Annotated in this window: 111 protein-coding genes, 2 tRNA genes and 2 pseudogenes; 74 read left to right on the forward strand and 41 right to left on the reverse strand. The window is 34.7% G+C overall.

What is annotated here, in order from left to right:
• Window positions 1-97: 97 nt before the first annotated feature.
• The 3 genes from BMX53_RS08140 to BMX53_RS08150 all read right to left on the reverse strand — a co-directional run bounded on the left by BMX53_RS08140 (window position 98) and on the right by BMX53_RS08150 (window position 1714).
• Window positions 98-178 (reverse strand) — tRNA-Tyr (locus BMX53_RS08140).
• 150 nt (window positions 179-328) lie between these two features.
• The gene (gene kdsA / locus BMX53_RS08145; protein WP_074745618.1) at window positions 329-1147 is read right to left on the reverse strand and encodes a 3-deoxy-8-phosphooctulonate synthase; all 819 of its coding nucleotides are present in this window, start codon (window positions 1145-1147) and stop codon (window positions 329-331) included.
• 18 nt (window positions 1148-1165) lie between these two features.
• Entirely contained in the window at window positions 1166-1714 is a 549-nt protein-coding gene (locus BMX53_RS08150; protein WP_074745620.1) for a DUF4199 domain-containing protein, read from the reverse strand.
• A 171-nt stretch (window positions 1715-1885) separates the two neighbouring features.
• On the opposite strand from BMX53_RS08150, the gene BMX53_RS08155 reads away from it, so the two are divergent.
• From BMX53_RS08155 to BMX53_RS08165, 3 genes are read left to right on the forward strand one after another with little or no spacing between them, the layout of a single operon-like run.
• Window positions 1886-2377, forward strand: a complete 492-nt coding sequence (locus BMX53_RS08155) for a SixA phosphatase family protein (RefSeq protein ID WP_038986585.1) — start codon at window positions 1886-1888, stop codon at window positions 2375-2377.
• Entirely contained in the window at window positions 2374-4482 is a 2109-nt protein-coding gene (gene ppk1 / locus BMX53_RS08160) for a polyphosphate kinase 1 (RefSeq protein WP_038986584.1), read from the forward strand. The genes BMX53_RS08155 and ppk1 overlap by 4 nt, the downstream gene beginning before the upstream one ends.
• Before the next feature lie 14 nt (window positions 4483-4496).
• Complete coding sequence (locus BMX53_RS08165; protein ID WP_074745622.1) at window positions 4497-5414, forward strand: Ppx/GppA phosphatase family protein; 918 nt, start codon at window positions 4497-4499, stop codon at window positions 5412-5414.
• Here the strand turns inward: BMX53_RS08165 and BMX53_RS08170 are convergent.
• From BMX53_RS08170 to BMX53_RS08180, 3 genes are all read right to left on the reverse strand, one after another.
• A complete protein-coding gene (locus BMX53_RS08170) occupies window positions 5411-6169 on the reverse strand; it encodes a TIGR02757 family protein (protein WP_063176396.1) in 759 nt (252 codons plus the stop codon). The genes BMX53_RS08165 and BMX53_RS08170 overlap by 4 nt on opposite strands.
• A gap of 101 nt (window positions 6170-6270) precedes the next feature.
• Window positions 6271-6552, reverse strand: a complete 282-nt coding sequence (locus tag BMX53_RS19245) for a GDCCVxC domain-containing (seleno)protein (RefSeq protein WP_434059796.1) — start codon at window positions 6550-6552, stop codon at window positions 6271-6273.
• Window positions 6494-7195, reverse strand: a complete 702-nt coding sequence (locus BMX53_RS08180) for an ABC transporter ATP-binding protein (RefSeq protein ID WP_074745626.1) — start codon at window positions 7193-7195, stop codon at window positions 6494-6496. The genes BMX53_RS19245 and BMX53_RS08180 overlap by 59 nt, the downstream gene beginning before the upstream one ends.
• 162 nt (window positions 7196-7357) lie before the next feature.
• On the opposite strand from BMX53_RS08180, the gene msrA reads away from it, so the two are divergent.
• The 3 genes from msrA (at window position 7358) to BMX53_RS08195 (ending at window position 8723) form a co-directional block, all read left to right on the forward strand.
• Window positions 7358-7903, forward strand: coding sequence for a peptide-methionine (S)-S-oxide reductase MsrA (gene msrA, locus BMX53_RS08185; protein WP_074745628.1), 546 nt, complete (start codon window positions 7358-7360; stop codon window positions 7901-7903).
• 6 nt (window positions 7904-7909) lie between these two features.
• On the forward strand, window positions 7910-8188 hold the full coding sequence (locus BMX53_RS08190) for a hypothetical protein (RefSeq protein WP_074745630.1): 279 nt from the start codon (window positions 7910-7912) through the stop codon (window positions 8186-8188).
• A gap of 109 nt (window positions 8189-8297) precedes the next feature.
• The gene (locus BMX53_RS08195; protein WP_038986578.1) at window positions 8298-8723 is read left to right on the forward strand and encodes a hypothetical protein; all 426 of its coding nucleotides are present in this window, start codon (window positions 8298-8300) and stop codon (window positions 8721-8723) included.
• A 37-nt stretch (window positions 8724-8760) separates the two neighbouring features.
• Here BMX53_RS08195 and BMX53_RS08200 read toward each other — a convergent pair whose 3' ends face one another.
• From BMX53_RS08200 to BMX53_RS08210, 3 genes are all read right to left on the reverse strand, one after another.
• Window positions 8761-9285, reverse strand: a complete 525-nt coding sequence (locus BMX53_RS08200; RefSeq protein ID WP_038986577.1) for a DMP19 family protein — start codon at window positions 9283-9285, stop codon at window positions 8761-8763.
• Window positions 9286-9352: 67 nt separating this feature from the next.
• Complete coding sequence (locus BMX53_RS08205; RefSeq protein ID WP_038986576.1) at window positions 9353-10417, reverse strand: nucleoid-associated protein; 1065 nt, start codon at window positions 10415-10417, stop codon at window positions 9353-9355.
• A gap of 69 nt (window positions 10418-10486) precedes the next feature.
• The gene (locus tag BMX53_RS08210) at window positions 10487-11035 is read right to left on the reverse strand and encodes an IS1096 element passenger TnpR family protein (RefSeq protein WP_038986575.1); all 549 of its coding nucleotides are present in this window, start codon (window positions 11033-11035) and stop codon (window positions 10487-10489) included.
• Window positions 11036-11411: 376 nt separating this feature from the next.
• Here BMX53_RS08210 and BMX53_RS08215 point away from each other — a divergent pair, with 376 nt between their 5' ends.
• The 6 genes from BMX53_RS08215 to BMX53_RS08240 all read left to right on the forward strand — a co-directional run bounded on the left by BMX53_RS08215 (window position 11412) and on the right by BMX53_RS08240 (window position 17860).
• Complete coding sequence (locus BMX53_RS08215; protein WP_074745632.1) at window positions 11412-12764, forward strand: 2TM domain-containing protein; 1353 nt, start codon at window positions 11412-11414, stop codon at window positions 12762-12764.
• A 6-nt stretch (window positions 12765-12770) separates the two neighbouring features.
• Entirely contained in the window at window positions 12771-13124 is a 354-nt protein-coding gene (locus BMX53_RS08220) for a hypothetical protein (RefSeq protein WP_074745634.1), read from the forward strand.
• Complete coding sequence (locus BMX53_RS08225) at window positions 13124-13885, forward strand: LytR/AlgR family response regulator transcription factor (RefSeq protein ID WP_074745636.1); 762 nt, start codon at window positions 13124-13126, stop codon at window positions 13883-13885. Before BMX53_RS08220 ends, BMX53_RS08225 begins: the two co-directional genes overlap by 1 nt.
• 113 nt (window positions 13886-13998) lie before the next feature.
• On the forward strand, window positions 13999-15147 hold the full coding sequence (locus BMX53_RS08230; RefSeq protein WP_074745638.1) for a TlpA family protein disulfide reductase: 1149 nt from the start codon (window positions 13999-14001) through the stop codon (window positions 15145-15147).
• Between the two features lie 242 nt (window positions 15148-15389).
• Entirely contained in the window at window positions 15390-16523 is a 1134-nt protein-coding gene (locus tag BMX53_RS08235) for a TlpA family protein disulfide reductase (RefSeq protein ID WP_074745640.1), read from the forward strand.
• 167 nt (window positions 16524-16690) lie between these two features.
• Window positions 16691-17860 (forward strand): TlpA disulfide reductase family protein, encoded by a 1170-nt coding sequence (locus tag BMX53_RS08240; RefSeq protein WP_074745642.1) that lies wholly within the window; start codon window positions 16691-16693, stop codon window positions 17858-17860.
• A gap of 229 nt (window positions 17861-18089) precedes the next feature.
• Here BMX53_RS08240 and BMX53_RS08245 read toward each other — a convergent pair whose 3' ends face one another.
• Together BMX53_RS08245 and uvrA (BMX53_RS08250) are read right to left on the reverse strand one after the other, a co-directional pair.
• Complete coding sequence (locus tag BMX53_RS08245) at window positions 18090-18812, reverse strand: LOG family protein (RefSeq protein ID WP_038986568.1); 723 nt, start codon at window positions 18810-18812, stop codon at window positions 18090-18092.
• Between the two features lie 4 nt (window positions 18813-18816).
• Window positions 18817-21651: an excinuclease ABC subunit UvrA gene (gene uvrA / locus BMX53_RS08250; protein WP_074745644.1), complete on the reverse strand. Its 2835-nt coding sequence runs from the start codon at window positions 21649-21651 to the stop codon at window positions 18817-18819.
• Window positions 21652-21935: 284 nt separating this feature from the next.
• On the opposite strand from uvrA (BMX53_RS08250), the gene BMX53_RS08255 reads away from it, so the two are divergent.
• The 3 genes from BMX53_RS08255 (at window position 21936) to BMX53_RS08265 (ending at window position 24720) form a co-directional block, all read left to right on the forward strand.
• Entirely contained in the window at window positions 21936-22376 is a 441-nt protein-coding gene (locus tag BMX53_RS08255; RefSeq protein WP_074745646.1) for a nucleoside deaminase, read from the forward strand.
• A 207-nt stretch (window positions 22377-22583) separates the two neighbouring features.
• Window positions 22584-23552 carry a quinone oxidoreductase family protein gene (locus BMX53_RS08260; protein WP_074745648.1) on the forward strand — a complete coding sequence of 323 codons (969 nt, stop codon included), beginning with the start codon at window positions 22584-22586 and terminating at the stop codon, window positions 23550-23552.
• Between the two features lie 310 nt (window positions 23553-23862).
• On the forward strand, window positions 23863-24720 hold the full coding sequence (locus BMX53_RS08265) for an energy transducer TonB (protein ID WP_074745650.1): 858 nt from the start codon (window positions 23863-23865) through the stop codon (window positions 24718-24720).
• A 247-nt stretch (window positions 24721-24967) separates the two neighbouring features.
• On the opposite strand, the gene BMX53_RS08270 is transcribed toward BMX53_RS08265, so the two are convergent.
• From BMX53_RS08270 to BMX53_RS08300, 7 genes are read right to left on the reverse strand one after another with little or no spacing between them, the layout of a single operon-like run.
• Window positions 24968-25411 (reverse strand): FixH family protein, encoded by a 444-nt coding sequence (locus BMX53_RS08270; RefSeq protein ID WP_074745652.1) that lies wholly within the window; start codon window positions 25409-25411, stop codon window positions 24968-24970.
• Complete coding sequence (ccoG, locus tag BMX53_RS08275) at window positions 25411-26829, reverse strand: cytochrome c oxidase accessory protein CcoG (RefSeq protein ID WP_074745654.1); 1419 nt, start codon at window positions 26827-26829, stop codon at window positions 25411-25413. The genes BMX53_RS08270 and ccoG overlap by 1 nt, the downstream gene beginning before the upstream one ends.
• A gap of 18 nt (window positions 26830-26847) precedes the next feature.
• Window positions 26848-27708 carry a cbb3-type cytochrome c oxidase N-terminal domain-containing protein gene (locus BMX53_RS08280; protein WP_074745656.1) on the reverse strand — a complete coding sequence of 287 codons (861 nt, stop codon included), beginning with the start codon at window positions 27706-27708 and terminating at the stop codon, window positions 26848-26850.
• Window positions 27709-27710: 2 nt separating this feature from the next.
• Entirely contained in the window at window positions 27711-27893 is a 183-nt protein-coding gene (locus BMX53_RS08285) for a cytochrome C oxidase subunit IV (RefSeq protein WP_074745658.1), read from the reverse strand.
• Window positions 27894-27909: 16 nt separating this feature from the next.
• Window positions 27910-30102, reverse strand: coding sequence for a cytochrome-c oxidase, cbb3-type subunit I (ccoN, locus tag BMX53_RS08290; protein ID WP_074745660.1), 2193 nt, complete (start codon window positions 30100-30102; stop codon window positions 27910-27912).
• Window positions 30099-30257, reverse strand: a complete 159-nt coding sequence (ccoS, locus tag BMX53_RS08295) for a cbb3-type cytochrome oxidase assembly protein CcoS (protein WP_074745662.1) — start codon at window positions 30255-30257, stop codon at window positions 30099-30101. The genes ccoN and ccoS overlap by 4 nt, the downstream gene beginning before the upstream one ends.
• Before the next feature lie 7 nt (window positions 30258-30264).
• Window positions 30265-32640: a heavy metal translocating P-type ATPase gene (locus tag BMX53_RS08300; protein WP_074745664.1), complete on the reverse strand. Its 2376-nt coding sequence runs from the start codon at window positions 32638-32640 to the stop codon at window positions 30265-30267.
• A 214-nt stretch (window positions 32641-32854) separates the two neighbouring features.
• On the opposite strand from BMX53_RS08300, the gene BMX53_RS08305 reads away from it, so the two are divergent.
• Window positions 32855-33733: an AraC family transcriptional regulator gene (locus tag BMX53_RS08305; RefSeq protein ID WP_074745666.1), complete on the forward strand. Its 879-nt coding sequence runs from the start codon at window positions 32855-32857 to the stop codon at window positions 33731-33733.
• 172 nt (window positions 33734-33905) lie between these two features.
• On the opposite strand, the gene BMX53_RS08310 is transcribed toward BMX53_RS08305, so the two are convergent.
• The 3 genes from BMX53_RS08310 to BMX53_RS08325 form a co-directional block, all read right to left on the reverse strand.
• Entirely contained in the window at window positions 33906-35300 is a 1395-nt protein-coding gene (locus BMX53_RS08310) for a type III PLP-dependent enzyme domain-containing protein (RefSeq protein WP_074745668.1), read from the reverse strand.
• Between the two features lie 10 nt (window positions 35301-35310).
• A complete protein-coding gene (locus tag BMX53_RS08315) occupies window positions 35311-36237 on the reverse strand; it encodes a ChuX/HutX family heme-like substrate-binding protein (protein ID WP_074745670.1) in 927 nt (308 codons plus the stop codon).
• Between the two features lie 550 nt (window positions 36238-36787).
• Window positions 36788-37327, reverse strand: coding sequence for a hypothetical protein (locus BMX53_RS08325; protein ID WP_074745674.1), 540 nt, complete (start codon window positions 37325-37327; stop codon window positions 36788-36790).
• A 113-nt stretch (window positions 37328-37440) separates the two neighbouring features.
• Here BMX53_RS08325 and BMX53_RS08330 point away from each other — a divergent pair, with 113 nt between their 5' ends.
• Window positions 37441-38505 (forward strand): ankyrin repeat domain-containing protein, encoded by a 1065-nt coding sequence (locus BMX53_RS08330; RefSeq protein ID WP_074745676.1) that lies wholly within the window; start codon window positions 37441-37443, stop codon window positions 38503-38505.
• Between the two features lie 44 nt (window positions 38506-38549).
• Here BMX53_RS08330 and BMX53_RS08335 read toward each other — a convergent pair whose 3' ends face one another.
• Window positions 38550-38903: a hypothetical protein gene (locus BMX53_RS08335; protein WP_074745678.1), complete on the reverse strand. Its 354-nt coding sequence runs from the start codon at window positions 38901-38903 to the stop codon at window positions 38550-38552.
• 257 nt (window positions 38904-39160) lie between these two features.
• Between BMX53_RS08335 and BMX53_RS08340 the strand changes: the two genes are divergently transcribed.
• Both BMX53_RS08340 and BMX53_RS08345 read left to right on the forward strand, forming a co-directional pair.
• Window positions 39161-40498 carry an NCS2 family permease gene (locus BMX53_RS08340; RefSeq protein ID WP_038986556.1) on the forward strand — a complete coding sequence of 446 codons (1338 nt, stop codon included), beginning with the start codon at window positions 39161-39163 and terminating at the stop codon, window positions 40496-40498.
• Window positions 40499-40933: 435 nt separating this feature from the next.
• The gene (locus tag BMX53_RS08345) at window positions 40934-41887 is read left to right on the forward strand and encodes a ketopantoate reductase family protein (RefSeq protein WP_074745680.1); all 954 of its coding nucleotides are present in this window, start codon (window positions 40934-40936) and stop codon (window positions 41885-41887) included.
• 206 nt (window positions 41888-42093) lie between these two features.
• On the opposite strand, the gene BMX53_RS08350 is transcribed toward BMX53_RS08345, so the two are convergent.
• Together BMX53_RS08350 and BMX53_RS08355 are read right to left on the reverse strand one after the other, a co-directional pair.
• A complete protein-coding gene (locus tag BMX53_RS08350; RefSeq protein WP_074745682.1) occupies window positions 42094-43590 on the reverse strand; it encodes an amino acid permease in 1497 nt (498 codons plus the stop codon).
• Between the two features lie 195 nt (window positions 43591-43785).
• Window positions 43786-44355, reverse strand: coding sequence for a Crp/Fnr family transcriptional regulator (locus BMX53_RS08355; protein WP_074745684.1), 570 nt, complete (start codon window positions 44353-44355; stop codon window positions 43786-43788).
• Window positions 44356-44742: 387 nt separating this feature from the next.
• Here BMX53_RS08355 and BMX53_RS08360 point away from each other — a divergent pair, with 387 nt between their 5' ends.
• The 6 genes from BMX53_RS08360 (at window position 44743) to acs (ending at window position 53503) form a co-directional block, all read left to right on the forward strand.
• On the forward strand, window positions 44743-46356 hold the full coding sequence (locus tag BMX53_RS08360; protein ID WP_038986551.1) for a CTP synthase: 1614 nt from the start codon (window positions 44743-44745) through the stop codon (window positions 46354-46356).
• Window positions 46357-46417: 61 nt separating this feature from the next.
• Window positions 46418-48325: a membrane protein insertase YidC gene (yidC, locus tag BMX53_RS08365; RefSeq protein WP_074745686.1), complete on the forward strand. Its 1908-nt coding sequence runs from the start codon at window positions 46418-46420 to the stop codon at window positions 48323-48325.
• Between the two features lie 47 nt (window positions 48326-48372).
• Window positions 48373-49182, forward strand: a complete 810-nt coding sequence (gene proC, locus BMX53_RS08370) for a pyrroline-5-carboxylate reductase (protein ID WP_063175986.1) — start codon at window positions 48373-48375, stop codon at window positions 49180-49182.
• Window positions 49183-49291: 109 nt separating this feature from the next.
• On the forward strand, window positions 49292-50503 hold the full coding sequence (mnmA, locus tag BMX53_RS08375) for a tRNA 2-thiouridine(34) synthase MnmA (protein ID WP_074745688.1): 1212 nt from the start codon (window positions 49292-49294) through the stop codon (window positions 50501-50503).
• A gap of 15 nt (window positions 50504-50518) precedes the next feature.
• Entirely contained in the window at window positions 50519-51460 is a 942-nt protein-coding gene (locus BMX53_RS08380; RefSeq protein ID WP_074745690.1) for an NAD(P)H-dependent flavin oxidoreductase, read from the forward strand.
• Between the two features lie 135 nt (window positions 51461-51595).
• Window positions 51596-53503 carry an acetate--CoA ligase gene (gene acs / locus BMX53_RS08385; protein WP_074745692.1) on the forward strand — a complete coding sequence of 636 codons (1908 nt, stop codon included), beginning with the start codon at window positions 51596-51598 and terminating at the stop codon, window positions 53501-53503.
• A gap of 96 nt (window positions 53504-53599) precedes the next feature.
• Here the strand turns inward: acs and BMX53_RS08390 are convergent, their stop codons facing one another.
• Together BMX53_RS08390 and hemN are read right to left on the reverse strand one after the other, a co-directional pair.
• Window positions 53600-53797 (reverse strand): hypothetical protein, encoded by a 198-nt coding sequence (locus tag BMX53_RS08390; protein ID WP_038986545.1) that lies wholly within the window; start codon window positions 53795-53797, stop codon window positions 53600-53602.
• Window positions 53798-53808: 11 nt separating this feature from the next.
• Window positions 53809-55170: an oxygen-independent coproporphyrinogen III oxidase gene (hemN, locus tag BMX53_RS08395; protein ID WP_074745695.1), complete on the reverse strand. Its 1362-nt coding sequence runs from the start codon at window positions 55168-55170 to the stop codon at window positions 53809-53811.
• A gap of 91 nt (window positions 55171-55261) precedes the next feature.
• On the opposite strand from hemN, the gene BMX53_RS08400 reads away from it, so the two are divergent.
• From BMX53_RS08400 to BMX53_RS08415, 4 genes are all read left to right on the forward strand, one after another.
• The gene (locus BMX53_RS08400; protein ID WP_074745697.1) at window positions 55262-55645 is read left to right on the forward strand and encodes a rhodanese-like domain-containing protein; all 384 of its coding nucleotides are present in this window, start codon (window positions 55262-55264) and stop codon (window positions 55643-55645) included.
• A gap of 161 nt (window positions 55646-55806) precedes the next feature.
• On the forward strand, window positions 55807-56085 hold the full coding sequence (locus tag BMX53_RS08405) for a DUF4834 family protein (RefSeq protein ID WP_074745699.1): 279 nt from the start codon (window positions 55807-55809) through the stop codon (window positions 56083-56085).
• 135 nt (window positions 56086-56220) lie between these two features.
• Window positions 56221-58665, forward strand: coding sequence for a YfhO family protein (locus BMX53_RS08410; RefSeq protein ID WP_074745701.1), 2445 nt, complete (start codon window positions 56221-56223; stop codon window positions 58663-58665).
• 260 nt (window positions 58666-58925) lie between these two features.
• Complete coding sequence (locus BMX53_RS08415) at window positions 58926-60221, forward strand: glycosyltransferase family 4 protein (protein ID WP_074745703.1); 1296 nt, start codon at window positions 58926-58928, stop codon at window positions 60219-60221.
• Window positions 60222-60345: 124 nt separating this feature from the next.
• On the opposite strand, the gene uvrA (BMX53_RS08420) is transcribed toward BMX53_RS08415, so the two are convergent.
• On the reverse strand, window positions 60346-63162 hold the full coding sequence (gene uvrA / locus BMX53_RS08420) for an excinuclease ABC subunit UvrA (RefSeq protein WP_074745705.1): 2817 nt from the start codon (window positions 63160-63162) through the stop codon (window positions 60346-60348).
• A 527-nt stretch (window positions 63163-63689) separates the two neighbouring features.
• Here uvrA (BMX53_RS08420) and BMX53_RS08425 point away from each other — a divergent pair.
• A complete protein-coding gene (locus BMX53_RS08425; protein WP_038986538.1) occupies window positions 63690-64277 on the forward strand; it encodes an RNA polymerase sigma factor in 588 nt (195 codons plus the stop codon).
• Between the two features lie 836 nt (window positions 64278-65113).
• Here the strand turns inward: BMX53_RS08425 and BMX53_RS08430 are convergent.
• Complete coding sequence (locus BMX53_RS08430; RefSeq protein WP_074745707.1) at window positions 65114-65776, reverse strand: endonuclease III domain-containing protein; 663 nt, start codon at window positions 65774-65776, stop codon at window positions 65114-65116.
• Window positions 65777-65999: 223 nt separating this feature from the next.
• Here BMX53_RS08430 and BMX53_RS08435 point away from each other — a divergent pair, with 223 nt between their 5' ends.
• Window positions 66000-67400, forward strand: a complete 1401-nt coding sequence (locus BMX53_RS08435) for a serine hydrolase domain-containing protein (protein ID WP_074745709.1) — start codon at window positions 66000-66002, stop codon at window positions 67398-67400.
• A gap of 190 nt (window positions 67401-67590) precedes the next feature.
• Window positions 67591-67675: transfer RNA gene (locus BMX53_RS08440), tRNA-Ser, on the forward strand.
• 114 nt (window positions 67676-67789) lie between these two features.
• Here BMX53_RS08440 and BMX53_RS08445 read toward each other — a convergent pair.
• The 3 genes from BMX53_RS08445 to BMX53_RS19390 all read right to left on the reverse strand — a co-directional run bounded on the left by BMX53_RS08445 (window position 67790) and on the right by BMX53_RS19390 (window position 69368).
• Window positions 67790-68761, reverse strand: a complete 972-nt coding sequence (locus tag BMX53_RS08445) for an ISAon1 family transposase (protein ID WP_074745711.1) — start codon at window positions 68759-68761, stop codon at window positions 67790-67792.
• Between the two features lies 1 nt (window position 68762).
• A complete protein-coding gene (locus tag BMX53_RS08450) occupies window positions 68763-69116 on the reverse strand; it encodes an ISAon1 family transposase N-terminal region protein (protein WP_074745713.1) in 354 nt (117 codons plus the stop codon).
• A gap of 126 nt (window positions 69117-69242) precedes the next feature.
• Entirely contained in the window at window positions 69243-69368 is a 126-nt protein-coding gene (locus BMX53_RS19390; RefSeq protein WP_394333463.1) for a hypothetical protein, read from the reverse strand.
• 148 nt (window positions 69369-69516) lie between these two features.
• Here BMX53_RS19390 and BMX53_RS08460 point away from each other — a divergent pair, with 148 nt between their 5' ends.
• From BMX53_RS08460 to BMX53_RS08515, 11 genes and pseudogenes are all read left to right on the forward strand, one after another.
• The gene (locus BMX53_RS08460) at window positions 69517-70071 is read left to right on the forward strand and encodes a hypothetical protein (protein ID WP_074745716.1); all 555 of its coding nucleotides are present in this window, start codon (window positions 69517-69519) and stop codon (window positions 70069-70071) included.
• Between the two features lie 133 nt (window positions 70072-70204).
• Window positions 70205-70636 (forward strand): hypothetical protein, encoded by a 432-nt coding sequence (locus BMX53_RS08465; protein ID WP_074745718.1) that lies wholly within the window; start codon window positions 70205-70207, stop codon window positions 70634-70636.
• A gap of 277 nt (window positions 70637-70913) precedes the next feature.
• Complete coding sequence (locus BMX53_RS08470) at window positions 70914-71420, forward strand: hypothetical protein (RefSeq protein WP_074745721.1); 507 nt, start codon at window positions 70914-70916, stop codon at window positions 71418-71420.
• 442 nt (window positions 71421-71862) lie between these two features.
• A complete protein-coding gene (locus BMX53_RS08475) occupies window positions 71863-72702 on the forward strand; it encodes a class I SAM-dependent methyltransferase (RefSeq protein WP_074745837.1) in 840 nt (279 codons plus the stop codon).
• A complete protein-coding gene (locus BMX53_RS08480; protein WP_074745723.1) occupies window positions 72692-72907 on the forward strand; it encodes a hypothetical protein in 216 nt (71 codons plus the stop codon). Before BMX53_RS08475 ends, BMX53_RS08480 begins: the two co-directional genes overlap by 11 nt.
• A gap of 287 nt (window positions 72908-73194) precedes the next feature.
• Window positions 73195-73683, forward strand: a complete 489-nt coding sequence (locus BMX53_RS08485; protein WP_074745725.1) for a hypothetical protein — start codon at window positions 73195-73197, stop codon at window positions 73681-73683.
• Window positions 73684-73702: 19 nt separating this feature from the next.
• Window positions 73703-74101: a GNAT family N-acetyltransferase gene (locus tag BMX53_RS08490; protein WP_083394398.1), complete on the forward strand. Its 399-nt coding sequence runs from the start codon at window positions 73703-73705 to the stop codon at window positions 74099-74101.
• Window positions 74102-74497: 396 nt separating this feature from the next.
• Window positions 74498-74926 carry a GNAT family N-acetyltransferase gene (locus BMX53_RS08495; RefSeq protein WP_074745729.1) on the forward strand — a complete coding sequence of 143 codons (429 nt, stop codon included), beginning with the start codon at window positions 74498-74500 and terminating at the stop codon, window positions 74924-74926.
• Window positions 74927-75611: 685 nt separating this feature from the next.
• Window positions 75612-76493: a helix-turn-helix domain-containing protein gene (locus BMX53_RS08505; RefSeq protein WP_074745732.1), complete on the forward strand. Its 882-nt coding sequence runs from the start codon at window positions 75612-75614 to the stop codon at window positions 76491-76493.
• A 78-nt stretch (window positions 76494-76571) separates the two neighbouring features.
• Window positions 76572-77790: pseudogene (locus BMX53_RS08510) on the forward strand (TCR/Tet family MFS transporter).
• Window positions 77791-78051: 261 nt separating this feature from the next.
• The gene (locus tag BMX53_RS08515) at window positions 78052-78438 is read left to right on the forward strand and encodes a hypothetical protein (protein WP_074745734.1); all 387 of its coding nucleotides are present in this window, start codon (window positions 78052-78054) and stop codon (window positions 78436-78438) included.
• 245 nt (window positions 78439-78683) lie between these two features.
• Here the strand turns inward: BMX53_RS08515 and BMX53_RS08520 are convergent, their stop codons facing one another.
• Both BMX53_RS08520 and BMX53_RS08525 read right to left on the reverse strand, forming a co-directional pair.
• Window positions 78684-79769: an alpha/beta hydrolase gene (locus tag BMX53_RS08520; RefSeq protein ID WP_074745736.1), complete on the reverse strand. Its 1086-nt coding sequence runs from the start codon at window positions 79767-79769 to the stop codon at window positions 78684-78686.
• Window positions 79770-80106: 337 nt separating this feature from the next.
• The gene (locus BMX53_RS08525; RefSeq protein ID WP_074745738.1) at window positions 80107-81123 is read right to left on the reverse strand and encodes a PTS sugar transporter subunit IIC; all 1017 of its coding nucleotides are present in this window, start codon (window positions 81121-81123) and stop codon (window positions 80107-80109) included.
• A gap of 201 nt (window positions 81124-81324) precedes the next feature.
• Here BMX53_RS08525 and BMX53_RS08530 point away from each other — a divergent pair, with 201 nt between their 5' ends.
• The 30 genes and pseudogenes from BMX53_RS08530 (at window position 81325) to BMX53_RS08675 (ending at window position 104376) form a co-directional block, all read left to right on the forward strand.
• Window positions 81325-82077, forward strand: a complete 753-nt coding sequence (locus BMX53_RS08530; RefSeq protein ID WP_074745740.1) for an SIMPL domain-containing protein — start codon at window positions 81325-81327, stop codon at window positions 82075-82077.
• 61 nt (window positions 82078-82138) lie between these two features.
• On the forward strand, window positions 82139-82624 hold the full coding sequence (locus BMX53_RS08535; RefSeq protein WP_074745744.1) for a hypothetical protein: 486 nt from the start codon (window positions 82139-82141) through the stop codon (window positions 82622-82624).
• Window positions 82625-82669: 45 nt separating this feature from the next.
• A complete protein-coding gene (locus tag BMX53_RS08540) occupies window positions 82670-83230 on the forward strand; it encodes a DUF2004 domain-containing protein (protein WP_074745748.1) in 561 nt (186 codons plus the stop codon).
• 45 nt (window positions 83231-83275) lie between these two features.
• Window positions 83276-83662 (forward strand): SMI1/KNR4 family protein, encoded by a 387-nt coding sequence (locus tag BMX53_RS19425; protein ID WP_394333464.1) that lies wholly within the window; start codon window positions 83276-83278, stop codon window positions 83660-83662.
• A 381-nt stretch (window positions 83663-84043) separates the two neighbouring features.
• Window positions 84044-85294: a site-specific integrase gene (locus BMX53_RS08550; protein ID WP_074745752.1), complete on the forward strand. Its 1251-nt coding sequence runs from the start codon at window positions 84044-84046 to the stop codon at window positions 85292-85294.
• Window positions 85295-85943: 649 nt separating this feature from the next.
• Entirely contained in the window at window positions 85944-86321 is a 378-nt protein-coding gene (locus tag BMX53_RS08555; protein ID WP_002978328.1) for a single-stranded DNA-binding protein, read from the forward strand.
• Between the two features lie 44 nt (window positions 86322-86365).
• Window positions 86366-87439: a DUF932 domain-containing protein gene (locus BMX53_RS08560; protein WP_074745755.1), complete on the forward strand. Its 1074-nt coding sequence runs from the start codon at window positions 86366-86368 to the stop codon at window positions 87437-87439.
• A 53-nt stretch (window positions 87440-87492) separates the two neighbouring features.
• A complete protein-coding gene (locus BMX53_RS19090) occupies window positions 87493-87663 on the forward strand; it encodes a hypothetical protein (protein ID WP_167357242.1) in 171 nt (56 codons plus the stop codon).
• Between the two features lie 344 nt (window positions 87664-88007).
• Complete coding sequence (locus BMX53_RS08570; protein ID WP_244154485.1) at window positions 88008-88232, forward strand: hypothetical protein; 225 nt, start codon at window positions 88008-88010, stop codon at window positions 88230-88232.
• Between the two features lie 229 nt (window positions 88233-88461).
• Window positions 88462-89073, forward strand: coding sequence for a PRTRC system protein E (locus BMX53_RS08580; RefSeq protein ID WP_073062932.1), 612 nt, complete (start codon window positions 88462-88464; stop codon window positions 89071-89073).
• A gap of 18 nt (window positions 89074-89091) precedes the next feature.
• Window positions 89092-89310 carry a PRTRC system protein C gene (locus tag BMX53_RS08585; RefSeq protein ID WP_073062935.1) on the forward strand — a complete coding sequence of 73 codons (219 nt, stop codon included), beginning with the start codon at window positions 89092-89094 and terminating at the stop codon, window positions 89308-89310.
• Between the two features lie 18 nt (window positions 89311-89328).
• Window positions 89329-90495 (forward strand): hypothetical protein, encoded by a 1167-nt coding sequence (locus BMX53_RS08590; protein ID WP_074745759.1) that lies wholly within the window; start codon window positions 89329-89331, stop codon window positions 90493-90495.
• Complete coding sequence (locus tag BMX53_RS08595; protein ID WP_074745761.1) at window positions 90492-91205, forward strand: PRTRC system protein B; 714 nt, start codon at window positions 90492-90494, stop codon at window positions 91203-91205. The genes BMX53_RS08590 and BMX53_RS08595 overlap by 4 nt, the downstream gene beginning before the upstream one ends.
• Window positions 91202-91528 (forward strand): annotated as a pseudogene (locus BMX53_RS08600) (PRTRC system ThiF family protein); the annotation flags it as partial. The gene BMX53_RS08595 and the pseudogene BMX53_RS08600, both read left to right, overlap by 4 nt.
• Window positions 91529-91740: 212 nt before the next feature.
• Entirely contained in the window at window positions 91741-92718 is a 978-nt protein-coding gene (gene istA / locus BMX53_RS19185) for an IS21 family transposase (protein WP_208597252.1), read from the forward strand.
• 15 nt (window positions 92719-92733) lie between these two features.
• The gene (locus tag BMX53_RS19190) at window positions 92734-93264 is read left to right on the forward strand and encodes a Mu transposase domain-containing protein (protein ID WP_208597253.1); all 531 of its coding nucleotides are present in this window, start codon (window positions 92734-92736) and stop codon (window positions 93262-93264) included.
• A 23-nt stretch (window positions 93265-93287) separates the two neighbouring features.
• Entirely contained in the window at window positions 93288-94034 is a 747-nt protein-coding gene (istB, locus tag BMX53_RS08610; RefSeq protein WP_074745763.1) for an IS21-like element helper ATPase IstB, read from the forward strand.
• Between the two features lie 99 nt (window positions 94035-94133).
• A complete protein-coding gene (locus tag BMX53_RS08615) occupies window positions 94134-94541 on the forward strand; it encodes a toprim domain-containing protein (RefSeq protein ID WP_074745764.1) in 408 nt (135 codons plus the stop codon).
• Window positions 94538-95176, forward strand: coding sequence for a hypothetical protein (locus BMX53_RS08620; protein WP_074745766.1), 639 nt, complete (start codon window positions 94538-94540; stop codon window positions 95174-95176). The genes BMX53_RS08615 and BMX53_RS08620 overlap by 4 nt, the downstream gene beginning before the upstream one ends.
• A gap of 429 nt (window positions 95177-95605) precedes the next feature.
• The gene (locus tag BMX53_RS08625; RefSeq protein WP_074745768.1) at window positions 95606-96010 is read left to right on the forward strand and encodes a DoxX family protein; all 405 of its coding nucleotides are present in this window, start codon (window positions 95606-95608) and stop codon (window positions 96008-96010) included.
• Window positions 96003-96581, forward strand: a complete 579-nt coding sequence (locus tag BMX53_RS08630) for a TetR/AcrR family transcriptional regulator (protein ID WP_074745839.1) — start codon at window positions 96003-96005, stop codon at window positions 96579-96581. Before BMX53_RS08625 ends, BMX53_RS08630 begins: the two co-directional genes overlap by 8 nt.
• A gap of 73 nt (window positions 96582-96654) precedes the next feature.
• Window positions 96655-97071 carry an organic hydroperoxide resistance protein gene (locus BMX53_RS08635; RefSeq protein WP_074745841.1) on the forward strand — a complete coding sequence of 139 codons (417 nt, stop codon included), beginning with the start codon at window positions 96655-96657 and terminating at the stop codon, window positions 97069-97071.
• Window positions 97072-97082: 11 nt separating this feature from the next.
• On the forward strand, window positions 97083-98078 hold the full coding sequence (locus tag BMX53_RS08640) for an NADP-dependent oxidoreductase (RefSeq protein WP_074745770.1): 996 nt from the start codon (window positions 97083-97085) through the stop codon (window positions 98076-98078).
• A gap of 26 nt (window positions 98079-98104) precedes the next feature.
• Entirely contained in the window at window positions 98105-99238 is a 1134-nt protein-coding gene (locus BMX53_RS08645; protein WP_074745772.1) for an NADH-dependent flavin oxidoreductase, read from the forward strand.
• 27 nt (window positions 99239-99265) lie between these two features.
• Complete coding sequence (locus BMX53_RS08650; protein ID WP_074745774.1) at window positions 99266-100426, forward strand: iron-containing alcohol dehydrogenase; 1161 nt, start codon at window positions 99266-99268, stop codon at window positions 100424-100426.
• 18 nt (window positions 100427-100444) lie between these two features.
• On the forward strand, window positions 100445-101428 hold the full coding sequence (locus BMX53_RS08655; protein ID WP_074745776.1) for an aldo/keto reductase: 984 nt from the start codon (window positions 100445-100447) through the stop codon (window positions 101426-101428).
• A gap of 24 nt (window positions 101429-101452) precedes the next feature.
• Window positions 101453-102139: a type 1 glutamine amidotransferase domain-containing protein gene (locus BMX53_RS08660; protein WP_074745777.1), complete on the forward strand. Its 687-nt coding sequence runs from the start codon at window positions 101453-101455 to the stop codon at window positions 102137-102139.
• Between the two features lie 118 nt (window positions 102140-102257).
• On the forward strand, window positions 102258-102545 hold the full coding sequence (locus tag BMX53_RS08665; protein ID WP_074745779.1) for a putative quinol monooxygenase: 288 nt from the start codon (window positions 102258-102260) through the stop codon (window positions 102543-102545).
• A gap of 276 nt (window positions 102546-102821) precedes the next feature.
• A complete protein-coding gene (locus tag BMX53_RS08670) occupies window positions 102822-103241 on the forward strand; it encodes a DMT family transporter (protein ID WP_262492907.1) in 420 nt (139 codons plus the stop codon).
• Window positions 103242-103542: 301 nt separating this feature from the next.
• Window positions 103543-104376 carry an alpha/beta hydrolase gene (locus tag BMX53_RS08675; protein WP_074745783.1) on the forward strand — a complete coding sequence of 278 codons (834 nt, stop codon included), beginning with the start codon at window positions 103543-103545 and terminating at the stop codon, window positions 104374-104376.
• 308 nt (window positions 104377-104684) lie between these two features.
• Here the strand turns inward: BMX53_RS08675 and BMX53_RS08680 are convergent, their stop codons facing one another.
• The gene (locus tag BMX53_RS08680) at window positions 104685-105824 is read right to left on the reverse strand and encodes a catalase family protein (RefSeq protein ID WP_074745785.1); all 1140 of its coding nucleotides are present in this window, start codon (window positions 105822-105824) and stop codon (window positions 104685-104687) included.
• Between the two features lie 10 nt (window positions 105825-105834).
• A complete protein-coding gene (locus tag BMX53_RS08685) occupies window positions 105835-106806 on the reverse strand; it encodes a Dyp-type peroxidase (RefSeq protein ID WP_244154486.1) in 972 nt (323 codons plus the stop codon).
• Window positions 106807-106819: 13 nt separating this feature from the next.
• Here BMX53_RS08685 and BMX53_RS08690 point away from each other — a divergent pair, with 13 nt between their 5' ends.
• Window positions 106820-108799: a multicopper oxidase family protein gene (locus BMX53_RS08690; RefSeq protein WP_244154487.1), complete on the forward strand. Its 1980-nt coding sequence runs from the start codon at window positions 106820-106822 to the stop codon at window positions 108797-108799.
• A gap of 44 nt (window positions 108800-108843) precedes the next feature.
• Here the strand turns inward: BMX53_RS08690 and BMX53_RS08695 are convergent, their stop codons facing one another.
• The 6 genes from BMX53_RS08695 to BMX53_RS08720 all read right to left on the reverse strand — a co-directional run bounded on the left by BMX53_RS08695 (window position 108844) and on the right by BMX53_RS08720 (window position 115151).
• A complete protein-coding gene (locus BMX53_RS08695) occupies window positions 108844-109722 on the reverse strand; it encodes an ORF6N domain-containing protein (RefSeq protein ID WP_026706432.1) in 879 nt (292 codons plus the stop codon).
• Window positions 109722-111806, reverse strand: a complete 2085-nt coding sequence (locus BMX53_RS08700) for a type IA DNA topoisomerase (protein WP_074745789.1) — start codon at window positions 111804-111806, stop codon at window positions 109722-109724. Before BMX53_RS08700 ends, BMX53_RS08695 begins: the two co-directional genes overlap by 1 nt.
• Window positions 111807-111812: 6 nt before the next feature.
• Window positions 111813-113276 carry a DUF3945 domain-containing protein gene (locus BMX53_RS08705; protein ID WP_074745791.1) on the reverse strand — a complete coding sequence of 488 codons (1464 nt, stop codon included), beginning with the start codon at window positions 113274-113276 and terminating at the stop codon, window positions 111813-111815.
• 108 nt (window positions 113277-113384) lie between these two features.
• Window positions 113385-113675 (reverse strand): helix-turn-helix domain-containing protein, encoded by a 291-nt coding sequence (locus tag BMX53_RS08710; protein ID WP_074745793.1) that lies wholly within the window; start codon window positions 113673-113675, stop codon window positions 113385-113387.
• A gap of 26 nt (window positions 113676-113701) precedes the next feature.
• Entirely contained in the window at window positions 113702-114055 is a 354-nt protein-coding gene (locus BMX53_RS08715; RefSeq protein ID WP_019977044.1) for a helix-turn-helix domain-containing protein, read from the reverse strand.
• A 250-nt stretch (window positions 114056-114305) separates the two neighbouring features.
• The gene (locus BMX53_RS08720) at window positions 114306-115151 is read right to left on the reverse strand and encodes an RteC domain-containing protein (RefSeq protein WP_019977045.1); all 846 of its coding nucleotides are present in this window, start codon (window positions 115149-115151) and stop codon (window positions 114306-114308) included.
• Window positions 115152-115343: the final 192 nt, after the last annotated feature.

Genomic DNA, 115343 nt, shown 5'->3' on the forward strand with positions numbered 1-115343 from the left:
CAACGGATTTACAGTCCGTCCTCGTTGGCCGCTTGAGTATCTCCCCTCCTAAAAGGTTTGTTAGACTATATTTTTATACAATAGATAAGACTTTTAGTGGGGAGAGCAGGATTCGAACCTGCGAAGGTTTCACAACGGATTTACAGTCCGTCCTCGTTGGCCGCTTGAGTATCTCCCCTAAGCTTTTGCTTATCTTGTTTGTTTAGAACGGTGCAAATATAGGGCTGTTTTCTTAATCTGCAAGACTTGCAAGGCTTTTTTTTCTACTTTTTTTTCTCGAAATTATCTAACTGATTGGTTCTAAAAAAAGTAGTGTTAAAAATATTTTTTAAAATTTATTGATTGTTTGTCTGATGTCAACCAATTTTGTCATTAAATCTTCAAAGTAATCTAAGTGCAACATATTCGCTCCATCACTTTTTGCATTTGCTGGGTCAAAGTGTGTTTCTAAGAATAGTCCGTCCACACCAACAGCAATACCAGCTTTAGCAATAGTTCCAATCAAATCAGGACGACCACCAGTTACTCCAGATGTTTGGTTTGGTTGTTGTAAAGAGTGTGTAATATCTAATACAGTAGTTGCATATTGTTGCATAGTAGGAATTCCTCTATAATCTACGATCATATCTTGGTATCCGAACATTGTTCCTCTATCTGTAACCATTACACTTTCATTATTACAATCTAAAACTTTCTGTACAGCATGTTTCATACTCTCAGGGCTCATAAATTGTCCTTTTTTAAGGTTTACTACCTTACCTGTATTAGCAGCAGCTACTACTAGATCTGTTTGTCTTACTAAGAAAGCAGGGATTTGTAGGATGTCTACATACTCAGCAGCCATAGCAGCATCAGAGTTCTCGTGGATATCTGTTACAGTAGGTACACCAAACTCTTTTCCTACTTTTTGTAAGATTTTAAGAGCTTTCTCATCTCCAATACCTGTGAAGCTATCGATACGAGAACGATTCGCTTTCTTAAACGATCCTTTAAATACATAAGGGATTTTTAGCTTATCAGTTACTTTTACGATATGCTCTGCAATACGCATTGCCATCTCTTCACCTTCTATAGCACATGGACCAGCTAATAAAAAGAAGTTATCAGCATCCACGTTTTTGATTAATGGTATATTATTTAGATTCATAAATTTTATTATTTGTTGTTATTTTTTACGTTTGTTGTTCTTGTTTTGCTTTCCTTTAGAGGTAGTATCTACTACAGGTACAGCCATATTTTTAGTCTGTATAAAGTACGAAATAATAGCGACAATTACAACACCAAAAGAAAGGTTGTTAGTGATACCATTTCTTAAAAATATGTCGAATGTAGCATAGTTTTGAGCGTCTTCTAAAGACATCTTAGTTTGTGTGGCCATTGCTTCCTGTAAAATATCCATAAAGTTAGGCGTTACTTGGTTGAAAGTAATGTATTGAATAAGAGGGAAGAAGAAGGTAATCATAATACAGATGATAAGACCTGATAAGAAGGCACGTTGCCAAGAAATTACTCCATTGTAGAATTCTTTTTTCTTTTGTCTAATTCCAAGCCAATAGAATACTACTAATCCAAGATTAAACAGTAGTTGAAGACCTACTTCGTATCTGATCTTTTCCAGCTCGTGAAAGCCTAGAGATTTAACGATAAACATCCATACCAAAGCAGCTAATGTAGCAAGAGAAGCCCATTTAAATTCAATAGAGAAATTACGCATTATTCTGTTTTAAAATTAATAGTTCAAAAGTAAAGTTTTTATTTTATAGCTTAAAATATATTTTATCTTGATAATTTTTATTAGATTTAAAGATGTTTATGTAATTCTTGGCAAGGAATATGATGCATATATTATAATAACACAATAAACCAACCATTAAATAAAACTATTATGAAAAAATTAATCCTTATTAGGCACGCAAAATCATGTTGGAATGCTATTACCGATGATTTGTCTCGCCCATTGTCAAAGAGGGGAGTAAGTGATGCGCATTTGGTATCTCATGAATTAATGGGGCATTTACCTTCAAAGGTTATTGTATGGACAAGTCCTGCCAAGAGGGCAAAAGAGACAGCGGTTATTTTTTGTCAGAATCTTGAAATAAATGTAGATTGTATCATTCAGAATGACGAGATCTACACTTTTGTACGTTCAGAATTGACTAAAGCAATAAAAAGCTGTAAAAATGAGCATGATACCCTAATTCTTTTTGGTCATAATGATGCAATAACAAAATTTGTTAATAAATTTGGTAGCGAAACCTATGAGAAAGTTCCTACATCAGGGGTTGTAGTGATAAACTTCGACACAGATGATTGGGGAGCTATAGAACAAGGGGTTACCGAATTAACTATATTTCCAAGAGATTTAAAACAAAAATGAATACAGCCAATACAACTAAATATAAATATATAGACCGTGAGAAGAGCTGGTTATCTTTTAACGAACGTGTACTTCAAGAGGCAGGGGATGAAACCGTTCCTTTACTAGAGCGTTTAAGGTTTATTGGGATTTTCTCAAATAACTTAGACGAATTCTTTAGAGTGCGTTATGCGACTATTCGTAGAATGACTTTAACAGGAGAGAGTAATAGACGCTTAGGTAGTGGAGTAATCGTAAAAGATTTATTAGCACAGATTACAACAAGAGTAATTCAGCTTCAGAAAGAAAGTGTGCGTATCTTACACGAAGTAGAACGCAAACTAGAAGATGAAGGAATCTTTATGGTTACTGAAAAAGAGATTAACGATAAACAGAAAGCTTTCGTAAAGGATTTCTTTTTACATCAAGTGTCTCCGGATTTAGTGACGATTATTCTTAGTGATCTAGCTGAGTTTCCTTTATTAAGGGATACACATGGTTATTTAGTTGTAAAATTGAAAGTAGATGAAGTATTAGCAGAGAGACATCACACTAATAAACAAAAACGAGATAATACGGCTATTCGTTACGCAATTATAGAAATACCTAATATCATTAATCGATTTGTAGAGATACCTTCAGATAATGATAAGAAGTATATTATGATGCTAGATGATATCATTCGTTTTAACTTGGATTCTATATTTAGTATTTTTGATTTTAAAGCAGAGTCTGCCTTTATGATTAAAGTAACTAGGGATGCTGAACTAGATTTTGATACAGACTTACACAAGTCTTTTGTAGAAAAAATATCTAGTGGGGTACGCGATAGAAAACAAGGGGCTATAGTTCGATTTGTATATGATCAGGAGATGGATGATGAAATGCTTGATTTCTTACTAGAGAATGTTGAAATTGAGTTAAATGATAGTATTATTCCTGCAGGTAGATATCACAATAGACGTGATTATATGGGATTTCCTACCACGGGTAGAATTGATCTTACTTATCCAAAACAGGTACCTGTATCTGTAAAAGGATTGAATCTAGAAGATAGTATTATCCAACAGATTCAGAAAAGAGATTATATGATTTATACACCGTATCAGTCATACTCTTATTTAGTGAAATTCTTAAGAGAAGCAGCTCTAGACCCTCAAGTTTTATCTATTAAGATTACTCTATATCGTTTAGCTAAGAATTCACAGATTATTAGTTCGCTGATAAACGCAGTTAAAAATGGTAAAAAAGTAGTTGCACAAGTTGAGTTACAAGCTCGTTTTGATGAGGCTAGTAATATTTACTATTCTGAATTAATGCAAGCAGAGGGAGTGCAGCTAATTTTTGGAGTTAAAGGACTTAAAGTACACAGTAAGATATGTGTGGTAGAGCGATTAGAGAATAAGAAAGTAAAAAGATATGGATTTGTCTCTACAGGAAACTTTAATGAGAGTACAGCTAAGATTTACACAGACGTAACAGTATTTACTAGTCATAACTCATTAATGAAAGATGTGTCTAAAGTATTTGAGTTTTTACAGGTGAATTATAGAGTGCATAAATATAAGCATCTGTTAGTATCTCCTCATTATACACGTAAAGGCTTTGTCAAATTAATAGATAGGGAAATTAAGAACGCTCAAAATGGACTGCCAGCATCTATCCGCTTAAAAATGAATAGTCTATCTGATCTGAAGATGATTGATAAACTTTATGAGGCTAGTAATGCAGGGGTAAAGATACAATTGATAATTAGAGGTATTTGTTCATTAGTTACAGGAGTACCTGGTATGAGTGAGAATATTGAGGCAATTAGTATTGTAGACAGATTCTTAGAACACTCTAGAATCTATATTTTTGAGAATGCTGGTAAACCAGAAGTGTTTATTTCATCAGCAGATTTTATGACTCGAAATCTAGATGAAAGGGTAGAGGTTACGTGTCCTATTTATGATGAAATTGTTAAACAAGAATTGATTGATACTTTTGAAATTGGCTGGAAAGGCAATTATAAGACTAGGTATCAAACAGCTGATTTGTCTAATGCTTATCGCGGGTTTACAAAGGATAATATGTTCCACTCGCAACAAGAAATGTATAAGTATTTTCAAAACAAATTAAAGTAAGGGAAGGATAATATATGCTAAATATAAAGAAATACGCTGCTATAGATATAGGATCTAATGCTATGAGATTATTGATTATGAATATAATCGAAGAGGAGGGAAAAGAGACTATTTTTAGCAAGAGTTCATTAATACGCGTACCTATTCGTTTAGGACAAGATGTGTTTACTACAGGTGCTGTTTCTTCGGAGGCGGAGAACCGTATGGTGGATGCAATGAAGGCTTTCTTCTTATTGATGAAAGTTAATAAAGTAGATCGCTTTATGGCGTGTGCTACTAGCGCTATGCGCGAGGCTACTAACGCTAAATCTATAGTGGATAGGGTCTATAACGAATCAGGTATTAAGATAAGTATCATAGATGGAAAGAAAGAAGCTATGATTATTGCTTCTTCTGATTTAAAACATTTTATTAATAGTAGTAATAGTATTTTATACATTGACGTAGGTGGTGGAAGTACTGAGTTTACTCTGTTTGACCAAGGAAAACAACTTAATTCTAAGTCTTTTAAAAATGGAACTGTGCGCCTGCTAAATAATATGGTAGAACCACAGGTATGGAAAGATATTGAGCAGTGGATTAAAGAGGAGACCAAAGAATTAAAAGACCTTATCGTAATCGGTAGTGGTGGGAATATCAATAAGATATTTAAACTCTCTGGAAAAGCTCAAGATAAACCTCTTTCTTATTTCTATCTGCATAAACAGTTGTTAGTATTGAGTAAGATGTCTTACGACGAGCGTATTTCTGTATTAGGGCTTAATCCAGACCGTGCTGACGTTATTATACCTGCTATAAACATTTATAATAACGCCATGAAGTGGAGTGGAGCGAAATACATCTATGTCCCAAAAATTGGGGTATCGGATGGTATCGTAAAAGCACTTTACTACAATAAAGTTAAGCTTGATTATCAAACTATAGCTTATTAAAATTTCTCAATAGCACCTAGTCCAAATAACGCAAAGTCATATTTGACTGGGTCTATAGGATCAAAACCACGCAAAGCCACATCTAGTTCAGCTAGTGCCTTTGCGTCGTTTTGTTTACGCTTAAGAATGCCTAACTTTCTAGCCATATTACCAGAGTGTACGTCTAAAGGACATGATAAATCAGCAGTACTGATCGTATTCCATATTCCTAAATCTACTCCAGTATTATCATTTCTAACCATCCAGCGTAGGTACATGTTTATTCTTTTTGCCGCAGAACCTTTTACAGGATCAGAGATATGTTTTTCTGAACGAGTTGGGTGTTCTATTTCAAAGAATAATTTTTTGAAGTTAGAAATCCTTTCTTGCATAGGTAAAGAAGTATTGGCAAAGACATTCTCTAAACCTTTGTGATTGGTATAGATATGCTTTAGTCCTTTGATAAAAGTTGCAAAGTCAACACCATTAAAAGTTCTGTGTACAAAGGAATCTAAGTTCTCTAGATGGTCTTCATGATGCTCCATAACAAAATCATAAGGAGAATTACCCATTAACTCCATCATGCGGTGAGCGTTTTTGATAATCATCTTTCTATTTCCCCATGCAATTGTCGCGCTAAGAAAACCTGCTATTTCTATGTCTTCTTTTTGTGTATATAAATGTGGAATTTGTATTGGATCGTCTTGTATGAAAGAGGTGTTATTGTATAAAAGAACTTTTTCGTCTAAAAAATCTTTAAGTTCAGCTTTAGTCATTGTGTTATTATTTACCCCTTAAGTATTCAATAAGTTTACTGTCTTATACAAATAGCCCAAGGGAGTTTTAGATTATGGAATAGTACACTGTTTAGGTATTACTAAGAACAACAATTTTTGTTTAATTGAATAGGAGGACATTTAATGTCTCCATAACTACAGAATACACAACAGTCACCTTCTATAGGGGTTAGTACAGCCTTGCAATTTCTACATTCATAGAAGAATTGACATGAATCAGTAGGCATTACTTCTGTTTTAGAAAAAGTACATTTAGGACAAGTAATCGTTGAACTGCTAATAAGTGCCATAGTGTTCCAAGTATTAGATAGAAGGTTCTTCAGAATTGGTATTATCTTGTTGTTTCTGTTTGATTTGTCCATCAACCATAATCAGTTTTCTATCAGCCATATTTGCTAACTCTTCATTATGGGTAACGATAACAAAAGTTTGTCCTAACTCGTCTCTTAGTTTAAAGAAAAGCTTGTGTAGATTTTCTGCAGAATGCGTGTCTAAATTCCCTGATGGTTCATCAGCAAATATTACTTGTGGTTTATTGATTAAAGCTCTAGCTACGGCTACGCGTTGTTGTTCTCCACCTGATAATTCAGAAGGGAAGTGTTTAATACGATGTGATAGGCCTAGGTATTCTAATAAACGAATAGCTTCTTTCTCTGTCTCTTGCTTATCCTTATTAGCAATAAATGCAGGGATACATACATTCTCTAATGCAGTAAACTCAGGAAGTAGTTGGTGAAATTGGAAGATAAACCCTAGATTGAGGTTTCTAAATTTAGAGATTTCTTTATCTTTTAGGCTAAGTATATCTTGTCCATTGATAGCTAATGTTGTATTTGTTTCTTCTGAAGGCTTGTCAAGCGTACCTAGTATCTGAAGTAAAGTTGTTTTACCAGCTCCTGAAGCACCTACAATAGATACGATTTCTCCTTTTTTAATATGTAGATCTACTCCTTTTAAAACTTCTAGTTTATCGTAGAATTTATGAATATTAGTTGCTCTAATCATTTGCTTAGTTTTAGAAATACAAAGTAAAGCTTTTTACTTATTCTAAAAACCTAAAATAGATTAAAAGAGAAGTAATACATGTTTTAAAATAATGAAGTATATTTATAGGGCTGATTAAGTTAGGTGTAATGAGCAAATAACAAATAAAATATTAGGCAAATAATGGAAAATAAAAAGTTAGATACAGCAATTTTTGGAGCAGGATGTTTTTGGTGTGTAGAAGCAATGTTTAGCAGTTTAAAAGGGGTGGTAGAGGTGTTACCTGGTTATACTGGGGGAACAAAAGAGAATCCTACGTATGAAGAAGTATGTACTGGGCAAACAGGCCATGCAGAGGTTATAAAGGTTACTTATAATCCATCTGAGGTGAATTATAATGAATTATTAGAAGTATTCTTTACGAGTCATAACCCTACAACACTAAATAGACAAGGCGAAGATGTAGGGACACAATACAGAAGTGAGATCTTTTATACGAATGAGGCTCAAAAAGCATTGGCAAAAGAGTATATGGATATCTTGACAAGTGAGAAAGTTTTTAATGACCCTATTGTTACTCAGCTTTCAGAAGCTACCAAATTTTACGTAGCAGAGGATTATCACCAAAATTATTTTGAAAAAAGTGGTGATAAAAACCCTTATTGTCAGATGGTAGTAAAACCAAAACTAGAGAAGTTTAGAGCTAAGTATAGCAGCAGACTAAAATAAGAAAGTATGATCACTAGTAATAAAATAAAACAAAGACAACTATTCATTGGTATAGTAATGGATATTATAGGCTGTATAACCTACGCTATTCCTGGTCTAGGTGAGTTCGCTGATATTATCTGGGCTCCTATATCTGCCTATATTCTATTAAAGATGTATCCAGGGCAAGTAGGTAGGGTAGCTGCAACAGTTAATTTTATAGAAGAACTATCTCCTGGTTTTGATTTTATTCCTACTTATACCATTACTTGGTGTTATACATATTTAGGTAAAAAAAGAGATTGATTATTTGTTGTGTAAGAATTTGTAAAAATCATAAATATTTATTAAATTTATAGTAAATAAAAAGGTTAGGAGAGTTCTATAATTTAACAATTAATTAAAAGTATTTCTTATGAAAAAGATTTTTACATTCTTATTCGCAGCGCTAGTATTTGTGTCTTGTAATAACACAAAAAAGAGTACCGTACTTGGAGATGAAAAAGCAGGAAAGGATATCATTGGCTGGTATTACTACAACGTAATGCAAGATAGCTATGATTCAATACCTAAATTGATGAACGAAGATTTTTATAATGATCAGCAACAAGCTGAATTTATAAAAACATTGAAAGAAAGAGATTCTGCTTATGGAAATATTACAAGTTTTGTACTTGATAAATGGGAGATGACAGACAGAGATAAAAAAGCAAAAACTAAGGATTTCTATTTTGAATACAAAGTGAAATATGAAAATGAACCAGCAGAAGTAGTAGAGAAAATTTACCTTGCTAAAAAAGGAAACGATCTTAAGATTTCTAAATTTGAGTTCAGTAAATAATAAAATTAAAAAGCTCCTGAGTAATCAGGAGCTTTTTTTATGCGATGAATTCTGTTATTATGCTTTGCATCTCTTCTAAGCTAACAACATTTAGATCAGGATGAGATTTAAGCCATTCAGAGTTAAGTACTCTAAGATCTTCTGTAATCTCTTTAAAAGAGTTGTCTTCTAATAAAGATATTGTCTGTTTCTCTTTCCCAAAATCTGATTCGAAGAATTTCTTTAATTTAATATTACTAAAAGCTTTAACTCGTCTTATTTGCTTTTCGAAATATTCTAAGTGTTCTTTTGCTTGCATAGCAGTAAGACCAGAGTGTATGATGTCAATTAGGTCTAAGTCCCACTTGCTCTTCCATATAAAAGCGGGTAGTCCTTCAGACTCTACAGTATTTAGGTAATAGTCTACACAGTAGCTAGCGAAAGCATCAGGGTGTAGCTCGTCGTCTCCAACTTCTGAGTTGCGCAAGTAATTCACAACAGAAATATTCGAATTAAGAATGTCTTGAGCAGAACCTTCATTAAATGTGGTTTCTGATATAAGGATATAGTTAAACTCTCTCATTATAGTATGTATTAAGTATAAAAAAAGCGACTCCTTTATAAGGGAATCGCTAAAGTGTATCTTTTAATTAAGATTTTTGTTCTTTGTTGAAGTAAACAAGGTAGTAATACATTTGCTTTTCTTCATCCCATCCTTTTTCTACAAATTTATCAGCACTCTCAGGATTGATAAAGTCAAGTTTAATTTGAATGTTAGTATCTAAGTTGATTACATTCTTAAGTTTCTTTCTAGCATCAGTTACTGCGTTATTTGCAATAGGGAATGATGTAGTGTCTTCGATACTGTATTTCTCTCCTTTATCTACTTTATAGTTTTTAAACTCAGCAGCTAAATCAGGGTTATCGATTACTTCGTTTAAGAAGTTTGTTTCTTCAAACTCGTCATTTTTAGCGAAGTAGTTTACAGAACGGTTCATAAACATAACCTCTTCTTTTTTATCTTCAGCAGGAAGTACTACTTCTTTAGCGAAATCTTGACAGAATTTAAGGTATTTCTTAGTCATGAATGCTTCGTCTTGGAAAACATCTACATTTAAGAAATGCTCTAACCAGTAACGTGCATCATATTTGTTACTATCAACTGTTAAGATTTTGTATCCTTCTTCTTTTTTATAATTAAAGATGATACATCCTTTGTCAAGTTTGTTTAAGTTGATTCCTTGTAAAAGAAGCATCTCTAAGTTAGCGTCTTTCTCTTGTAATTGTAAGAAATCAGTTTTGATCTCACTTTTAAAGATACCAATTGCGTCAACAACATTATTATCAATAGATAAGTTAGTTAAGTAAGTAACGTAAACTTCTCCATTTTTAATGTGAGGGTGATTTGATTGTTCAAAAAGGTGACGAGTGATTTTTTGAGAGATAGCCTGTACATTATCTGCAGAAGGAGCGTTAAATAGCTCATTAGCATAATTATACATTTCATTGAACTCTAAATCAACATCGTGAGCGAATTGATAGAAGTTTTCTTCTTTCTCACGGAAAGGTTTGAAGAAATACTCTTTTAATAAAGGAGCTATTTCATCATTTAAGTTATAAGGTTCTTCAGATAAGAAGATTGCTTCATTTCTGCTTTTATTCCCAACTCTATGAATAGATAGAGTTTCAATGTGCGTATTAAATAAGTTAATCATAGTGCCAATAATGAGTTAAGTAGTATAAACTACTTATTATAAATTAAAAAATGAAATTGTAAAATAGATCTAGTTCCAGTTATCTTCATAACCAAAGTCTTCAAAGCTTTCTCCATCATCAAACATATCGAAGTCTTCGTCGTCAAAATCATCGTCAAACTCTCCAAATATATCTTCATTAGATACAGGATCTGCTGTAAATGATTTGCCAGGCATACCATCAGGTAAGATACCGTGTGAGAAAAGTAGTTCTGGATAAGCTGCACCTGGTTCTTCTTCTTCGATAGCACCAAGTTCTACGAAGAAAGTCCACATATTTAAGAAGTCATATACATATATGATTTTAGTGTTTTCTTCATCTAAGATGGAACTCAGAGTAGTAGAGCTCATTGTTTTGTGTTCACCAGGATTATCTCCCATGTCAAACAATGAAATTTCTTCTTCTAGTTGAGTCCATTGGTCATCACACGCATAAAATGATGCTGCTTCCATACCGTCAAAACCAAAAGCATTAACAATAGCATTGTGTAAATCTTCTAATGAGTCATCTTCTAAAATAGCAATGTCTCTGAATATATCTTCCTCAGTATCAAGGATTACTCTGAACTTATAAACCATAATGTATTTGTGGATTAGAAACGCAAATTTAAACTTATTATTCATTATTGAGGAATAAAACCCAGTCTTTTTACCTAGATTTTAACTAAGCTTGTACAGAGAGTTGAGAGCCAGTTTTTTACTGTTTAGATAAACTTTTTACAATTCATCCTATAAACTCAACAATTCGGTAACCTTCTTTTTTGTAACTCTAGTTTCTGTCACATCTTTGCTACAACAAAAAACACAAGAACTATGAAAACGATAATAACCTTTGTACTATTTGTGATAACATTCATCTTGTCTATATTTGGAATAAAAAAAGGAGAAAGTTCACATAGTATTTTTCAAGAAAAGCATCAATTTATTATAGTACAAACTAACATAGCATTGAACAATGAGACAAAGAAATAACACCGTAAAAATAATAGGAGTGCTTTTAATAACATTCTTTATGTTTAAGAAAGTACTTAGATTATATTATTTGGATATCTATTTATTCATCCTCTATTTTACGCTATTTGCAGCTATGTTATTTGGAGTGAACTATTATTTAAAGAAAACCTATTTTGCGAGATTAAATGTTTACTTAAGAGAGAATGATAGAAATATTGGTTGGGCAACAGCTATAGCTACAGGTCTTAACTTTATAGTAATTCTGTGTTTAGCAATCATTTTAAAGATGGTCAATACTCTTTTTATTGAAGATGATACTATTAATAATGTATTTCTAGATGGAGCCTTTAGAGCAGTATTAAACTTTACTACATTCTATTCAATCTTATTAGCTATATACTTTCATATTACTTTTTCGTCTTTAGTAAAGGATCAGCAGTTAGAGGAACAAAAAGTAATAACAGGTAATGTATCTGCTCAGTTTGAGAGTTTAAAAAATCAATTAGATCCACACTTTTTATTCAATAGTCTAAATGTACTTGGGGCCTTAATAGAGGAGGATCAGGATAAAGCTGTTGAGTTTAATAATTCATTATCTAAGACTTATCGTTATATTTTAGATCAGAAAAATAAGGAGTTAGTACCACTTGAAGAAGAATTAGCTTTTGCAAAGACTTATATTGAGCTATTGCAAATGAGATTTGAAGATAGTCTTGTCTTTGAGTTACCTAATGAAATTAAACAAGAAGGGGCCAAAGTAGTACCTCTATCTTTACAACTGCTTTTAGAAAACGTAATTAAACACAATAAAGCGTCCTCACAAAAGCCAATACATATACTTATATCTGAGAGCCCAGATGGGTATCTAGTAATACAGAATACACTTAGTAAGAAACAGACTTTAGATAATAGAAAAGGAATTGGATTAGAGAATATTGCTAGTCGATATGCTTTATTAACTTCTAAACCTGTTTCTATAGAAGAAACACAAGACACATTTACAGTAAAAATACCAATACTAACCAAAATTATAGAACATATGAGAATTATAGATGTACCAGAGAATGAACAAGAAATCTTAGTAGAGGCTAAGAAGAATGTAGAAAAGTTTAAAAGATTTTATGCTCACTTGACTTCGTATATTATGGTAAATAGCTTTCTAATTGTTATTAATATGATTACGAACTCAACATTTCCATGGGCGTTAATACCACTATTTGCTTGGGGGATTGGTCTTGCAGCAGATGCAATGAAAACATATAATTATAATCTGTTCTTAGGAAAAGACTGGGAAGACAAAAAGATTAGAGAATATATGGATAAGCACAAAGGAGATGGACAAAAGTGGAATTAGTATATTATGGAAGAGAGAAGAATATTACCACAAGCATTTAGGTCATATAGATCTATGATTCGGTCAAAAAACATATATAATACATGGTTGTTCATTAAGTTGTTTATATTAGTTTGCCTAGTAGGTACAGTTATAGTAGAGCGTTATTATGATATACCAGGAGTAGTAGTCAGTGGAGACCGCAAAGCACTTATATTGATATATTCAGGTTTAGGATTACTTATATTAAGTGCTATTATTCGACTTGTAATAGTTAATTGCGAAAAAATACCTGGACTATCTAATATTCATGAACGAATGGAACAAAGAGAGTTTAGGAGATTAAAAACAACGTATCAGTATCAATTAAGAGTTAAGTAATGATCAACATAGTAATTATTGAAGATGAAAAGCCTGCTGCTCGTTCACTTGAGAGAAAGTTAGATAAATTAGGTTATTGTTCTATGATAAACCTCTCGAGTGTAGAAGAGGCAGTGGAGTGGTTTGGCTTAAATGATGAGCCAGACCTCATCTTTTTAGATATACAGCTCTCAGATGGGCTTTCGTTTGAAATATTCGAACAAGTAAAGGTTAATAGTTCTATTATATTTACTACAGCTTACGACGAGTACGCTTTAAGAGCCTTTAAGCTTAATAGTATAGACTATCTACTAAAGCCAATACAAGAAGATGAGTTGAAGAATGCAGTAGAGAAGTTTCAAAATAATCGAAGTGCTATATTTGGGTTTAATCAGCAGTTTGACCTCTTTAAACAGTTTATGGCTAATACAAATACTGTGGAATATAAAGAGCGTTTTGCAGTTAAAGTTGGAGCGCAGATAAAGATTATTCTTCGAACTGAAATTGTGTGTTTCTATAGTGAGAATAAAGCTACCTATATACAGACTACAGAAGGTAGAAGCTATATTGTTGATTATACCTTAGAGGAATTGGAGAAAATGGTTGATCCTGTTGATTTCTTCAGAGTTAATCGAAAGTTTATTGTCTCTATTAAAGCTATTAAGGATATTTATACATACTCTAATTCTAGGCTTAAACTCAATTTGATTAATCTAGAATCAGAAGATTTAATCGTTAGTCGAGAGAAGGTAAACGAGTTTAAGAAGTGGATAGAAAAGTAATTTCTGCTAAAGTCTAATTATGTTTAGAATCAAATAAAACTTATTCAATTCAAATGATGTTTATTGTAAACCTAAAATATTGAGTAATTTTAGTTCAATTAATAAAATAAAGTATGAAAAAATTAGGGGTTTTAATGATGATGATTTTAACAATAGTATCTTGTCAAAAGAAGGGAACTATTGAGATTACAACAGAGTTTGTGCCAGATAATTCTAAAGTTGATATTTATGTTAGAGAACTAGGAAATACTGAACCTGCTGTTATTGCTACTGGTCTTCTTGTAGATGGAAAGGTAGTGGTGGATAATCCGTTCACAGAAGGAGAATGGGCGTATGCCTCTATTCCAACAGAAAACGGAAATTCTTTTGTTCTTTTTGTAGGAGAACCAGGTAATATCACTTTGCATTTGACTAATAGTAATATTCAAAAAACTGTAGTAGGAGGAACTCTTACTAATGAAATAGTACAACGCTTTATGAATGAAAGCCAAGTGATATCGGAGAAGATACGCAAGTTCCTAGATGATAATAGCCAAAAAATGCAGACATTATCTCAAGATGGCGAGAATTCTACTGAATTAAATGCACTAATGAATGAGTATAAACAAATAGAAGGACAGTATGTTACTTTAATTCAGAAATATGCTCAAGAGAATAAGACTAATGTTTTTGGACTGATTATGTTTGTTGAATTAATGAACACTCAGGAGAAAAGCATGGAGGAATATAAAGCCGACTTTGATAGTTACCCTGAAGAGTTAAAGAATTCTAAGTTTGGTAAGAGAGTTGCTGAACGCATTAAGGAACTTATGGAAGTAAGTGATATAAAAGAATTGAATGTAGGTGACGTATTACCTGAGTTTAAAGCTTCTACTCCTGATGGGAAAGAAGTAACCCTTACTTCATTCTTACAAGGTAAAAAGTTAGTATTAGTAGATGTGTGGGCATCTTGGTGTGGACCATGTCGTCAGGAGAATCCTAATGTGGTTAAAGCCTATGAGATGTTTAAGGATAAGGGATTTGAGGTTATTGGTTATTCTTTAGATAAAGACGAGGCAGCTTGGAAAAAAGCAATTAGTGATGATAAGTTAATGTGGACTCAAGTGACTAACCTTAAGTTCTGGAATGATTCTATTGTAAAAGATTATGGAATTAAAGGTATTCCAGCTAATTACCTAGTAACTCCTAGTGGTCTTATTATTGCAAAAGATCTTAGAGGAGAGGAGTTAGTCAAAAAAATAGAAGAGATATTACAGAAATAATATATTCTTATTTTAAAGAATACAATGAAAGCTATTATAACATCAGTTGTAATAGCTTTTTGCTTTAGTATAGTTTGTGTTATGGAAATAATAGGGTGTAGTTGTACAAAATTATTCAATACTAATACACAATAATACAAATGTGGTTGTGTTGTTGTTAATTCTTTAATAATGTGTGAGTAGTATTGCTTGTTTTGGCTGAAATATTACTTAATTTAGTCTGAGAATTTAAATGTGTTTACATGAAGAAGTTAAGTGTTTTGCTTTTCGGAGCATTGGTATTTATATCTTGTCAAGATAAAAATGTGATAGAGGTTACAACAAAGAATGTTCCTGATAATACTACAGTAGAAGTTGTTATCAAGGAAATAGGTAATGACCTACCTATGACTATGGTAACAGGAGTAGTTGTTAATGGTAAAGTAAGTTTGGAAAATCCGTTTTTAGAACTCGACGAGGGGTATTTAAGTATAAAAGAAGAAGGCCAAACTGAACAAGCAGTTTTCTTTTTGGGAGAACCAGGTAAAATAACAATAGAATATGATCAACATCATCCAGATAAACCAATTATAGGGGGAACTCAAAATAATATTGATTACCAGAAATTCTTAGATAAGATTAATCCATACATACAGAAAGAAAACGAATTCTTAAATTCTAATAGTGCTACTTTAATCAGTGCATCAGCTGATGTTGATCTAGATAAAAGAGAAAAAATACAAAAGCAATTTGATGATTTGACTCAGGCTTCTAATAAGATAATTACTGAATTTGAACAACAAAACAATAGAACTGCTTTAGGTTTATTAATGATGTATCAGAATTTAAGTTCTAAGACTAAACAGCTTTCAGATCTAAAAGAAGACTTTGATAAATATCCTGCGGAATTAAAGAAAACTAAATTAGGGAAGAAAGTTCAGCATTTAGTAAATGGAACCAATGGAGATTTGGCAGTAGGAGGTAAGTTACCCGATTTTAAAGGTAAAACTCCAGAAGGGAATCAGCAAACTCTACATACTTTCTTAGAAGGGAAGAAAGTTGTACTAGTTGATATCTGGGCATCATGGTGTGGACCTTGTCGTGTTGAGAATCCTAACTTAGTAAAAGCATATCAAACTTATCATGAGCAAGGATTTGATATTATAGGTTATTCTTTAGATAAGGAAGAGGCAGCGTGGAAAAAAGCAATTGAAGTTGATAAGCTAACCTGGACACAAGTATCTAACTTAATGTATTGGGACGATCCTATTGTTCCTATTTATGGTATTCAAGGTATCCCAGCTAGTTATTTAGTTGATGCAAATGGTACTATCCTAGCTATGAACTTAAAAGGAAATGAACTAAGTAAGAAGATTGAGGAGATATTAAATAAATAAGTGTTTGGTTTAATTTTATGACTGTTAGTGAGTTGTTTTGGTAGAAAGAAGACTTTTATGTAATATCAAATAACTAAAAAGTTAATGATTTTAAAAAGTATCTGTTATAATTGAAACTAATCTAAAAATATGTCTATTTTTAACGAATTAAAATAAAAACTATTTAGATGAAAAAATTAGGTGTTTTTCTGATCGCTGCACTTGTATTTGTATCGTGCCAGAAAAAGAATGTTATTGAAGTAACAGCAAAAAATTTCCCTGATAATACAGAGGTTGAAATATTATCTGTAGAGGTAGGTAAAGATATGCCTACAACAGTAGCAAAAGGAGCTATCGTTGGAGGAAAACTATCTCTAGAGCATACATTTACAGAGTTAGATGAGGCTTTTTTAAGTATTAAAGGAAATGATTCAGAAGATTTTAGTGCATTTTTCTTAGCAGAACCAGGTACTATTACTATTAGTATTGATAAAGAAACTCCAGACAAACCTGTAGTAGGAGGAACGGAAAACAATATTAAGCTTCAGAAATTCCAAGATGAAATGAACCCTTTTGCAGAAAAACTAATGAATTTTTCTAATGAAAAAGGAATGCAGATGATGATGTTAGCTCAAACAGGACAAACAGAATCAGAAGAGTTTAAAAAGTTAGAATCTGAATATCAAGAATTATTAGTTGCTCCTAAAGGTATTTTAGAGAAATATGCTAAAGAAAATGAAGGTAATGCTTTCGGATTATTCTTATTAAAACAAATGATTCCTTCTGGAGAGAAAGCTCCTGCAGATTATAAAGCTGATTTTGATAAGTACTCTAAAGAACTTAAAGATTCTAAAATAGGTAAGAAAATTGCTGAATACTTAAATGTATTAACAGGAGAGGACTCTCATGATCATGCAGAAACAAAAGGACTATCAGTAGGAGATAAGTTACCTGAGTTTAAAGCTTCTACTCCTGATGGGAAAGAAGTGACTCTTACTTCATTTTTACAAGGTAAAAAGTTAGTTTTAGTTGATGTATGGGCATCTTGGTGTGGACCATGTCGTCAAGAAAATCCTAATGTAGTAAAAGCTTACAATGCTTTTAATGCTAAAGGATTTGATATCATCGGATACTCTATTGATAAAGATGAGGCTGCTTGGAAGAAAGCTATTGAGATGGACAAGTTAACTTGGACTCAAGTATCTAACCTTAAGTTCTGGGAAGATCCTATCATTCCTGCTTATGGTATTGAAGGTATTCCTGCTAACTACTTAGTAGATGCTACAGGTACTATTATTGACATGAACTTAAGAGGTGAAGACTTAAGCAAAAAAATAGAAGAAGTATTAGCAAAGTAATTTGACTAAAACTTAAATCAACAAAGAAGCCGTTATGATTATATCATAACGGCTTCTTTGTTGATACCTTAAGGTTATATAGGACTATAGGCGAACGATAATGTGAAATGAGCTATGCAGTAAGCTACTTTGTAGTTCGACTCTTAAATAAGGGAAAGATAAAGAATAGAGGTATAAAAAAAGACCGCTATATAATAGCAGTCTTCTCTATCTGTATCTAAAACACTTTTTAGAAATTTGGTCTTAAGTTGTATTTTTTGTAGAATGCATCAATTACTTCTACTACTTCATCAGCTGAATCTACAATCTTAATTAAGTTCATATCCTCAGGAGATATATTGTGGTATTTATCTAGTAAGATAGTTTTAACCCACTCGATTAATCCTCCCCAGAACTCTGTACCTACTAATACGATAGGGAACTTAGCAATTTTCTTTGTTTGGATAAGAGTAATAGCTTCAAATAGTTCATCAAGTGTACCAAAACCTCCAGGCATTACTACGAATCCTTGAGAGTATTTTACAAACATTACTTTACGTACAAAGAAATAATCAAATTGTAAGTTCTTATCGTGGTCGATATATGGGTTAAAGTGTTGCTCGAATGGTAACTCAATATTTAAACCTACAGAAACTCCTTTTCCTAAATGAGCTCCTTTGTTACCAGCTTCCATGATACCAGGACCACCACCAGTAATAATACCGTAACCTGCCTGACTTACTTTAAAAGCAATCTCTTCTGCTAGTTTATAATAAGGATCATCTGTTTTAGTTCTAGCAGAACCGAAGATAGATACACATGGCCCAATACGACCGATTTTCTCATATCCATTCACGAATTCTGACATGATTTTAAAGATTCCCCATGAATCATTTGTCTTTATCTCGTTCCAAGATCTTTGTTTGAATTTGTCTTGGATTTTTGCTTCTTCACTTTCAAATGCGTCTTTCATAATCTTAATTTTTTAACTCCTCTTTTAAAAAGTGAGCTGTATAGCTCTTATTATTCTTACATATTTCTTCAGGTGTACCAGTAGCAACTATTTGTCCACCTTGACTACCACCTTCATATCCTACATCTATGATATAGTCTGCTGTTTTGATAACATCTAGATTGTGTTCGATAATTAGTATTGTATTTCCTTTCTCTACTAACTTATTAATTACCTCCATTAACACACGTATATCTTCAAAGTGTAGACCTGTTGTTGGTTCGTCTAATATATAAAACGTATTACCAGTATCTTTCTTAGATAATTCACTAGCTAATTTAATTCGCTGTGCTTCTCCACCAGATAGAGTAGTACTTTGTTGGCCTAACGTAATATATCCTAAACCAACTTCATTTATAGTTTTCAATTTACGATATATTTTTGGAATATTCTCAAAAAACTCCACACCTTCTGCTACAGTCATATCTAAGATATCAGAAATAGACTTTCCTTTATACCTAATCTCAAGAGTCTCACGGTTAAAGCGTTTTCCTTGACATGTTTCACATTCTACATATACATCAGGTAAGAACCCCATTTCTATGGTACGAACCCCAGAACCTTCACAAGTATCACAGCGTCCTCCTTTGACATTAAAGCTAAAACGTCCAGGTTTGTACCCGCGTATGGCAGCTTCAGGAACTTGTGCAAACAAGTTTCTAATATCAGAGAATACATCTGTATAAGTAGCCGGATTAGAACGTGGTGTACGTCCAATAGGACTTTGATCAATAGCGATAACTTTATCTATATGTTCTAGACCAGTAATCTTCTTATAGGGTTGTGGTTTTGCCACAGCATTAAAGAAGTGCGTATTTAGAATAGGGTAGAGTGTACCATTAATCAAAGTTGATTTACCAGAACCAGAAACTCCTGTTACACAAGTAAGGGTACCTAGAGGTACTTCTATACTTACATTTTTAAGATTGTTACCAGTAGCTCCTTCTAGTTTTAAGGTTTTTCCATTTCCTTTTCTACGTTTTTTAGGAATAGCTATTTTAAGCTTCCCGTTTAGGTAATTAGCAGTTAGAGTATCCTCTTTTAATAATTGAGCAGGAGTACCTTCACTGATAATCTTACCTCCGTTTTTACCCGCTCTAGGACCTATATCTATGACATAATCGGCACGCTCTATCATATCCTTGTCGTGTTCTACCACTAAGACAGAGTTACCGATATCTCTAAGCGATTCTAGTGATTTGATTAATCGTTCATTATCACGTTGATGTAATCCAATACTAGGTTCGTCTAAGATGTATAAAACCCCTACTAGTTGAGAACCTATCTGAGTAGCTAGACGTATACGTTGAGCCTCTCCACCAGATAATGTGCGCGAGCTTCTATTTAAAGATAAATAAGTCAACCCTACATCTTGCAGAAAAGACAAACGAGTTGTAATCTCTTTTAAGACTTCAGCACCTATGGTTACTTGTTTCTCAGATAACTGATAAGGAACTTTTTTAAACCAATCAATAAGTGTTTCTACATCCATTTGGATTAACTCACCGATGTTTTTATCTCCTATTTTAAAGTATAAAGCTTCTTTCTTAAGACGAGTACCATTACATTCAGGGCAATCAATCTCGTCCATAAATTCCTTAGCCCATCTTTTGATAGTTGCACTTTCGCTTTCTTCAAATTGGTTTTTGATGAAGTTAATGATTCCCTCGAAGTCTATCTTGTAATTCTTTGTAATACCAGCTACTTTAGATACCACAGAGAAACTCTCTTGACCACCATTCAGGATAATATCCATTGCTTCTGCTGGGATTTTATCAATAGGATCATTTAAAGAGAACTTATACTTCTCAGCAATAATCTCTAGTTGTTTGAACATCCAAGACTTTTTCTCTGTACCTAATGGTATTAATCCACCTGCTTTAATAGAAATAGCAGGATCTGGAATGATTTTAAGGTGGTTAATCTCATTGATTATACCTAATCCATTACAGCATGGACAAGCTCCTTTAGGAGAGTTAAACGAGAAGTTATTTGGCTCTGGTTTCGAATAAGAGATACCTGTAGTCGGACACATTAAGTGACGACTAAAGAAACGAGCTACTTCACCTTCGTGTTCTAACACCATGATAATATCATCACCATAGTGCATAGCTACTTTAATACTTTCAGTCAGACGTTGTTTAGTCTGTTCAGTATCATCTATAGCGATACGATCTATAACCGTTTCTATATCGTGAGTTTTATATCTATCCACACGCATACCCGAAGTGATATCTAGTATCTCTCCATCTACGCGTACTTTTAGAAAACCTTGTTTAGCGATTTGTTCAAAAAGTTCTCTGTAATGCCCTTTTCTTGCTCGTACCACAGGCGCTAGTATATTAATACGCTTTCCTTGGTACTCACTGATGATAAGGTCTAAGATCTGCTCATCAGAGTAGCTTACCATCTTTTCACCAGTATTATAACTATATGCTTCACCTGCTCTAGCGAATAGTAAACGCATAAAGTCATATATTTCGGTAATCGTTCCTACAGTCGAACGAGGGCTTTTATTGGTTGTCTTCTGCTCAATAGCAATTACAGGGGATAAACCATCTATTTTATCAACATCAGGTCTTTCTAGTCCTCCTAAGAATTGTCTAGCATAAGCAGAGAAAGTTTCTATATATCGGCGTTGGCCTTCTGCATAGATAGTATCAAAAGCAAGAGAGGATTTTCCCGATCCAGAAAGACCAGTGATAACCACAAGTTTTTCACGAGGAATAGAGACATCTATATTCTTTAGATTATGTACTCTAGCTCCTAATACTTCTATTGTTTCTTCTATTTTAGACATATTTTTTAGCAAAGAAACAAATATACGACTTTATCTAACTAATGCGAAGTGCAACAGTGAATCTGCTACGTAGTTTAGCAATATTTTAGTTTTTTTGAATGGTCTTTTGTTGTTTCTGATTTCTATTTTTTCGCTTTGAAATTACCTTCTAAACAAAAAACACAAAAAAACAGAATAACAAAAACACAAAATAATACTGTCTTTCTAAGACAAGGATATGTCTTAGAAAGATAATTATAGTTGTGGAGTATCACTTTATCTTTAACCAAAATAAAAAGAGAATAATGAAAGATCATCAATTTTATATTAGGCAGTGTATCAATCTTGGTAAAGAAGCAAAAAGTAATGGAGAAAGTCCAGTAGGGGCCATATTAGTAAAAGACGGAGAGATTATGGCTTATGCTCTTGAAGCAGGTAAGGCAAAAAAAGATATTACCTGTCATGCAGAAGTCGAGGTAATTAGAAACTTAAGAGAGAAATTAGATATAGTAGATATGAGTGGATATACTATGTATACCACGCATGAGCCCTGTATACTATGTTCATATGCAATAAGACATCATAGGATAAGTAGTGTTGTTTGGAGTATTTCTACAGGAGAGATTGGGGGTGCTAGCTCTGAATACCCTATTTTAGAGGCAAATAATATTGCTATTTGGGGAAAAGCGCCTGAATTAGTAAAGGGTATTCTTGAAAAGGAATGTAAGGAAGAGTTGTCTAAGTAGTTATTTGAATTAACTGTAGATCTCAGAATAGTTATTTGGCTTATTGCCTTTTTAAACGGAATTTGTCTATTACAGTTAAATTACCTTTTAAACAAAAACATAAAAACGCAACCCACAAAACAGCAGAATAACAAAACAACAGAATAACAAAATGACAAAAACACAAATAAAATAACTACTTTTAGAGCTAAATTATAACACACAACAATGAAAGCAGCTATATTGTATAAATCGGGAAGCACACCCAAATGCGGAGATATAGACTTAAAATTAAATATAGAACAAGGAGGTAAACTTATCAATGTGAAAGCCTCTGCTGTTAAGAATCTTGATAAATCTAGAGTAAGTGGTAAACACTATGCTAGTTATAAAGAGTTCCCCACAGTAGTAGGTACAGATGGAGTAGGAGAGTTAGAAGATGGAACGAGAGTTTATGGATTTGGACTTACAGGAATGTTAGCTGAACAAGCACTTATAGGCGATAATTATACTCCTATACCACACTCTTTAGACAATGTAACAGCTGCAGCCTTACCTAATGCTGTGCTAGGTTCTGCAATGCCTTTGCTAATTAGAGCAAAATTAGTAGCTGGTCAAACTGTACTTTTTAATGGAGCAACAGGAGTTACTGGTCAGGTAGCTGTACAAATCGCTAAACACTACGGTGCTAAGAATATCATCGTAACAGGAAGAAATGAACGCTTATTAGAAGAACTAAAATCTTATGGAGCTACGCATATTATCAATTTAAAGGATACAGATGAGAATATTAAAACTCAAATAAACAGTATTCATCAACAAACACCCATTGATATTGTAATTGATTACTTATGGGGCAAGCCTATTTCACTTATCATTGAAACCTTGAAAGGAGATTCTATGACTTATGTTTCTCATACTACTAAGATTGTAACAGCAGGTGATATGGCAGGTAAAGAGATTTCGTTACCTTCAGCTATACTTAGAAGCTCAGCGATAGAGATATTAGGATCTGGATTTGGAAGTCTTTCACCTGAGGAGCTTATTGTTTTTAATAAGGTTATTTTACCTGAGATGTTCTTATTGGCCTCTAATAATAAATTGCATATTGAGACTGAGTCATATCCGATAGAGGATATTGAAGAGGTGTGGAATAAACAACTTCCTTCAGGAACAAGATTGGTGATAACGATATAAGTTATACTAGTTATATAAACTTAGGGCATTTTACTTATTTTAAGTAAAATGCCCTTTTTTGTCCACATTTTTCAGTAGTATAAAAGGGATAGAGATAACCTTTTAGAATGAATATGTTAATTTATTTAAGAAGTATTTTTTGATGGAATAATAAAAACGTATTGTTTTCGTTTATAATTTATATATTTGTAATAGAACATATATTAATATTAACTATTTAATACAGTATGAAAAGAGCTGTAGATTGATTTAGCTTGTTGGTAGACGGAGTCCAACAGCCAATTGTTTAACATTTTAAAACGAAATAATTATGGCAAAGAACGATTTGTTTAGAAAAGATTGGTTGGATATTGTTTTTGAGAATCGCAATAAAGCCTATGGAGCATATAAGTTGCGTAAAAACAGTTCGTATACCACTATTATGTCTTTAGTGGCTGGAATATTTTTATTCAGTGCAGTGTTTGTTATTCCATCTGTGGTTTCTAATTTATTTGCAAGTGAAGAAACAGCTATGGTAGATGTAGTATATGATGTTCCTATTACACCTAAAGATCTAGATGACGAGCTTTTTATTCCTAAAGAGGAACCAGAAGTAGAACTTCCAGAGGAAAAAGTAGAGACAGTATTAAGTAGGGTTAAAGAAGTAAAGTATACTGAGTTTGAAGTTACTCATGCTAGTAATAATACAGAACAACCCGCTAGTGTAGATGATTTTATCGAGGCTAATCCTGGAGCTAATAATGTAGAAGCAAATGAGGATGGTGTTATCGCTATTAATGAGGATAGAACTGATAATCCAGCTGAAGTGGTAAAACTAGATGAGACTAGAGAAGGTGTAAAAAAAGAAGAAGATAATAAAGTTTATTTAGGAGTGTCTTATAAAGCAGAACCTTATGAGACAATGACTAAGTTTAGTTCTAACTTCGTTTCTAAGTTTAGAACTCCAGATATTGAGGCAGGAACCAAAGAAATAAAAGTGATTATGTCTTTTATTGTGGAGAAAGATGGTAGGTTAACTGATATCAAAGTATTAAGAGACCCAGGTTATGGAGCAGGACAAGAAGCTATTCGCGTACTAAAAACAATGCCGAAATGGAAACCAGCTTTAAATAATGATAAAGCAGTGCGCTCTCAGTTCACATTACCTATCACTATTAGAATTCAATAGAATTGTTTTAAATTTTTTTTATATTGAAGCAGCGTCTCTTAGGGGACGCTGTTTTTTTGTGCATATAGTTGATTCAATACTTATATGTTCTAAGTATGTGCCATACTAACTTATAGACAACAAAAAAAGGTTGACCATTAGGGTCAACCTTCAATCTATAAACTTGTCGTAGTTTTATTGAGGGAGCAACAAAAACTAAGATACTATCTAACAAGGACACGATAGTTGATAGCATTGGAAATCAAGTTTATATGTTTATTTTAAACTGTTGTACCTTTTTACCTTCCAGAGTATCCCAACTGATGTGTATATTCCATCTTCCAAGAGCAAGTTCTTTTAATGGAATCTCTATAGATTTTTGATCTGGAGAGAAACTTATCTGGTGATCTTTTGTTTTATCATTTGGACGATAAAAAGAAATCATACCAGAATTATTAATAGGATTGGTTACGTGGTTTAGGTTTATTATTAACTGATCAGGTGTTATATCTATAGATACCGTATTTAAATCTGTATTAGCAGCATAATTTAGTTGTTTATTAAACTTTAGTTCACTTTCATAATAGTTTTCTAATACAAGTTCATGGTCATAAGTTTTATCAGTCTGTATCTTGTACACAAAGTATAGAATAAAAGCCATAAAGCCCCCTATTACTACAATAAAATAGGTTATATAATTGAATTTAATCATTAGAATAGTTTTTTAGGTCCTAAGAAATTAGTCTTAGTCGTTTCTATTAATTCTCCATCTTGATAAATACCAATCTTTAGACTTGTATTCTCTTGCTGAATATCTTTTGTAGCTATCTCTATAAAAAGTGTTCCTTCTATTAATTCTCCTTTAGGTACTATTAAATTAGGTTTCCCTACTACGTGTAGGTTAGCATCTATGTCTATCACTTTAATGGTTAGATTAGTTATATCCTCATTCTTTTTGTTTAAGATTTTAAACGTATATACATTTTTTAGACCATTCTCAGTATGCTCAAAGAGCTGACCAGGTAGGCGTACGATATTCGTCTGTATTTCTGTTCTAAGAAATAAGATACCTGTTAGAATTCCTATAAGTATAAATAGTACTGCTGAGTAAGCCTTTAGTCTAGTAGTAAACTCAAAGCGTTTCTTTTGTACTATTTCTTCTTCAGAAGTATAGCGGATAAGCCCTGTAGGCATACCTACATTAGCCATCATCGTGTTACAGATATCAATACATGCAGTACACCCCACACACTCTAATTGAGTACCATTTCTGATATCTATTCCAGTAGGACAGACTTGTACACACTGTTCACAGTCGATACAATCTCCTTTGCCTGATTCAGAGCGATTCTCTTTCTTGTTAAACTTAGCTCTTCCATTTTCCTTCTCTCCGCGCTTGTAATCATAAGCGACAATAATTGATTTATTATCTAGAAGAACTCCTTGTAAACGTCCATAAGGACAAGCTATAATACATACTTGTTCTCTAAACCAAGCAAAGATGAAATAGAACACAGCTGTGAATATAAGCAATGCGATTAATGTTGAACTATGTTTAGTCGGGCCTTCAGTGATGTACTTAATTAAGGTGTCACTACTGATAAGGTAAGCTAAAAAGATGTTAGCAATAATGAATGAAATTAGAGCGAACACAGCCCACTTAAGCCCCTTTTTTCTTATTTTTTCACTATTCCAAGGTTGTTTGTCTAAGCGAATTTGTGCTCCTCTATCTCCTTCTATCCAAAATTCTATTTGACGGAATACCATTTCTAAGAAGATAGTCTGTGGACATATCCATCCACAGAATATTCTTCCAAAGGCTACCGTAAATAAGGCCACAAAGACAATTCCTACAATCATACACAAGACAAATATATAGAAGTCCTGTGGCCAAAAAGGTTGACCGAAAATAGAAAACCGCCTATCAAGTACATTAAACAAAAGGAATTGGTTTCCATTTACTTTAATAAAAGGAGCTATAAACAAAAAAGTAAGTAGAGCATAAGCTACAAGTTTTCTGTATTTCATGAATTTACCACTAACTTTTTTAGGGTAAATCCATTTGCGTTTTCCTTGTTCATCAATAGTATTAATACTATCTCTGAAGTTTTCTTGATCTGGCGTTTTCATTTTCGTAGTTTATTCTAATTATTGTTGTTCTGTTTCTTGCCAAAGATCGCCTTCAGCAGCCTTTGCCTCAGCAGGAGTAGAGCCGTGTAGACTCATAACATAACTGGCAACAGCTTGAATCTCAAAAGAAGTTAGTGTTCCTTTCCAGGCAACCATTCCTTTTCCAGGACGACCTCCCTCTGTAATGGTGTTGAATATGTTTTTCATACCTCCTCCTAATATCCAATTATCATCTGTAAGGTTTGGTCCAATACCACCACCTCCATCAGCTCTGTGGCAAGCTGCACAGTTAGTTGTAAAGATTTCTTTTCCTTCGCTTAAAGTTTTTTCATCGGATTGGAATACTGCAGATTCGGCATCGATTAGATCTGCGTTATTCTTTTTGTATTCTTCAATATGTAATGCTGCTATTTGGTTCTCTTTGTCAAGTTCGTCAAGTTGAGTGTAATCATTAAATACCTGGAATCTTACCATATATCCTACAGCAAAGAAGATACAGATGTAGAATAACCATACCCACCATGGAGGTAAAGCATTGTCTAATTCTTTAATACCATCATAATCGTGATCTAACATTAATTGATCTTCTGCCTCTATAGGTTTAGATTTAGTTAATGTTTGTAAGAGTGATTTTAGCGTTATCGGAGTATTGTCAAAATGTCCTTCAGGAGATAGACTCTTTAATAATTTAATTGCTTTCCATACTGTTTCTATCGCTATTAAAACAACAAGTAGTACAATTAAGAATAAAGCATATAAGAGATTCTCTTGAAAAGCAAAAGATTTGTCCTTTGTGTCTATAAAGCTTTCCATAATATATACTACAGCAGAGAATGCGATAGTAATACGTATGTAAGCTGATATTGATAAATTATTCATAGTTATAATCGGTTATCTTCTTCTTTAAAGGGAAGTTCACTAAGTTTAGTAATATCTTTTTTAGAATAGGTAAATACCCAAACTAGTAGTAAGACAAAAAAGAGAAAGAAAATTCCAAAGGATATTAAGGGAAAGATAGCAATGCCGTCTATCGTAGTTAAGTTTTCTTTTATGAATTTTAGCATGATAATACAGTCTTTCTTATTGTTGTTTTACTTCTTTTGATACAATCTTGATATCAGTACCTAATCGCTGCATATAAGCAATTAAAGCAGTAATTTCACGCTCGTGCATTGGAACGAATTGTACTCCTTGCTCTTGAGCTTGTTTTTTGCTTGCCTTATATGCCTTGACAAAGTCTGGGTCTGAATGAAGATTCTGCTCTACTTGTTTAGCTTGAGCTTTTAAACTTTCTAAGGCAGTTGCTATTTCTTGTTCAGAGTATGGTACTCCGAGTTGTACTAAAGCCTTCATCTTATCTTGTAAGTCCCCAGTGTTCATAGCTTTATTATCAAACAGCCATGGGTAAGCAGGCATAATCGATCCAGGCGATGTACTTCTTGGATTATAGAAGTGATTAAAATGCCAGTTATCGGAGTATTTGCCCCCTACACGAATAAGGTCAGGACCTGTACGTTTAGATCCCCATAAGAATGGATGATCATATACATATTCTCCAGATTTAGAGAACTCCCCATAGCGTTCTACTTCAGATCTAAATGGACGTACCATCTGGGAGTGACAGTTAACGCATCCTTCTCTGATATATAAGTCTCTACCTTCTAGTTCAAGAGGTGTATAGGGCTTTACAGTCGTGATAGTTGGTACATTAGATTTAACTACTAGAGTAGGTACTATCTGAACTATTCCCCCTATAGAAATAGCTACTGTAGATAAAATAGTTAGTTGTATAGGTTTACGTTCTATCCATGAATGCCATTTCTCTCCGATGATTCTATTTTTACTGATGCGAACTAGTGCTGGTGCTTCAGCCATATCGTCTTTAATAGTATTTCCTTTGCGTATAGTCTGTATTAAGTTATAAATACAGATGATAGTTCCCAGTAAGTATAATGTTCCACCTATAGCACGCATAGCATACATAGGCATGATTTGAGTTACTGTTTCTAAAAAGTTACCATACATTAATGTTCCGTCTGGTTTAAACTCTTTCCACATACTTGCTTGTAAGAAACCGGCTACATACATAGGAACAGTATATAGTATAATACCTAATGTAGCTACCCAAAAGTGCATATTCGCTAAAGAGATTGAGTATAGATTAGTTCGCGTTAACTTAGGAACTAACCAATAGAACATACCGAAAATGATAAAACCATTCCACGCTAATCCTCCAACGTGTACGTGTGCTACTATCCAATCCGTATAGTGTGCGATAGCATTTACGTTTTTAAGTGATAACATTGGCCCTTCGAAGGTAACCATTGCATATCCCGTTAGGGCTACAACAAAGAATTTTAAGACAGGATCTACTCTTACCTTATCCCATACACCTCTTAGTGTAAGTAATCCATTAATCATACCTCCCCATGATGGAGCTAATAACATCACAGAAAATGCAGTACCTAAGTTCTGTGCCCATTCAGGTAGTGATGTATATAATAGGTGGTGAGGACCAGCCCAGATATAAATAAAGATCAGTGACCAGAAGTGAATAATAGATAATCGGTATGAATAGACAGGTCTATTAGCGGCCTTAGGTACATAGTAATACATAAGCCCCAAAATAGGAGTGGTTAAGAAAAAAGCTACTGCATTATGCCCATACCACCATTGTACTAATGCATCTTGTACTCCAGCATATACAGAGTAACTTTTAAAGAAAGTAACTGGTATAGATAAGTTATTAAAGATATGTAGTACAGCGATAGTCACAAAGGTAGCGATGTAAAACCAGATTGCTACATATAGGTGACGCTCACGTCTTTTGATCATAGTCATGGTCATATTAATACCAAAGACTACCCATATTATAGCCATTAGTACATCTAGAGGCCATTCATATTCAGCATATTCTTTAGTAGAAGTATATCCCATAGGTAGGGTATATACAGACCATAGTATTAAGGCTTGCCATCCCCAGAAGTTAATCTTGCTTAATAGGTCACTATACATCCGAGCTTTTAGAAGTCGCTGTAATGAATAGTAAACACCAGCAAATACACCATTACCTACAAAGGCAAAGATCATTGTGTTGGTATGTAGTGGTCTTAGCCTTCCGAAACTCAGCCAAGCTATTCCATCTGTTAAAGTTGGGAATAAATAAAGTGATGCCAATAATAAGCCGACACACATTCCTACTATTCCCCAGAAGAGTGTGGCGTAAATAAAGTTTCTAACGACCTTGTTGTCGTAGTAAAACTGTTCTTTCATTTTGTCTTGTTTTTTATAGTTACGTCTTGTAGAATTCTCATCGCTGGTGTTTGCATATCGCTAAACTGTCCACTTTTGCATGCCCTTATAAAAATTAGTAGGAAGGTTATCGCTACTATTATACTGAGTGGAATCAGAAGGAAAAGGATACTCATAGTTTTATTAATTATTTATCGGAATTAGTACTTTATTCTGGAGTTTACTAGTTTTTATTTTGGTGAATACTAGTACACTAATAGAGCTTATAGGCATTAGAATAGCAGAAAAAAGAGGAGTGATTAACCCCATTACAGCTAATGAAATACCTATGGTGTTATAAGTAAGAGATATAGCCCATGCTTGTTTCACTATTTTTACACAGCCTTTACTAAAGTTGATATAGAGGGGCAAATGCTTTAACTTGTTAGCCAATAGGATTACATCACATGCCGGAGAGAAGTTATTAGTGTCTTCTGTCACAGATATTCCTACATGACTTTGTTTTAAAGCTCCTGCATCATTTAATCCATCACCTAACATTACTACTTTGTTTCCCTCTCGTTGTATCTGTTGTATGTAGCTCAGTTTTCCTGTAGGTGACTGATTAAAGTGTAGTTCTGCTGGCCCTTTTAGATAAAGCTCTAATTCTTGCTTTTGCCCTGTATTATCTCCTGAGAGTATATGTAGGTTAAATTTGTTTTTTAAGTTTTGAAACATGGTATCTATTCCTATTCTAAAGTTGGTATAGAATACATATTTGCCATAGTACTCTTGATCAATAGAAATATGAGTTTGCGTCTGTTCTGTTTCTGGTTGACCTAAAAAAGAAGCAGAACCTATCTTATAAACATGCTTATCTATTACGGCTATTATTCCTTGTCCAGTAACTTCTTTAAAATTTTGTACTTGTTTTTTAGATTCTAAAGTGTTGTTGTTTTGAACTATTATTTTGCTTAGAGGATGATTGGAACTCCTTAGTATAGTTGTCAGTTGTTCTAATTCACTACTAGAGAACTCTTTTCCATGATAACTCACTTGTGTTTTGTCGTTAGAAGTAAGAGTACCTGTCTTGTCAAATACTAAAGTATCTACCTGACTAATTTGTTCTATCACATTAGGATTAGCTAGATAGAACTGATAGTTACTTAAGATACGAGTTCCAAAACCATAGGTAAAAGGAATGGAAAGAGCTAAGGCACATGGGCAGGCTATAACTAAGATAGAGGTCAGTACATGAAAAGCCTTAGTAGAATCTCTAACCATCCAAAATACAAATGCAAACAACGCAATGAATAGTACGGAAGTAGTAAAATACTTCGCTAATACTTTACTTTTATCACTTAATAAGTTTTCTTTTTCTATAGAGGTATTATTCCATAATTGGGTTAAATAACTCTGGTTAACGCTACTAATTAGGGTGATGCTTATATTAGCCCCAATTAGTTTGGCTCCTGCGAGTACTTTCTCATTTTCATTTATTAATACAGGTAATGATTCTCCAGTGATAAAACTGTAGTCCACATATATAGAACCATGACGAGCTATCGCATCAGCTGGAATAATCTCATTATTTCTAATCAATAGGTTATCACCAGGAACCAGTTCTGCAAGAGCAGTATTGATATATTGATTATCCACTATCTTAGTGACAGATATAGGGAAGTAATCTTTATAATCTCTGTCATATTGAAGATTAGTATATACTTTGCTTTGTGCGTATTTACCAATCAGTAGAAAGAAAATAAGCCCACATACACTATCAAAATAGCCAGAACCTAATCCAAACAACACATCAAAAGAACTCCTTAGATAAATGACAGAGATCCCTAATGAGATAGGAACATCCATATTAATAGACCTCTGTGCTAGGGCAGATAAAGCACTTTTAAAGTAACCTTGTGCCGCTCCTATAATAGCTACAGTAGTCAATAGCATATTCAGTATTCTAAATAAGTTTTTGTTCTGTTGTAACCACAATTCTCCAGTATCAAAATATTCTGGTAGAGATAACATCATCACATTGCCAAAACAGAACCCTGCAATACCTAAACGAGTAATTAAGGGTTTTAGAGGATCTTTTGTTTGCTGTTTAGGTTGATAGGTAGTATCTACTAAATATCCTAGCTCTCCTAATAGAGTGATTAGACTATGTATTTTGTAATCTGTATCTAAAACTACTTCTAAAGTTTTGTTTTTAATATTAACAAGGCTATTGATTATACCTGCATTTATCAGATGCAGTCTTTCTAATAAGTATAGATCGCCTTGATCATCTAAATTTTTTATCAGTACTATTAAAGAGTAATCTGTATTAGTCTGAGTAATAATTAGATTCTCAAATAAACTATTCGCTAAGATCTGTTGGTTAGTTTCAGACAACTTAGGTTTGTTCTTATTAGTCTTACCGATGCTATAGTATTCTAGTAAGTTGACTCTTTTGATATTGGTATAAGCTAAACTACAAGGAACACCACAGAATGGAGATGAGTCTTGTTGCTCTAAAACGCCTTGACAATGCTGACAAAGTGTATTGTTTTTTTGCTCTGTAATTGTACTCATAGTTTACTGCTTTATTTGAATACAAATGTCCCTAAAATAGCTTAAATGAAAAGATATACTTACTCGCTATAAAAGGTATATTAGGGACATTGTTTGTTTTAAATGCCTTATTTTTGTTAATATAAATGTAAAATAAGGTTCATTTGTCTTTTTGCTACATATCTTTGAGAAATAGGATGTAATGTCTTTTTAATACCATTTAAGGGTCTTTTTTATGAGTGAGATAAAAGTATTAGAGATTAAGCAGTTTAAAGAGGAATCTATCAATCCAATGTTTTACGTAAATGAGTTTCGCACTCATTTTAGTACCAGTAAATTACATATTGATATACCGCATAAACACAATTTTTATGTAACAGTTCTATTCACAGAGGGAAGTGGAGTACATGAGATAGATTTTTTAACCTATGAGGTTAGACCAGGTGCTTTGTTTTTCTTATCGCCAGGACAGACACATAGTTGGAAATTATCTGATGATATTAATGGGTATATCATCTTCCACACTAAAGAATTTTTTGATATACATCTGATTAATAATTTGCTAAAGGGCTTTAACTTTTTTAATGTGCTTAATCAGTCTTGTGTGTTTTATTGTGATGAGTCTTTACAGGCTAAATGGTCTAATCTATGTGATCAACTAATAGAAGAACACCACAATAGAGAGTTTATGCGAAATGAGTATCTATTGTCATTAACTACTATGTTTTATATACAAGTGCATAGAGAAATGATAAAGAGAAATCAAGCAGGTAATCAAGGAACTATTAAGTATAATGTTCACTATCAAAAGTTTGAAGAGTTGGTTGAAGAATATTATATGAAGGAGAAATCACCATTATATTATGCAGATAAACTTAATATTACGCCTAAACATCTAAATAGAATCGTTAGAACAATGGTTAATAAGTCAACAGGAGAGATTATTACAGATCGTGTTATCCTTGAAGCAAAGAGGATGTTTATGTATTCTAAGCAAAGCTTTAGTGAAATCGCTTATGTATTAGGTTATGAAGATTATTCATATTTTTTGAAAGTGTTTAAAAGTAAAGAGAATACAACTCCAACCGATTTTATGAAGCGTTATGGATTATAATAGAGTATAAATTAGCCAAGATTACACCTTATTCAATGTATAAATGAAGTAGCATAGGTGGTAAGCTATGCTGTGAATGAACTATGGTAATAAAAAATGTAATAGCAATGAACGAATAGAGTGTATCTATGGCTAATTTGATGGTTAGAGATTGTATCCTCTTATATGGTATTTAGTACCCTAATAGGTCTAAAGCTTCTTTGTAATTTTGCTCTTGACTAAATACAGATGTTTGTATGTGATTATTCTCATCTTCTTTAATCAAGATATGTTTTACACGAGGTATCAGGCAATGTTGTATTCCTCCATAGCCTCCTAAGGTTTCCTGATATGCTCCTGTGTGAAAGAATCCTATGTACAAAGGATTTTGCTCAGAATACTTAGGTAAGTATATAGCGTTTTGTTCTTGTTTAGCATTGTAAAAATCGTCACTATCACAGGTAAGTCCACCAAGCTGTACCTTTTCGTAATTCTTATTCCATCTATTAATAGCTAATAAGATAAACTTCTTATTTATCGCCCACGAATCTGGTAGGGAAGTAATAAATGAAGAGTTAATCATATTCCAGTTTTCCCTGTCATTTTGCTTTTTCTGACTTAGTATCTTATAGATAATACCTGAGCTTTCACCTACAGTGTATGAACCAAACTCAGTATAAATATTAGGTACAGCTACATCTGATTCTTCACATAGCAATTTGATTTGGTGAAGAATTTCATAAATCATATACTCGTAATCAAAGTCAAAGTCTAATGAATTCTGTATAGGCATCCCACCTCCGATATTTAGGCTATCTAGGGTAGGGCATACTTTTTTGACTTCTACATATACTTTAATACACTTTAGTAACTCATTCCAATAATAAGCTCTGTCTCGTATTCCGGAACCAATAAAGAAGTGTAACATTTTAAGCGTAATTCTATCTTGCCGGGCTAAGTGCTTTTTGTAGAACGTTGGTATATCTTTATACCCTATACCTAACCTTGAAGTATAGAATTTAAACTTAGGCTCTTCTTCTGTAGCGATGCGTATTCCGATAGAGAAATCTTTATCTATAGCTGATTGTAACAAGGCTAATTCATCCATATTGTCCAAAACAGGTAAGGTATTAGAATGCCCTGAATTGATCAAAGATGCAATACTCTGTATATAATCTTTCGGTTTATAACCATTACATAGAACTAATGTATCTGAAGTAACCTTACCTTTTTGGATAAGATTCTTGACTATATCGATATCAAATGAGGATGAGGTTTCTATATTGACCTTATTCTTTAATACCTCGTCTAGGATATAACTAAAATGCGAGCTTTTAGTACAATAACAAAACTGATATGTTCCCTTATAGTCTAATAAATCAATAGCTTTAGTAAATAGGTCTTTCACTTTATTGATGTTTTGCGATATCTTAGGAAGATATGTAAACTTAAGGGGGGTACCATAAGTTTGGGCCAGTTCTAATAAATCAACCTTGTGAAATAATAAGGTGTTTTTATCAGTTAGTTCAAACCCTGCTTGTGGAAACTCGTAGTTTTGTTCAATGTGATTTTTGTAAGAATAATTCATCTAAAAAAGCTTATATAGAGTTTAAAATATCAGACCAAATCTTTAACTCTAGTGTATCGCGTTTGCGTTCTCCAAAGAATTGAGTAATAATATCTCCATTGTCATTAAATACTTCAATAGCAGATACAATACCGTCTGTTGTTGGTTTTCTAACGATGTATATATGCTTTATCTGCGCTCTAATCAGAGCTAAGTTAAAGACTGAATCAGAAAGCTGAATCGTATAATCAGTTGTTGCTAATTCTCCTATAACATTGGTGTATATCTGTATAGCACCCTTGTTACCAACAAAACTCATTAAAGGTATCTGTTCTTGCTTTACTTTTTCTAAAGTAGAGATAAGATTATCTATCGTTATTTCTTTTACATACTCAGTCGCACCAAGTCTTAATGCTTGTAAACGTGTTACTTTGTGTTTTCTTAGCATGGTGAAGAAGTCATGTGTGTCTTTTAATGCTTGCCAATCTTTGTGAAAAGAGATTAGGTCTATCTCGACATCTTCAATTTCTTCTATACTAGGATAAGGGTCAAGAGTGATTATAGACTGATCTACTACCTTGTATTTATCTATCAGAAGTAGTGCTAATTCAGTTTGTTTATCTATTAAGATAGTATGAACTTGATTGCCTTGTTTGTCAAAAAAGTAAAGAGTAATATTCTTTTTAATTTGAATCAAACCATATTTCCAATGGTTTAAAAATAATCGCATATCAATGATGTCATTTAAGGCTTGACCTATTCCATGTTCGAATATTTCAACATTACTATAGTGCCCTTTAGTTAAGTGATATGCTCCATTGTTATAAGTTATAGCAGTTACTTGCTCTAATTGTTTTAACTCTTGAAGAATAGCTTCCCATTTATTGTCTAAGAAATATATATCAGTATCATTAACTAACTCTGTTAAAGTTAGATTATTTAATATCATTGTTTGCATAGCCTAAGTAATTATAGGTGCAAATGTCAGCTTATTCAGAGGGCTTGTAGTCTAACTATTTACGGAATAAAATGTATAATAGGGACATGATGCTTATTTCATTTACTTTACATCATCTATCACTATTAGAATTCAATAGAATTGTTTTAAATTTTTTTTATATTGAAGCAGCGTCTCTTAGGGGACGCTGTTTTTTTTGTGTAGTTACTAATGTGTATTATTTAAGTTGTTGTAAATTAGATGAGTATTTATGATAATTAGTATATATGTTATTTTATCTAATTTTTATTATTGTGATTGTTCTTATTGCTAGAAATAAGAAGTGGAGTACAAGTACTAAGTTACTTGTTGCCTTGTTGTTTTTGGTATTATGTGTTATACTCTTTATGATTGGACTGATCTATGGGTTTGATAGGGGAAGGAATCTAAAAGATCCTCCTTTAGAAGAGATTTATATGGATAAAGAGTGAAACTTATTAATTTGGGTTTAACTTATTAGAACCAATGATTCAACAATATCAAGTCTGTGAAAAAGGATATAATAACTTTTTTAATCTTTAAACTTAAGTGTTTTAAAGCTATCCAATAATTTTAGTCTATCTTCAGAAGTCAGTGTGCTACTATACATTGAGAATCTATTAAGAGAATCTATTTCTTTAAAGTAAATACTCGTTACTCCATTATATTTATTATGAGGAACTATAATCTTAGCTAATCGATTGTCTATAGTATCATAGTAATAAAAATGTTCTATATCAATAGAATTACTTAAGTCTGATAGAGAAGTAAGCAATAATGTAGGTAGAAATGGTTCATGTATTTTAGCTTTTTGGTTGATGTTATCAATTAAAATATATTCACTAAAACTATTAGAATACCAACCAAAGTCAGAAAATATAGAATCTTGCTTATCTGTGATAATTACATCCACGCTAGAATCTATTCCTTGTATCTTTCCTAGTTTCCAATTAGAAGGAACTGTTATGCTGTAAGTATTTGTTTCTAATATGTGTTTAGATTGTGTGTCTGTACAAGATATTCCTGTGCTTATTAAAATGGTTAAGCAAAGTAGTTTTACAGTATTTGTCATTGCTGATATTTTGTATTTGTGTATTTAAAAGTAATAAATATTATTAGTAATATGAATTATGTTGCATTATTCTTTGTATATTCGATATTGAAAAAGAAATATTAAAGTGGCAAATGGCAAAGAAAAAGAAAACACTTCCTAAAGACTTTCAAGAGCTAATAGATAAGAATGATATAAAAGTTCTAAAGAAAGTATTTGATACTTGTGAAATAGAGGCTAGAGGAGGCTATGGTAAAACTACAGCTCTTAGTTTTTATAATGTAAATGACGACTTCGCTCGTTGGTTGGTAGAGAGTGGAGCTGATATTGATGCTGTAGACTCTTATAAACGGACAGCCTTACATGAACACGCCTCTAGACGTAAGGGAAAAATAGCTGTTTTTTTAGAACTTGGTGCTAATATACATGCAGTAGATACTTATGGTAGTACAGCGTTGCATTTTGCGGCAGGACATGGATTTAATGAGGATGCTACTAAGAGATTGTTAGAGGCGGGAGCTAATGTAAATACTTTAGATTCATATAAACAGACACCTTTAAAAAGTGCATTAAGAAGAGCAAGTAATATTGATTTGCCTGCTTTAGTTTCCATAGTTAAAATTCTTCTGCCAAAGGCGAAAGAGATTACTTTAAGTATGAAAGACGATGTAACTCGTATCGGTGAACGTTTTGAATTTCATAGAGAAGATTTTGCTAAAGATTATATAGAAGAATGTAGTGCAGCATTAGATGAGTTGTATACCCTTTTTGAAGTAACGCCAGTTAAGAGAAGAATAATGCATGATGGAGTATCTACTATAGTAGTTAATTCAGGCTCTTGGGAACAACAGTATGAGGAGTTATGGGACTTTTTGGTTCCATCAAAAGGATGTGCTAAAACAACACAAGGAGAGATAATACGTATAGCAGGTAAGGTTCGTGATGAGATTTATAGAAATGGAGGTGGTAATTGGGACGCTCATTTTAAGAAAATGCTAGATGTTTATGTAGCGTATCTTTCTCTTGGTAATACCTTGTCTAAAAAAGAAATGGAAGATGTTGCTTTAATAGTTAAGGATATTAGAAAGACTGGTGATGGAGAGACAAGAGAATTAAACTATCTATGTGAAGTAGCTAATAAATGGGTGCTTAAAAATTTAGAACCAATACCTTTAGGAGAGGTAAAATATAAGAGGTAAACAAAAAAAAGAGAACATTGGTTCTCTTTTTTTGTTATTAGCAGTTAAGCTTTCTTAGCGTCTTTATGATCTTTGTGTTCTCCTTTGTGTTCTCCTTTGTGTTGATGGTCTTTACCTTTGTGATCTTTGCCATGTTTGTGGTCTTTACTGTCATGACAAGCTTTCCCACTAGTACGGTCTTGATCATTGTGTTTGTGATTCTTGTCTGTGCAATTCTGATGGTTCATCGTGCAGTCTTGATTATTGTGTTTATGCCCTCTGTGTTTATGATTTTTTGTTTGATCACAATGTTCTGTTTGCGTTGTAGTTTGTGCATCTACTTTTTGCTTAGAATTTTGAGCAGCAATGCTAAAATTAACTACTAGAGTTAGGATAATAGCTGAAATAATTTTTTCCATTTTATGTAGATTTAATGTGATAATCAAATTGATATAATTCCTTCTGTTGTTTTGTAGTGTAAAGTTACTAACCGCTATTTTTAATATGTTATACAACTTGGACAGTTTGTTGTGTTTTAATTTTTAATTGATTGATATTTAGTTGATTTTGATATATTTAGAATGTTTTATATTTGAGAAAAGGAGTGTGGCTTTTATAGTTTATTATTGATTAAATCTTCTTATTTTTGCGTGCTTTAAAGCAACAACACAACACAATGAAGAATTTTCTAGAGCGCTACTTTCAACTAAGTAGCAATGGTACTACTATTAAGCGTGAGTTTATAGCAGGTATCATTACGTTTCTTACCATGTCATATATCTTGGTAGTAAATCCTAATATTCTAGCAGATGCAGGGATGGATAGAGAAGCGTTATTTACTACGACTGCCTTGGCTACTATCGTGGCTACTTTACTAATGGGTTTTTATGCTAAACTTCCTATTGCACAAGCACCAGGTATGGGGCTAAATAGTTTCTTTGCATATTCAGTTGTATTGACTATGGGATATACTTGGCAGTTTGCTTTAACTGCTGTTTTTATAGAGGGAATTATCTTCTTACTATTGACTTTCTTTAATGTGAGAGAGCTTATAGTACGCAGTATTCCAAAAGTGCTAAAAGAGGCTATACCAGCAGGTATCGGACTATTCATTACCCTTATCGGATTAAAGAGTGCAGGGGTAGTAGTGTCTGATCCTAATACATTAGTAAGACTTGGAGACTTTAGTCAGCATACTGTGTGGATGACTTTTATGGGATTAATTGTTACAGGAGTATTATTAATGCGCAATGTAAATGGAGCTATCTTATTTGGTATATTAAGTGCTACTATATTTGGATTGATCTTAGGAGATGTAGCTTTACCAACGAGTATTGTTGCTTTACCACCTTCTATCGAACCTATCTTTGGAGAGGCTATTAAACCAATGTTTACAGCAGAAGGGTGGAACCAAATTATGTCTATCGATATGGTGGTTGTGGTATTTACATTTTTATTTGTAAACTTGTTTGATACAGTAGGAACACTAATTGGAGTTATCTCTAAAACTAACCTTGCAGATAAGAACGGTAACTTCCCACAGATGAAAAAAGCATTGTTTACTGATGCGATGGGAACTACAGTAGGATCTATCCTAGGTACGAGTTCAGTTACATCTTATGTAGAGAGTGCATCAGGAGTTGCTTCTGGTGGGCGTACAGGATTAACTGCTGTGAGTGTCGCTGTTATGTTTGCTTTAGCTTTGTTCTTAGGACCGATATTTTTGATTATTCCTGCTGCTGCGACAGCACCAGCCTTAATCATCGTAGGGTTATTTATGATATCTTCTGTGACTAGAATTAACTTTGATAAGTTATCAGATGGATTACCAGCTTTCTTGACTATCGTGTTTATGCCTTTTACCTATAGTATTGCAGAAGGTATTGTATTTGGTATGTTAAGTTATACGATCCTAAAATTAGGAGCTAAAGAACACAAAGATATTACACCTACAGTTTATGTATTATCTATCTTATTCTTATTAAAAATAGTACTAGATGTAGTGACAAAATAGACTACAGTATATATAAAGTTATAGTGAAGCCATTGCCTTTAAGGTAATGGCTTTTTTTGTAACTATTGTGAAGAACACAAAAGGGATGCAGAATATGTTTCATTGGAGAATAGGACAAGTATAAAAGAACGATTGGTCGACAAAAGGCCTCTTTACTCAACCAAATACGGGTTATTGTCGTTGAATTGTCCACCAATCTAGTATGAGCGCTCTATTTACGGGCTATTAGAAGGAGTGTGTAATTACACTATTTTCTAGTTTGTTTTTTAATTTTTTGCAGTACAATTTAATAGTTTTAATAGGCTGAAAAACAAGAAAATGAAATGTTGTTTTTTATAGATTATTTTGTGGATTGTTTTGAATACAAGAAAAAACAAAAGTACAGAACCACAAAAATTCCATACATTGGTACAACAGAATTAAAACCAAAGAACAATGCAAAATAAAAAGAGAATAACAATAGTAGGACTTGGTGGTGTGGGAGGTTTTTATGGAGGACTATTGGCTAATAAATATCAAGATAGTAAAGAGGTAGAAGTATGTTTTGTAGCTAGAGGGAAACACCTTGAGGCAATTAAGCAAAGTGGGTTAAAAGTGTTATCAAAAGATCACGAAGTGGTAGGGCGTCCAGCAATAGCTGCTTCTGAGTGGAAAGATATACAAAATTCAGACTATATCATTCTAGCAACTAAAGGATATGATTTATCACAGACAATAGAAGATATGAAAGCTGTCGTTACAGAAAAGACAGTGATTATCCCTTTATTAAATGGAGTGGAGGCTTATGAGCAGTTAAGAGATGCCTTTGGTGTATCTCGTGTATGGCAAGGATGTACCTATATGGTATCTCGTTTAAAAGAAGCAGGAGTAATCGATAATCCTAGTGGTAGACAGCGTATCTTGTTTGGATTAGACGGAGAAGTAACTCCTGAGATGAAAGATTTTGAGGCTATTTTAAAAGAAGCAGGTGTGCATGCTGAGGCTACTAATCAGATTTCTAAAGAAGTATGGGAGAAGTATATCTTAGTATCTTCATCAGCGATGGCTACTGCTTATTTTGACTCTTCTTTTGGAGGAGTTATGGAACACCACCCAGAGGAAATGAAACAACTTATTACAGAAGCGTCTTCTATTGGAAAGAAAAAAGGTGTTGCTTTATCAGAAGATGTTGTAGAGGTGATTATGGAGCGTCTTAAAGCTATTCCTTATGAGTCAACTACTTCTATGCACAGTGATTTTAAAGCATTGAAAGAGCACAATGAACTAGGTATTATGGGAGGATACATGGTAAAACAAGGTATTGTATTAGGAGTAGAAACTCCTATGTATAAAAAGATGTGTACTTATCTAGTGGCTCATTCTGGGGACAAGTATGTAGGGATTAATTAGGAATAAGGAATGAGGAATGTTTGCCTTCGGCATAATATACACTCTATACGTCAATGTAAAGGAGGATAAGGAAACAAGGTGTATATAAGTCACGGATTACAAATCTGTGATAACAGTCAATGGTCTACCACAAAAAAATAAAAAACAAAATCACAAAAGACATAAAAAAAGCGTGAAGTGCTGGACTGACACTTCACGCTTTTTTATTATCTATTTAAATCAATCTCTTTAAGAGGGATACGTTTAGTTTTAAACTTAAACTTATGGTATAGGTAAAAGGCTAAGAAGAATGGTATTCCCATATAGGTAATAAGTATTCCTCGCCAGTCAAATACGCCTTCCATAACTAGTTTAGAGTCTTGACCTATAATTACTAATATACATAAGAATAAAGCGAATAGAGGTCCAAAAGGGAACCATTTAGCTTTATATATAAGATTGTCTAAGCTCTTGTTTTGAGCGTGGAATGCTCTTCTAAATCTGTAGTGGCTTATAGCAATACCTAACCAAGCTATAAACCCAGTAAGACCAGATGCTGCTAGAATAAAGTCCACTGCATTAGGATGTGTAGACTGTACTGCGAAGATTAATAGTACTACAAGACCTGTAGCTACTAGTGCTATCATCGGAACTCCTTGTTTGTTTGTTGTTCCAAAGGATTTATGTGCCATTCCGTCTTTTCCCATGGCATATAACATACGTGTAGAAGCGTATAATCCAGAGTTACCTGCCGATAAGATAGAAGTAAGGATTACAGCGTTCATTACTGCTGCTGCGAAGGCTAAGTGTGCTTTTTCGAATACTAGGGTAAAAGGTGATTTAGCTACCTCTGAGATATCTGCTCCTAATAAAGATGGACTTGTATAAGGAATAATCAGTCCGATAACGAATATCGCTAAGATATAGAATACTAAGATTCTCCAGAATACTTGTTTGATAGCTTTAGGGATATTCTTTTCAGGATTCTCTGATTCTCCTGCTGTAATACCGATTAATTCAGTTCCTTGGAAGGAGAACCCTGCAATTAAGAATACTCCTAGTACACTTAAGAACTTACCTGAGAATCCGCCTCCTAAGATAGGAGCATCTCCTAATGTAAAGTTTTTAAAACCGATATATTCTCCTCCTAATATACCGAAGATAGTTAGTAGTCCTATACCTAAGAAAAGTACTACAGTAACTACTTTTATAATGGCAAACCAGTATTCTGATTCTCCATAAGCTTTTACAGATAGTGTGTTTAAACCAAATATAACAAGAAAGAATAATAGACTCCATCCCCAGGTAGGTAAGAAACCAAGAGGTTCCCAATAAGAGATAACTACTGCAGCTATAGATACATCGACAGCAACTGTTATCACCCAGTTAAACCAATAGTTCCAACCAAGAGCAAAACCTAACGATGGATCAACAAATCGAGCAGCATATGTACTAAAAGAGCCTGATACAGGTAGGTAAGTAGCCATCTCTCCAAGAGAGGTCATAAGGAAGTAAACCATTAGCCCTATCATGGCATAAGCTAATAAAGCACCACCAGGTCCTGCCTGATGTATAGCTTCTCCACTAGCCATAAATAAACCTGTTCCAATACATCCTCCAATTGCAATCATAGAAAGGTGTCTAGCCTTTAATCCACGTACTACTTCTGAGTTTTTATTTTGATTTTCCATTGTTATTATTTGTTGCAAAAGTATAAAACACATTAGGTAAATTCTAAAGAAATCGCCTATTAATTTGAATTAAAGATAACAAAATAACCGAAATATTGTGTCTTGGGTATTATTTTAAGCTAAATAAAATGTAATAATCAGAATATAATTTTGTCAAAACTTGGATGAGCAAATATTATTCTACGAAAAACGGATTGCTTCGAATATTATTAGATTGGTAAAAAAGTGCTATTTTTTGAGGAATTCACTGCGAATTCTGCTCAAACTTACTTGAGTTACTCCTAAAAATGAAGCAATATACTTCAGAGGGACTCTATTTAAAAGGTAAGCATCGCGTTCTAAAAGGTCTAAATACCTCTCTTTGGCAGATTTGATTTGTCTTAATATAGAACGTTCTTCTGTTTTAAGTAACTCTATTTCTGCAAACTTTCTTCCCCAATTAGCAATTTCTATATCTGTTGAGTATAACTGTTCTAACTGACTTATTTTAGTATAGTAGAAAGTACTGTCCTCTATTAGATCGATTGTTTCGTAACTAGGTCTGTTTAAGATATAGTTGTACATCGATAGGGCAGGATCACCATCTTTGCCAAACCAAAAGGTAAGCTCTCTGTCTTCTTGTAAAGCATAAGCTCTTACTAAACCACTTTTAATGAAGTAGAAGTAATTCTCGTGCTTCTCATATTCAGATAGAATATAATTCTTAGAGAAAGAGATTTCAGTAAAGACAGCAGTTAGTTTATCTTTAGCGGGTTTAGAAAGGGGATATATGCTATCAATGATCTGTTCTATATTCATGTAGATGGTTTTTAAGTTAGATTAGTTCATATTGTTTTTTACAACTAATGTGCCTTTTTGTATAAGTGAAGATGTTAAACTTCTTATAATACAATTATGCTATCTCTGAAGTTGTATTGATTTGACAAAATAACTAATTCTATTAAACACTTGTTTGGATTAGGCTTATAATACTTTAGTTTACAAAAGTATATACTAATGAGGTAATATGCTTGTTTTTTTTATAAGGGATTAAAAATTATAGAGAATTAGTAAGATATAAGGCCTTTATAACCTATAAGTTAGTTTTAGTTGTTTTTTTAGGTAATCTAAAATTAGAAGAATAGCTTGGAAAGTTGTATTTTTGCCAAGTTTTATTGTTAACAACACAGCTAATACACACACTAAATGAAACAAACTAAGTATATTTTCGTTACAGGAGGGGTTACATCTTCTTTAGGAAAAGGAATCATAGCAGCCTCATTGGCTAAGCTATTACAAGCACGTGGATACTCAGCGACTATCCAAAAATTTGATCCATATATCAATGTGGACCCAGGGACACTTAACCCTTATGAGCACGGAGAATGTTTCGTGACAGATGATGGTGCTGAGACAGATCTAGACTTAGGGCACTATGAGAGATTCTTAAACGTACCTACTTCTCAAGCGAATAATGTTACTACAGGACGCGTATATCTTTCAGTTATTGAGAAAGAGAGAAGAGGAGAGTTTTTAGGAAAAACAGTACAAGTAGTACCTCATATCACGAATGAGATTAAAGAGCGTATGCAGCTTTTAGGTAAATCAGGTGATTATGATATCGTGATTACAGAAATCGGTGGAACAGTAGGGGATATAGAATCTCTTCCTTATATCGAGTCAGTACGTCAGTTATTATGGGAGTTAGGAGATAACAACGCTATCGTTGTACACTTAACTTTAGTACCTTATTTAGCAGCAGCAGGAGAGCTTAAAACTAAGCCAACTCAACACTCTGTAAAAACGTTAATGGAAAGCGGTATTAAAGCTGATATCCTAGTATGTCGTACAGAGCACAATTTAAGTACAGAGATTCGTCAGAAATTAGCACAGTTCTGTAACGTAAAACCAGAAGCAGTTATTCAGTCTATCGATGCTGATACTATCTATGATGTACCTAACTTAATGTTAGCTGAAGGATTAGATAAAGTAGCACTTAAGAAATTAGACTTACCAGAGAAAACATCTCCAGATTTAGTAAAATGGAATGAATTCATTCACAAGCTTAAAAACCCATTACACGTAGTTAATGTTGGTTTAGTAGGTAAGTATGTAGAATTACAAGATTCTTATAAGTCTATCTTAGAAGCTTTAGTTCACGGTGGTGCTGAGAATCAAATCAAAGTAAATATCGTATCTATTCAATCAGATAATATTACAGCTGCGAATGTAGCAGAGAAATTAAAGAACTTAGATGCTGTTTTAGTAGCACCTGGTTTTGGATCTCGTGGAATAGAAGGAAAAATAGAAACAGTAAAATACGTAAGAGAGAACAAGATTCCTTTCTTAGGTATCTGTTTAGGTATGCAGATGGCAGTTATCGAATACGCAAGAAACGTATTGGGATATGCTAGTGCTAATACTACAGAGGTGAACGAGAGTACTCAATATCCAGTAATTACTTTTATGGAAGACCAAAAGAATATTACAGATAAAGGAGGTACAATGCGTCTTGGAGGATGGGATTGTAAATTAAAAGAAGGTTCTAAAGCTTTTGAAATTTACGGAGAAAGTCTTATCAATGAGCGTCACCGTCATAGATATGAATTTAATAATCAATATTTAGAAGATTTTGAAAAAGCTGGTTTAATAGCTTCTGGATGGAATCCTGATACAGGTTTAGTAGAAGTGGTAGAGTTAGATACTCATCCTTTCTTCGTAGCAGTACAGTTCCACCCTGAATATAAAAGTACTGTGGCAAAACCACACCCACTTTTTGTAAGTCTTGTTAAGGCAGCAATTGATAATAGAACGAAGTAGTTCTTAGTGTAATTAACGAAAGTTGTTACAACCAAAAATTTGATAAACTACAAATTAAGTAATGGAAGGAAAAAAATTAGATCGTAACAGTATTGTCGGCTTTGTTATTATAGCCGGATTGCTAATTTGGATGATGTTGAATAATATCAACAAAGAAAAAGAATCAATCTCTAAAGATAAAGAGGTAGCTAAAACAGAAGAGGTTAAGAAAGTAGAAGCAGAGAAGATAGAACAAGCTATCACTAGTCATGTTGCTACTGACTCAACTCAGAATGTTGCTTTACAGGCTGCTTTAGGACCATTCGCTTACAGTGCAACTTTGCCATCTGCTAAGGGAGGACAAACTGAGCTTAAGAGTGAACTTCTTACTTTAGTTGTTGAAAACAAAGGAGGTAGTTTATCAAATGTTATTGTAAATAACAATGCTCGTTTTACTAAGGACTCTAAGCAATTAGTGGAGCTTATTAAAGATAATAACTCTGACTTTAACTTAGAGTTATATACTAAAGACAATAAAAAATTCAACACAAGAGATTTATACTTCGAACCAGAATTAACTAAAGAAGGGGAGAACCAAGTATTATCTATGCGTTTAAAAATATCAGCTAATGAGTTTTTAGAGTATAGATATGTGTTGAAACCAAATGACTATATGTTAGACTTCTCTATCCGTACACAAGGATTGAGTAAAGTGGTTAATGCTGCTGAGACTCCTGCTTTAAATTGGGATCTTAAAACATATAGCAACGAGAAGAGTATTACTTACGAAAATCAATACACTCGTGTTTATTACGAACAAGAAGACGGTAAAGATAAAAGTTTAAGCAATACTAGTAAAGACGATAATACTGAGGCTAAAGATGTAAATTATGTAGCGTTTAAACAACACTTCTTTACATCAATCTTAATCTCTGACAAAGAGTTTAAAACTGCTAACTTAAAATCTGCTAACCTAGTGCAAAACGAGGCAGTAGATACAGTGTTTACAAAGCAGTTTAATGCTAAGATGGCTTTAGCATATACAGGTGGTGAGCTGAACTATGATATGAAGATGTTCTTCGGACCAGCTGATTATAAGTTATTAAAATCTTACGATAAAGGATTAGATAAAATCGTTCCTTTAGGATGGGGAATCTTTGGATGGTTAAACCGTTTCTTATTTATCCCTGTATTTGGAGTATTAAGTTCTTTCTTACCTTACGGTATTGCTATTATAGCATTAACAATATTAGTGAGATTATTAATCTCTCCATTGACTTATAAATCATATTTATCTCAAGCTAAGATGAAAGCTATTCGTCCAGAAGTGAATGAGATTAATGAGAAATATAAGAATGATGCAATGAAGAAACAACAAGAGACTATGGCTCTGTATTCTAAAGCAGGAGTTAACCCAATGGCGGGTTGTATCCCAGCATTACTACAGATTCCTATTTTCTACTCGTTGTTCCAGTTCTTCCCATCAGCATTTGATTTAAGACAGAAATCATTCTTATGGGCAGATGACTTATCATCATATGACCAAGTATTAAAATTACCTTTCAAAATCCCATTCTATGGTGATCACGTGAGTTTATTCCCAATATTGGCTTCTATTGCTATCTTTGTTTATATGAAGATGACCACAGGAGATCAACAAATGGCAGCTCCAGCTCAAGAAGGTATGCCTGATATGAGTAAGATCATGAAAGTGATGATTTATATCTCTCCATTGATGATGTTATTCTTCTTTAATAACTATGCATCAGGATTGAGTTTATACTATTTCGTGTCTAACTCTATTACAATTGGTATTATGTATGTAATCAAAAACCACATTGTAAAAGAAGACAAGATTAAAGCTATCATTGAGGACAATAAAACGAAAGATCGTCCAAAAGGAAGATTCCAACGTAAAATGCAAGAAATGATGCAACAAGCTCAAGAGCAACAAAGATTGCAAGAAGAAAACAAGAAGAAAAATAAATAATTCTTTATATTTAACACCTCTGATCTAATTCAGAGGTGTTTTTTTTTATGAGAATCGCAATTGTAGGAATGGGAAACATGGGCAGTACTTTTGCCAATGGATTTATAAACTCAAGGTTTATTAACCCGACAGATGTATTGATTTATACGCGTTCACAGAGTGCATCGGAGGATAGCCGAAATGTACACAAGCTATCTTATCGCTATAAGTTAGATAGTGATATTAAGACCTGTGATATTGTAATCGTAGCTGTAAAACCCCAGGACTTTACTACACTTGTTAGCGATTTAAGACAGTATGTTCATCAAGAGCAGATCGTAGTTTCTGTGATGGCTGGTATTTCTATAGATAGATTAAAGCAGGATTTAGGTGTAGATAAGATTGTGCGTTCTATGCCAAACTTGCCAACGCAAATCGGAAGAGGAATGACTGTATTTACTGCATCTGAAGAATTAGATAGAAAAGAACTGTTTATTATTCAAAACTTAATCAATACCACAGGTAAGTCTGTGTATGTGTCTGAAGAGAATAAGATAGATGCAGCTACGGCTGTGTCAGGTAGTGGACCTGCTTATGTGTTTTACTTTATGGAGGCTATGATTAAGGCTGCTATCTCTTATGGCTTTGAGCCTTCTCAGGCAGAGTTATTAGTTAAGCAGACTATCTCTGGAGCGCTTGGATTATATGAAGCTAATTCGCTATCAACACAGGATTGGATAGCTAAGGTATCTTCTAAAGGAGGAACGACAGAACAGGCTATAAAATATTTTAACGAGCAGGATGTGATGCAGAAATTAATAGAAGGAGTTAATAAGGCTAAAGCACAATCTGAATTCTTAGGAAAACAAATAAAATAGCATCTTTATAGATTTTGTCTATGGACAAATCATAATTAAAAGATAAGATAAATTCAAAAACTTTTTGTATTGCGGCATTTCTCGTAAATTTGCCGCAATATTTTTTATTATGAAGAAAAGAGTAGTAGTAGGTCTTTCTGGAGGTGTAGACTCAAGTGTCGCAGCTTATTTACTGAAAGAACAAGGGTATGAGGTTATTGGGCTCTTCATGAAAAACTGGCACGATGATTCTGTGACAATTTCTAATGAATGTCCATGGCTAGAAGATAGCAACGATGCATTAATGGTAGCTGAGAAGCTTGGGATTCCATTCCAAACAGTTGACCTAAGTGAACAATATAAAGAGAAGATTGTAGATTATATGTTTAAGGAGTATGAGAATGGTCGTACCCCTAATCCAGACGTATTGTGTAATCGCGAGATTAAGTTTGATGTATTTATGAAAATAGCATTGAGCTTAGGTGCGGATTATGTAGCTACAGGTCACTATTGTCGCAAAGATGAGGAAGTAATCACAAAAGAAGATGGTACACAAGAAACAGTTTATAAACTGTTGGCTGGTGTAGATCCTAATAAGGATCAGTCTTACTTCTTATGTCAGTTATCTCAAGAGCAATTGGCTAAAGCGTTATTTCCGGTAGGAGAATTGCTTAAACCAGAGGTGCGTGAGATCGCAGCAAAGATGAACTTAATCACAGCAGATAAGAAAGATTCACAAGGGTTATGCTTTATAGGTAAAGTAAGACTACCTGAATTCTTACAACAACAGTTGCAAAGAAAAGATGGTCTTATTTATGAAGTGCCTAAGAATTCTCCAATCTATGTTAAGTCAGAAGAAACTCCTTCAGATTTAGAGGAAGCTTTACACAGTGAGGCTAAATCTATCGTGTACACACCTGAGATGGGTAAAAAAGTAGGAGAGCACTTCGGAGCTCACTTCTTTACTATCGGTCAACGAAAAGGGTTAAATGTAGGAGGTACTGCAGAACCATTATTTATCATTGGTACTGATGTAAAAGAAAATATCATTTACACAGGACAAGGAAGCGATCATCCAGGGCTATTTCACAAGGCTTTATTTGTGAAAGAATCAGAAATTCATTGGATTCGTGAAGACTTGGCATTGCAAGAAGGCGAAACAATGTCTATATTAGCACGTATAAGATATCGCCAACCGTTGCAAAAAGCAACTTTACACAAGATGAAGGATGGGATGTATGTGCGTTTTGACGAACCACAATCAGCTATCACAGAAGGACAATTTGTATCTTGGCATATCGAAGACGAACTAATTGGTTCGGGTGTTATTTCGAAACTATAAAACAACCAAAATACAATGAAAAATAAGTTAGTAGATCTTTTTAATATCCAGTATCCTATTGTACAGGGAGGAATGATATGGAATAGTGGTTATAAGTTAGCTAGTGCTGTAAGTAATGCAGGTGGACTAGGGCTTATAGGTGCGGGTTCTATGTATCCTGAAGTATTAAGAGAACACATTCAGAAGTGTAAGAAAGCAACTGATAAACCATTTGGAGTTAATGTTCCTATGTTATATCCTAATATTGAGGAGATAATGAACATTATCGTTGAAGAAGGGGTGAAGATTGTTTTTACTTCTGCAGGTAATCCTAAGACTTGGACTCCTTTCTTAAAAGAGCACGGAATAACTGTAGTGCATGTGGTAAGCTCATCTAAGTTTGCCTTAAAAGCACAAGAGGCTGGAGTGGACGCTGTTGTAGCTGAAGGTTTTGAAGCAGGAGGACACAATGGACGAGAAGAGACTACTACACTTACATTAATCCCGATAGTTCGCGAGAAGATAAGTATTCCATTAATTGCAGCAGGAGGTATTGCTACAGGGCGAGGTATGCTTGCCGCTATGGTGCTTGGTGCTGATGGAGTACAGATGGGAACGCGATTTATCGCTTCTGAGGAAAGTTCTGCACACGATAACTTTAAAAACTTATTGTTAGATGTACAAGAAGGAGATACAACGCTTACTTTAAAAGAGCTAGCTCCTGTACGTTTGATTAAGAATGATTTTTATAGCGGTCTTCAAGATCTTTATGCAAAGAATCCTTCAGTAGATGAATTGAAAGAGTACTTAGGTAGAGGTCGTGCTAAGAAAGGAATGTTTGAAGGAGATTTAGTAGAAGGAGAACTAGAAGTAGGTCAGATATCAGGATTAATTCACAAAATAGAACCAGTGGCAGATATTGTAAAGAATATCATTACTGAGTTTGAAAACGCAAAGAAAGAAACAGCTCATTTTTAATGAAGTTTTGAATAAATAGAAGTCATACAGTGTTTTTATATATTAAAAATATTGTATGACTTTTTGCTATTTATTACTAAAATCATATATTTAAGAGCTAAAAAAAATATTACATAAAAAAATCACAACTGTAGCATGAGTTATTATAAAATAGAAAATCTAGAACAATATTTTAAACACTATAAAAAATCTGTTAGAGAGCCTCGTAAATTCTGGAGCAAGATAGCTGAAGAAAACTTTGTCTGGTATCAAGTGTGGGATAAGGTATTTGAGTTTGACATGGAAGAATCAAAATTCCAATGGTTTGTCAATGGTAAGCTAAATATCGTGAAGAACTGTATCGATCGCCACTTGGCAAAAAGAGGTGAGAAGGCAGCGATTATATTTGAACCAAATAATCCAGAAGAACAATCAGAGACTATTACATATAATGACTTATACAATAGAGTGTGTAAGATGGCTAATGTTCTTAAAGAACAAGGAGTGAAAAAAGGGGATAGAGTATGTATCTATTTACCTATGATTCCTGAATTAGTCGTATCTATGTTAGCATGTGCTAGAATAGGAGCAATACACAGTGTTATCTTTGCTGGATTCTCTTCTTCTGCAGTATCTAAACGTATTAATGATGCTGAGTGTAAATTCGTTATTACATCAGACGGAAGTTATAGAGGAAGTAAGACTATTCCTTTAAAACCAATTATAGATGAGGCATTAGAGTCTTGTCCTGGTGTAGAGAAAGTACTTTTAGTAAAGAGAACAGGAAGCGATATCGCTTTTAAAGAGGGTAGAGATATTTGGTTAGCGCCTTTATTAGAAGAAGCGTCTAATAATCACGTAGCACAAGTAATGGATGCAGAGGATCCTTTATTTATTTTATATACTTCTGGATCTACAGGTTCGCCAAAAGGAATGGTGCATACTACTGCTGGATACATGGTACAGACAGCATATTCATTTAAGAATATCTTTGACTATAAAGAAGAAGATATATTCTGGTGTACTGCAGATTGTGGATGGATTACAGGACATTCATATATTGTATATGGTCCACTATTAAACGGAGCTACTACTGTAATGTTTGAAGGAGTTCCTTCTTACCCAACACCTAGTAGATTCTGGGATATTATCGATAAATATAAAGTAACACAGTTCTATACAGCACCTACAGCTATTCGTTCATTAATGACTGAAGATTATAGTTATGTGAATTCACATGATTTATCTAGTCTTAGAGTAATTGGTTCTGTAGGAGAGCCTATTAATGAGGAAGCTTGGCACTGGTATAATGACCACGTTGGGAAGAAGAGATGCCCTATTGTGGATACATGGTGGCAAACAGAAACAGGAAGTATCTTAGTTTCTCCACTTCCATTTATTACTCCAACTAAACCTACTTATGCTACGTTGCCATTACCAGGAATACAAGCTGTATTAATGGATGAGAAACGCAATGAGATAGAAGATAATCAAGTGGATGGATCACTTTGTATTAAGTTCCCTTGGCCTTCTATGGCACGTACTATCTGGGGAGATCACGAGAGATATAAAGAAACGTACTTCAGTAAATTCCCTGGGAAATACTTTACAGGAGATGGAGCATTAAGAGATGAAGTAGGTTACTACAGAATCACAGGACGTGCTGATGATGTTGTTATAGTGTCTGGTCATAACTTGGGTACTGCACCTATTGAGGATGCTATTAATGAGCACCCAGCTGTGGCAGAAAGTGCTGTGGTAGGATATAAACACGATATCAAAGGAAATGCACTTTACGGATTTATCACTCTTAAAATGGAAGGAGAATACCGTGATAGAGAGAACTTGAAGAAAGAGATTAACAATCAAATAGCTAGTCATATCGGACCTATTGCTAAACTAGATAAAATACAGTTTGTAGATAGTTTACCGAAGACTCGTTCAGGTAAGATTATGAGAAGAATATTGCGTTCTATCTCTAATGGAGAGACTAAAGAGTTTGGAGATGTTTCAACTCTTATCAACCCAGAGGTAATTGAAGCAATTATTGAAAACAAAATATAAGACAAATAAAAAGTCCTTAATTGTGAGATTAAGGACTTTTTTTATACTATCGTCTACTTGAGAGTAAACAATAAACAAATGACAATTCGTAAGTAATTATAGACCTTCTTTATCCTGCAGTCTGGCAGCTTTCTTAAGAGAATACACTAGGTATACAATAAATACTAAGAATCCGATATATGACATCCAATTGTGTTGTATTGACCACAAGTGTTCCATGTCTAAATTATAAATTCCTGATACCAATGCTAGTAACACGATAAAGGTTACTACTTTCTCTACGTTTTTATTCATTATACTTTTTATTAGATAGTCATCGAGAACAATTGTCTCTGAGGTTTGTTTTTCTGTAGTCTCAAATCTAGAGCCATACATACATTTCTAACAAACGCACGACCTTTTTTAGTTATCTTAATTTTATAGTCTTTGATCTGAATTAGCTCATCTGTTTCTAATTCTTTTAATTCTTCAAGAACAGGGTTGAAGTCAATCTTGTTTAAATCATCTTCTAGGTCTGTTTCTAAAGAACACATTAAATTTAAGATATGTTTTCTAATAATCAAATCTTCTTCATTCAAAATATGTCCTTTGACAACAGGGATAATACCTTGCTCTAGAAGATTATAATAAGTTTCAATGTCTTTTTCGTTTTGAGCAAAAGCATACCAACTATCACTGATAGAAGAAACGCCTAAGCCAATCATTACTTGTGTTTTAGAAGAAGTATATCCCATAAAGTTTCTATGGATATGTCCTGTATTCATTGCTCTGTAAAGAGAATCGCTCTTTAAAGAGAAGTGGTCCATACCAATCTCGATATACTCGTTCTTAAGAAGTAATTCTTTTCCTTTCTCATATAACTGACGTTTCACATCATCTTTAGGCACGTCTTCGTCATTAAATCCACGTTGACCATTACCTTTGATCCAAGGCACGTGTGCATAGCTATAAAAAGCTAGACGGTCAGGTGATAGTGATTTAGTCTTTTCGATAGTATCTATAACATGTTCTAACTTTTGAAAAGGCAGACCGTAGATAATATCATGTGAGATGGAAGTATACCCAAGCTCTTTAGCCCATAGAGTAACTTTAGCCACATTGTGGAAACTTTGTTCTCTGTGAATAGCTTTTTGAACTTCAGGGTTATAATCTTGTACACCGAAGCTTACTCTTCTAAACCCTAAGTTATAAAGTGTAGATAGATGTTCTTTGGTTGTATTATTAGGGTGACCTTCAAAGCTAAACTCATATTCATCAGCAATGACAGATTTAGCTTTAAGCCCTTCGATAAGTTTTGTTAAATGAGCAGGAGAGAAGAAAGTGGGAGTACCACCACCTAAGTGAATTTCTTTGATCACTGGCTTTTCTTCAAATAGGGCACAGTATAGGTCCCATTCCTTAAGTAGAGCATCTATATAAGGACTCTCTACTTCGTGTCTTTTAGTTATCCTCTTATGACAACCACAAAAAGTACACAGGCTCTCGCAAAACGGCAGGTGGATGTAGATACTAATACCTTCTTTTTGATTAGATTCAATGAATGATCTCTTTAGAGAGTCAATCCACTTATCTCTAGAAAAAGAAGTATCCTCCCAGTAAGGAACTGTGGGATAACTTGTGTATCTTGGGCCTGGTACATTATACTTTTGTATAAGAGAAAACGACATAATTGTTCTATATTTGATAACAAATATATAGTGCCAGAAATTCGCATACTATGATATTTGTCATTTTTGTTAAACTATTAAAAATACTTATATGAAAAATCTTAACGTTTTAACTTTAGTACTTATTGCATTGCTAACTTTCTCTTTCACAGCATATAGTCAAGAGAAGGCTGCTCATTTACTGAATAATACATCATTTCAAAAAGAAATTGAAAAAACTGAAGTTCAGCTTGTTGATGTTAGAACGCCTAAAGAATATGCAGAGGGAACGATAGAGTACGCTAAGAATATAGACTTCTTAAACGAGAACTTTTTAGAGCAAACTAAGACTTTGTCAAAAGATAAACCAGTCTATATTTTCTGTAAATCTGGAAAGAGAAGTGAGAAAGCTAGAAATACTTTATTAGAGAATGGATTTAAACAGGTTTATGAGTTAGATGGTGGATATACTAAATGGGTAGAGGTTAAGAAGTAGAGATGTTCTATAACTAAATGGCTTAGTGGATGTTTTATCTGCATAATGAAAATAAATCAAGTAAGTAAAGAAGATCTTATTATTAGATTTATCAATAATTTAAGATTTATGTTTGCCAAATAGTGTTTATTATTTCTATTTTTGGTAAAAAGAAGGAAATTATGGGATTTATTAAAACACTTATTATTATTGTTCTGATATATTATGCATTCAAGATTGCAATGCGTTATCTGTTTCCAGTATTAATTATGAAAGCTGCGAAAAAGGCAGAACAGAATTTTCAACAGAGAGCTCAACAACAGTATAATCAATATAACGGAAACCAGGACAATAACCAGTCTCAGACTTATGCAGACACAAGTACTTCAAGTAATAAAGTACCTAGATCTACAAAAGTCGTAGGTGAGTATGTTGACTTTGAAGAAATCGACACAAAATAATATTAAAGAATAACATCAAGCCCTCAGGAGCAACTGCTCTTGAGGGCTTTTTTTTAGTTGTAATAAAACTATTTAGGCTTCTCTTTAAAGCCTACCGAAAATTACTTATTTTAGCATACTTAAATAGTAGTATAAATGTCATCAGAAACAACGAATACGTTTAAAAAGATTTACCCACATTTATTAGTGGTTTTAGGTTTTATAATAGTTGCTCTATTATATTTTTCGCCAGTATTGTCTAACAAGGTGATTTACCAATCCGATATTGTGCAATATACTGGAATGGCGAAAGAACAAATAGACTTTAGAGCAAAGACAGGTGATGAACCTTATTGGACTAACAGCGCTTTTGGAGGGATGCCTACCTATCAGTTAGGAGCTAAGTATCCTCACAACTATGTGAAAGCATTAGATAGTGCTATCCGTTTCTTACCTAGACCAGCTGATTACTTATTCGTTTACTTCGTAGGATTCTATATATTATTAGCTTCTTTAGGAATGAAACCGTTGAGATCATTCATTGGAGCATTAGCTTTTGGATTCTCTACCTATTTGATCATTATCTTAGGAGTAGGACATAATGCTAAAGCACATGCTATCGCTTATATGCCAATGGTATTAGCAGGTGTATTATTAGTATTTAGAAAGCATTATATCAAAGGAGGATTGCTTACTTTATTTGCAGCAGCATTAGAAATTAATGCTAACCACTTCCAAATGACGTATTATTTACTTCTACTATTAATTATCGTAGGAGTATACTATATGGCTGTTTATATCAAACAGAAAGACTTTAAGGCTATAGGAACTTCTGTCGCAGTACTTTTAGGCGCTGCAGTATTAAGTATAGGTGCTAATGCAACTAACCTAATGGCTACTTCAGAATACACTAAATTCAGTACTAGAAGTAATAGTGAACTTACTTACCAACCTGATGGTTCTGCTAAAGTATCATCTAATGCGATGAGTTATGACTATATTACAGAGTATAGCTACGGAATCTTTGAGAGTTTAAATCTTATTTCTCCACGTCTAACAGGAGGAGCTAATACAGAAAAACTAGGAGCTGATTCAGAAGTATATAAGTTCTTTAAAACAGTAGGAGCTGATGATAGACAGGCTACAGAAATGGTAGCTAATACTCCAACTTATTGGGGAGATCAACCTATTGTGGCTGCACCTGCTTATATCGGTGCTGTAGTATTTTTCTTATTTGTATTAGGAATATTTGCAGAGAAGAGAAGTATAAAGTATCTATTTATTGCAGGAGCATTATTCTCTTTAATGCTTTCTTGGGGTAAGAACTTTCCAGTATTGACAGACTTCTTTATTAATTATATCCCAATGTATAATAAGTTCAGAGCAGTATCATCTATTCAAGTAATCCTTGAGTTATGTATGCCTGCTTTAGCGATTATGGGACTATATGCTTATAGCAAATTAGAAAAAGAAGAACAATTAGCTAGCTTGAAGAAAACGGGTATTGTCGCTGGATCTATAATAGTATTGTTATTCTTAGTAAAAGGAACTTTAAGCTTTACAGGTTTACACGATGATTACTATAGAAGTTCTTATGGAGATCTAGGACCAGGTTTTATCCGTGCTTTAATAGAAGATAGAAAGTCTATTTATACAGCTGATTTAATCAGAAGTTTTGTATTAATGGCAGCTTCTGCAGCTGTGTTATTCTTCTGTACAAAAGGAAAAATTAAGACTCAAATAGCAGTAGCTATTATAGGTGTATTAATGGTAGGAGATTTAGTTTTAGTAGATAGAAACTATGTGAATGATTCTAATTTTGTATTAGCTTCTCAAATGAATAAACCGTTCCAAGAAACACCAGCTGATAAAATGATTCTTAATGATACAGAGCATTTTAGAGTGTATGAGTTAAATGGAGGGTTTAATAGTGCAAGAGCATCATTTTTCCACAATTCACTAGGAGGATACCATGCTGCTAAGCCTCGTAGAATGCAAGAATTAGCGGATTACCAACTAGGTCAAAACTCTAATATGGAAATACTAAATATGCTTAACGTAAAGTATATTATCCAGAAAGATGAAGAAGGACGTGATATTCCATTAGTAAATGACAATGTAAACGGAAATGCTTGGTTTGTATCAACTGTACAGAAAGTACAAGATGCAGATGGAGAAATGAAAGCATTGACAGGATTAAAAACTAAGAAACAAGCAGTATTTAATACTACGATGTTTAAAGATATAGCAGTGAAAGATTCTTATGCAGTAGATTCACTAGCGACTATTGAGCTAAAAAGTTATGCACCTAATAAGATCGTTTACGAATCTAACAACAGCGCAGATGGATTAGCAGTATTCTCTGAAGTATACTATCCACATGGATGGACAGCTAAAGTGGATAATGTAGAAGTACCTATCTTCTCAGTGGATTATGTATTAAGAGCTGTTGAACTTCCAAAAGGAAAACACACAGTAGAGTTCACATTTGAACCTGAGGTGATTTCTAAAGGAAGTATGATTGCATTGATCTCTAGTATTATCATTATATTGATTACAGCAGCGGGAGTTTATCTTTCTGTGAAGAAGAGGGAGGAGTAATAGTTAACAGGGAATTGGGAACAGAATTTGCCTTCGGCATGATAAACACACAGTACGTCAATGTAGAGACGCAATACTTTGCGTCTACCACAAAGGAAGGAAGAATAATGGTTTACGGTTCACAGTTTTTGCCTTCGGCATCTGTAGGGGTGAATTGAAATTCGCCTACGCAAAAGAAACACAATATAGATTGTAGGGGCGTAATACTTTACGCCCATCACAAAAACAGAGAATAACAACATAAAAAAGCTTAATGCAGAATGAGTATGTCTAAGAAAAAAGTTTTAATCATCAGTTACTATTGGCCACCAGCAGGAGGACCAGGAGTACAACGTTGGCTAAAGTTCGTGAAATACTTGCCAAGTTTTGATATAGAACCCATTGTTTATATACCAGAGAATCCTACTTATCCATTGGTAGATGCTACTAATACAGAGGAAGTAGACCCTAGTATAACTATATTAAAGCAACCTATTAATGAGCCATATAGCAAGGCGAAGTTAGTCAGTGGTAAGAATACAGATACCTTAAGTGCAGGGATTATTCCAGCTAAGAAGAAACAGACCTTTATAGAGAAGATGTTGCTTTGGGTAAGAGGGAATTTCTTTATTCCAGATGCACGAGTGAGTTGGGTAAAACCTTCAGTAGAATACTTAACGGAGTATTTAAAGCGAAATAAGGATGTAGAAACCATTATTACGACTGGACCTCCACATAGTATGCATTTGATAGGAATGGAGCTTAAAAAGCAGTTAAACATCCAATGGATAGCTGATTTTAGGGATCCGTGGACAACAATAGGGTATCACAAAGAATTAAAGCTAAACGAATCTAGTGCTGCAAAGCATTTAGAGTTAGAGAAAGAGGTTTTAAACCAAGCTGACCAGATTATTGTAACGAGTAAGACGACTAAACAGGAGTTTCAAGAAAAGACTTCTAAGCCAATTACTGTGATTACGAATGGGTATGATATCACTAATTTGGGTAAAGTGCCTTTAGATGAGAAGTTTACTCTAGCCCATATAGGTTCGTTCTTATCAGAACGCAATCCTCGTATCTTGTGGAAAGCGATAGCTGAATTGAGAAAGGAGAACAAGGCTTTTAAAGAAGCTTTTCAGCTCAAATTGGTAGGGAAGGTGAGTAGTGAGGTATTAGATACAATCAAGGAGTTTAAACTTGAGGATTGTGTTGTTAATCACGGTTATGTAGATAATGTAGAAGCTCTTAGGCAGATGCGCGCTTCGCAGGTATTGTTGCTTATAGAGATTGATTCAGATGACACGAGAGCGATTATACCAGGCAAACTGTTTGAATATATGGCTTCTGAACGTCCTATCTTAGGAATAGGACCTGAAGACTCAGACTTCTTTGATATCGTTAGAGAGACCAATACTGGAAAGTTAGTCTTGTATAGTGAGAAAGATAAACTGATGGATATCTTATTAGAATACTTCGAGTTATATCAACAAGGTCAACTAAAAGTGCATGCTATGGGACTTCAATACTTTAGTCGCAAACGCTTGACAGAGAAGTTAGCGAAGGTGATTTCTAATTAAGAATGAACAATGAGGAATGTGTACTAGATATTCTTCTTTCTGTCCTATCTAATGAAAAACAAAATTACAATAAAAATAAAGGGCTGTATCATCATTTGATACAGCCCTTTTTATATTAACTATACTATTTCTTTAGTTTCTCTTTTAAGTAATGACCTGTCAAGGAAGCCTTGTTTTTAGTAACTTCTTCAGGAGTACCGAAGGCTACTAATTGTCCTCCATTCTCACCACCTTCAGGACCTATGTCTATGATGTAATCTGCACATTTGATCAAGTCTAAGTTGTGCTCAATAACGATGATAGAGTGTCCTTTCTCAATTAAAGCTTCAAATGATTTAAGTAGTTTCTGGATGTCATGGAAGTGTAGCCCAGTAGTCGGTTCATCGAATACAAATAACACTTTATCTCTAGTAGTACCAGCTAGTAGGAATGATGCAAGTTTGATACGTTGTGCTTCTCCACCTGATAGCGTAGAAGAAGACTGACCTAACTGTACATAACCTAAACCAACATCGTGTAGAGGTTGTAACTTCTGAGCAATCTTTGTCTGTTTATGTGTGTCAAAGAAAGTTAACGCATCGTCTATCGTCATTGTCAGTAAGTCGTCTATATTCTTACCTTCAAAGTTTACTTCTAGTATTTCCTTTTTAAATCGCTTACCATGACAAGTCTCACATTCTAAGTGAACGTCAGCCATAAACTGCATCTCTACAGTTACTGTACCTTCTCCTTTACACGTCTCACATCTACCGCCATCCACGTTAAATGAGAAGTGTTTAGGTTGATATCCTCTTAGTTTTGATAATTGTTGTTTAGAGTATAAATCTCTAATGTCGTCATAAGCCTTGATATAAGTCACAGGGTTAGAACGAGAGCTTCTCCCGATAGGGTTTTGATCTACATATTCTACTGATTTTATACCTCCAAATTCTCCTTTCATTTCAGTGAACTGCCCAGGTTTATCACTTAACCCAGTTAATTTCTTTTGAAGAGCAGGGAATAATATTTTCTTCACTAACGTACTCTTACCACTACCAGAAACCCCAGTAATAACAGTCAAGCAATCTAGTGGAAACGTAACGTCTATGTTCTTAAGGTTGTTTTCTCTAGCTCCAATTATCTCAATGAAATGTTTAAATGATCTTCTCGATTTAGGAACAGCTATTTCTAATGCTCCACTAAGGTATTTACCTGTTAGAGAATCTGATTTTAGGATAGCGTCATAGTCTCCTTGAGCTACTAATTCACCTCCATAGCTACCTGCCTCAGGACCGATATCTATAATCTGATCAGCAGACTTCATAATATCCTCATCGTGTTCTACTACGATAACTGTATTACCTAATTGTTTTAGGTTGTTTAATACATCGATAAGCTTTTCTGTATCTTTTGGGTGAAGACCAATACTTGGTTCGTCTAAGATATACATAGATCCTACTAAGCTACTTCCTAATGAAGTTGCCAAGTTAATACGTTGAGACTCTCCTCCAGATAAAGTAGCAGAGTTTCTATTTAGAGTTAGGTAGTCAAGACCTACATTACTTAAGAAACCAAGTCTATTGTTGATTTCGATTAATAGACGTTGAGCTACTTTCGATTCGTATTCATTTAATACTAACTCTTTAAAGAAAGTGATTAAATGTTTGATAGGAAGGTCTACTAGTTCACTTACAGTTCTACCGCCTATTTTTACATAGCTAGCTTCTTTTCTAAGTCTTTTTCCTTTACAAGTAGGGCATTTCGTTTTACCTCTATAACGAGATAAAAGAACACGGTTTTGTATTTTATAGTTTTTCTCCTCTAATTCTTTAAAGAAGTCATTTAATCCAGTGAAAGACGCATTTCCGTCCCATACTAATGCTTTTTGTTCGTCTGTTAGCTCGAAGTAAGGCTTATGGATAGGGAAGTCAAATTTGTAAGCATTGTTTACAAGTTGATCTCTATACCATCCCATCGATTCTCCTCTCCATGGAAATACAGCGTTTTCGTATATAGAAAGTCCTGTATTAGGAATAACTAACTCTTCATCAATACCAATAATATTACCGTATCCATCACATGAAGGACAAGCACCATAAGGATTGTTAAAGCTGAATAAGTGTACGTTTGGTTCTAAGAAAGTCTCACCATCTAGAGCGAAGTTGTTACTAAACTCTTTGCGTTTTTTGTCTTTTAAGTCTTCTATATAACAGTAGCCTTTTCCTTCAAAGAAGGCAGTCTCAACTGAGTCTCCTAAGCGGTTATAGAAATCTTCGTCTTCACTTACTACGATACGATCAACTACTAAGTATACATTAGCAGCATCTACTTGATTTACTGTATCCTCACTGTTATCACTAATGTATTGATCTAAACGAAGTGTTTCTCCATTGACCAACACCCTAGCATATCCTTGTTGTAATAAGATGTTTAAGTACTCATAAAGCTCTCTATCTTCACCTAAGTCAATAGGAGAAAGAAGTAATAGCTTTGCGCCAATAGGAAGACTCTTAATGTAGTCTAATACATCAGTTACAGTGTCTTTCTTTACTTCTTCACCAGAGATAGGAGAGATAGTCTTTCCGATACGAGCATATAATAGTTTGATATAATCATATATCTCAGTAGAAGTACCGACAGTAGAACGCGCATTACTAGTGTTTACTTTTTGTTCAATAGCAATAGCAGGAGCAATTCCCTTGATATATTCTACTTTAGGTTTATTGATACGACCTAAGAATTGTCGAGCATAAGAAGATAAACTCTCTACATATCGTCTCTGTCCTTCTGCGTATAAAGTATCAAAAGCTAAGCTGGACTTACCAGAACCTGATAAACCTGTTATAACCACAAGATTATTACGTGGTATAACTACATCTATATCTTTAAGATTGTGCAGTTGTGCACCTTTGATTATTATATTCTTTTTTGGGTCTATATTGGATAAATCTCTTTTTTTCATAAAGCCTATAAAGGTTGAACACACAAAGATAAGGCTTTCTTTAGATTCTCTAAAGTTGATTAACTCATAATATTGACTAAAACATCATTATGCTATAATATTTAGCATTGGTGTTTATTAAAACTTTAGGACTATCATCAAATCTAGTATACTATACTTCTTGGGGAACAAGAAAAGCTAATTATAACAAGTGTTTGCTTAGTATAGAGGGATGATAGGTGTATTTATAGAAAGAAGTAGGGAAGTAGGAAAAGTAATTTTATTGTGTTTTTCACAGTTAGTTATTCTATATATTGTGATTAATTCATTAGGATAAAATTAAGACTTGTGATTTTTGTTATAAATCGTATAATCAACCTTAAATGTTATATATTGACAAAGTAACCTCTTTAAAAAACTTTTATTTTTTATTTATTTTAACAAATATAATTTTATATATTTGTCTCGTTAAACTATAAAAAATCAAAGCCTATAATACAAAATTACTTTATAAAAATCTATTTACAGTTTTAAAAAAGAAATTTGGTATGGTATATTTAAATATGCCTGATGCTACTCTTGTTAATTATTATATTGCAGGAGGAGAAGAGGCGCTTGAGGTTTTGATCAAAAGACATCAGTCTAAGATTTATGGTTTTATCTTTTCTAAAGTTTCAGATGCTGAACTAGCAAATGATATATTCCAAGACACATTTATTAAAGTAATTAATACCCTTAAATCGGGAAGATATAACGAAGAAGGTAAGTTCTTACCTTGGGTGATTCGCATTGCACATAACTTGGTAATGGATCACTACAGAAAAGAAAAAAGAGTTCAGTTTCAGTATGATTCTGACGAATTGCCTATTTTTTCATTCATTAAGGATGATTCGAATACAATAGAAGGAGATCTTATACAAGGGCAAATTGAGGCAGACTTACATTTGCTATTAAAAGAATTACCTGAAGATCAGAGACAAGTAATCACGATGCGTATGTATCAGGATTTGAGTTTCAAGGAGATAGCAGAACAAACTGATGTTAGTATCAATACTGCACTTGGTAGAATGCGTTATGCGTTACTTAATTTAAGAAAATTAATTGACGAAAAAAATATTATTTTGACAGAGATATAATATTTACTCTTTTGTGTCGTTATTATTGTAACAAATAGCAAAACGCCACATATGAAGAAAAATTACTTAACAAAACAGCCAAGTTTTACTTTACCTAAAGAAGAAACCATTAAATTCCTATTGAGCTATTCAAAAGGGTTAAGCTTAGTTGGGCTTAACGGCTTAATAAATAATCTATCGCTTTACTCGAAAGAGAACTAAGAAGAGAGGCTTATGCCTCTCTTTTTTAATTTTCAATGAACAATGAGGAATTCCTGCGGCACTATATTGTGTCTTATATGTCAATGTAGAGACGCAATAGGCCATCATTCATAATATCCACTGGATATTCTTCTTACTGCCTCGTTTACCATAAATATTAATGCATTCTTTTTAGCATCATAGATATTGATTGTGTTATTATGTCGTATGGATATATACTATATAGATTTTATTAATCATCAAATCCTTTAATCTTAATTCAGACAAATATACGGAGAGTAATCACTCTGACATAGGAAGGGTCACACACGAAGCTCTATACAGTGATTTCTTCACAATAACGAGTATAACTCTTCCCATTAATAAACATCACAGAATATTTGAATCTTTAAATCTGTGGTTGTTTATTTTTGTTAAAATCTGATTGTGTTTTTTGAGAAAGTTTAGAAATAAACTTTTGTAATAGGTAGAAAGTACCACTTTTGAATAGTGTAAGAATAAATTGGGGGAGTGAGTTGATTAAGAGTGAATTACAATTAAAATGTACGTAAAATAATTAAGTATTCAGAAATGAGATAGAAGAAGTTTAAAAACTGATTCTAGAAAATATAATAAAGCAAAAAGGCTTGAAGAGATTACTTCAAGCCTTTCTTTTTATAGTATTCGTTGATAACGGTTTTTCTACCGATAACACTAGTGATAATATCTACTTCTAGATTCCATCCACGAGCAGGAGAGTACTGTCTACCGTACCATACTAGCTGAAGGTGAAGTAAATTCCATTTGTCTTCAGGGAATAATCGTTTTGCATCCCTTTCTGTTTGTTCTACACTCTTGCCGTTAGAGAAGTTCCAGCGATACATCAATCTATGGATATGTGTATCTACAGGAAAGGCTGGTACTCCGAATGCTTGAGACATTACCACACTAGCAGTCTTATGACCTACAGCAGGTAATTCTTCTAATGCCGCCATATCTTGAGGTACTTCACCATTATGCTTATCTATTAAGATTTGAGACAGCCCATAGATACCTTTAGACTTCATAGGAGATAAACCACATGGTCTGATAATGTCCTGGATTTCCTCAACTGATAATTTGACCATATCATAAGGATTATCAGCTTTAGCAAATAGTAGAGGAGTGATTTTGTTCACTCGTTCATCCGTACATTGTGCTGATAATAATACAGCTATCAGTAAGGTATAAGGGTCTTTATGATCTAAAGGAATAGGCACTTCAGGATATAAAGCATCTAGAGTTTCCATTGCAAATTTTACCTTTTCGCTCTTCGTCATTGTATATCATTTTTATAAAAGCGAATATAGCCAAAAAAAGTTGTTGGCATTCTGTATTGCGATAGAGAATCTTGATATAGGTATAACGGTTTGAATGCAATAATCTTGAGTGTGTAAAAGGTGTGAAAAATAGAGTGAAAGTGTTATTTTTCTTTTAATCTTGTTAAAGAGTGGTTATAATCGAAGAAATACTAATATATTTATCCTTGTAAAACAATTTAAAATGAAGAGATTAAGTATTTCCATAGTGGCGTTTTTATTGATGACTATTGGTTCTTTTGCACAAGAGAAGGAGTATAAGCCTCTGATCGATGTGTTCGTAAAAGATTATAATACTAATGATTACGATGATATCTATAAACATTTTTCTCCTTCTTTAAAAGAGGAGTTGCCTAGTGCTAAGGCAAAATCATTCTTTGTGGAGATGAAAGAGAAACTGGGGAATATTAAGAGTATGGAGTTTTATGGATTAGATGATAACCGTTTAGCGCTATTTAAGACTGAGTTTGAAAATAATGAAGTAGCCTTACTTAATTTGGCTATGAATGATACAGGAGAGGTGATTGGTTTTAGAATCTTGGATATGCCTACTCCTAAGGATGACTCATTTAAAAAAATGAGTATTGAGGAGATTATAGTGACTGAGACTCTTAATCTACCTGAAAAAGGTCAATATGCTATCGCATTAATCGACAATGATAAAGTAACTTATCACGGATTTAAAAATAACGGTAAAGATGTTAGGGTAGAAGACAATGCTGATAAGCAGTTTTCTGTGGCTAATTTAATGACTGTATTTACCTCTACTGTATTAGCACAGGCAGCGACTGATAAGAAGATAGAAATGACCTCTAATGTGAATAAATATTACGACTTTAATTTTAATAAGAACTTAAAGTTGCCTTTTATCGCATTGGCAAATCACTCTTCGTTTGTACCTATGTTACCAGAAACATCATCTAAGTCAACTATGTCAGAAGATGATTTCTTAACTAAGTTTACTTCTACTCAGCTAGAGGAGTACCTAGCAAATGATTTGACTATAGATAGTGCAAATTCAGAGAGAAGACAGAGTTTTTCGTTCTTAGGGTACGCTATTTTAGGAAACACTTTAAGTAAAGTATATAACACACCTTTTGATAAATTAATACAGGAGAATGTGTTTAATAAGTATAAAATGACTAACTCTTCTGTGTCTATTCCTAAGAAGAAAAAGAATATGGTAAAGGGAATTAGTTTAAACCACAAGGATGTTTATCCTATTCAAGTAGGAGCTTTATTACCATCGAGTGGAGGAATATCTACGGCAGAGGATATGGCAAAGTTCATACAGGCTGAATTTAATGAAAAGGATGCGGTGTTACAGTTAACTCAAAAACCTACACTGATCGTTTCTCCTAACTACTGGGTGAGCTTAGGATGGAAGATAGGCTATCCTTTTGAATCAGGAGAGCCTCTGTACTTTACTAGAGGTATTGATTCAGGATATTCTAATTATGTAGCATTTAATCCAGTTGCAAAAAAAGGTATCGTGATTCTATCAAATAGCTCTTCTGAGGCGGCTTTAAACGCTCTAGATGCATTGAGTTATAAATTAGTAGTCAAAGTATTTGAAGATAAATAATAAAAGCTCCTAGATGGGAGCTTTTATGTTTTTAAGGGTATTGTGTTGATTAATAATAGAGTAGTGGAGAAGAAGGTACATCCATAGATTTAGTAGGACAAAAAAGTTTGATTATTTTCACTCTAAAGTTTGGAGATATGAATATTTGTGCTACATTTGCACTCGCAATACGGAAGTAAAGCAGACCACTGGAGAAATGGCAGAGTGGTCGATTGCGGCAGTCTTGAAAACTGTTGACTGTAACAGGTCCGGGGGTTCGAATCCCTCTTTCTCCGCGAAATTATAAGAAGCTACCAATTAGGTAGCTTTTTTTGTATATATAAGTTATTGTTATTCAGTACTCTATATCTAAAGTAGAGTATTTTAGGATCAGGTTCAAAAGTTGGGGACTACGCAAAAAGTTTAGTTAATCTGAACAGAAAAAAGGACTTATCTCTTACACCTCTATACATCATTCTAAAGTACTTAATTTTAGCATTAAAGGACTCCGCAGAGGCATTGGTACTTCTGTCATTGAAGTAGTTTAATATATCTGCATAATGTAACATAAATGTTTTAGTTACCGTATTAAATTGTTTAATGTTCGTATTTTCTACTTGATTGAACCAATAGGCAAGTTTGGTCATAGCGACTTCCTTTGGAATAAGTTGATTGTATATTGCTCTTAACTTGTTTGTTAAGCCATATGCTTGTTCAATTTCGGGATATAATTCAAATAATAGTTTAGCTCTATCTTGTTGGTCTATTGTCCAGTTATTAGGGCTTTTATATAGTAAATGTCTAGATCGAGCTAATAATTGTTTTTTTGTATCTCCATTGGATAAGGTATCAGGAGTATAGGTTTCATTTGTACCCTTAGCCTGGATAATAGCATTATTTTCATTATCCATTTCAATCCAACGATGTTTAATTCTAATATTCTGAAGTGCTTCGCTAGCAAGTTTTTGCACGTGGAAACGATCGATAACTTGTATAGCGTTCGTGAAGCATTTTTTTGCTATCTGTTTCATAGAACCAGCCATATCAAGGGTTATTTCTTTTACTTTTTTTCTAAGGGATTGGGGGATTTTTAATAGATGTTCTACAACTGTTTCAGATTTTGTTCCTTTTACAACAGCAACAATGGTGTTTTTCTTGCCTTTTCCAGCTTTAGAGGTAATGATGGTATATAATTCTCCTTTAGACAAACAGACTTCGTCTATGGATAGTTTTTCTTTAATATTCTGTGGGTATAATAACCAATCTTTGGCGTGCTCTCGTTGATTCCAAGTCTTAAACTCGCTGGTTTTATTTTTGTATTGACGTTGGAATTTCTTCCCGTCAACTCCAAATAATTCACCTATAGCTTTACAACTAAGTATTTTAGTATCGGCTAATTTTTTTTAAGAACTCCGAAAACTCTTTAGTCATTCGGGTTCCTTCAGCAATCACATTCCAATCTCTAGCGATTATTTCTCCTGTTTGTTTATCTGTCCAGCGACGACGTTGAACATGCAGTTTTACTGATTTCCCACGTAATGGAAAATCTTCGATGGTAGTCATAGGATAAAATCCTTTGGAAACTAATTGTGTATCTGGAAGTTGATGACCATAATCGTTTTTTTCTTCGAAGTAAATATCTAAACGACTATTTAATTCTTCAACTTTTGTAATATTGAAATGCTCTACCAAGTACTCAGGTAGGATTAGTTTTAGTATTTCTTTGCTATCCATCATGGTGCAAATATATTATTTTACAACTTCCTCCCCAACTTTTGCGCTTGACCCGTTCTACTCTCAGAACAACGTTTGAACATAAAAAGGGATCAGTGACCAAAGTTGGGGACTAGAAAAAAAGTTTAGTTAATCTAAAAAGAAAAACTTCTTATCTATAACCCCTCTATACATCATCATACGGAAGTATTTAATTTTTGAATTAAACGATTCAACAGAAGTATTCGTACTTCTATTATTAAAGTAATTAATGATTTCGTTATAGTGTACGTTAAAAGAAGAAGGGGGAGGAAGCTACACAAATTGGTGTAAAAGTAACAGGGAAAACAGTAGAAGTGTTACTGTAATTAGTTTAGGCAGGGGGTGTGGATGAAATAAAAAAACAAACAAAAGCTAATAAATAATGAAACAAGAATTAAATAAAGAATTTTATAAAACGATTGGATTTGCAGTGTCTATATTTGTATTGACATTTTTCTTTCTTAAAGAATATGTTTTCCAATCTTCTTCAATTTTAGGAAGTCTTTTTTCTAGTATTATAGGTGTACTTTTAACTTTTGGTCTAACATGGTTCTTAAAAAATAGAAGCCTCTTTCAAAAGATAATTGTTCTTCTGATTTATGTTATTTTTATTGCGGTTTTTACTTACTCAAAAAAAAACAATTCAATAACGGATGCTCCTGTTAGTAAAACAAATATAAATTCTGTCTGTGGTAACTGGATTGTAAAGGAAAATGATTTAATTCTTAAATTGGATATTAATAGTGAGGAAATGAGGATGAACTTTTATCCAAATAATAAGCAATTGGTTTTTGAGTATGAAATAAAAGGTCAAGTAATTGATTTTTTTAATGATGAGGATGTGTCTAACTTTCAGTGGGAAATTTTAAAGCTGACAAATGATTCATTAGTTGTACTTGAAAAAAAACAGATTTTAAAATTTAAAAAGGAAAAATAAGGGTAAATTAGAATCAATCCTAAAAGTTGTGTTTAAGCATAAAGTTTAGCTAATCTTTATAGGGAAAAATCAATGTTGTACGTCACTTTATCGAACAAACCCGTAAACAAACAAATACTATACTACAAACTCTATGTTGACAAAAGAAGAATTGCAAAAAATCATTGATCAATTTGATGAAGAAGAACTGAAAAAACTGGCGATTTTCGGAATTTATCAATATGGTGGTGGCTCAGATGAAAGTTTTGTTAGGGCGAACAAAGAAGGTCTTGAATTATTTGCACTTCAACTTTTAAAATCAGCAAAAGATACTGAAGCTATACTTTTAGATGAAGAGAAAAGTATTATTACATTTAACTATGATGAAGATTGGGTTGATGAAAATAGTGACACATTTGTTCAGTATGTAGAACCAATTGTAGACAAACAACAGTTGAAGTCTATGAGTGAGTACAAATCAACATTTGCAGACAAGTTAATTCCTTACGGTTGTGGACTTGTGTTAATCATTTTAGTGCTCAGTGTTGTTGTAGGATTTGTAACAATTTTAGATTGGTTATTCTGACAAACTTAAATTATGTAATACAAATTATTAATTGCGTTTAGTTTTTTGTTGGCGAAGAAATGCGAACGCACAACATCAGTAACTGTTATACAACGTCTTTTTTGAGGTAAAAGCTAAGAGATATGATTTCGTTTTTATTTCGATAGACTCAATAACTGATTTAATATGAGTTTTCCTTTTTGATGTTAACTTGCAATAGCAACTAACTAGGTATCTTGTTTACAAAAAAATAATTATTTTAGCTTATCGATTTTAGTTTCAATTTTAGAACAAACTTATGTTATTAAAGGAAAAAGCTGAGTATATAATCAAATGGGTAATAATTTTTATTGTATCTGGTTCAATGATAGTCTACGGAATTGCAAAACCGATTCAATTTACGGACTTTACAAATTCATCTAGTTTAACTGTTTCAGAGGGACATAAAGTTATGTGGACTTTTTACTCATATTCTTTGACCTATCCGATAATAATTGGAGTTTTTGAGATATTGGGAGGCATATCAATATTATTCGATAAAAGTCGTGTTTTCGGTTGCATATTATTGACAATAATACTTTCAAATATAATTATCCAAGACTTAGTCTATGAAATTTCAGCAGTAAAGTCTGCTATATTTTATCAAATTTTAGTATTAATTCTTTTTTTATTTGAGAAAGAAAAATTAAAAAGAATTTTTTCGTCGCTATTTAGCTCTACAAAACACTCAAGGAATATATTACTATTAATTTTTGCTTTAGTTATAGCTCTTTTTATAAAGTATTTAGAAACGAAAATAAGATAAAACTGTAGTTAACTCCCAAAACGTTCAATTCCTAGATTCTTAAAAAGGAATTATATTTATATGTAATGGGGTATTATTTTTCAATTCGATTTATGTCCTTAGAAAAAGAGTTATCTTTAATTTAGAGAGTAGTTTATTGATACTAAACTCAAAAGGATGAAACTTTGCACAATTTTAAAAGGTATAATTTGGGAAAATTAATTAAGATTTTCTATTTTTGTAATCTGTTATACTATATCTAACATATTATCTGCGTCTTAACCCCAAAAAGACGAACTCGAAGAAGAGTAATTAATGCATGAAATTGTTTAATTTCAATGCACAGATAATTGTATCCATTTATTTTATTAAATCATAAACGAACAATTGATTATCAAATCGATTGGCTTGTCATTTTGCAATGTATTCAACATTTAAAAATGATGATAATACAAGGACTCTAATGAATAGTAAACAGTTAATAAGTAGAGATATAGAAATATTCTACGATAAAGCATCTGAAGAAACTCGACTTGATAAAGGAATGGGCGTATTTGAATTTGAAAGAATCAAATCACTTATAGAAAAATACATCTTTACTTCATCTTTAACAATAATTGATGTTGGCGGCGGTACGGGAAAGTATTCGGAATGGTTGGCAAAGAAAGGACATAAAGTTCATTTGGTAGAGCCTGTTTCGAAACATATAAAAATAGCCGAAAACAGAGCCAATAAATTAAAAAACAAATTTTCTGTACACATGGGGGAATCTCGAAAGTTGGAGTTCCCAAATAATTATGCAGATCTTATCATACTTCACGGTCCTCTTTATCATCTTCAAGAGAAAGAAGACAGATATTCAGCTATTTGTGAAGCTAAACGGGTTTTGAAGAATAACGGAATTATATTAGGTTTTGCCATTAATTATACCGCATCAACTTTGGTAGGCCTCTTAAATGGTTTAATTCATAAAAAATCATTTTTTGAAATGTGTAAAGAAGAACTAATAACAGGTAAACATAGTCCACCCAATGATTTTCCTTGGCTTTTAGCTGAGGCATATTATCATAAACCCGAACAGTTTAAGGATGAATTTATAAATCAAGGGTTAACTTATCTAAACACTTATGCGGTTGAGGGTATTGCATGGTTGGACAAAGATTTTTTTGCCAATATGCTGGACAGTAAAAAACAAAAAATATTAATAGAGCTTATCCAAATTACTGAAAATGATAGCTATCTTCTGCCGTTTAGTCCGCATATGATGATAGCTGTACAAAAAAGATACAATTATGAAAAATAAAGAGAAATATTACAGAGCTCTAATAGAAAATAACGGTCAACTAAATGAAATTGATCTTGGAACAAGTGTAGGTCTTAGCGAAGAGGAAACGACCATAATAATTTCACAGCTTCTATCCGAATATAAAATTGAAAATATAGATAATAGAGTTTGTAAGTACAGTCCTATGAAAAGAGTGAAAAAAAAAACAATAGTAAGTAGGTAGGAAGGATCTTATCAAAAAGATGGATGAGTAAGACGAAAATTAATAAACAGGGGGCTGTAAAGCCCCCTGTTCTTATATCAATATAATAATAACTTGTCTTTATAAAATGAATTACTAGTCTAAATTTAACCTGCAATTAGTAACTAAGTTAGTATAGTAAATACACTATTAAAAAGGGATTATACTTAAAAGCTATGAGATATTGTTTTTCTTTGTTTACCTATTTATAATAAGATAGTATCTTACTTTATAAAAACTAATTATATTAGTATCAAATTAAACGAAAGATGAATTATAATTGGGACAATATTAATTGGATTTTTAAACCTGATGGTTCATTAAGGGATATTTATATTCAGGAAACATCGTTGACTGATTGGGAAAAAGTAATAGATATATTGAACTCTGAATATAATGTAAGTTATTTCTCTGAAAATAAAATTAATAAAAAGGAAGTATTTGAATATTTACAAGACGAAACTGGAGAAATAGAATGTAAAGCTGTTTCAATAAACATTAATAATGTATATATAAACTGTCACTTTTTTTCAATTGAGCAAATTGAGTTTGACATTGATCCAAGAGAAGTAAATTCTGTATTAGAAGTTGATACTATTTTGTCATTTATGACAACATTAAGTTCAAAGTTGAAAAAGGAAATAATTTTGACAGAAGAAAGTGACGAAAACTTTCCACTTATTAAAATCAATGTAGACGAGAAGATTTTTACAATAGTAACAGAAAAAGAAGCTAACGATTATTATTCTGAAATGTAATCTCAAATTTTAAAAAGTAATGAATCACAACATCATTTATACAGTTAATACTTCTTTGGACATAAATGCTTTAAATAGGTTTATGGAGAAAGTATGGAAAGACCATATTTGGGTAGATTATAATCAGGTATTATCTAGAAGCCTAAGCTATGTTACTGCGCATTGTGGTAATGAGATCATAGGTTTTATTAATATAGCATGGGACGGAAATAAACATGCTTTTCTTCTCGATACCTCTGTACACCCAAATTTTCGTAATAGTGGTATTGGCAAAGAATTGGTGATTAAAGCTATATCTGAGTGTAAAGCTAATTCTATTGAATGGATTCATGTAGATTACGAAGAAAAATATGAAAAATTCTATAGACAATGCGGTTTTGTACAAAGGACTTCAGCTTCGTTATTGCATTTAGTATGATGGTTGTGAATAATTAGATATAACAGAAAAAAGGTAGAATTACTCTGGAGGGTATTCTACCTTTTTTTGTTTAAATGGATGATAATATCTTTGATAAGCAATGTAATATAATGTTGCTATTCTTAATGTTAATTACTCCTTTAAAAGATCTTTAATCTGTAGATTTTCAAAAGAGCTTTTTACTTTGTCAATTAAAACATAAACACCCAATTTTACACCCAAAAAAGTAGAGATAGTTTTTTTTTATGGAGTTTATTTAGGTACATTAGCTCAAGATTTTACGAAATTACATAGTGTTTTGCTTCGTAAAAAAAACAATGTTGTAGGCAATTTCGAGAGAATAACAACTCGACTAATGATACAGATTGTTTAAAGAATTTTTTGAAAAAATAAGTAATGGATATTGAGTTAACCTGTACCCCAAAAAAAGAAGACTTAAAAGCTATTAGTGAGGGGATTAAAAGCTATAATCAAAATTATCTTCAAGATAATGTAGTATTTGAAAATGATTTAAGATTTGCAGTTTTTGCAAAAGATGAAAAAGGAAAAGTTATAGGAGGTATCAGAGCTTGTGCCTTTTGGAATTACTGTATCATTGAACTCCTATGGCTTTCTGAAAAAACTCGAGGATTAGGAATCGGTGGAAAGCTAATGAAAGCCGCTGAAGAATTCGCTTTAGATAAGGGATTTAGTTATATGAGAACCGAAACATTAAGCTTTCAAGCTCGCCCATTTTATGAAAAACTTGGATACAAAGTTTATGGTGAATTGTCTGATTATCCAAAAGGCCATACTACTTACTGTTTAGTAAAGGAACTTAAATAGTTAGGTTAACGATAGAAACTGCTCACAACAAACATATTGGCGTCAGGCGGGGCAAAGTGCTTCGTTTGACGCTTTTTGATATATTTGAACTTTCGGCTTCGTATCAAGTTTAGTGATAAAAATCCCGCTCGAAAGGCAATATGCAAACCGTTAGCAAATTTATTAAAATAACATTCTATAATTTTATTGCTTATTATTTCACTCTTTGAAAACTTAGCTGTTTTATGATTTTCGATGAAAACTGATTTACATTTTCTAGTTGATTTATTAATTGCACCTTTCATTTGCAAATGCATATACTGATATTTATTAATAGTATTCTTAACCGCTATATACATAGAAACCCCTGTTGTTAAAACTAAGAAGATGTTCAATACAATCAAGTACAACAACTTTTTACAACTAACAGCTTTATGAACCTTTAAAAGCTCCTTATTGTTTTTTTGTGATCTATAGCTGAAATTGCTCGAAGTTATTTATTCTGTAATAGTTGTGCTGTTGTTTTTCTATCTGTCAGAGTTAAGCAACATTTACTGTTACTTTGATATTGCTTTTTCATTTTTTGCTACTTGCCACTTAGCTCTAATTTCGCAGAAGCATAGTTATGTACTAAGATAAAACCATACCTTTACCTCATTACAAGATACGTGAGATCAGATATTACCCATATAATTAGATAATCAAGATGGCTCTATTTATTACATTAGATAACGTTTATAAGCTATATGATATAGATGCTGTCGAGAAAACAGAGGGGATAGTTGTTTTTCATCAGTATAGCAGTTCTACGAATAGTTATACCAAACACAGTCGTTTGTTTGAAGGCTTATTATTGGGTTTTGTGCTTAAAGGGTCGATGAAGGCACAGATACATTTTACGGAGTATGAGCTTAATGTAGGAGATATTGCTGTATTGCCACCTCAGGTAATGATAGAAACGAAATCACTGAGTGAGGATGCAGAAATAGTATCCATAGGGCTTTCGTTAGACTTTATCTCAGCATTTCCTGTGTTGAGAGAAATAGTGATGAATGATCAAATCCGTTGGCAACCTATTATCAGACTACAAGACAAAGAAGATTATGCTGTACAAGAAGACTTGATTAAGCTGATAGAACAGGTATATCAAAAGAAACAAAGCAGTAGTAAATCTGAGATGCTAAAGCATTTGGTGATGGCTTTGATAAGTATGATTACAGAGAAGTTTACTAATCGCTCAATAATCACTAGTCAAACAAAGAATCGTACGCATGAGATTATTGATGAGTTTTACTCTCTCGTATCTAAGCATGCGCATATACATAGAGATGTACAATTCTATGCTGATCAACTTCATTTGAGCTCACAGTATTTATCTACTTTTTTAAAGCAGCATACGGGCAAATCTACGTTACAGTGGATTGACCACATCCTTATCTTACATATAAAGACTTTGCTTAAATCCTCTAATCTGACTATTAAAGAAATCAGCAACCAGTTTAGTTTTGCTGAAACGAGTGTGTTCTGTAGATATTTCAAAAGGAATACAGGGGTATCACCTAAGGTGTTTAGAGAAAAAGACAGTTAGGAATTAGGTTTAGAAATTGTACTTAAAACCTATAAAACCATCAATACCTAATCAGAAGTGGCTGTTTACTTTTATCCCATGAAAAAAACAGATAAAAAAGCAGCAGTTGGTTTTATATTTATTACCCTATTAATAGATATTACAGGATGGGGAATTATACTTCCCGTAGTTCCAAAACTTATAAGTGAACTTATTCATAACGATATTAGCGAAGCAGCAAAATATGGAGGCTGGCTTGGCTTTGCCTATGCATTTACCCAGTTTGTCTTTTCGCCTATTGTAGGTAATTTGAGTGATAAGTTTGGTAGACGACCGATCTTATTGGTTTCTCTATTGGGATTTGCTATTGATTATGTTGTATTGGCTCTTGCGCCGACGATTACATGGTTATTCATTGGTAGGATTATAGCAGGCCTTACAGGAGCAAGTATTTCTACAGCGAGTGCTTATATTGCAGATATCTCTACTGATGAGAATAGAACGAAGAATTTCGGTGTAATAGGATCTGCTTTTGGATTAGGGTTTATTATAGGCCCAGTCTTAGGAGGTGTGCTAGGTCATTATGGAGCAAGGATACCTTTTTATGTAGCAGCTGTACTGTGCTTTCTCAATTTCTTATATGGGTACTTTATCCTTCCTGAGAGCTTAGATAAAGAGAAGAGGAGACCTTTTGAATGGAAACGAGCAAATCCAATAGGTTCATTCAAATTCTTATTAAAACACCCTAAAATATCAAAATTAGTTATAGCCTTGGTATTAGTTTATATCGGTCTTCACGCTGTACAAAGCAACTGGCATTTCTTTACGATGTATAAGTTTAATTGGACAGAGCGAACAGTTGGGATTTCACTTGGAATTCTTGGTCTATTAATAGGTTTGGTTCAAGGAGTGTTAATCAGATGGACAAGTCCTAAACTAGGTGAGAAAAAGAGTATTTATTTAGGGTTGCTATTCTATGCTTTTGGGCTTTTATTATTTGCCTTTGCTAATCAAGGGTGGATGATATTAGTGTTTTTTGATACCCTATTCTCTGGGAGGTATTTGTGGCCCATCGCTTCAAGCTCTAATCAGTAAGAGTATTCCTTCTGATCAACAGGGAGAACTTCAAGGAGCTTTAACTAGTTTAGTGAGTGTAACTTCTATTATAGGACCGCCTATTATGACTAATTTGTTTTATTACTTTACTCATGATCAAGCACCATTTGAATTTTCAGGTGCACCATTCTTTATAGCGTCTATACTAATGTTTATCAGCTCTGTGGTGATTTACTTTAGTTTTAAAAAAGATAGGGGTTAAATAGTTTTAAATTAAGCTCCTCACTTATATCACTAGCGAATAGTAATATAAGTGGGGAGCTTTCTGTATTATGACATATTTATCTGAATAACTCGTTTTAAATCAGTTGTTTTCTTTAATCAATGAATAGAAGGGATATTGTGTTTTTTTATGTTTATTTGTATAAATTAGTGTAAAATTTTCTAAAATAAGAATAGATATCTATTCTTATTTTAGAAGAACAATAGTAACATAATAGAAACTGAATAAACATAATTAACTATGAAAGAAGAAAATAAGACAATTGCAACTCTTGAAAAGATTAAATCTTTTGCCATGACATTAATAGGAGCAGGTATTTTTAGTATGGGAACTACGTATTTCTCTGAGCAGTCAGAGTATCGTGTACCTAGGATTTTATTACCTGTTTATGAGCTTTTTGGCAATATCGGTTTAGCAGTTGGAATGATAATTTTAGGTGTTGGATTGATGTATTTTGCATATAGAAAATATGTGCAAAACAATGGGAAACCTTTTTATATGTTGGTGTTTTCTTTATTGGCGATAATAGGGTTTTATGGATTAATTTTATCTACAAATCAAAAGAAAACGGTTACTATTGATGACTTGAAAGCAACTCTTGAAAAAAATAAAGAGAAAACTAATTAGGGAATTATAAATACATAGAAGTCAAGTTTAGATAGTAATCTAAAACTCCAGAATACAATTCTTTTGCAATGTATAACGCAAAGGTTTCGAAAAGAATTCAAGTATTTAGAGCTCATAAATGGTAGTTTAAAGGGTGTTGATTTAGAATGTTATTAAAAAAAGCAGGCTTTCCTTCTTATAGGAAAGCCTACTTTTTTAAAAACTAAATGAGTTAGTTATTTAGAGCTATAATTAACGCTCATATCTTATTTTATCAATTTATTGTTCTGTAAAAATGCCTTAATATCATTCAATACTGTATCTGGGTGTTCATCTTTTACACCATGTCCAGTTTTTTCATATACTTTGTGAATAATAAAGGATTTGTGTTCTGCGGCAAGCTTATTGTTTTCTTCTTTAAAATCAAACCAATCATATTTACTAATAGGATCGAAGATAAGCAAAGGTTTGTTTAGATTGCGATAGATAATTTTAGGGTTTAATTGATGTGTTGACACTCCAAAGGCTGTTTTAGAAGTGAATGGAGTATAGATAATCGCAATGTTTTCTTCAGCTGAGTTTTCACCAGTAAGCTCTTCTGCACCAGGGTTTATCTCATATTTGTTATTTGTGTTTTTCTTTATACGAGCATAAGAGGTGAAAATATCCTTTTTTAGTTTGGTGTTTGTTTTCCCTTTTACTCCCCAATTGTTATAGATAAACCAATAAGCATCAAATTCACTATCAAAAATAAGTGGCTTTTTGTTTACGTAATACTCTTTGGTTTCTTCTATATCTTTTACAATATCAGTTGACTTTACGTGGTAATCCCAAGCAACAGAACCTCCATCTTCTAAGATAAGAGCTTGAACCATATCAGGGTAAGCGTCATAGAATGCAGAAGTGATTGTTCCTCCTCGTGACCAACCCCCAATAATTGCTTTTTTGATATTCATTTTGTCTAAAAGGAACTTGATATCATCTGCTACGTGATATATTGAAAGGTTCTTCTGAGGAATAGGAGTATACCCATGTCCGTAGTAATCAATTGCAATAACGTGTAAATTCATCTTTAGCAATTGATTTATAATTTCGTACAACTCATAACCATTGCTATAGGTTCCGTGAATCCAAACTAGTGTAGGGTTCTTTTTATCTCCCCATTCTAAATAATGCATGTTTACATTATCAGTCTGGATATACTTTCCATGTAGCTTTTCGTATTTCTCAAATTCAGGTTTGAAATTTAGGTACAGTTCTCGCTGTGCTATCGAATCTGCTGAAGCGTTGGTTTGCGCTTGAGCTGATAAATACATAATGAAACAAAGAAATAGAATAAGGTTCTTTCTCATAATCTGTATGGTTTTGGTTGTTTTGGTGGTTAATCGGGTTTGATTGTTTACCGAAAGTACAAAAAGTAAAATGATATCCAATACAGTCGTTCATTAAGTAATTACAAGTTTTACATATTTAAATATGAGGATAATGAAGGTATTGTTATGATGCATTGATAAAAGTGTTGTTGCTATATGTTAAACCCAGATTCCGCATTCGCTCTATACTACATATTAATTCTACTTTACATCTCTTTCATTTTTTCTAAAACCATACTATAGTATGCTTTTTTCATAAATTCAGAACTGTTTTGTATAATTAATCCTCGTTAATAGATCTATCGCGTATTCCGGGTTAAAACAACTTCATATCTCCATCCTTAATCCACTGTTTCTTCTTCATTATGTAGTAGATTAGATAAGACAAAATTGCAGGTAAGACGATTTGCAAGCTTAAAATAGCCATTAGTATATAAGAGGTAGAGTAGGAGTCTTTCATTGCATTAAAGGTTCCTATTTGACCAACTAAACCACAACTTCCCATACCAGACTCTAAAGCAGTGTTCTGCATATCAAAAAACAGAATAGCTATTGGTCCTAATATGGCTGATGCTAATGTTGGAGGAATCCATATTTTCCAATTTTTATAGATATTAGGTACTTGTAGCATACTGGTACCAATACCTTGTGCTAATAGTCCTTTTATACCATTGTCTTTATAGCTGATAGTAGCAAACCCTATCATTTGGGCACAACAACCAATAGTTGCTGCTCCAGCTGCTAAACCGTCTAATTGTAACATCAGACACAATGCAGCTGATGAGATAGGCAAGGTAAGTACCATACCAACAACTATTGCTATAACCATTCCCATGATTAGAGGATTAGACTCCGTAGAGAGTATGATAATTTGGCCAATCCATTGCATCAACTGATTGACACTTGGTCCTATTAACTGTGCTAAAGCAACTCCTACTAAGACAGTTACTATAGGGGTAACTACGATATCTATTCTTGTTTCGCCAGCTACAGCTTTTCCTATTTCTACTGCGATAATAGTAGCGATAAAGACACCTAATGGTCCTCCTAATTGATATGCTGCTACACCTACTACTGCAGACGAGAACAACACTAACTGAGGAGCGCGTAAACTATAGGCAATAGCAAGGGCTATTACAGGACCTGTAGCTTGATTAGCAAAAGGCCAAACGACTTCTTTTAAAAAGGGAATACTAAATTCTTCTCCTATTGTTTTGAGGATGGTTCCTACTAATAGAGTAGCAAATAACCCATACGCCATGGCTCCCATAGCATCAATAAAGTATCGCTTACTTGAGATTTGTATATCTTTTCTGAGAAGAAATTGTTTCATTAATTAGGTTGATTAAATAGAAAATATTAGATCTGTTGTCGTTTATATCACGGTATGACTAAACGGAGGCTAATTTATTAATAATTTAAGGAGGAATGAATTACTGTTGTATAATTAGACGATGATTGTTACATTTATAGAAAGTAAGGATATAGTTATACATCCATGAATTAAAGTAGTATAGATCAATAATTCATTATTATGCAAGATAAAACAGTATCAAAATCCCTTATTCTAGGTTTATCCCTATTGTTAGGTTGTTCGTTATTAGGTCTTTTTATTTTCAAAGGATTAAAGACTTTTAGTGATAAAGACAGAGTGGTAACAGTAAAAGGATTGGCTGAAATGAATATGATAGCGAGTACTGCTACTATTGTCATTGACTTTTCATTATCAGGAGATGATTTACCACAAGTTATAAAGCAAACAGACACTAAAAAGAATCAGATTATTGCTTATTTAGCTACTGTTGGTTATCCTAAAAATGAGATTATGATAGCCAATGTGGATATCAGTGATCAAGAGAAGTATTATGAGCAACGTTGGGAAGATGGAAAGCAAGTGTCTGTAAAAATAGACAGATATATTATTACCCAAAAGCTGACTATTGAAACCAAAGAGGTGAAAGATACAGAAGACAAAGTTGCTCAGATAAAACTTGATTTGATTAGTAAAGACTTGACTTCGAATATAGATTCTATCTATTCTTTTCCTGATCTAAACTCTGTAAAACCAAAGCTAATAGCTGAGAGTACAAAAAACGCTCGTATAGCAGGTGAGCAGTTTGCTAATGATTCACAAGCTAAGTTGGGTAAAATAAAAACAGCTTCACAAGGGCAAATTACCATTGTAGGTAGATATTATTATGATAATGAAGAGGGGAGTAATGAGCTAACTGAACCTTATATTCAAAAAGCAAGAGTTGTAAGTACAATTGTTTTCTTTTTAGAGTAGCAGATAATTTTACCTTGTATTTAAAAAGAGTGCTAATCCTAATCTTTGTGCCTAAGAGAATATGAATCAAATAGAATTAAAAGGGAATACTTTGATTTTAAGAGTCAAAAAGAGTAATCTGTTTTCTCGTATAGTTTTATACTTCATTACTATTCTTTCTGCTGCTTTACCTTTAGTAGGATTCTTTTTAAATTTATTAAGCTTTGGTGAGTTGGGATTTTTTAGTCTGATGGTTTTGTTGCTTACTTGGTTGTTCTGCTTTTTAACTTTAAGAATATCTCTATGGAATACTTATGGTAAAGAGATTATTACTATCTCAAAAACTAAATTAGAATATACTGTTGATTACAATTGGTTTAAAGATAAAATAAAAGAGTTTGACTATGAATATATCACTTATACCTTTAAACAAGTTGGTTATGAAGAAGATAATAAAGGAGTTTTAGTCTTAGATCTTAATAACGGTGGTGTATTTCAAACAGTTACTAAAATTGATATTGAAAGCTTGAATGACTTTATTTCTAAGATGAATAATAATGGTAGTTGATAATAATTGTAACTTCGGCAAAGTAAAAAGTTATACAACAAACAAATGACAATAATCAAAAAGCTCTACTCTTATTTATCTTCTTCAAAAGATTCAGTTAAACAAATTGCAAGTACTGAATTACCTTATTTTGGAGAAATTAACTATACTCAACTTGATGAACACTACTCTAAAGAGATAGAATATGATAGTTTTAGGCTTAATATTTATTTAAGTTTTAAGGTTAAAAGTATAAATAGAGAAGAGATTGAAAGCATTAAAAAGTTTTTGAAGTGTATTTCTGTATTTGATATTCAGAATAGAATAGAGATCAATCATGATTTAAACAATGAAGGAGAAGCTAAAGAGTATGCAGACTTTTACTTTGACGAACTTGAAGAGGAAGAGTTAAGTAAGATTATAGATTATCATAATCTAAATGAATCAAAAGAACAGCAATTAATCAATAAACTGAGATTAGTAAGTATAGGTCTTTATTCTAATGATAATCAGTATGATGGTATTTTTGAATATTCTATTGAGATTGATGGAGTAATGAGTAATCAAATATTAGTTGTTTATACAGATATAAATGGTAATATAGACCATATAAGTTGGGAAAGTTAATTTATTGAATAGTGTCCATAAATATATTTTGACCTGAATAACAATATAAATAGAGATAGTAATTATAATACCTATTTAGGAAGATTACCTGATGAACTATATCCTATCGCTAGTGTAGATGGGGGTGACCTACTTCTTATTTCGAAAAAAGATTTATCTATTTACTATTGGTTTCACGAGGAAGACGATTGGGGGATAGAAGAAGTAAGTAAATGGCCTACTAAAATATGTAGTAATCTTAAAGAATATCTTAATCAATTAATTTTATTAACTCCTCTGACAGAAGCAGAAATAGAAGAATCATTAAAAGGTTGTACTGTAACAATCACTCCTACTTTTGTTAAGATTAAAAATGATATAAGAGCTAAAGAAGGACTGTCACCTTTAACTTTAGAAGAGTGGGAAAAAGAATTGAATAATAGCAAGAGATAACTTTATTTTTAAGAAGAATAAGAGCTGTAATTAGTCATTAGTTATTAAAAACTTTAGTTTGTCTGTTCTATGTTTAAAAGTTAGATAAACTAAAAATAGAGTTTTATTTATATTTTATTCAAAAAAGATTAGTAAAAAGCAAAGTTAAGCAAAACGATTAAATCCGTTGCTATACAATGTTTTATAAAGAAGTAGTCTTTATTTGGAACTCGGTGTCTGATAGGTTTTGGGCTTGAAATGACAAAGTTAAGTTACTAATTCGTTACCGATTAATAGAGGTTTCTTATTAGTTTAAACGGTTATATTTCAGTGTTTTGCACTTATTTTTATATTTCCTTGTAACTCAATGTAAATTAATTTTAAACATTAAACATTTGAGTTATGACGCAGACAAAAAAATCAACGTTCAAACTGCTTTTCTACTTGAAAAAGAACGAACTGAAAAAAAATGGTAATGCTCCGATTATGGCACGTATTACCATTGACGGAACACCTAAAACTTTCGGGACAAAGTTAGAAATTGACCCAAGCAATTGGGATCTAAAATATGGAAGAGTTGAGGGCAAAAGCGCAACAGCTTTAAATATTAATAAAAAGTTGGATAACATACGTGGGCGTATTGACAAAATTTATGAAGATATGCTGAAACACGAGGGCTTTGCTACTTCCCAAAAAGTAAAGCTCTCATTCTTGGGTGTTGGTGTAATGGATGATGCAATTCTAAAAGTCTTTAACGATAAAAATGAGGAATTTAAAAAATTGGTTGACAAGGAAGAACGTTCACAAAGCACCTACAACAAGTACATCACGGTTTATAATCATCTTACCGCTTTTATCAAAGAACGCTATCATCGTGATGATATGGCCTTTCGGGAATTGACTGGAGATTTTATTAGGGAATTTGATTTTTATCTTCGGTACGATTTACAGTCTACACATAATACGGTTTGGGTTTACACGATGCCTGTGCTAAGTCTGGTGGAATTGGCTATTAAAAAAAGTTTGATACGTGATAATCCGTTTCAAGATTATGAAATTAATATGGAAGAAACCGACAGGGGTTATATTCTTAAAGAAGATGTAGAAAAACTGATGATGTGTGTACCGCCCCACCCACGGTATGAGCTTGTGAAAGATCTTTTTATTTTCAGTTGTTTTACCGGACTTGCTTATGCGGATATTAAAAAACTGACAAGGAACAATATTCAGTCTTTCTTCGATGGCCATCAATGGATCATCAGCCGAAGAAAAAAATCAGATATTGCTTCTAATGTTCGGTTAATGGAAATCCCAAAACGTATCATAGAAAAATACCTCGGTAGCACTCGTAATGAGTTTATCTTTCCAGTTCCAACCAATGTAACCTGCAATACTCACATTGGCAAATTAATTGAAAAAGCTGAAATTATTACAGAACAAAAAGTAACTTTTCACACCGCAAGACACACATTTGGAACGATGTTTTTGACCGAAGGCGTACCTCTTGAAAGCCTTAGCAAAATGATGGGACATAAAAACATTTCAACTACACAGATTTATGCTAAAATTACCAGCCAAAAGATTAGTAAGGATATGGATTTGGTAGCTCCTAAATTTAAGGAGATTGAAGAAGCGTTTTTACAGGTTATATAGTTAATCACAATTTGATAATTACTAGCAGAACTTAACGGTTCTGCTTTTTTTATGCCCATATTTTATAGCCAAAGCACATTTACTTCGCTCTGCTATTCCCTTTCTGTAAAAGAGCTTTTCGGCTACTTCTGGAACAGAAGATTAAAAAATGTTGCCATCTATGCCTCCCACACAAATACATTTTTCTAATCCTCTGTTAGTGTGGCTTTGATAGCCCCACCGCTTTAAAAAAGTGTTTTAAAAATTCAGCGAATTGGAAGTGTTATTTCAATTCACTTTAAACCATTTCTCAATGCCATCTTCTTGGCTTCCACATTCATTTTTATCCAAAGACCCGTATGCTTTTTTGTCCCATTTCAAGAGCAAAGGTATTTCCGTGTTCTTCACGCATCACAAAGGTCAAGCAAGTTTGGAAAATAATCTCCACCCGTTGGGTAGTATTTTTTTCCAAAACCTTGGTGTTGCTAAACACGAACCTTTTATGCTCGTGAAACGAAACATAGCATACTCCGGCTCTTTAAACGAATAAAAAAAATGTCAGATACGAAAATTAAAAACATTGGAAATGGTAATGAAACGAAACAGCACCTCCTCTCATTGCCGAATAAATCTAAAAAAAATCAAAATCAATAACTAAAAATTAAAGAATATGAACATCACAGGAAGACTGACAAGGGATGCGGAAGTACGCACAACGTCACAGGACAAACAAGTAGTAAACTTTTCAGTAGCGACCAACGACAGCTACCGTAACAAGCAGGGCGAACGCATAGAGCAAACCACCTATTTCGACTGCTCCTATTGGATAAGCCCGAATGTAGCCAAGCTACTTACAAAAGGCACTTTGGTAGAACTATCGGGACGAGTAAGTACAAGAGCGTGGACAGGTAATGATGGAGAGCCAAGAGCAGGATTGAATTTCCATACCTCACAAATCAAATTGCACGGCGGTGGCAAAAAATCGGAAACGGCACAAGCTACCACAAGCACAAACAATAACAAGGCAGAAGACGACCTCCCATTTTAATCAAGAACATTCAATCCATTTTTTATATCAAAATTTTAAACATTATGGCACATAATATCAATTTCAACGAGAGAACAGGACGTTATTCATTTTTCAGCGTTCAGCAAAAAGCGTGGCACGGTTTAGGGCAAATCGTGGAGCAATACCCAACAAGCGAGGAAGCTATCAAACACGCAGGATTAGATTACGAAGTCGTAAAATCCCCACTTTTTACCAAAGGTTCGGGCATTATCGAAACCGCACAGGGCATAGAGATAGGCAGTAGCGAATTGGAAGTACCTAACTATTTTGCTAACATTCGCACCGATAACAATGCAGTATTAGGCGTAGTCGGTAAGGATTACCACATTGTGCAAAACCGTGAAGCCTTTAATTTCTTTGATGCTATCGTAGGTGGTGGCGAGGGTATTCTCTACGAAACCGCAGGAGCATTGGGTAAAGGAGAACGCATTTTTATTACTGCAAAATTACCCGACTATATCCGTGTAGGCAATGGCGATGACGTTACGGAAAAGTACATCTTCCTAACCACTTCACACGATGGCAGTGGAAGTATAACAGCCGCATTTACTCCTATCCGTATCGTTTGTCAAAATACCCTTAACGCTTCGTTACGTAGTATGACCAATGTAGTCCGTATCAAACATACTTCGGGAGCAAAAGGGCGTATCGAGAACGCTCACAAGATTATGGGATTGGCGAACACATTGAGCAACCAATTAGAGGGCATTTTCAACGAGTGGACAAAGGTAAAGGTAACAGACCGAGAGGTAAGAAAGCTAATCCAATTGGCACTTTGCCCGAATAAGGAAACCCTTGATTTGATTAAAAAAGGTGCGGAAGATGAAGTTTCAACCGTGTTTAAAAATGTCGTTGATGACGCTTTTGGCTATGCAATGATGAGCGACACACAGCAAATGGACACGACAAAAGGCACATTGTTCGGAGCATACAATGCGGTTACAGGCTACTATCAGAATGTACGGAATTACAGGGATGACGAAGCCAAGTTGCAGAGTATTGTATTAGGCGGAACGGCACAAGCCAAATCACAGAAAGCATTTGACCTATGTACTGCCTTTGCATTAGACGGTGCGGAAATCCTAACACTTAATTAAATAACCACAGGCTACCGCCTTAATCGGTGGTAGCCTACTATAAAACAACAATAATGAAAGTAGAAACATTTATAGCAACCATAAAGCACAACAACGGAACAGTAAACCTCAAAGTGGTATCACTAAATGGTAAGCAGGGAGCAATACAGCAGATAACAACCGTAGAGGATTGCCCCGAATGTGCCATTACGGAAATAGTAAAGATTGATAACGACACAAATTAGTGAGAAATGAAGACAACATCAAAGACCGAAGCGAAGCAGTTGGCAAAAGCATACAGCCATAATAAAGAGTACAAAGACGTGGCTTTATACATCATCTACTGTAACCGAACAGAACTATACTATGTAGATACTAACAGCCTAATAAGGCTTTGGGAACAACTAATCGGCTACTATGTAAACGGAGTTTATACTGCCGAAAAATCACATTCATAACCTTTAAGCGAGTATAATGAAAAACGAAAGCAATAGCCACAAAGTTTGTCCGCCACGAAGTACCCGAACTGGAAACGCTGAAATCTTCAAAGGTCTATCAGTTAAGGGAAAAACTGAACAAAGGCGAGAAATTGAGCCGAGCCGAAAAAAATTGGATTGCGGAAGCAGTAAACCGCAATGCGTTTTTCAGAAAAGCCGTACCCCTTATGGGTTATCGCTTTGGTTTTGAGGATATTTTAAAAGCCTATGTAGTGAAGCAGTACGACAGTTGGCAGGAATACAATGCCCCCGATAAAACGAGCCTACGGAGTTTCATTTATGGCAGGATTGAACAAATAGCGGAAATAAGCAAATAACATTTAAAAGCGAGTACAATAAAATGCACGTAACAGATTTAAACGGTTGCCCCATTGAGATAACAGACCTTGATGAAGCTATCCAAATAACGAAAGAAAACAAGGAATACAGGCACGAGGACAAAAGTTTTTCCGAGTTCGACAAAAGGCAAAACGCCTATTGGACGGATATGTACGAAAAACTAAAAGCAATCAAAAAACAAGTAACAACAATTAAAATTTTAGAGCGATGAACACAAATTTTTTCAAACAAGTACAGCAGTTGGATTTTACAGGCAATTTACAACTGACGATAACCAAAGGAGCAGAAAGCAATCTAATTGTATCGGTATTGCTCCATAACGAACAATGCGGAGATAGTGCCAAAAACCTCATTCCCCCATTGACATTTAACGCCACCGCACAGGAGTTTGACGAGGGATTTTTTGAGCAAATAACCACACCTGTACAAAAGGTATCGGGCTTAATGGTAGATATGGAAAAGTTCCAAAAGCAATTGGACGAAGCCAAAGCACAATCGGCAATCGAGAAAGCAAAAGCCGAAAAAGAGAAAAAGGAACAGGAAGCCAAAGACAAGAAGTTTAAACAGGCTATGGATAAGGTGGACGAGTTGGAGAAAGAGGGTAAGTTCCGTGAAGCGTGGATAAAAGTACCCGACATAGCGGAGTACCCCGAAAAAGCGGACGAACTACGCAAACGCAAAACATCATTATCAGACAAGTTTGCAACACCGAGCCTTTTCGGAGCAACGGAAGAAACAGCAACCGAACCGCCACAGGTGGCAGAAGCTACTGCCGATTGCCCGACAGACACAGCGGACGAAGAAGAAAACGAGTATTAACCATTAAAAACGAGCATTATGTTATTAGCAACGCATTTAGAGAGAGTTTTTGTACTCAAAGATAAAGGACAGGACATCAGACTGACCGACCCAGAGCCACGTTGGAGCGTGGAAGCGGTAATGAATTATTACGCCAATATGTACCCCATTCTGACGACTGCAAAAGCATCTGCACCGCAGATAAAAGACGATGCAGTAGAGTACAGATTTGAGAGCGTAATGGGTACGAAAGGTTAAACCAAAAATTGTAAAACGATGAATTATGCACAAACATATCATATCGGGAACAATCAGCATACCCGAACAGAACAGGCAACGGCAATTGCACCGACAGTTGGGCGAATTCGCAAATTGGCTACAAAGACCAAAGGACGCAAACCAAGTGCAGAAAGACAAGCAAAAATCCGTACCAATAGCAATGCTACCAATGGTATTCTAAAGTGTACGTTTCAGCCTAAGCTGAAAACAGCACATTCCGTACAGGCTTGTCAGAAAACGGAAAGGGATTTTTATCAGTCCCTTTCCAAACTTGCCGAGCATTACAGCATTGAGCCGATGACGACACAAAAGGATTATGGCTTTCCCTACAATATGGTATTAAGTATGTGGGATATAAATACTAAACTGAAACGTACCCACAGGAATTGGGATAGTTTACGTTTGTTGCAGGACAGTAAGAAAACCATTTTACAAAGCGAGGAAACATATAACGTAGGTACGACTTTGTTTCATATTCCTATTGTGCCACTCTTTCAAATGCTCAAAGACCCGAAACGTAAAAAGAACGCCCAGTTACTCATATCGGTTTGCAGTTATCTGTATCATATTGTCCGAATACCTTATTACAGACAGGAAGACAGTTATCTGTATTGGCTGTGTGAAACGCATAAAGATTGGATTGAGTATGACGAAACGGACGAAACCGAAACGTATAAAGGCGAGTTGCGACAGGCAGAGGTAATTGGCGACAGGATAGAACAAAAGCTCTATAACCATATCAACCTAACATTATTTGAACAGCGTTTGAGCCGATTTAAAAGCCGTGATACATTCGACAGGGAGTGTTGGCAAGTGGCTTGTAATGCGTTTGCTCTTTACACGGAATACCCGAAAGCGACCATTTTCAGAAATGCACCATTTTCCGAAGAAGACCCCTATAATGATGATTGCGAAAATGAAGCAATCGGAATGGAAAAGTATATCTCTTTTATTGCCGATACAAAAGGGTTGCTTTATAACAGCATTGTAGAAAATATCAATAGCGAGTTTAACGAGTGTGGAGTATTGGAAGAACCGAGTATTTCCATACCCTTTAATGGTAGTGATACATCGGGCGAGAACCTCGATTTTGAGAACCGAATGTTTGACCTATTGGAAGATTTATATATGTTATTGGAAAACTATAAAACGACAGAAAAATGAACGATATAACCGAAAAATTTGGCACATTGTACTATCCAAAATCCGCTTTGGTTTTCTATGAAACCATAGGAACGGAAACCGATATGTACGTGGAGCATTTTGATATGGACAGCAACGGAACTCCAGTAAATGCCCACCCATTGACCGTTAAGGAAGCCGAAATATTGGCAAAGGCTTTACAAACCGATGAGGAAAGAAGCAGAGTATTTTTAAAACCAAAAGGTATTTTGCCGACCAACATTCTGCATATCAATCCGAGCGAAAAAGGTACGGTATTGTGGTACACCAAAGCACAGAAAAGGCAGTTGTATTTTGTAAGTGGTTTGGGCATACCCAACGGAAAGGCACAAGTACCGCCAATGCTTTGGGTAGCGGACAAAAGCAGTCTTACAGTTTTTGCCCTTACCGCCAACCGCAGACCCACCGAGAAAACGCCTTTGCATTATGCACCTTTTTTCAATATCTACGAAAAGGGCAACGTATGTATGGGAACGGTAAGCATAGGCATCAAAAATTCGTCTTCGGTAGAGGAATTTATACAGGCTTGGGAAGACTACTTTTTTAACAGCTATTTCAGTCATTCTTTGTGTGCAGACTTGACCAAAACAAACATTGTAAACCTATGGAAAGACCTTATCGGTACAGATAAACCCTTTCCAATAGAGGTACTAAAGAAGAACAACAAAACACTAAAAAATCTATTGCGATGAAAACAGAGAAAGAAAAAATACATTTTACGGATAATTATCTGCTCAATCCAACCAATCCGATTTCGGTAAACCTTATCGGAGCAGGTGGCACAGGCTCAAAGGTATTGACCGCTTTAATGGAAATAAACGAGAGTTTGATAGCATTGGGACACGCAGGGTTGCAAGTGCGTTTGTGGGACGATGATATTATCACGAGTGCCAATTTAGGCAGACAGCGTTTTTTTGAATGTGAAACAGGATTGTACAAATCCGTTGCATTGATAAACCGTATCAATCGTTGTATCGGTACGAATTGGAAAGCCGAGTGGATAAAACACACCAAAGTGACCCCTCTTCGCCAGATTAAACTGCCCCCCTCTGCCAGAGCAAAATGATCCCCTTCCGCCAAACGAAAGTGATCCCCCTTCGCCAGGCCAATTGACCCCCTGAAAAGAACATAAAGTAGTTTGCCGACCGGTTTCCCAGGACGAGGTTTTTGTTTAGATTTTTTGCTGAACAAAAATCCTTGATTACGATGTCCAATAAACCGATCAAAATGAATAAACTACGACAGATTATCCGTCTTTACTGCCAGGGAACCGGCACAAAGACCATCAACGGGATGGTGGGTACTTCCCGTACCACCATCAAAAAGTATTTACGCATATGGCATGAGCTGGGCATCACCCACGAAGTATTCAATGCTAAGAGCGATAGTGAACTTTCCGTGCTTTTCAATACCCCGGCTGCCAAAACGATCAACAGCCCCCGAATGCAGGAACTGGAGGTATTGCTGCCGGACTACTGTAAAAGGCTTAAAAAGAAAGGGGTAACCCGTGAATCACTTCATCTGGAATACCTGTCCAAACACCCTCAGGGTTATGGACGTTCCCGCTTTAACAATGCCATTCATACTTATCTTCAACTTTCTAAGCCGGTCATGCACCTTGATCATAAGGCAGGCGACAAGATCTATATCGACTTCGCCGGAAGCAAACTTCAGCTTCATCCTGCCTCTGGTCCGGAACGTGATGCGGAGGTATTTGTAGCGATATTGGGCTGCAGCCAGCTTACGTATGTGGAGGCAGTAGAAAGCCAGCGCAAGGAAGATCTGATTAAGGCCTGTGAGAACGCCCTGCATTATTTTGGAGGTGTTCCAGCAGCCATTGTTCCCGATAACCTGCGTTCTGCAGTGACTAAAGGTAGCAAATACGAAGCCGTGCTCAATGATGAGTTTGCGGCTTTTGCCGAGTATTATGCCGTTACGGTAGTCCCTGCAAGAGCATATAAGCCCCGTGACAAGTCTTTAGTGGAAGGTGCGGTTAAACTCATCTATCGGAGCATCTACCAGCGGCTGGAAGGCCGCAGGTTCAGTGATCTGGAATCGCTGAACGCTGCGATACGGTCCGCATTGGAGATCCACAATAATAAGCCTTTTTCAGGACGGAGTTACTCGCGAAGGGAACAGTTCGAGGAGGTGGAACGGGAAGCACTGGGGGCACTCAACCCGATTCGCTACGAGGTTCACAGATAAGTCATGGTAACAGTGATGAAGAATGGATATGTGCGTTTGGGTGAGGATATTCACTACTACAGCGTTCCTTACACTTATATCGGTAAGAAAGTAAAAGTGCTTTATACCTCCGGTATGGTCCAGATCTATTACCACTACACGCAGATTGCAGCCCATAAACGCAGCCGGACCAAATATCATTACACCACCGACAAAGAACACCTGGCCTCACAGCATCGTTTTCTCACCGAATGGACACCAGAAAAGTTCATCCAGGAAGCCGAGCAGATCCATGAAGATGTCGCCAAATACATTTCCCAGGTCCTGGAGCGTAAAGCCTATCCTGAGCAGGCTTATAAATCCTGCTCAGGGATCTTAAGCTTTGCCAGACGTGTTGGACCAGAGCGCTTGGCGAATGCCTGCCGCTGGGCAGAAAACCTGGGCCAGTACAATTATCCGGTCATTGAAGAGATCCTTAGAAAGCAACTGGATCAGCTAACCCCTGAGGATGAACCGGCGGCTATACCATCTCATGATAACATCAGGGGGAAAGAATATTATCAGTAACAACCTATAAACCCATAAAAAATATGAACAACGAAACATTAGAGAAGATGCGTCAGCTTCGCCTGTACGGCATGTATGATGCCTTCAAAACCAATCTGGAGACTTCAGTGAAAGAATCCCTTACCGCAGACCAGTTTGTTGCATTGCTGGTGGCCAGCGAATGGGACGACCGGCGGAACCGCTCTGTGCAAAGAGCCATTAGGGGTGCAAGTTTCCGTTACAATGCCTCTTTAGAACAAATAGACTACTCTTTTGAACGTGGTCTGGATAAGAACCAGGTCCACAGGCTTGCGGGACTAGAGTTTATCAAAGAACACAAAGATGTGTTTATTACCGGTTCCACTGGAACCGGTAAAAGTTATCTGGCAACCGCTTTAGGTTACCATGCCTGCCAGAATGGTTACAAAGTAATGTACGTGAATACGGCCAAACTGATGGGCCAGCTAAAGCTGGCCAAGGCAAAAGGGACCATGCTGGCAGAATTGAAGCGCATAGAACGCCTGGATATGCTTATACTCGACGACTTCGGCCTGCAGCCCTTCGATCCTCAATCCAGGCTTGCATTGCTTGATATCATCGAAGACAGGCACCAGAAGCGTTCTACGGTGATTACTTCTCAGATCCCGGTCAAGGAATGGTACGACATCATTGGTGAAAAGACAGTCGCTGACGCGGTGCTTGACCGCATTGTTCACCACTCATTAAGGGTCGAATTGTTTGGAGAATCACTAAGGAGAAAAAAAACTAATCCGGAAAATGTATTTTTGTAGAAATAACAGTTGTTAAACCGGACAAAAAATATCCGTTCAAGGAACCGATCTGTATAACAACTTTTTGTTCTTTTCAAACCTCAACTCTGAGGGGACAGTTTGCTGTGGCGAACGGGGGTCAGTTTCATTGGTATATCCAAAAAAGACATTACTTCGATAAAAAACGACTCAAATTCACTTCGTATTTTTGAAGGATTCTTTGATTTTATTTCCTTTAAAAATGTGGAAGATTATCTGGAGAAACAACCTTCAGATTACATCATTTTAAATTCAGTTTTGATGATAGAAAGAATTAAAAATGAATTGGGTAATTATCATAATATTGAACTTTATTTTGATAACGACGAAGCCGGAAATCGCGCGGTTGAAATAATCAAAAATGAAAATCAAAACGCAAAAGATTGTTGGGCTTTATATTCAAGTTTTAAAGATTTAAATGACTGGCTGATTCATGAAAATCCTTCAAATGAAATTAAAATTTATTATAAATCTGCATTTAAAAGATGAAAGATTTTAAAACTTATGAAGTAGACCTATTTGAAAAGATTTTTGAATTAAATTCAAAAAATAAAATTGGTGCAACTACGATTACAGTGTTTACATTCATTTTGTACAAATGCGAAGATCCTCAAAAAGAAATTGTTTTGTCTGACTACGAAATGGCAAGAGAACTTGGGCTTTCCAGACAAACCGTAATTACGGCGAAAAATAAACTAAAACTTTTAGGACTTTTAAATTATCAAAGAAATCCTGGTTTTCCGAATCGTTTTATATTAAGTGGAAATGAATTCCCTAACGAAAAACTTAAAATAAATGAAATAAAAGAGATTCCGATTAAAAATTTAAATCGAATTCCAGAGCCAAAAATTATTGATACTAATTCGTTTTCCAAATTCCCAACACTTAAACAGTTTATGGATTTTGCCAAAACGTTGAAAGATTATTCAGAAAAATTAGATGACTTGTTGATTAAGAAATTTCATCAATGGGAAAATTCTGACTGGAAAAATTCGTTAGGAAAACCTATCTTAAATTGGCAGACAGTTCTTGAGAAAAATTTGATTATGCTGGAGATTTCGCTACCTAAAGAAAACCAAACTCATTTCAAAATCCCAAATATTAAAAGACCTAAACTGTACTAAAATCTTTTATACTAACCAAGCTAAAATATGGTAGTCCAAATAAAATTTCATTACACTGAAAAAAGTAATAGCAAGATATGTCTTTGTGGATACAAAATTTACATTTTATACCACTAAAGACTTTCTTGCCTTTTCTGCGAAAAGGGTAAAAAAACTTCGGAACTCGTTTTATAATTTTTAAGTCGCTCTGTTTTAAAGTGAAAATCGAATACATTTTTCGCCTCTTTTTATAACAAATTATTGCTGAAAAAAAATAACTACAGTGAATTAAATAAAAATAAAAAACTTGAAATAATTTCGATTTTGTTCAAATTCTGAAGCCGTATTTTTGAACACGTCATAATAATTTCCAAATATTAGCAAAATAAAAATGAACGTTCATTCTTTTTTTTTGTATATTTGCACTATCAAACTAGATAAAAGAAGAAAATGAAACAGTTATTTTGGACCGTATTAAAAATTATTTTGGCACTCTTCATGATTTATGGTGGCGTACAGCATTTTATAAAACCCGATTTTTACATTCCATTTGTCCCTTCGTTTTTGCCATATCCAATGGCTATAATCTATATCTCCGGTATCATTGAAATTGCTTTAGGTTCGGCAATGTTATTAAACAAAAAATACGCTAAATTTGGTGCTTTGGGCGTTCTGGTTTTAATGATCTTGTTTTTACCAATCCACATCTGGGACGTGTTTTCCGAAACGCCAGCGATTGGCAGTCATAAGGCCGCCTTGATTAGACTACCGGTCCAATTTGTACTAATTGCTTTGTCATGGAAAGTATACAGTATATTATCTATTAAAAAAAATAATGAATATTCAAATGATTAAGAAAGAAAAAATAACGGATAAAAAAAGTGCCCTACTGAGCGCTACTCTAACGTTGGTGAATGATCATGGCTTTCATGATGCTCCAATGTCCAAAATTGCAAAACTTGCGGGAGTGGCACCGGCCACCATCTATCTTTATTTCGAAAATAAACAAAATCTGATCAATACCCTTTACCTTGAAGTAAAGGCTTCTTTTAATAAATTCGCGTTTAATGGCTACCATGAGGACATGCCTGTTAAAAAAGGTTTCGAAATAATATGGTACAATGTTGCTGATTATAAATTAAATCAAATAAAAGAAGCTTCATTTTTATCTCAATGTGATAATACGCCTATGATAGACGAAGAAATCAGGAAAGAAGGATTAAAACATTTGCAACCCCTACTTGATTTATGGGAAAAAGGAAAAGAGGAAGGTATTATAAAGCCTCTTTCAATCTTTGTTCTCTACTCTTATGCAATATATCCTTTGTCTTTTCTCATGGCGATGCAGGATAGAAACCTGTACACTTTGGACAAAAAGGTATTAGATGAAACTTTTCGAGCTGCCTGGGATGCCATAAAATTGTGATATTTTTTTGTTCAAAATAAAGAATGAACGTTCGTTAATAATATATAGATTTAAAAATTAAAAATATAAAATGATGAAAAAATTATATACAGCTAATGCAACTGCAACTGGCGGTCGTGAAGGACGTACCAAATCAGATGATGGGGTATTGGATTTTAAAATAGAGATCCCGAAAGAAATGGGAGGCAAAGGTGGTGCCTATACCAACCCGGAACAACTTTTTGCAGCAGGCTATGCAGCTTGCTTTGATAGTGCACTGAACCTTGTTGCCCGCAATCAGAAAATTAAACTCAAAGATACTTCAGTAACGGCGTCTGTCAGTATCGGTCAAAATAGTGAAGGTGGTTTTTCGCTAGCCGTTGATCTTGCCGTAAGCATCCCTGAAATAGAACGTGAAACCGCACAAAAATTACTTGAAACCGCGCATCAAGTTTGTCCTTATTCCAATGCGACAAGGGGCAACATAGAAGTCAATTTAAATTTATTATAAAACCTAAGAAAATGAACAAAGCAATTTATTTAAACAGTCGTCCAATTGGAAAACCAAAAGAATCGGATTTTAAATTTGTAAATGAAGACAAGCCTGAGATTACCAATGGCGAAATTCTTTTGAAAACAAAATTCGTTTCTGTTGATCCTTATTTAAGGGGAAGAATGAGCGACGCCAAGTCGTATGTGCAACCCTTCAAATTAAATGAACCAATTTCCTCTGGATGTATAGCAGAAGTTATCGAGTCTAAAAACGATTCCTTTAAAAAAGGGGATTTTGTGTCTGGCTCTTTGGACTGGAAAGAATATCAAACTTCAAAAGGAGAGAACCTATTAAAAGTAGATGAGAACAAAGCCCCGTTATCTGCCTATCTGGGCGTTTTGGGTATGACCGGATTAACGGCTTACTTCGGCTTAACTGAAATAGGAAAGCCCCAAAAAGGGGAAACAGTAGTGGTATCCGGCGCAGCTGGTGCTGTTGGTAGTATTGTTGGTCAAATCGCAAAAATATTAGGTTGCCGTGTTGTTGGCATAGCAGGTACAGATGAAAAAGTAGCAATGCTAAAATCAAAATTTGGGTTTGATGAGGCCATCAACTATAATACTGTTAAGGATATGACCAAGGCAATTGCAGATGCTTGTCCAAACGGAGTTGATGTTTATTTCGATAATGTGGGAGGCGATATATCCGATAGTGTACATGTCAACATTAATAGGTTGGGTAGAATTATTGTTTGTGGAGCCATTTCGGCCTACAATGACACTTCTGCTCCAACAGGTCCGAGAGTTGAACATTTTTTGATTAGGAAAAGTGCGCTTATGCAAGGTTTTATTGTTGGAAATTATGCAGAGAAGTTTCCTGAAGGAATGCAACAATTATCAAAATGGTTAAAAGACGACAAACTTACTTATTCAGAAACTATTGTAGAAGGTTTTGATGCCATTCCGCAAGCGTTTATTGATCTTTTTGAAGGTAAAAACAAAGGAAAAATGATCGTAAAGATATAATTGCAATACCAATAATTATTTAAAAAATGAAGTCAAATTATAATAAGATACTCTCTCCTTTTACTTTTCCCGTTTCCGGGATTAATATAACGAATAGAATCGTACTGGCTCCTATGACCACCTTTTCGGGTAATGATGATGGAACTACTACAGATGCCGAAGTGGCATACTACCGTGAACGCAATCAATCAGCCGGGCTATTGATTACCGCTTGCGCCTATGTAATTAAACATGGAAAAGGTTTTCATGGTCAGATAGGTGCCGATTCTGATGAATTAATTCCAAGCTTAAAAAGAATAGCTGATGCCTTAAAAGCGAACGGCAACAAAGCTGTACTTCAGTTATATCACGGGGGAAGGATGTCACCTCCCGAAGAACTCGTTGACGGACAATCATTAAGTGCCAGTGCTGTTGCCGCCGTGAGAGAAGGCGCTCAAGTTCCACGAGAAATGACTGCAACTGAAATAGAAGAAACAATTGTGGCTTTTGGTGAAGCTACACGCAGAGCAATTGAGGCTGGTTTCGATGGAGTTGAAATACATGGAGCAAACACTTATTTATTACAGCAATTCTTCTCCCCTCATTCTAATCGTAGAACAGACAAATGGGGTGGAGATTTGATGAAGAGAATGACTTTCCCCCTTGCTGTAGTTGATGCTGTAATAGAATCGGCTGCACTTTCATCCAATCCATTTCTTGTTGGATACCGTCTTTCACCCGAAGAATTGGAAAATCCAGGTATCACAATGGAAGATACACTTCATTTGGTGGAAGCACTTTCCCTAAAACAATTAGACTATTTACACATTTCAGTGATGGATTTTTGGGCAGGTTCAATGCGTGATAAAAATGATACGGCACCTAGGGCCCAACTAATTGCAACCAAAGTGGGTCATAGCCTTCCTGTTATTGGTGTCGGAAGTCTTCACACGCCAGAAGAAGTAGAAAGAGTTCTTACGGGCAACATTCCATTGGTAGCCATGGCCAGAGAACTTTTAATGGAACCGCATTGGTTGACCAAAGTAAAGAACAATGCAGTGGACCAAATTAGAACGGAACTGGATGTAAATACTCAAGATTTATTAAAGATACCCACTCCTCTTTGGAGCGCACTTATTTCAAGAACAGGTTGGTTGCCTGTGAAAAATAACCAACACTAATTATTTAATATTTAAAACAAAAGTCAAATGAAAAATTTTCAATTTAAAAATCCAACAAAAATACTATTTGGCAAAGGTCAAATAGAGAATCTATCAAAAGAGATTCCCGAAAACGCAAAAATATTGTTGCTATACGGAGGCGGAAGCATCAAAAAAAACGGAATCTACGATCAGGTTAAAAAAGCACTTTCGGCTTATGAAGTTGTGGAATTTGGAGGAATTCCTGCGAATCCAGAATATAGTATTTTATTAAAAGCCCTACAAGTTATAAAAGAGGATGGCATTAATTTCTTACTGGCCGTTGGTGGAGGATCCGTTATCGATGGTACAAAATTTTTATCGGCAGCAGCCCTTTACAAAGGCGATAGCCCTTGGGATTTATTAACCGCGAATAAACCTACTACCGAGGGAATGCCCTTTGGAACGGTTTTAACCTTGCCTGCAACAGGTTCTGAAATGAATTCTGGAGCGGTTATTACTAGAAAAGAAACTAAAGAGAAATTGGCCATGGGCGGACCAGGTCTCTTTCCGTTTTTTTCGATTCTTGATCCAGAAGTAGTGAAATCTATTCCCCAACGCCAGTTAGCCAATGGGATCACAGATGCCTACACACACGTTCTTGAGCAATATATGACCTATCCTACGGGTGCTTTGTTACAGGATCGCTTTGCAGAAAGTATTTTACAAACCTTGGTTGAAGTGGCACCAGCCATTTTAAAAGATCCATCAGATTACGCCGCTGCATCAAACTTTATGTGGAGCTGTACGATGGCGCTGAACGGACTAATCCAACAAGGAGTTCCCGGCGACTGGGCTGTACATATGATGGGACACGAATTAACGGCGCTTTACGGCATTGATCATGCAAGAACATTGGCTATTGTGGCTCCAAGCCATTACCGTTATAACTTTGATTCTAAAAAGGAAAAGCTCGCACAATATGCAGAACGTATCTGGAATGTTGTAGATGGAACAGTGGAGGAAAAAGCCAAGGCAGGAATTGAAAAAACTGAAGAATTTTTTCACTCTTTAGGAATCAAAACGAAACTTTCAGAATACACTGATGATTATTCAGAGACTGGAAGTATTGTCTCAAAACGTTTTACAGACCGTGGCTGGACCGGACTTGGAGAACACAAAACCCTTAGCCCTTCCGATGCGGAAAAAATAGTAGAAATGAGTTATTAACATTTTAACCTAGAAAAAATGAAAACAAGAACAATTGGAAAAAGCGACCTAAAAGTATTTCCCATAGGCCTAGGATCCATGGGAATGTCGGAATTTTATGGGAAAACGGATGAAAAACAAAGTATTAAAACCTTGCACAAAGCATTAGACATTGGGGTGAATTTTATTGATACCGCCGATGTTTATGGAATAGGGGATAATGAAGAATTATTACGGAAAGCCTATAGCGATCGCTGGAACGATCTGGTACTAGCGACAAAGTTTGGCTTTGTAAGGGACAAGAACAACCCAGAAGTAAGGCAACTTAATGGTTCTCCCGAGTATGTAAAAAGCGCTTGTGAAGCAAGTTTAAAACGATTGGGCCGCGAGGCAATCGATTTGTATTACCTACATCGTGTGGATCCTAATACGCCTATTGAGGAAACAGTTGGGGCAATGGCAGAACTGGTAAAAGAAGGAAAAGTTAGATATATCGGGCTTTCGGAAGTATCAGGCGATACGCTAAGACGTGCCCACAAAGTTCATCCTATTACTGCGGTACAAACCGAGTATTCCATCTGGTCACGTGATGTTGAGCAAACCACAATGTCCGTTATAGAAGAGTTGGGAATTTCATTAGTGCCCTACAGTCCTTTGGGTAGAGGTTTTCTATCAGGCACCATCAAGGACACTTCAGAATTATCCGAGAATGATTTCCGACATACAGTGCCTCGTTTCCAAAAAGAATTCTTTGAAAGCAACAAAACACTTTTAAGCCGAATTGAGCAGTTAGCTGACAAGAAGAACGTAACACCTGCACAATTGTCTTTAGCTTGGTTATTACACAAAGGAGAAAATATTATTCCTATTCCCGGTACCAAGCATGAGAAATACTTGATCGAAAACGCGAAAGCTGTTGACGTTGAACTTACCCAAGAAGAGATGCAGTATTTGGATGATACCTACAACACAGTGGCTGGAGAACGCTACAATGCTAATGGTATGAAATTTACAAATCTTTAATAAAAACTTTAAAAGTAGATAAAAATGAAAATATTAATTGTGTTAACCTCTCATGCATTATTGGGAAATACTGGTGAGAAAACCGGATTTTGGATAGAAGAATTTGCAACGCCTTATTATTATTTAGTAGATAATGGTGCCAGCGTTACTTTGGCCTCACCTGATGGAGGTCAGCCTCCTATCGATCCTACCAGTGACAAACCGGAAAATCAGACAGAATCAACCAAACGGTTTAAAAATGATGAAGCATTACAAGAAAAACTAAGCAAAACGCATAAACTTTCAGAAGTGTCTGAAAAGGATTATGATGCCGTATTCTATCCAGGTGGTCACGGGCCTTTATGGGATTTGGCAGAGAGTGAAGTTTCGGCAAGGTTGATAGAGCACTTTTATAATGCCGGTAAACCTGTTGCTTTTGTATGCCATGCTCCTGCAGCCTTGAAAAATGTAAAAAATGTTTCGGGTGAGCCACTCGTGAAAGGAAAAAAAGTAACTGGATTTACAAATTCAGAGGAAAAACTGGTTGGTCTTACCGATGTTGTCCCTTTTCTTGTTGAAGACATGTTGAAGGAAAAAGGAGGTATATATAGCAAATCAAAAGATTTTGAGGCATATGCTTTGGAAGATGGATTGCTTATTACAGGACAAAACCCAGCGTCATCGCAAAAAGTTGCCGAACTCTTATTAAAACAATTAGAGGCTAAAAAATAGGTTATTCTGGTCATTCTCTGATAGTATTATCAGCAGTTTCTTCCTTCCTCTTCAGTAAAAAGGAAGGAAGATGACCGAGGATAAACACTGATTAACAATTTAAAAAGAATATTGATTTATGATAAAAGTAGTGGCCAAGAATTTTGCTAAAGAAAATAAAATAGACAAAATTTTAGAACTGGCAAAGGAATTAGTGGAAAAAACAGTGAAAGAAGAAGGGTGTATTAAGTATGAAATGTATCAAAATACCAAAGAGCCAACGGAACTAATAATGTTAGAAGAATGGGAAACAGAAGAAGATTTAAACAATCACATGTCTTCTGAACATTTTAAAAGAATAGTTCCTCAAATGGCTGAGTATTTAAGAAAAAAAGGAGAAATTAATATATACAAAAAAGTCATTTAGACTTTTTATAGAATAAAAGTAAATAAATATTCCTAATGCTGCTGAAGGTAAATCATCGGAAGGATATGAAATTTTGTCGATGAGTATGCAAGATTTTTAAAAACCCCATTACCCAAGCCCATAAATGTGGCTTTGTAGTCATCGACGCTGGAAACTTAGAGATATAAAAATATAGCGTTAAAAATCTCTTCTTAATTTATACATATACAATGGTTTGACAATACCAAACTTTAAACTTTTTACTTAAACAAAATGGAAAAATTTATTTGGATTATAATGGCATTTATTGCTGGTACATTTCTTCCGATACAGTCCGGCATGAATAACAAACTGGCTAAGACTGGCGGTAGTCCCATCCATGCATCAATGATATCATTTGCTATCGGTCTTTTGGCATTAGTGATTTACATCCTCCTAACTTCTCAAGACATCTCATGGAGAGGTATAAGAGATGCGCCTATATATGCATGGTTGGGTGGATTATTGGGTGCTTTTTATGTCACGATCATTGTGCTTGCCTTTCCTAAAATCGGACCTGGATTAACTTTCGGATTAGTAGTTACTGGACAATTGTTAATATCCATGTTGATGGAGCACTTTCACATTATGGGAGCACAACATATACCAATCACTATAGGCAGAGTTACGGGTATGCTACTAATTATTGGGGGAGTAATAATTATGAAGAATTTTTGAAAAAATTTGAACTACCATTTCTGTGCTTGGCATTTATAGAACTATGGCGCATTTCAAAGGCCACAAAAAGTAATATATTCCTTAAATTTATTCCAATGAAAGATACTTCAGAAAGTACAATTGTTCAAAATATTGAAAATCAGAGATCTTTTTTCTCTACTCAGAAAACAAAAAAAAGCGGTTGTTACCACACCTATCTGGAGTGATTTGCTATTAAAATATGCGTCTTTTAAGTGTTTTAATTTAATAAGAAAAATTGTCTGAGTTACTGAAATACTAAAAAATATTTATAAATAATAACATGATCAAACTATCCAGAATTATAGCACCTCTCTTTTGTATCTTTTTATTTGCCAGTTGCGCTTCTAAAAAAACAGGAGACCTTTCTTATCTTAAAAGCTCTAAAGCTTTAGTGGAATCTTTTCCAAAACTAAATGTATACCAGCCCACAAAATCTAAAAACAACCCAGTTGTTATTTTCATTCACGGTGGTTATTGGGATCAAGGAAATAAAGATATTTACGGATTTCTGGGCCGCAATTTTGCTAAAAAAGATATTGTAACTGTTATCCCTAATTACACTTTAAGCCCTGATGGTAATTATGATACCATGGCAAAAGAGGTTGCCTCAGCTATTCAGTGGACTTATGATAATATTGAAAAATACGGTGGAAATTCCCATCAAATATTTTTAATGGGGCATTCAGCAGGCGGCCACTTGATTGCTCTGGTTGCTACAAATCCCAAATATTTAAAAAACAGTGACCTGATTAAAGGCGTCATCCTTAATGATGCGGCTGGATTGGATATCTATTCCGAATTAAAAGAAAATCCTCCAACCACATTTCATCATTATAATACTACCTGGACAGCGGATGAAAACAACTGGAAAGATGCTTCGCCTATTTATTTTTTATCAGAAAAAACACCACCGTTCTATATATATGTGGGCAGCAAAACCTTTTCCTCCATAATTTCTCAAAATAAAGACTTTGTCAAAAAATTGAATAAATATCAACCCACTGTAAAGATAAATTTTCTCCCCAAAAAACATATACCGATGATGAGCCAATACTTATTTCCGTGGAACAAGCATTACAAAGAGATTATTGAATTTATAGACCTTCATAAATAAGGGAAAGTGTAAAATGATCAAAAACCATTTCGATAAGCAATTTGAACTCAGATATTTTGAAATGAATGAATTTGGTGTGGCATCATAAAAACCGATCATAGAATTAATTGTCTTAAAATAAACAGTTGTAATATGTTTTATCTGTAGATTATTATCAACAAAAAAGTCGGAAGATGTTCTTCCGACCCTGATTAATAAATTACATTTATTATAATTTCTAAATACTATTTTTTACAGTAAGCGCTGATCCAGAGTAGAAGATTTGTTTCTACTTTGTACATGTAATTATTGCCACTTTATGCCTTATCCTATAAATTATAAAATTCCGGATCAAAGGCTTCATCTAAGTTTTTAGGCTCTGCTCTCTTTTTATGGTTTAGCTCATGTCTTAGTTTAGAAGCCGTTTGGTAAGCCCGTAATCTTGTACGTTGCAAATTACCAATTGGTTTATGCTCTTCCGTTGTATGAAATGGCGTAAATGAGAGGTTTTCCATAATAAGAAAATTTCCGTCTTCAGGCACCTCCTGTTGCGGAATATAAAGTTTAGCAACCGTTACAAACGGCGAATCTTCTTCTTTCCACTCCTCAGTAAGTTCTTCAACTGGCATTTTTTCCAGGTCGTTACAAAGTTGAATCTGGATATCGAATTCAAAATCGTGCTTTGTAATTTCACCAATAATAGCCGGTCTGAAGGCTTGATCGATTTTCTGTGGATCAACCTCTGGTGTTATAATTTTACTTAAAAAATCAGCATTAGGATGTGCCCGCACTTTGGCAATATAATCTCCATGTCTTACCGCGCCCATACTCCAAAAATCATACAGAAAAGGGTTTTTTGGTTTAATATCCTGAAAGCCCAGAATTGCTTTCAATTCCTTTAAACTTTCTCTGCCGGGAAATGCTTTTCCCATTTCCGTTGCCCACATATAAGCGAATTCAGCTTTTCCAAAAACACCTTTTTCAAAATAATCATTCATCTTAAGAAAAAGTTTGCCGATGAAAGTATAATCTTCTGCCGAATTACAAAAAAACACAGGATGGTTAATAAAATTGTAATCCATATTTGGTGCATCCTTTTCATCATCGGTCATTTTTTGACCCGGAACATCAAAAATTTTAATGGCTAATCCCTGTGCAAAACCTAATTTTTTATCAATCATTACTCGCGAGGAACCATTGGAAAAACGGATTGCCGCTTCATATTTTTTGGGCGTCGCATAAAATCCCTGGGCATATTCCTTTGGTAAGTTATCAAGCACCGTAAATTCCGCCTTTAAAGCAGAATAGCCTTTCGCATGAGCATCGCGGGTGTTGTAAGTTAACTTATTTTTCTCTTTAGATTCATGAACATAGGCGGCGATATCAGCGGTGATTTCGTCAACTTGCTTATCAAATTCTGCAGGAATGTCTTCTACTACAGAAGCATATTTAATAAATTCTCTTTTCATCTTTAATTTTTTATTTTAATTCAGAAATCCATTTTAGAGCCGTGAGACTTGGTAAAAAGCAATAGTCACCACCTTTCATAATATTATAAGTTTGCAAACCGTGGTATCGATCAACCATCGGATCAGATGGTTTTGTAAACAATCCGTCTTCTTGAACACCGATCATGGGATCTTTTTCGTCGCCAAGGCTGATGAAGTTCGCGTCATTCGCCCACTGTTTCAAAAGAAATTCTAGAGTACCCATTGCATCGGCACTGATTCCCATAAAAAACTGGCCACGTTCTTTACCATCATTTTTCGTAATTTCTGGTGGTACAATATCACCAAACGAAACACTCTTTCTGATGATACGGTGTAAACGAATGTCTTGAAGCACTGAATTTCTGGCATCGCGTGGATTCATACGGCGCATATGAGAGCTAAACGGACACTTTTTACCGTACTCATCATTTTTAAAACTGAAATCATTATTTTTTTCTGGATCTTCACCAATATCCGGGTTGTCCTCCTCCGGACTTAATGGAAGTGGTGCACCGCTTTTCCAGCGACCAACCATTTTTGCCGCAAGTAATTCTCCTTCTTCGGGCGAATTTGTATTTTCTTTAATGAATTGGTTAAATTCTGCAACCTGACTTTGATATTTTCTAAAAATCAAAAAAGAACCGTTTTTGCCCAAAGCATCAGGTTGTGGATAAGGTTTTACAGTGCCGGCTTCCCCAGGATAACCTAAAACAAATTCTCCTGCCTTAATGGGTTTGTCATACTGCGGATATCCATCGATACCACTCCCCTCTATTTCTGGGTTACTGATGCCATCCCGAAAACCAAAAACGTTTTTAACTTCTTCTGTAGCTCCAAAATCCTGACTGAAAATAGTTTCAATACCTTTATTTTCTTGTACTTCTTTTGTCAGTTCTGCCAATTTTTTCTTCCAGGATTCTTCATCATTAGAAAGAACGGCTGCCGCAACATGAATAGCCAACAAAGAAGATGGTGTGCCCTGGCTTACGCAAAAGCCTATTGAAGCAGGAGCAACATACACCTATCGTTTTCCGATTATCCAACACGGAACGCATTGGTATCATTCCCATTCAGGTTTGCAGGAGCAGATTGGAATGTATGGCAGTTTTGTGATGAAAAAGCGTGATGACGATAAAACCTTTAGAAAAGGAATTGATGATTTACCTACCGTACCCATCATTTTAAGCGAATGGACAAACCTAAATCCCGATAACATTAACCGTATGTTGCACAACGCCAATGATTGGGCAGCGATAAAAAAGAACGCTACACAGTCCTATGCGGAAGCCATCAGAGAGGGAAATTTCAAAACCAAATTGACCAACGAATGGAAACGTATGTTGGCAATGGACGTAAGCGATGTGTATTATGACAAAATATTAATCAACGGAAATCATACTACCGATTTAAAAACAGTTGATGGCAAAACACTAAAAGCAGGAGATAAAGTAAGATTAAGAGTATCAAACGGCGGAGCATCATCCTATTTTTGGTTACGATATGCAGGCGGTAAAATTACAGTAGTAGCCAATGATGGTAATGATGTAGAGCCAGTAGAGGTAGATAGATTAATCATTGCGGTTTCCGAAACTTATGATATTGTGGTAACAATTCCTGACGATGGAGTTGCCTACGAGTTTTTAGCCACAACCGAAGACAGAACACAATCGGCAAGCTATTTTGTAGGCAATGGTATCAAACAGTTAATATTGCCACTCCCAAGATTGAAATATTTTGAGGGGATGAAGATGATGAACGATATGATGAAGATGAATGGAGATTTGGACGATATGGGTATGAAAATGAGCCTGAACCAAATGGATATGAATGTGGTAATGTATCCCGAAATTACTGGAGAGGCTAAACCTAAAGAAGACCATAGCCAACACAATATGAATATGGATAATGAACCCAACCGTTACAATGCAAATGCTTTGGGAGAAATAAAAACGCTGAATTATGCAATGTTACAATCTCCTTACAATACGGAACTCCCTAAAGATGCTCCGGTCAAAGAATTGAAGTTTACCCTTACAGGAAATATGAACCGATATGTATGGAGTATGGATAATAAAATACTTTCTGAAACCGATAAAATACCTGTAAAAAAAGGAGAAATTTTACGCATCACCATTTACAATAATTCGATGATGCGCCACCCGATGCACCTGCACGGTTTTGATTTCAGGGTAATCAACGGTAAAGGCGAAAAATCACCACTTAAAAATGTTTTGGATATAATGCCAATGGAAACAGATACCATCGAATTTTTAGCAAATGAAGAGGGAGATTGGTTTTTCCATTGTCATATACTTTACCATATGATGTCGGGGATGAACAGGGTATTTGCTGTTGACGATTATCAAAATCCGTATTTGCCCAATAAAAAGCAAGCCTACAATAAATTACAGCGAGAAAGCAATATGCCGCACTTTATGGCACAGAATGATTTTGCAACCAATGGTAACGATGGCGAAGCAATGTTTCAAAATGCAAGATGGTCTTTGGGTACAGAATGGCGTTTAGGCTACAACGATATGCACGGCTATGAAGTAGAAACACATTTAGGAAGATACATCGGAAAAATGCAGTGGCTTATGCCCTTTATAGGTTTTGACTGGCGTTACCGTAAAATGGGAATGGACGAACACGAAACCAATTTATTCGGACAAAAGAATGAAAAAGACACACGAAGAGCCTTTAGCTTAGGGTTTATGTACACCTTGCCAATGCTCGTTAATTTTCAGGCAGAAGTTTATCACGATGGAATTGTACGATTGTCGTTGATGCGTGAGGATATTCCGATTTCAAAAAGATTGAGAGCGGGCTTTATGGTCAATACTGATATGGAATATATGGGAGAGCTTAAGTATATTATCAATAAAAACATTGGTATTCGTACTCACTACGATAGCGATATGGGTTTTGGTGTAGGGCTTGCGTTGACTTATTAGACCTTATAAACTAACCCCTCCGAAATTTCAGAGGGGTTTTATTTTCACTTGTTTAAAATTTGAAGCATCCTACCGATTTCAATATCCATTCTCGAAAAGGCAAACCATTTTTTGCCCAGGTCTTTCAGTGATGCTCCGATATGGTACAGTTCCGTACTGTCAATAATCAAAAATCGGTCGTGTGCATCGGAGAAAATCTCTACTTCGATAGACGGATATTGACTATTGTAGCGTTGCAGGTCTAACCGTAACTGATTGCTGATGCTTTTTGTGTAGATAGTAGCGGTTACATTGGTATTGCGTTTTCCCAATAAGGTCAGCACCGTATCGTCCACATAATTATCAAGCAGGGTAATGGAGCTTTTGGCACTTCGGATAATATCGGAAACAAAGGTATAGGCATCAAATACCTGCCCATTGTAGAAAATACCTTTTTCGGCGTGGAGCTTGTCGCTTTCAAGAGCCTTAAATATTTCCTCAAATTTTTGGTCGGCTTGTAATTGTTTCAGTTCTATATTGTCCAAACGATGGAACAGCGAAGCATTGCTGATGAGCATTTTTCGCATTTCTACAAAGGCTTCCATAATTTCAACACTGACTTTAACCGCTATATCTGAGCGGAGTATGGCAGAAGCCATTGCGACCCCTTGTTCAGTAAAAACATAGGGCAAATACCGTCTTCCACCGTAGCTTAAACTTGAGGTTCCAATTTGGAACCTCAAGTTTTCAACTTCCTCTTCGGTCAGTTGAAAGCAAAAAGAAACGGGAAACCTTTCAATATTTCTTTTTACGGCTTTGTTGAGGTTTTTTGTTTCCACTTGATATAAGGAAGCGAGGTCGCTATCCAGCATCACTTGCCTTCCACGTATGGAATAAATCAGATTTCTGATTTCCTTTGTGCTAATGGTAGGCTTATTTTCCATTACTTTTTGTAGCTTTTATTTTTGGCAAACTCAAAAGAGGTTTTGCAATCCTCATTCAACACGATATAAGCATCGAATTTCTTTCCGGCTTTGCTTTTCATTCCTTTGATAAGTGAAGTTTTCTTTTTATTGACAAGGTTTTCAATATCGGCTAAGCCGATTTGTACGCCACACACATTGCGGAACTGTACCCAATTACAAACTTCATCAGGACACTTCACTATTTTATCACGGATAATGAGTTGCTGGCTTTTGCATTTCGGGCAAACCAATTTAGGCAGGTTGTTTTGGGCAATGGAAGCTTGTAACAATTCATTGGTAATAGATGAGGCGTAAGTTTCCATTTCTTTTTGAAATGCCTCTGCATCTGTTTCGTTATTTTCGATTTTTTGCAAAGCCAATTCCCATTCGGCGGTCATTGCCACATCCGCAATTTTACGGTCTTTGACCAATTCGTACACCTGCAATCCTTTTTCGGTAGGGATTAAGGATTTCTTTTCCCGTTGGATATAATTGCGGGTAAACAAGGTTTCAATTATTGCGGCTCTTGTAGCCGGAGTGCCAATACCGATATTTTGCAAGGCTTTCCGTTCGTCTTCATTTTCGATTTCCTTTCCTGCACTTTCCATAGCCGACAAAAGCCCTGCTTCGGTATATAATACAGGCGGTTTCGTTTTCTTTTCCAAAACGGAGGCTTCTTTTATTTTAAGTTCATCGCCTTTTTTTATTTCGGGCAAATCCTGTACAGGTTCGGTATCATCATCGGAGAAACTGCCTTTGATGGAACGCCAGCCTGCTTCGATAACCTTACAACCCTTTACTGTAAAATCATAATGCAACGCTTGTAAACCTACATCGGTTATCTCTTTGATGCAGGCTTGTGAAAGGGCTTCGAGCAATCGAAAGGCAATCATATCATAAACGGAGTTTTCCTTTGCGTTCAGGGCTGATGGGATTTTATCAGTAATCAATAATCCGTGGTGGTCGGTAACACGCAAATCGTTTACAATACGTTTATTGAACCGTCCCCATTTCAATTTCCCTACGGCTTGCTTGCAGGTTTCGCTGTCCTGCAAAGCCCTTACGAGGTTGGGGATTTCTGCCCACATATCTTCAGGAATGTACTTGCTTCCGGTGCGTGGGTATGTGATAAACTTCCTTTCATAAAGGCTTTGGGCAATATTGAGCGTTTCTTCCGCAGAAAGGTTCAGCTTTTTGTTGGCTTCTTTTTGCAAGCCAGTAAGGTCGAACAATAGAGGCGGTTGCTCTGTAATACTTTTGGTTTCCACCGATGTAACCGTTGCCGTTTTACTTCGCTGAATGGATTTCAGCGTATCATCGGCAAGTTTTTGGTCTTCCCATTTGGTTTTGGAAATGCTTTTAAAATCTATCAGTTCTTTGTTGTGCGATAACTGTATCTGCCAGTATTTCTTTACCGAGAAATTTTTATTTTCCAAATAGCGTTTGCATATCAAAACCAGTGTAGGCGTTTGCACTCTTCCGAGCGAATAAATGCCATTTCCTGCGGCTATGCTCAACGCCTGTGTAGCATTGATGCCCACGAGCCAATCGGCACGGCTTCTTCCTTGTGCCGCCTGATACAATCCATCAAATTCTTTTCCGTCTTTGAGGTTATCAAACCCCTGCTTAATGGCTTTTTCGGTAAGCGAACTAATCCAAAGCCGCTCAAAGGGCTTGTTGCATTTCAGGTATTCATAAATGTACCTGAAAATGAGTTCGCCTTCACGTCCTGCATCGGTGGCTACAATGATGCTGTTACTACGGTTAAAAAGCTGTTCGATGACTTTCAGTTGCTTTAATGCACCCGTATCCGCTGTATAACCTTTGTCTTTTTTGATCTTTCGGACGGTCAGCAAAAACGGGTTTGGGAGTATTGGCAAAGCTGCTTTGTCAAATCCCGAAATCCCGTAATCTTCGGGCATTCCCAATCCTATTAAATGACCGAATGCCCACGTAACAAAATAGCCGTTACCTGTCAGGTAGCCGTCCTTTTTATCGGATGCTCCCACAAGTCCGGCTATTTCCCTTGCTACGCTTGGTTTTTCTGCGATTATTGTTTTCATACTTTACTACATTTTTCTGCCTTTGGACTTTGCAGGAGCTTTGGGTTTTTCCTGTTGTTCCTGCTGTTGTTTGTTTTTAGGGCTTTGCTGTCCCGACTTCAAAGGCTCGTTGATGTTTTTGGTCGCTTCGTTGGTTTTGCCCTCCGAATTGACGGCAGTTTGCGTTTTGTGGGCTTCGGCAGGTTTTGCCTGTGCCTTAACCTGGCTTGGAAATTGGAAGTTTGTTTTTCCCGTTTCCGCATTGAAAGTGATATAGCCCTGATAAGGTTGCCCTTTCTTATCCCTCAATCCATCAATGTAGATGGTTTGACCGTTTTTGAAATCCTTATGTTGCTCGTCGGTCAGTTCCTTGCCACGGAATGTTTTTGGAGCTTCCTGCGGTTGGTTTTGCTGATTACTTTGCCCGTTGTTTTGAGTTTGCCCGTTGCTTTGGCTTTGCCTGTTGGAATTATTGCGGTCAAAAAGGAACTCCACATAACGTTTGTCTGCATTGAATTGTACCGTTGCCGAAAATTCAGTTCCTTTTGTGGAAATCATACCATCTAACTTTAGCGGTTTGCCCTCCATTAAGGTTTGCTTTTGAGCATCGTCCAATTTTACACCCTTAATTTCATCGGGAATTTTTATAAAGTCCGTCCGCAATGCAATTACATCGTTCGTCAGCCTGTCTATACTGATAATGGATGGCATTAGCTCGCCTGTTTTGGTATTTTTCAAATCAACCACACGACCCATATTACCCGTTTCGAGCAGGTTTTTCTTGTCTTCATCCGTAAATTTGTGTCCGAAAAATTCAGAGTGGAGATTAGGTTCTTTTTTGATGCCGTGTATTCCTACTACAACTTTTCCATCTTCGGCTTGCTGTAAAGACAAACGGGCATCCGTGCGGAGGATAGTACCGCCGAGGTTAACGCCTATCGGTAAGAGTTCATTGGTTTTATAGCCTTTCAATAAAGGTTCAAGGAGGTTCCTTTTTTCAAGGTATTCCTTACTTAATCCGAGATTGTTCATTGTATCCCAATCAATCTGCTCCGGCTTATAGCGGTATTCGCTTTTTTCAGGTGTTGTTTGTGTTGTTGCCATATCTTTTTGATTTTCTTGTTTCTGTTCGATTTTTACTTCGTGTTCTTTCATTACTTTTTCGCCTTCGGGAGTAGGCTTATCTACCTGCTTTTGCATTTCCTGTGCTTTTTCAACTGCGATAGGTGCAGGCACTTTGAAGAATGAAAAATTGGTTGGGTTCTTCAATTGGCTGAAAAAATTGGAGAAGAAGTTGGAAAAGAAATCGCCGCTTTTATCCACACGCATAAACTGGTTTTGGTTTTTCTTCGTGGGGTCAACGGTTTCCATTTTCCCGTTCTCGTCTATGCTCTTTACGGCTTGGATTTTCATTTTTTCTTTATCCAGCACCAATAAGATGTCCGATAGTTGTTCGGGCATTTCCTGTTTGTTTGTGGTTTCTTCGCTCATAGTCTGAAAAATTTAAAGTTCGATGCCTAAAGTAAAACAAGCGGTTACTGCATTGCATCAAGTGGCACTCAATGGCAGTCTTTGTCTTTCATTGTCTTTCATTGGCGTTCATTTTGAGGGAGGGTTAAAGCTCTCTCTTATGAACTGATGTACATCAGATAGCTTGTAATACAATTTTCCACTTATCGTATAATAAGGTAGTTTGCCAATGGAGCGATACCGTTGCAGAGAGCGGTTGCTTATTTTCAGCATTTGGAGCAAATCCTGATTATCGAGCAGTTCCTCGCCATCTATGCTGTTGCGTTTCTTTTGCAACTCGTCTATATTATCGCCCAGCATATCAAGGCGACCCATCAAGCGTTCCATCCACGCCAAAAATTCCATTCTGTCAATATTCATAGGGATATACTTTTAAGGGTTCATACCTATTTTTTATCTGTCTTTAACTTTCTGCCTTTTTCGATATAGCTTTTGCTTTTTGCCATAAGCTCCTGTACAAATTCATCACTGCTCTGTATAGCATTTGCATTGAGCATATCTTTGATAGCCCCAATGGTGTAGAAATACTGACCGTAGATTTTTGAATAAGCAATCTCGCCTTTGGTTCGCATACGCCATAAGGTCTTTTCGCTGATGTGCAGGTATTGACATACCTCGTGGTTATTGAGCCACAGGTCATCATAACTTTTATCTTCCTGTCTTTTCAGATAGTCGGCAATGGCATTGATACGGCTGTTGAGCTGTTGCCACGCTTCTTCTTCAATGGTTATTATTTTCATTGCACAGCTTTTTAAAGTTCACTATGCAAAATTGTGAAAGGTGGCAGTGTTTGTCTGCCAAGCCTTGCCAATTGGTTTGGCGGTTTTTTGAAAATTTTTACAATTAGGAAAAACCCTTGTTTAATAAGGGTTTTAGGGGATTTTGGATATTTTGTAGTGAAGTTTTGAGAGCATTTGCCAATTGGCAGATATGGGCAAAGAAAAAGCAGTACATTTTGTGTACTGCTTTTAAATTATTGCTTTGAAGTCGCTAAAGGTCTTTATCCATATATTCTTCGAGGGATATTTTGAGCTGGTCTAAAAATGCCGTTCGGGAACCTGCCCTTGTTTTCATACGGTGGAAAGAATGATGCAGGTCACCAAGTGGGATATGGAAAAGTATCTGAAACATAAGGCTTATTTTTCGGATACCGATTTTACCGTGAGAAATTACACCTGAAGCGTGAAGTGCATACACTAATTCAATGAGAGCATTTTTGCTGTCTGTCCAAAATATATCTTTGGAGCTTTCCTGCTTTTGCAAAATCATATCAGGACCTTCATCAGGATTGATTTTTGTAAGCAAGTATGAATAGAGCAATTCATTAGCGATAATCCTTGCAATTTTGTAATCGAAAAAAGTCGAGAATGCCGGATCTATTTCAAACACAATACTGTTAAGCCCATCCTGGTAGTTTATATTTCCACGTTTGAAATAAGTATCATCACGGTCTGTTCGTCCCGAGCGGTAATACCTGTAAAAATCGGAATTACAAATATGCTCAATATACTCCCGTTTCAGGTTTGCAAACTGTGTGGAAAAGTAACTGTAATACATTTTTCCATTGCTTACTGGGCAAGTTGTTTCTATTCTATAAACTTTATTATAAAAAATGAGCTTACCGAGTATTTGTGGCTTTATGGTATGGAAGAAATGTATCTCTTCCGCATCGTTTTTAAATCCTTCTTCAATAATGTATTTCTTGACCGAAAATAAAAGGTCTTGGAGATACAAAGTCATTTCATAAGCCTCATCAATCAACCTTTTGCTTTGTGCTGAAATCTTATTCTCCTTGTTGTGTATCTCTAAAAGGATGTTTTGCAGAAAGTATTTCATAGCTTGTAATTTTATAAGGATTAACAGTGCCTCTAGGCTGGTTTTCCCTAATTAAATAACAAACATTAGTATAATAAATGACAATCTTTCCCAACTTGGGGGCAACAGGGGAAAGGTTTTTTTGATTTGCCTATTAATAATTTAAGTTTTATACTGCTAAATAGAAAAATAAGTAGGCATTGTATAAGTATA

The organism is Myroides marinus, from assembly GCF_900109075.1.
Classification (GTDB): domain Bacteria; phylum Bacteroidota; class Bacteroidia; order Flavobacteriales; family Flavobacteriaceae; genus Flavobacterium; species Flavobacterium marinum_A.

Bases quoted from the DNA above. Each gene is read 5' to 3' on its own strand.
- kdsA (WP_074745618.1), bottom strand. From the start codon at position 1,147: ATGAATCTAAATAATATACCATTAATCAAAAACGTGGATGCTGATAAC.
- BMX53_RS08150 (WP_074745620.1), bottom strand. From the start codon at position 1,714: ATGCGTAATTTCTCTATTGAATTTAAATGGGCTTCTCTTGCTACATTA.
- BMX53_RS08155 (WP_038986585.1), top strand. From the start codon at position 1,886: ATGAAAAAATTAATCCTTATTAGGCACGCAAAATCATGTTGGAATGCT.
- ppk1 (WP_038986584.1), top strand. From the start codon at position 2,374: ATGAATACAGCCAATACAACTAAATATAAATATATAGACCGTGAGAAG.
- BMX53_RS08165 (WP_074745622.1), top strand. From the start codon at position 4,497: ATGCTAAATATAAAGAAATACGCTGCTATAGATATAGGATCTAATGCT.
- BMX53_RS08170 (WP_063176396.1), bottom strand. From the start codon at position 6,169: ATGACTAAAGCTGAACTTAAAGATTTTTTAGACGAAAAAGTTCTTTTA.
- BMX53_RS19245 (WP_434059796.1), bottom strand. From the start codon at position 6,552: ATGGACAAATCAAACAGAAACAACAAGATAATACCAATTCTGAAGAAC.
- BMX53_RS08180 (WP_074745626.1), bottom strand. From the start codon at position 7,195: ATGATTAGAGCAACTAATATTCATAAATTCTACGATAAACTAGAAGTT.
- msrA (WP_074745628.1), top strand. From the start codon at position 7,358: ATGGAAAATAAAAAGTTAGATACAGCAATTTTTGGAGCAGGATGTTTT.
- BMX53_RS08190 (WP_074745630.1), top strand. From the start codon at position 7,910: ATGATCACTAGTAATAAAATAAAACAAAGACAACTATTCATTGGTATA.
- BMX53_RS08195 (WP_038986578.1), top strand. From the start codon at position 8,298: ATGAAAAAGATTTTTACATTCTTATTCGCAGCGCTAGTATTTGTGTCT.
- BMX53_RS08200 (WP_038986577.1), bottom strand. From the start codon at position 9,285: ATGAGAGAGTTTAACTATATCCTTATATCAGAAACCACATTTAATGAA.
- BMX53_RS08205 (WP_038986576.1), bottom strand. From the start codon at position 10,417: ATGATTAACTTATTTAATACGCACATTGAAACTCTATCTATTCATAGA.
- BMX53_RS08210 (WP_038986575.1), bottom strand. From the start codon at position 11,035: ATGGTTTATAAGTTCAGAGTAATCCTTGATACTGAGGAAGATATATTC.
- BMX53_RS08215 (WP_074745632.1), top strand. From the start codon at position 11,412: ATGAGACAAAGAAATAACACCGTAAAAATAATAGGAGTGCTTTTAATA.
- BMX53_RS08220 (WP_074745634.1), top strand. From the start codon at position 12,771: ATGGAAGAGAGAAGAATATTACCACAAGCATTTAGGTCATATAGATCT.
- BMX53_RS08225 (WP_074745636.1), top strand. From the start codon at position 13,124: ATGATCAACATAGTAATTATTGAAGATGAAAAGCCTGCTGCTCGTTCA.
- BMX53_RS08230 (WP_074745638.1), top strand. From the start codon at position 13,999: ATGAAAAAATTAGGGGTTTTAATGATGATGATTTTAACAATAGTATCT.
- BMX53_RS08235 (WP_074745640.1), top strand. From the start codon at position 15,390: ATGAAGAAGTTAAGTGTTTTGCTTTTCGGAGCATTGGTATTTATATCT.
- BMX53_RS08240 (WP_074745642.1), top strand. From the start codon at position 16,691: ATGAAAAAATTAGGTGTTTTTCTGATCGCTGCACTTGTATTTGTATCG.
- BMX53_RS08245 (WP_038986568.1), bottom strand. From the start codon at position 18,812: ATGAAAGACGCATTTGAAAGTGAAGAAGCAAAAATCCAAGACAAATTC.
- uvrA (WP_074745644.1), bottom strand. From the start codon at position 21,651: ATGTCTAAAATAGAAGAAACAATAGAAGTATTAGGAGCTAGAGTACAT.
- BMX53_RS08255 (WP_074745646.1), top strand. From the start codon at position 21,936: ATGAAAGATCATCAATTTTATATTAGGCAGTGTATCAATCTTGGTAAA.
- BMX53_RS08260 (WP_074745648.1), top strand. From the start codon at position 22,584: ATGAAAGCAGCTATATTGTATAAATCGGGAAGCACACCCAAATGCGGA.
- BMX53_RS08265 (WP_074745650.1), top strand. From the start codon at position 23,863: ATGGCAAAGAACGATTTGTTTAGAAAAGATTGGTTGGATATTGTTTTT.
- BMX53_RS08270 (WP_074745652.1), bottom strand. From the start codon at position 25,411: ATGATTAAATTCAATTATATAACCTATTTTATTGTAGTAATAGGGGGC.
- ccoG (WP_074745654.1), bottom strand. From the start codon at position 26,829: ATGAAAACGCCAGATCAAGAAAACTTCAGAGATAGTATTAATACTATT.
- BMX53_RS08280 (WP_074745656.1), bottom strand. From the start codon at position 27,708: ATGAATAATTTATCAATATCAGCTTACATACGTATTACTATCGCATTC.
- BMX53_RS08285 (WP_074745658.1), bottom strand. From the start codon at position 27,893: ATGCTAAAATTCATAAAAGAAAACTTAACTACGATAGACGGCATTGCT.
- ccoN (WP_074745660.1), bottom strand. From the start codon at position 30,102: ATGAAAGAACAGTTTTACTACGACAACAAGGTCGTTAGAAACTTTATT.
- ccoS (WP_074745662.1), bottom strand. From the start codon at position 30,257: ATGAGTATCCTTTTCCTTCTGATTCCACTCAGTATAATAGTAGCGATA.
- BMX53_RS08300 (WP_074745664.1), bottom strand. From the start codon at position 32,640: ATGAGTACAATTACAGAGCAAAAAAACAATACACTTTGTCAGCATTGT.
- BMX53_RS08305 (WP_074745666.1), top strand. From the start codon at position 32,855: ATGAGTGAGATAAAAGTATTAGAGATTAAGCAGTTTAAAGAGGAATCT.
- BMX53_RS08310 (WP_074745668.1), bottom strand. From the start codon at position 35,300: ATGAATTATTCTTACAAAAATCACATTGAACAAAACTACGAGTTTCCA.
- BMX53_RS08315 (WP_074745670.1), bottom strand. From the start codon at position 36,237: ATGCAAACAATGATATTAAATAATCTAACTTTAACAGAGTTAGTTAAT.
- BMX53_RS08325 (WP_074745674.1), bottom strand. From the start codon at position 37,327: ATGACAAATACTGTAAAACTACTTTGCTTAACCATTTTAATAAGCACA.
- BMX53_RS08330 (WP_074745676.1), top strand. From the start codon at position 37,441: ATGGCAAAGAAAAAGAAAACACTTCCTAAAGACTTTCAAGAGCTAATA.
- BMX53_RS08335 (WP_074745678.1), bottom strand. From the start codon at position 38,903: ATGGAAAAAATTATTTCAGCTATTATCCTAACTCTAGTAGTTAATTTT.
- BMX53_RS08340 (WP_038986556.1), top strand. From the start codon at position 39,161: ATGAAGAATTTTCTAGAGCGCTACTTTCAACTAAGTAGCAATGGTACT.
- BMX53_RS08345 (WP_074745680.1), top strand. From the start codon at position 40,934: ATGCAAAATAAAAAGAGAATAACAATAGTAGGACTTGGTGGTGTGGGA.
- BMX53_RS08350 (WP_074745682.1), bottom strand. From the start codon at position 43,590: ATGTGTTTTATACTTTTGCAACAAATAATAACAATGGAAAATCAAAAT.
- BMX53_RS08355 (WP_074745684.1), bottom strand. From the start codon at position 44,355: ATGAATATAGAACAGATCATTGATAGCATATATCCCCTTTCTAAACCC.
- BMX53_RS08360 (WP_038986551.1), top strand. From the start codon at position 44,743: ATGAAACAAACTAAGTATATTTTCGTTACAGGAGGGGTTACATCTTCT.
- yidC (WP_074745686.1), top strand. From the start codon at position 46,418: ATGGAAGGAAAAAAATTAGATCGTAACAGTATTGTCGGCTTTGTTATT.
- proC (WP_063175986.1), top strand. From the start codon at position 48,373: ATGAGAATCGCAATTGTAGGAATGGGAAACATGGGCAGTACTTTTGCC.
- mnmA (WP_074745688.1), top strand. From the start codon at position 49,292: ATGAAGAAAAGAGTAGTAGTAGGTCTTTCTGGAGGTGTAGACTCAAGT.
- BMX53_RS08380 (WP_074745690.1), top strand. From the start codon at position 50,519: ATGAAAAATAAGTTAGTAGATCTTTTTAATATCCAGTATCCTATTGTA.
- acs (WP_074745692.1), top strand. From the start codon at position 51,596: ATGAGTTATTATAAAATAGAAAATCTAGAACAATATTTTAAACACTAT.
- BMX53_RS08390 (WP_038986545.1), bottom strand. From the start codon at position 53,797: ATGAATAAAAACGTAGAGAAAGTAGTAACCTTTATCGTGTTACTAGCA.
- hemN (WP_074745695.1), bottom strand. From the start codon at position 55,170: ATGTCGTTTTCTCTTATACAAAAGTATAATGTACCAGGCCCAAGATAC.
- BMX53_RS08400 (WP_074745697.1), top strand. From the start codon at position 55,262: ATGAAAAATCTTAACGTTTTAACTTTAGTACTTATTGCATTGCTAACT.
- BMX53_RS08405 (WP_074745699.1), top strand. From the start codon at position 55,807: ATGGGATTTATTAAAACACTTATTATTATTGTTCTGATATATTATGCA.
- BMX53_RS08410 (WP_074745701.1), top strand. From the start codon at position 56,221: ATGTCATCAGAAACAACGAATACGTTTAAAAAGATTTACCCACATTTA.
- BMX53_RS08415 (WP_074745703.1), top strand. From the start codon at position 58,926: ATGAGTATGTCTAAGAAAAAAGTTTTAATCATCAGTTACTATTGGCCA.
- uvrA (WP_074745705.1), bottom strand. From the start codon at position 63,162: ATGAAAAAAAGAGATTTATCCAATATAGACCCAAAAAAGAATATAATA.
- BMX53_RS08425 (WP_038986538.1), top strand. From the start codon at position 63,690: ATGGTATATTTAAATATGCCTGATGCTACTCTTGTTAATTATTATATT.
- BMX53_RS08430 (WP_074745707.1), bottom strand. From the start codon at position 65,776: ATGACGAAGAGCGAAAAGGTAAAATTTGCAATGGAAACTCTAGATGCT.
- BMX53_RS08435 (WP_074745709.1), top strand. From the start codon at position 66,000: ATGAAGAGATTAAGTATTTCCATAGTGGCGTTTTTATTGATGACTATT.
- BMX53_RS08450 (WP_074745713.1), bottom strand. From the start codon at position 69,116: ATGATGGATAGCAAAGAAATACTAAAACTAATCCTACCTGAGTACTTG.
- BMX53_RS08460 (WP_074745716.1), top strand. From the start codon at position 69,517: ATGAAACAAGAATTAAATAAAGAATTTTATAAAACGATTGGATTTGCA.
- BMX53_RS08465 (WP_074745718.1), top strand. From the start codon at position 70,205: ATGTTGACAAAAGAAGAATTGCAAAAAATCATTGATCAATTTGATGAA.
- BMX53_RS08470 (WP_074745721.1), top strand. From the start codon at position 70,914: ATGTTATTAAAGGAAAAAGCTGAGTATATAATCAAATGGGTAATAATT.
- BMX53_RS08475 (WP_074745837.1), top strand. From the start codon at position 71,863: ATGAATAGTAAACAGTTAATAAGTAGAGATATAGAAATATTCTACGAT.
- BMX53_RS08480 (WP_074745723.1), top strand. From the start codon at position 72,692: ATGAAAAATAAAGAGAAATATTACAGAGCTCTAATAGAAAATAACGGT.
- BMX53_RS08485 (WP_074745725.1), top strand. From the start codon at position 73,195: ATGAATTATAATTGGGACAATATTAATTGGATTTTTAAACCTGATGGT.
- BMX53_RS08490 (WP_083394398.1), top strand. From the start codon at position 73,703: ATGAATCACAACATCATTTATACAGTTAATACTTCTTTGGACATAAAT.
- BMX53_RS08495 (WP_074745729.1), top strand. From the start codon at position 74,498: ATGGATATTGAGTTAACCTGTACCCCAAAAAAAGAAGACTTAAAAGCT.
- BMX53_RS08505 (WP_074745732.1), top strand. From the start codon at position 75,612: ATGGCTCTATTTATTACATTAGATAACGTTTATAAGCTATATGATATA.
- BMX53_RS08515 (WP_074745734.1), top strand. From the start codon at position 78,052: ATGAAAGAAGAAAATAAGACAATTGCAACTCTTGAAAAGATTAAATCT.
- BMX53_RS08520 (WP_074745736.1), bottom strand. From the start codon at position 79,769: ATGAGAAAGAACCTTATTCTATTTCTTTGTTTCATTATGTATTTATCA.
- BMX53_RS08525 (WP_074745738.1), bottom strand. From the start codon at position 81,123: ATGAAACAATTTCTTCTCAGAAAAGATATACAAATCTCAAGTAAGCGA.
- BMX53_RS08530 (WP_074745740.1), top strand. From the start codon at position 81,325: ATGCAAGATAAAACAGTATCAAAATCCCTTATTCTAGGTTTATCCCTA.
- BMX53_RS08535 (WP_074745744.1), top strand. From the start codon at position 82,139: ATGAATCAAATAGAATTAAAAGGGAATACTTTGATTTTAAGAGTCAAA.
- BMX53_RS08540 (WP_074745748.1), top strand. From the start codon at position 82,670: ATGACAATAATCAAAAAGCTCTACTCTTATTTATCTTCTTCAAAAGAT.
- BMX53_RS08550 (WP_074745752.1), top strand. From the start codon at position 84,044: ATGACGCAGACAAAAAAATCAACGTTCAAACTGCTTTTCTACTTGAAA.
- BMX53_RS08555 (WP_002978328.1), top strand. From the start codon at position 85,944: ATGAACATCACAGGAAGACTGACAAGGGATGCGGAAGTACGCACAACG.
- BMX53_RS08560 (WP_074745755.1), top strand. From the start codon at position 86,366: ATGGCACATAATATCAATTTCAACGAGAGAACAGGACGTTATTCATTT.
- BMX53_RS19090 (WP_167357242.1), top strand. From the start codon at position 87,493: ATGAAAGTAGAAACATTTATAGCAACCATAAAGCACAACAACGGAACA.
- BMX53_RS08580 (WP_073062932.1), top strand. From the start codon at position 88,462: ATGAACACAAATTTTTTCAAACAAGTACAGCAGTTGGATTTTACAGGC.
- BMX53_RS08585 (WP_073062935.1), top strand. From the start codon at position 89,092: ATGTTATTAGCAACGCATTTAGAGAGAGTTTTTGTACTCAAAGATAAA.
- BMX53_RS08590 (WP_074745759.1), top strand. From the start codon at position 89,329: ATGAATTATGCACAAACATATCATATCGGGAACAATCAGCATACCCGA.
- BMX53_RS08595 (WP_074745761.1), top strand. From the start codon at position 90,492: ATGAACGATATAACCGAAAAATTTGGCACATTGTACTATCCAAAATCC.
- istA (WP_208597252.1), top strand. From the start codon at position 91,741: ATGAATAAACTACGACAGATTATCCGTCTTTACTGCCAGGGAACCGGC.
- BMX53_RS19190 (WP_208597253.1), top strand. From the start codon at position 92,734: ATGAAGAATGGATATGTGCGTTTGGGTGAGGATATTCACTACTACAGC.
- istB (WP_074745763.1), top strand. From the start codon at position 93,288: ATGAACAACGAAACATTAGAGAAGATGCGTCAGCTTCGCCTGTACGGC.
- BMX53_RS08620 (WP_074745766.1), top strand. From the start codon at position 94,538: ATGAAAGATTTTAAAACTTATGAAGTAGACCTATTTGAAAAGATTTTT.
- BMX53_RS08625 (WP_074745768.1), top strand. From the start codon at position 95,606: ATGAAACAGTTATTTTGGACCGTATTAAAAATTATTTTGGCACTCTTC.
- BMX53_RS08630 (WP_074745839.1), top strand. From the start codon at position 96,003: ATGATTAAGAAAGAAAAAATAACGGATAAAAAAAGTGCCCTACTGAGC.
- BMX53_RS08635 (WP_074745841.1), top strand. From the start codon at position 96,655: ATGAAAAAATTATATACAGCTAATGCAACTGCAACTGGCGGTCGTGAA.
- BMX53_RS08640 (WP_074745770.1), top strand. From the start codon at position 97,083: ATGAACAAAGCAATTTATTTAAACAGTCGTCCAATTGGAAAACCAAAA.
- BMX53_RS08645 (WP_074745772.1), top strand. From the start codon at position 98,105: ATGAAGTCAAATTATAATAAGATACTCTCTCCTTTTACTTTTCCCGTT.
- BMX53_RS08650 (WP_074745774.1), top strand. From the start codon at position 99,266: ATGAAAAATTTTCAATTTAAAAATCCAACAAAAATACTATTTGGCAAA.
- BMX53_RS08655 (WP_074745776.1), top strand. From the start codon at position 100,445: ATGAAAACAAGAACAATTGGAAAAAGCGACCTAAAAGTATTTCCCATA.
- BMX53_RS08660 (WP_074745777.1), top strand. From the start codon at position 101,453: ATGAAAATATTAATTGTGTTAACCTCTCATGCATTATTGGGAAATACT.
- BMX53_RS08665 (WP_074745779.1), top strand. From the start codon at position 102,258: ATGATAAAAGTAGTGGCCAAGAATTTTGCTAAAGAAAATAAAATAGAC.
- BMX53_RS08670 (WP_262492907.1), top strand. From the start codon at position 102,822: ATGGCATTTATTGCTGGTACATTTCTTCCGATACAGTCCGGCATGAAT.
- BMX53_RS08675 (WP_074745783.1), top strand. From the start codon at position 103,543: ATGATCAAACTATCCAGAATTATAGCACCTCTCTTTTGTATCTTTTTA.
- BMX53_RS08680 (WP_074745785.1), bottom strand. From the start codon at position 105,824: ATGAAAAGAGAATTTATTAAATATGCTTCTGTAGTAGAAGACATTCCT.
- BMX53_RS08695 (WP_026706432.1), bottom strand. From the start codon at position 109,722: ATGGAAAATAAGCCTACCATTAGCACAAAGGAAATCAGAAATCTGATT.
- BMX53_RS08700 (WP_074745789.1), bottom strand. From the start codon at position 111,806: ATGAAAACAATAATCGCAGAAAAACCAAGCGTAGCAAGGGAAATAGCC.
- BMX53_RS08705 (WP_074745791.1), bottom strand. From the start codon at position 113,276: ATGAGCGAAGAAACCACAAACAAACAGGAAATGCCCGAACAACTATCG.
- BMX53_RS08710 (WP_074745793.1), bottom strand. From the start codon at position 113,675: ATGAATATTGACAGAATGGAATTTTTGGCGTGGATGGAACGCTTGATG.
- BMX53_RS08715 (WP_019977044.1), bottom strand. From the start codon at position 114,055: ATGAAAATAATAACCATTGAAGAAGAAGCGTGGCAACAGCTCAACAGC.
- BMX53_RS08720 (WP_019977045.1), bottom strand. From the start codon at position 115,151: ATGAAATACTTTCTGCAAAACATCCTTTTAGAGATACACAACAAGGAG.